The sequence below is a fragment of the Streptomyces sp. CB01373 genome, from assembly GCF_002803075.1.
Classification (GTDB): domain Bacteria; phylum Actinomycetota; class Actinomycetes; order Streptomycetales; family Streptomycetaceae; genus Streptomyces.
In genome coordinates, this window is sequence record NZ_NNBK01000004.1 from 228,486 (window position 1) to 340,661 (window position 112,176).

General features: G+C 71.6%; 102 protein-coding genes and 7 tRNA genes (1 of these 109 cut by a window edge). 86 read left to right on the top strand and 23 right to left on the bottom strand.

The features are described 5' to 3' along the window. On the top strand, positions 1 to 702 hold the 3' portion of the coding sequence (locus CG719_RS08045; protein ID WP_100567818.1) for a glycerophosphodiester phosphodiesterase. 489 nt of this gene lie to the left of the window's left edge; only the last 702 of its 1,191 coding nucleotides appear in the window; the start codon falls outside the window, past its left edge; the stop codon is at positions 700 to 702. 228 nt (positions 703 to 930) lie between these two features. Then, positions 931 to 1,428, top strand: a complete 498-nt coding sequence (locus CG719_RS08050) for a GNAT family N-acetyltransferase (RefSeq protein ID WP_100567819.1) — start codon at positions 931 to 933, stop codon at positions 1,426 to 1,428. Positions 1,429 to 1,449: 21 nt separating this feature from the next. On the opposite strand, the gene CG719_RS08055 is transcribed toward CG719_RS08050, so the two are convergent. Both CG719_RS08055 and CG719_RS08060 read right to left on the bottom strand, forming a co-directional pair. Next, the gene (locus CG719_RS08055; RefSeq protein ID WP_100567820.1) at positions 1,450 to 1,881 is read right to left on the bottom strand and encodes a hypothetical protein; all 432 of its coding nucleotides are present in this window, start codon (positions 1,879 to 1,881) and stop codon (positions 1,450 to 1,452) included. Between the two features lies 1 nt (position 1,882). After that, on the bottom strand, positions 1,883 to 2,242 hold the full coding sequence (locus tag CG719_RS08060) for a hypothetical protein (protein ID WP_100567821.1): 360 nt from the start codon (positions 2,240 to 2,242) through the stop codon (positions 1,883 to 1,885). Positions 2,243 to 2,850: 608 nt separating this feature from the next. On the opposite strand from CG719_RS08060, the gene CG719_RS08065 reads away from it, so the two are divergent. From CG719_RS08065 to CG719_RS08100, 8 genes are all read left to right on the top strand, one after another. Then, positions 2,851 to 3,897, top strand: coding sequence for a methionine ABC transporter ATP-binding protein (locus tag CG719_RS08065; RefSeq protein ID WP_100567822.1), 1,047 nt, complete (start codon positions 2,851 to 2,853; stop codon positions 3,895 to 3,897). Then, positions 3,894 to 4,631, top strand: a complete 738-nt coding sequence (locus tag CG719_RS08070) for a methionine ABC transporter permease (RefSeq protein ID WP_100567823.1) — start codon at positions 3,894 to 3,896, stop codon at positions 4,629 to 4,631. Before CG719_RS08065 ends, CG719_RS08070 begins: the two co-directional genes overlap by 4 nt. 80 nt (positions 4,632 to 4,711) lie before the next feature. After that, a complete protein-coding gene (locus CG719_RS08075) occupies positions 4,712 to 5,554 on the top strand; it encodes a MetQ/NlpA family ABC transporter substrate-binding protein (protein WP_100567824.1) in 843 nt (280 codons plus the stop codon). A 175-nt stretch (positions 5,555 to 5,729) separates the two neighbouring features. Further along, the gene (locus CG719_RS08080; RefSeq protein ID WP_100567825.1) at positions 5,730 to 6,368 is read left to right on the top strand and encodes a GNAT family N-acetyltransferase; all 639 of its coding nucleotides are present in this window, start codon (positions 5,730 to 5,732) and stop codon (positions 6,366 to 6,368) included. Positions 6,369 to 6,498: 130 nt separating this feature from the next. After that, entirely contained in the window at positions 6,499 to 7,707 is a 1,209-nt protein-coding gene (cbiE, locus tag CG719_RS08085) for a precorrin-6y C5,15-methyltransferase (decarboxylating) subunit CbiE (protein ID WP_100567826.1), read from the top strand. Between the two features lie 346 nt (positions 7,708 to 8,053). After that, entirely contained in the window at positions 8,054 to 12,058 is a 4,005-nt protein-coding gene (gene cobT, locus CG719_RS08090; protein ID WP_100567827.1) for a nicotinate-nucleotide--dimethylbenzimidazole phosphoribosyltransferase, read from the top strand. Between the two features lie 429 nt (positions 12,059 to 12,487). Further along, positions 12,488 to 13,720, top strand: coding sequence for a uroporphyrinogen-III C-methyltransferase (gene cobA, locus CG719_RS08095; protein WP_100567828.1), 1,233 nt, complete (start codon positions 12,488 to 12,490; stop codon positions 13,718 to 13,720). A gap of 43 nt (positions 13,721 to 13,763) precedes the next feature. Continuing rightward, the gene (locus CG719_RS08100; protein WP_100567978.1) at positions 13,764 to 14,582 is read left to right on the top strand and encodes a TrmH family RNA methyltransferase; all 819 of its coding nucleotides are present in this window, start codon (positions 13,764 to 13,766) and stop codon (positions 14,580 to 14,582) included. Positions 14,583 to 14,636: 54 nt separating this feature from the next. On the opposite strand, the gene CG719_RS08105 is transcribed toward CG719_RS08100, so the two are convergent. Beyond that, entirely contained in the window at positions 14,637 to 15,983 is a 1,347-nt protein-coding gene (locus CG719_RS08105; RefSeq protein ID WP_100567829.1) for a serine/threonine-protein kinase, read from the bottom strand. A 570-nt stretch (positions 15,984 to 16,553) separates the two neighbouring features. Here CG719_RS08105 and CG719_RS08110 point away from each other — a divergent pair. Beyond that, on the top strand, positions 16,554 to 16,748 hold the full coding sequence (locus CG719_RS08110) for a hypothetical protein (RefSeq protein ID WP_100567830.1): 195 nt from the start codon (positions 16,554 to 16,556) through the stop codon (positions 16,746 to 16,748). Positions 16,749 to 16,953: 205 nt separating this feature from the next. Here CG719_RS08110 and CG719_RS08115 read toward each other — a convergent pair. The 5 genes from CG719_RS08115 to CG719_RS08135 form a co-directional block, all read right to left on the bottom strand. Next, a tRNA-Val gene (locus tag CG719_RS08115) sits at positions 16,954 to 17,025 on the bottom strand. Between the two features lie 37 nt (positions 17,026 to 17,062). Beyond that, positions 17,063 to 17,134 (bottom strand) — tRNA-Val (locus CG719_RS08120). A 25-nt stretch (positions 17,135 to 17,159) separates the two neighbouring features. Continuing rightward, a tRNA-Val gene (locus CG719_RS08125) sits at positions 17,160 to 17,231 on the bottom strand. Between the two features lies 1 nt (position 17,232). Then, positions 17,233 to 17,306, bottom strand: a tRNA-Cys gene (locus CG719_RS08130). Positions 17,307 to 17,344: 38 nt separating this feature from the next. Further along, positions 17,345 to 17,417: transfer RNA gene (locus tag CG719_RS08135), tRNA-Gly, on the bottom strand. Between the two features lie 178 nt (positions 17,418 to 17,595). On the opposite strand from CG719_RS08135, the gene CG719_RS08140 reads away from it, so the two are divergent. The 3 genes from CG719_RS08140 to CG719_RS08150 all read left to right on the top strand — a co-directional run bounded on the left by CG719_RS08140 (position 17,596) and on the right by CG719_RS08150 (position 20,388). After that, positions 17,596 to 18,645 carry a chorismate-binding protein gene (locus tag CG719_RS08140; RefSeq protein ID WP_100567831.1) on the top strand — a complete coding sequence of 350 codons (1,050 nt, stop codon included), beginning with the start codon at positions 17,596 to 17,598 and terminating at the stop codon, positions 18,643 to 18,645. A gap of 5 nt (positions 18,646 to 18,650) precedes the next feature. Beyond that, complete coding sequence (locus tag CG719_RS08145; protein ID WP_100567832.1) at positions 18,651 to 19,472, top strand: aminotransferase class IV; 822 nt, start codon at positions 18,651 to 18,653, stop codon at positions 19,470 to 19,472. A gap of 91 nt (positions 19,473 to 19,563) precedes the next feature. Next, positions 19,564 to 20,388 (top strand): GNAT family N-acetyltransferase, encoded by an 825-nt coding sequence (locus tag CG719_RS08150; protein ID WP_100567833.1) that lies wholly within the window; start codon positions 19,564 to 19,566, stop codon positions 20,386 to 20,388. A 44-nt stretch (positions 20,389 to 20,432) separates the two neighbouring features. On the opposite strand, the gene CG719_RS08155 is transcribed toward CG719_RS08150, so the two are convergent. After that, positions 20,433 to 20,963, bottom strand: coding sequence for a DsbA family protein (locus tag CG719_RS08155; protein ID WP_100567834.1), 531 nt, complete (start codon positions 20,961 to 20,963; stop codon positions 20,433 to 20,435). 189 nt (positions 20,964 to 21,152) lie between these two features. Here CG719_RS08155 and CG719_RS08160 point away from each other — a divergent pair, with 189 nt between their 5' ends. After that, entirely contained in the window at positions 21,153 to 21,605 is a 453-nt protein-coding gene (locus tag CG719_RS08160; protein ID WP_100567835.1) for a hypothetical protein, read from the top strand. A 138-nt stretch (positions 21,606 to 21,743) separates the two neighbouring features. Further along, positions 21,744 to 21,896, top strand: coding sequence for a hypothetical protein (locus tag CG719_RS35785; RefSeq protein ID WP_199836559.1), 153 nt, complete (start codon positions 21,744 to 21,746; stop codon positions 21,894 to 21,896). A 104-nt stretch (positions 21,897 to 22,000) separates the two neighbouring features. On the opposite strand, the gene CG719_RS08165 is transcribed toward CG719_RS35785, so the two are convergent. After that, positions 22,001 to 22,561: a CGNR zinc finger domain-containing protein gene (locus CG719_RS08165; protein WP_100567836.1), complete on the bottom strand. Its 561-nt coding sequence runs from the start codon at positions 22,559 to 22,561 to the stop codon at positions 22,001 to 22,003. A gap of 226 nt (positions 22,562 to 22,787) precedes the next feature. Next, positions 22,788 to 23,201, bottom strand: coding sequence for an SsgA family sporulation/cell division regulator (locus tag CG719_RS08170; protein WP_004002642.1), 414 nt, complete (start codon positions 23,199 to 23,201; stop codon positions 22,788 to 22,790). A 192-nt stretch (positions 23,202 to 23,393) separates the two neighbouring features. Between CG719_RS08170 and CG719_RS08175 the strand changes: the two genes are divergently transcribed. The 4 genes from CG719_RS08175 to CG719_RS08190 all read left to right on the top strand — a co-directional run bounded on the left by CG719_RS08175 (position 23,394) and on the right by CG719_RS08190 (position 24,906). Further along, complete coding sequence (locus CG719_RS08175) at positions 23,394 to 23,858, top strand: TIGR02611 family protein (RefSeq protein ID WP_100567837.1); 465 nt, start codon at positions 23,394 to 23,396, stop codon at positions 23,856 to 23,858. Between the two features lie 89 nt (positions 23,859 to 23,947). Beyond that, a tRNA-Val gene (locus CG719_RS08180) sits at positions 23,948 to 24,019 on the top strand. 329 nt (positions 24,020 to 24,348) lie between these two features. Next, positions 24,349 to 24,795: an SRPBCC family protein gene (locus CG719_RS08185; protein ID WP_100567838.1), complete on the top strand. Its 447-nt coding sequence runs from the start codon at positions 24,349 to 24,351 to the stop codon at positions 24,793 to 24,795. Positions 24,796 to 24,834: 39 nt separating this feature from the next. Continuing rightward, positions 24,835 to 24,906: transfer RNA gene (locus tag CG719_RS08190), tRNA-Val, on the top strand. A 45-nt stretch (positions 24,907 to 24,951) separates the two neighbouring features. Here CG719_RS08190 and CG719_RS08195 read toward each other — a convergent pair. Next, positions 24,952 to 25,680: a 3'-5' exonuclease gene (locus CG719_RS08195; protein WP_100567839.1), complete on the bottom strand. Its 729-nt coding sequence runs from the start codon at positions 25,678 to 25,680 to the stop codon at positions 24,952 to 24,954. A 184-nt stretch (positions 25,681 to 25,864) separates the two neighbouring features. On the opposite strand from CG719_RS08195, the gene CG719_RS08200 reads away from it, so the two are divergent. The 4 genes from CG719_RS08200 to CG719_RS08215 all read left to right on the top strand — a co-directional run bounded on the left by CG719_RS08200 (position 25,865) and on the right by CG719_RS08215 (position 30,458). Then, positions 25,865 to 26,431 carry a DUF4365 domain-containing protein gene (locus CG719_RS08200; RefSeq protein WP_100567979.1) on the top strand — a complete coding sequence of 189 codons (567 nt, stop codon included), beginning with the start codon at positions 25,865 to 25,867 and terminating at the stop codon, positions 26,429 to 26,431. Next, a complete protein-coding gene (locus tag CG719_RS08205; RefSeq protein ID WP_100567840.1) occupies positions 26,428 to 27,654 on the top strand; it encodes a hypothetical protein in 1,227 nt (408 codons plus the stop codon). Before CG719_RS08200 ends, CG719_RS08205 begins: the two co-directional genes overlap by 4 nt. Before the next feature lie 131 nt (positions 27,655 to 27,785). Continuing rightward, the gene (gene thrS / locus CG719_RS08210) at positions 27,786 to 29,762 is read left to right on the top strand and encodes a threonine--tRNA ligase (protein ID WP_100567841.1); all 1,977 of its coding nucleotides are present in this window, start codon (positions 27,786 to 27,788) and stop codon (positions 29,760 to 29,762) included. 150 nt (positions 29,763 to 29,912) lie between these two features. Beyond that, on the top strand, positions 29,913 to 30,458 hold the full coding sequence (locus CG719_RS08215) for an HIT family protein (protein WP_100567842.1): 546 nt from the start codon (positions 29,913 to 29,915) through the stop codon (positions 30,456 to 30,458). Between the two features lie 20 nt (positions 30,459 to 30,478). On the opposite strand, the gene CG719_RS08220 is transcribed toward CG719_RS08215, so the two are convergent. After that, the gene (locus CG719_RS08220; protein ID WP_100567843.1) at positions 30,479 to 32,146 is read right to left on the bottom strand and encodes a hypothetical protein; all 1,668 of its coding nucleotides are present in this window, start codon (positions 32,144 to 32,146) and stop codon (positions 30,479 to 30,481) included. Between the two features lie 169 nt (positions 32,147 to 32,315). Beyond that, a complete protein-coding gene (locus CG719_RS08225) occupies positions 32,316 to 34,514 on the bottom strand; it encodes an elongation factor G-like protein EF-G2 (RefSeq protein ID WP_100567844.1) in 2,199 nt (732 codons plus the stop codon). A 227-nt stretch (positions 34,515 to 34,741) separates the two neighbouring features. Here CG719_RS08225 and pgsA point away from each other — a divergent pair, with 227 nt between their 5' ends. From pgsA to CG719_RS08300, 15 genes are all read left to right on the top strand, one after another. Continuing rightward, positions 34,742 to 35,470 carry a phosphatidylinositol phosphate synthase gene (gene pgsA / locus CG719_RS08230; protein ID WP_100567845.1) on the top strand — a complete coding sequence of 243 codons (729 nt, stop codon included), beginning with the start codon at positions 34,742 to 34,744 and terminating at the stop codon, positions 35,468 to 35,470. Next, positions 35,467 to 36,396 carry a phosphatidylinositol mannoside acyltransferase gene (locus CG719_RS08235; protein ID WP_100567846.1) on the top strand — a complete coding sequence of 310 codons (930 nt, stop codon included), beginning with the start codon at positions 35,467 to 35,469 and terminating at the stop codon, positions 36,394 to 36,396. Before pgsA ends, CG719_RS08235 begins: the two co-directional genes overlap by 4 nt. Further along, the gene (locus tag CG719_RS08240) at positions 36,393 to 37,556 is read left to right on the top strand and encodes a glycosyltransferase family 4 protein (RefSeq protein ID WP_100567847.1); all 1,164 of its coding nucleotides are present in this window, start codon (positions 36,393 to 36,395) and stop codon (positions 37,554 to 37,556) included. Before CG719_RS08235 ends, CG719_RS08240 begins: the two co-directional genes overlap by 4 nt. 75 nt (positions 37,557 to 37,631) lie before the next feature. Beyond that, positions 37,632 to 38,174, top strand: a complete 543-nt coding sequence (locus CG719_RS08245; protein WP_100567848.1) for a hypothetical protein — start codon at positions 37,632 to 37,634, stop codon at positions 38,172 to 38,174. 139 nt (positions 38,175 to 38,313) lie between these two features. Next, positions 38,314 to 39,228 (top strand): pyridoxal 5'-phosphate synthase lyase subunit PdxS, encoded by a 915-nt coding sequence (gene pdxS, locus CG719_RS08250; RefSeq protein WP_100567849.1) that lies wholly within the window; start codon positions 38,314 to 38,316, stop codon positions 39,226 to 39,228. A 27-nt stretch (positions 39,229 to 39,255) separates the two neighbouring features. Next, the gene (gene pdxT / locus CG719_RS08255) at positions 39,256 to 39,861 is read left to right on the top strand and encodes a pyridoxal 5'-phosphate synthase glutaminase subunit PdxT (protein ID WP_100567850.1); all 606 of its coding nucleotides are present in this window, start codon (positions 39,256 to 39,258) and stop codon (positions 39,859 to 39,861) included. A 48-nt stretch (positions 39,862 to 39,909) separates the two neighbouring features. Next, positions 39,910 to 40,662 (top strand): YebC/PmpR family DNA-binding transcriptional regulator, encoded by a 753-nt coding sequence (locus CG719_RS08260; RefSeq protein WP_100567851.1) that lies wholly within the window; start codon positions 39,910 to 39,912, stop codon positions 40,660 to 40,662. 177 nt (positions 40,663 to 40,839) lie between these two features. Further along, positions 40,840 to 41,388 (top strand): crossover junction endodeoxyribonuclease RuvC, encoded by a 549-nt coding sequence (ruvC, locus tag CG719_RS08265; RefSeq protein WP_100567852.1) that lies wholly within the window; start codon positions 40,840 to 40,842, stop codon positions 41,386 to 41,388. Further along, positions 41,385 to 41,990: a Holliday junction branch migration protein RuvA gene (gene ruvA / locus CG719_RS08270; protein WP_100567853.1), complete on the top strand. Its 606-nt coding sequence runs from the start codon at positions 41,385 to 41,387 to the stop codon at positions 41,988 to 41,990. The genes ruvC and ruvA overlap by 4 nt, the downstream gene beginning before the upstream one ends. Before the next feature lie 15 nt (positions 41,991 to 42,005). Then, a complete protein-coding gene (gene ruvB, locus CG719_RS08275) occupies positions 42,006 to 43,088 on the top strand; it encodes a Holliday junction branch migration DNA helicase RuvB (protein ID WP_100567854.1) in 1,083 nt (360 codons plus the stop codon). Positions 43,089 to 43,252: 164 nt separating this feature from the next. Beyond that, positions 43,253 to 43,735: a preprotein translocase subunit YajC gene (gene yajC, locus CG719_RS08280; RefSeq protein WP_100567855.1), complete on the top strand. Its 483-nt coding sequence runs from the start codon at positions 43,253 to 43,255 to the stop codon at positions 43,733 to 43,735. A gap of 134 nt (positions 43,736 to 43,869) precedes the next feature. After that, positions 43,870 to 45,630: a protein translocase subunit SecD gene (secD, locus tag CG719_RS08285; RefSeq protein WP_100567856.1), complete on the top strand. Its 1,761-nt coding sequence runs from the start codon at positions 43,870 to 43,872 to the stop codon at positions 45,628 to 45,630. 1 nt (position 45,631) lies between these two features. Next, positions 45,632 to 46,750, top strand: coding sequence for a protein translocase subunit SecF (gene secF / locus CG719_RS08290; protein WP_100567857.1), 1,119 nt, complete (start codon positions 45,632 to 45,634; stop codon positions 46,748 to 46,750). Then, positions 46,747 to 47,286, top strand: coding sequence for an adenine phosphoribosyltransferase (locus CG719_RS08295; protein WP_100567858.1), 540 nt, complete (start codon positions 46,747 to 46,749; stop codon positions 47,284 to 47,286). The genes secF and CG719_RS08295 overlap by 4 nt, the downstream gene beginning before the upstream one ends. A gap of 213 nt (positions 47,287 to 47,499) precedes the next feature. Further along, on the top strand, positions 47,500 to 50,007 hold the full coding sequence (locus tag CG719_RS08300) for a RelA/SpoT family protein (protein WP_100567859.1): 2,508 nt from the start codon (positions 47,500 to 47,502) through the stop codon (positions 50,005 to 50,007). A 91-nt stretch (positions 50,008 to 50,098) separates the two neighbouring features. Here the strand turns inward: CG719_RS08300 and CG719_RS08305 are convergent, their stop codons facing one another. Continuing rightward, the gene (locus CG719_RS08305; protein ID WP_100567860.1) at positions 50,099 to 51,328 is read right to left on the bottom strand and encodes a DUF349 domain-containing protein; all 1,230 of its coding nucleotides are present in this window, start codon (positions 51,326 to 51,328) and stop codon (positions 50,099 to 50,101) included. Positions 51,329 to 51,474: 146 nt separating this feature from the next. Continuing rightward, on the bottom strand, positions 51,475 to 52,308 hold the full coding sequence (locus tag CG719_RS08310; RefSeq protein ID WP_100567861.1) for a peptidylprolyl isomerase: 834 nt from the start codon (positions 52,306 to 52,308) through the stop codon (positions 51,475 to 51,477). Positions 52,309 to 52,474: 166 nt separating this feature from the next. Between CG719_RS08310 and CG719_RS08315 the strand changes: the two genes are divergently transcribed. Together CG719_RS08315 and hisS are read left to right on the top strand one after the other, a co-directional pair. Further along, positions 52,475 to 53,188 carry an MBL fold metallo-hydrolase gene (locus CG719_RS08315; protein WP_100567862.1) on the top strand — a complete coding sequence of 238 codons (714 nt, stop codon included), beginning with the start codon at positions 52,475 to 52,477 and terminating at the stop codon, positions 53,186 to 53,188. Between the two features lie 13 nt (positions 53,189 to 53,201). After that, positions 53,202 to 54,464 carry a histidine--tRNA ligase gene (hisS, locus tag CG719_RS08320; protein WP_100567863.1) on the top strand — a complete coding sequence of 421 codons (1,263 nt, stop codon included), beginning with the start codon at positions 53,202 to 53,204 and terminating at the stop codon, positions 54,462 to 54,464. Positions 54,465 to 54,535: 71 nt separating this feature from the next. Here the strand turns inward: hisS and CG719_RS08325 are convergent, their stop codons facing one another. Further along, positions 54,536 to 55,381, bottom strand: a complete 846-nt coding sequence (locus CG719_RS08325; RefSeq protein ID WP_100567864.1) for an ABC transporter permease — start codon at positions 55,379 to 55,381, stop codon at positions 54,536 to 54,538. Further along, positions 55,378 to 56,238 (bottom strand): ABC transporter ATP-binding protein, encoded by an 861-nt coding sequence (locus CG719_RS08330; RefSeq protein WP_100567865.1) that lies wholly within the window; start codon positions 56,236 to 56,238, stop codon positions 55,378 to 55,380. The genes CG719_RS08325 and CG719_RS08330 overlap by 4 nt, the downstream gene beginning before the upstream one ends. A gap of 143 nt (positions 56,239 to 56,381) precedes the next feature. Between CG719_RS08330 and CG719_RS08335 the strand changes: the two genes are divergently transcribed. The 16 genes from CG719_RS08335 to nusB all read left to right on the top strand — a co-directional run bounded on the left by CG719_RS08335 (position 56,382) and on the right by nusB (position 73,074). Continuing rightward, on the top strand, positions 56,382 to 57,038 hold the full coding sequence (locus CG719_RS08335; protein WP_100567866.1) for a vitamin K epoxide reductase family protein: 657 nt from the start codon (positions 56,382 to 56,384) through the stop codon (positions 57,036 to 57,038). 60 nt (positions 57,039 to 57,098) lie between these two features. Next, positions 57,099 to 58,454 (top strand): replication-associated recombination protein A, encoded by a 1,356-nt coding sequence (locus CG719_RS08340; protein ID WP_100567867.1) that lies wholly within the window; start codon positions 57,099 to 57,101, stop codon positions 58,452 to 58,454. Between the two features lie 345 nt (positions 58,455 to 58,799). After that, positions 58,800 to 59,414: a 30S ribosomal protein S4 gene (rpsD, locus tag CG719_RS08345; protein WP_100567868.1), complete on the top strand. Its 615-nt coding sequence runs from the start codon at positions 58,800 to 58,802 to the stop codon at positions 59,412 to 59,414. A 186-nt stretch (positions 59,415 to 59,600) separates the two neighbouring features. Beyond that, complete coding sequence (locus CG719_RS08350) at positions 59,601 to 60,050, top strand: DUF948 domain-containing protein (RefSeq protein WP_100567869.1); 450 nt, start codon at positions 59,601 to 59,603, stop codon at positions 60,048 to 60,050. A gap of 9 nt (positions 60,051 to 60,059) precedes the next feature. Next, positions 60,060 to 60,434 (top strand): hypothetical protein, encoded by a 375-nt coding sequence (locus tag CG719_RS08355; RefSeq protein WP_100567870.1) that lies wholly within the window; start codon positions 60,060 to 60,062, stop codon positions 60,432 to 60,434. After that, positions 60,434 to 63,106: an alanine--tRNA ligase gene (gene alaS, locus CG719_RS08360; protein WP_100567871.1), complete on the top strand. Its 2,673-nt coding sequence runs from the start codon at positions 60,434 to 60,436 to the stop codon at positions 63,104 to 63,106. Before CG719_RS08355 ends, alaS begins: the two co-directional genes overlap by 1 nt. After that, entirely contained in the window at positions 63,106 to 63,570 is a 465-nt protein-coding gene (gene ruvX, locus CG719_RS08365) for a Holliday junction resolvase RuvX (protein WP_100567872.1), read from the top strand. Before alaS ends, ruvX begins: the two co-directional genes overlap by 1 nt. 122 nt (positions 63,571 to 63,692) lie before the next feature. Then, positions 63,693 to 65,510 (top strand): endolytic transglycosylase MltG, encoded by a 1,818-nt coding sequence (gene mltG, locus CG719_RS08375; protein ID WP_100567873.1) that lies wholly within the window; start codon positions 63,693 to 63,695, stop codon positions 65,508 to 65,510. Then, positions 65,491 to 66,330, top strand: a complete 840-nt coding sequence (locus CG719_RS08380; RefSeq protein WP_100567874.1) for a shikimate dehydrogenase — start codon at positions 65,491 to 65,493, stop codon at positions 66,328 to 66,330. Before mltG ends, CG719_RS08380 begins: the two co-directional genes overlap by 20 nt. 216 nt (positions 66,331 to 66,546) lie before the next feature. Beyond that, on the top strand, positions 66,547 to 67,731 hold the full coding sequence (aroC, locus tag CG719_RS08385; RefSeq protein WP_100567875.1) for a chorismate synthase: 1,185 nt from the start codon (positions 66,547 to 66,549) through the stop codon (positions 67,729 to 67,731). After that, entirely contained in the window at positions 67,728 to 68,246 is a 519-nt protein-coding gene (locus tag CG719_RS08390) for a shikimate kinase (protein ID WP_100567876.1), read from the top strand. Before aroC ends, CG719_RS08390 begins: the two co-directional genes overlap by 4 nt. Beyond that, positions 68,243 to 69,334, top strand: a complete 1,092-nt coding sequence (gene aroB, locus CG719_RS08395) for a 3-dehydroquinate synthase (RefSeq protein ID WP_100567877.1) — start codon at positions 68,243 to 68,245, stop codon at positions 69,332 to 69,334. Before CG719_RS08390 ends, aroB begins: the two co-directional genes overlap by 4 nt. 625 nt (positions 69,335 to 69,959) lie before the next feature. Then, entirely contained in the window at positions 69,960 to 70,766 is an 807-nt protein-coding gene (locus CG719_RS08400; RefSeq protein ID WP_234375492.1) for an AAA family ATPase, read from the top strand. A gap of 138 nt (positions 70,767 to 70,904) precedes the next feature. Further along, the gene (locus CG719_RS08405) at positions 70,905 to 72,014 is read left to right on the top strand and encodes an aminopeptidase P family protein (RefSeq protein ID WP_100567878.1); all 1,110 of its coding nucleotides are present in this window, start codon (positions 70,905 to 70,907) and stop codon (positions 72,012 to 72,014) included. Positions 72,015 to 72,070: 56 nt separating this feature from the next. Further along, a complete protein-coding gene (gene efp / locus CG719_RS08410) occupies positions 72,071 to 72,637 on the top strand; it encodes an elongation factor P (protein ID WP_100567879.1) in 567 nt (188 codons plus the stop codon). 2 nt (positions 72,638 to 72,639) lie between these two features. Continuing rightward, positions 72,640 to 73,074, top strand: a complete 435-nt coding sequence (nusB, locus tag CG719_RS08415; protein WP_100567880.1) for a transcription antitermination factor NusB — start codon at positions 72,640 to 72,642, stop codon at positions 73,072 to 73,074. Between the two features lie 231 nt (positions 73,075 to 73,305). Here the strand turns inward: nusB and bldD are convergent, their stop codons facing one another. Further along, on the bottom strand, positions 73,306 to 73,809 hold the full coding sequence (gene bldD, locus CG719_RS08420) for a transcriptional regulator BldD (RefSeq protein ID WP_004990661.1): 504 nt from the start codon (positions 73,807 to 73,809) through the stop codon (positions 73,306 to 73,308). A gap of 253 nt (positions 73,810 to 74,062) precedes the next feature. Between bldD and pyrR the strand changes: the two genes are divergently transcribed. The 14 genes from pyrR (at position 74,063) to CG719_RS08490 (ending at position 90,891) form a co-directional block, all read left to right on the top strand. Beyond that, entirely contained in the window at positions 74,063 to 74,647 is a 585-nt protein-coding gene (gene pyrR, locus CG719_RS08425; protein WP_100567881.1) for a bifunctional pyr operon transcriptional regulator/uracil phosphoribosyltransferase PyrR, read from the top strand. A gap of 100 nt (positions 74,648 to 74,747) precedes the next feature. After that, positions 74,748 to 75,776, top strand: a complete 1,029-nt coding sequence (locus CG719_RS08430) for an aspartate carbamoyltransferase catalytic subunit (protein ID WP_100567882.1) — start codon at positions 74,748 to 74,750, stop codon at positions 75,774 to 75,776. A gap of 5 nt (positions 75,777 to 75,781) precedes the next feature. Next, the gene (locus CG719_RS08435) at positions 75,782 to 77,077 is read left to right on the top strand and encodes a dihydroorotase (protein ID WP_100567883.1); all 1,296 of its coding nucleotides are present in this window, start codon (positions 75,782 to 75,784) and stop codon (positions 77,075 to 77,077) included. Then, on the top strand, positions 77,074 to 77,667 hold the full coding sequence (locus CG719_RS08440) for a PH-like domain-containing protein (protein WP_100567884.1): 594 nt from the start codon (positions 77,074 to 77,076) through the stop codon (positions 77,665 to 77,667). Before CG719_RS08435 ends, CG719_RS08440 begins: the two co-directional genes overlap by 4 nt. Next, entirely contained in the window at positions 77,664 to 78,821 is a 1,158-nt protein-coding gene (gene carA / locus CG719_RS08445) for a glutamine-hydrolyzing carbamoyl-phosphate synthase small subunit (protein WP_100567885.1), read from the top strand. The genes CG719_RS08440 and carA overlap by 4 nt, the downstream gene beginning before the upstream one ends. Beyond that, complete coding sequence (gene carB / locus CG719_RS08450; RefSeq protein WP_100567886.1) at positions 78,814 to 82,122, top strand: carbamoyl-phosphate synthase large subunit; 3,309 nt, start codon at positions 78,814 to 78,816, stop codon at positions 82,120 to 82,122. Before carA ends, carB begins: the two co-directional genes overlap by 8 nt. 99 nt (positions 82,123 to 82,221) lie before the next feature. After that, complete coding sequence (locus tag CG719_RS08455; RefSeq protein WP_100567887.1) at positions 82,222 to 83,337, top strand: quinone-dependent dihydroorotate dehydrogenase; 1,116 nt, start codon at positions 82,222 to 82,224, stop codon at positions 83,335 to 83,337. Beyond that, entirely contained in the window at positions 83,334 to 84,179 is an 846-nt protein-coding gene (pyrF, locus tag CG719_RS08460; RefSeq protein WP_199836560.1) for an orotidine-5'-phosphate decarboxylase, read from the top strand. The genes CG719_RS08455 and pyrF overlap by 4 nt, the downstream gene beginning before the upstream one ends. A gap of 288 nt (positions 84,180 to 84,467) precedes the next feature. After that, positions 84,468 to 84,791 carry an integration host factor gene (locus CG719_RS08465; RefSeq protein WP_003977346.1) on the top strand — a complete coding sequence of 108 codons (324 nt, stop codon included), beginning with the start codon at positions 84,468 to 84,470 and terminating at the stop codon, positions 84,789 to 84,791. 58 nt (positions 84,792 to 84,849) lie between these two features. Beyond that, entirely contained in the window at positions 84,850 to 85,443 is a 594-nt protein-coding gene (gene gmk / locus CG719_RS08470) for a guanylate kinase (protein ID WP_100567888.1), read from the top strand. A 63-nt stretch (positions 85,444 to 85,506) separates the two neighbouring features. Beyond that, the gene (gene rpoZ, locus CG719_RS08475) at positions 85,507 to 85,779 is read left to right on the top strand and encodes a DNA-directed RNA polymerase subunit omega (protein ID WP_030577387.1); all 273 of its coding nucleotides are present in this window, start codon (positions 85,507 to 85,509) and stop codon (positions 85,777 to 85,779) included. 186 nt (positions 85,780 to 85,965) lie between these two features. Continuing rightward, positions 85,966 to 87,168, top strand: coding sequence for a bifunctional phosphopantothenoylcysteine decarboxylase/phosphopantothenate--cysteine ligase CoaBC (gene coaBC / locus CG719_RS08480; RefSeq protein WP_100567889.1), 1,203 nt, complete (start codon positions 85,966 to 85,968; stop codon positions 87,166 to 87,168). Positions 87,169 to 87,405: 237 nt separating this feature from the next. Next, positions 87,406 to 88,629, top strand: a complete 1,224-nt coding sequence (metK, locus tag CG719_RS08485) for a methionine adenosyltransferase (protein WP_100567890.1) — start codon at positions 87,406 to 87,408, stop codon at positions 88,627 to 88,629. 114 nt (positions 88,630 to 88,743) lie between these two features. Further along, positions 88,744 to 90,891 (top strand): primosomal protein N', encoded by a 2,148-nt coding sequence (locus CG719_RS08490; RefSeq protein WP_100567891.1) that lies wholly within the window; start codon positions 88,744 to 88,746, stop codon positions 90,889 to 90,891. 66 nt (positions 90,892 to 90,957) lie between these two features. Here CG719_RS08490 and CG719_RS08495 read toward each other — a convergent pair whose 3' ends face one another. Next, the gene (locus tag CG719_RS08495; protein WP_100567892.1) at positions 90,958 to 91,491 is read right to left on the bottom strand and encodes a hypothetical protein; all 534 of its coding nucleotides are present in this window, start codon (positions 91,489 to 91,491) and stop codon (positions 90,958 to 90,960) included. A gap of 226 nt (positions 91,492 to 91,717) precedes the next feature. Here CG719_RS08495 and fmt point away from each other — a divergent pair, with 226 nt between their 5' ends. Further along, positions 91,718 to 92,650, top strand: coding sequence for a methionyl-tRNA formyltransferase (fmt, locus tag CG719_RS08500; RefSeq protein ID WP_100567893.1), 933 nt, complete (start codon positions 91,718 to 91,720; stop codon positions 92,648 to 92,650). 82 nt (positions 92,651 to 92,732) lie between these two features. Next, positions 92,733 to 94,148, top strand: a complete 1,416-nt coding sequence (locus CG719_RS08505) for an RsmB/NOP family class I SAM-dependent RNA methyltransferase (RefSeq protein ID WP_100567894.1) — start codon at positions 92,733 to 92,735, stop codon at positions 94,146 to 94,148. 110 nt (positions 94,149 to 94,258) lie between these two features. Here CG719_RS08505 and CG719_RS08510 read toward each other — a convergent pair whose 3' ends face one another. Next, on the bottom strand, positions 94,259 to 97,699 hold the full coding sequence (locus CG719_RS08510) for a HelD family protein (RefSeq protein ID WP_100567895.1): 3,441 nt from the start codon (positions 97,697 to 97,699) through the stop codon (positions 94,259 to 94,261). A 598-nt stretch (positions 97,700 to 98,297) separates the two neighbouring features. Here CG719_RS08510 and rpe point away from each other — a divergent pair. From rpe to CG719_RS08545, 6 genes are all read left to right on the top strand, one after another. Beyond that, positions 98,298 to 98,984, top strand: a complete 687-nt coding sequence (gene rpe, locus CG719_RS08520; protein ID WP_100567897.1) for a ribulose-phosphate 3-epimerase — start codon at positions 98,298 to 98,300, stop codon at positions 98,982 to 98,984. Positions 98,985 to 99,062: 78 nt separating this feature from the next. Continuing rightward, on the top strand, positions 99,063 to 100,106 hold the full coding sequence (locus tag CG719_RS08525; protein ID WP_100567898.1) for a sugar-binding transcriptional regulator: 1,044 nt from the start codon (positions 99,063 to 99,065) through the stop codon (positions 100,104 to 100,106). A gap of 38 nt (positions 100,107 to 100,144) precedes the next feature. Beyond that, a complete protein-coding gene (locus CG719_RS08530; RefSeq protein ID WP_100567899.1) occupies positions 100,145 to 100,546 on the top strand; it encodes a ribonuclease domain-containing protein in 402 nt (133 codons plus the stop codon). After that, the gene (locus CG719_RS08535; protein ID WP_100567900.1) at positions 100,543 to 100,872 is read left to right on the top strand and encodes a barstar family protein; all 330 of its coding nucleotides are present in this window, start codon (positions 100,543 to 100,545) and stop codon (positions 100,870 to 100,872) included. Before CG719_RS08530 ends, CG719_RS08535 begins: the two co-directional genes overlap by 4 nt. Positions 100,873 to 101,004: 132 nt before the next feature. Beyond that, positions 101,005 to 102,447, top strand: coding sequence for a GuaB1 family IMP dehydrogenase-related protein (locus CG719_RS08540; protein ID WP_199836561.1), 1,443 nt, complete (start codon positions 101,005 to 101,007; stop codon positions 102,445 to 102,447). Between the two features lie 34 nt (positions 102,448 to 102,481). After that, positions 102,482 to 102,934, top strand: coding sequence for an Lrp/AsnC family transcriptional regulator (locus tag CG719_RS08545; protein WP_100567902.1), 453 nt, complete (start codon positions 102,482 to 102,484; stop codon positions 102,932 to 102,934). Positions 102,935 to 103,126: 192 nt separating this feature from the next. On the opposite strand, the gene CG719_RS08550 is transcribed toward CG719_RS08545, so the two are convergent. Together CG719_RS08550 and CG719_RS08555 are read right to left on the bottom strand one after the other, a co-directional pair. After that, entirely contained in the window at positions 103,127 to 103,600 is a 474-nt protein-coding gene (locus tag CG719_RS08550) for a hypothetical protein (protein WP_100567903.1), read from the bottom strand. An 11-nt stretch (positions 103,601 to 103,611) separates the two neighbouring features. Continuing rightward, the gene (locus tag CG719_RS08555; RefSeq protein WP_100567904.1) at positions 103,612 to 104,352 is read right to left on the bottom strand and encodes a GntR family transcriptional regulator; all 741 of its coding nucleotides are present in this window, start codon (positions 104,350 to 104,352) and stop codon (positions 103,612 to 103,614) included. 211 nt (positions 104,353 to 104,563) lie between these two features. On the opposite strand from CG719_RS08555, the gene CG719_RS08560 reads away from it, so the two are divergent. The 7 genes from CG719_RS08560 to CG719_RS36280 all read left to right on the top strand — a co-directional run. Beyond that, on the top strand, positions 104,564 to 105,721 hold the full coding sequence (locus CG719_RS08560; RefSeq protein WP_100567905.1) for an ABC transporter substrate-binding protein: 1,158 nt from the start codon (positions 104,564 to 104,566) through the stop codon (positions 105,719 to 105,721). After that, on the top strand, positions 105,718 to 106,614 hold the full coding sequence (locus tag CG719_RS08565) for an ABC transporter permease (protein WP_100567906.1): 897 nt from the start codon (positions 105,718 to 105,720) through the stop codon (positions 106,612 to 106,614). Before CG719_RS08560 ends, CG719_RS08565 begins: the two co-directional genes overlap by 4 nt. Continuing rightward, positions 106,602 to 107,417: an ABC transporter permease gene (locus CG719_RS08570; protein WP_100567907.1), complete on the top strand. Its 816-nt coding sequence runs from the start codon at positions 106,602 to 106,604 to the stop codon at positions 107,415 to 107,417. Before CG719_RS08565 ends, CG719_RS08570 begins: the two co-directional genes overlap by 13 nt. 3 nt (positions 107,418 to 107,420) lie before the next feature. Next, positions 107,421 to 108,503, top strand: coding sequence for an ABC transporter ATP-binding protein (locus CG719_RS08575; protein WP_100567908.1), 1,083 nt, complete (start codon positions 107,421 to 107,423; stop codon positions 108,501 to 108,503). A 68-nt stretch (positions 108,504 to 108,571) separates the two neighbouring features. Then, positions 108,572 to 110,056 carry an HAD-IA family hydrolase gene (locus tag CG719_RS08580; RefSeq protein WP_100567909.1) on the top strand — a complete coding sequence of 495 codons (1,485 nt, stop codon included), beginning with the start codon at positions 108,572 to 108,574 and terminating at the stop codon, positions 110,054 to 110,056. 223 nt (positions 110,057 to 110,279) lie between these two features. Then, on the top strand, positions 110,280 to 111,068 hold the full coding sequence (locus tag CG719_RS08585; protein ID WP_100567910.1) for a carbon-nitrogen hydrolase family protein: 789 nt from the start codon (positions 110,280 to 110,282) through the stop codon (positions 111,066 to 111,068). A 50-nt stretch (positions 111,069 to 111,118) separates the two neighbouring features. Further along, positions 111,119 to 112,176: flavin monoamine oxidase family protein (locus tag CG719_RS36280; protein ID WP_234375486.1), on the top strand; the 1,058-nt coding region annotated here is incomplete at its 3' end.

Here is a 112,176-nt window from a genome sequence, read left to right on the forward strand (position 1 = left end):
CACAACACCCTCTACAACGGCCGGTGGGAGATTCCCACCTTCGAAGAGGTCCTGAAGTGGCAGGACGAGCAGACCCGCAAGCGCGGCCGGCAGGTGTGGATCTACCCCGAGACCAAGCACCCGACTTACTTCCGCAAGCTGGGCCTCGACCTGGAGGAGCGGATCGCCGCGCTGCTGCGCAAGCACGGCAAGGACAGGAAGGACTCCCCGGTCATCCTCCAGTCCTTCGAGCCGACCAGCGTCCAGCGGCTGAACCGGCTCGTCGGCAACCCGCTCGTCGTGCTGCTGTCGGACGCCGGCAGCCGCCCCTGGGACTTCGTCGAGACGGGCGACCGGCGCACGGTCGCCGACCTCGTCACGCCCAAGGGCCTCAAGGAGATCGCCTCCTACGCGCAGGGCATCGGCCCGACCGTCGACCTGGTCGTCCCCAAGGACGCGGACGGCAACCTCACCAGGCCGAGCACCCTCGTCCGGGACGCGCACGCCGCGGGTCTGATCCTGCACCCCTACACCGTCCGCAACGAGAACCCGTTCCTGCCGCCGAAGTTCCGCAAGGGCACCGCCGCCGACGCCTACGGTGACGTCCTCGGCGTGTTCCAGGCCTACTTCGCCACCGGCATCGACGGCATCTTCACCGACAACGCCGACACCGGACTGCTGGCCCGCGAGGACTTCCTGAGCGGCCGGCACGGCAACCGCTGAACCCCGCCGCCCCGTTCGGGGCGCACCACGGCCGTCCCGGCAGCCCGCGCCGGGACGGCCGCGTCGTTTCCGGTGAGTTGGGTATCTCACAGGGCAACCCGGTCCTGGAACATTCCGGTTGTCCGAGATACCCCGTAAAGGCGGCTCGGACGGGAGGTTGCGGCCCGCGCGGCGCGGGGATAGGAGTGGGGAACGACCGGCGATCAAGTGAGCGGGAGGCATGCGCACATGGGCATGAGCGTGACCATCTCTGCGGCGGCCGAACAGGACGCGGAGCAGATCTTCAGGCTGCAGTACCTCTGCTTCCAGAGCGAGGCCGCGCTGTACGGCAACTACCGCATCGCCCCGCTCGTCGAGAGCCTCGACGCGATCCGTCACGAACTCGCCGCGGACTGCGTCTTCGTGGCGCGCCTCGGCGACGAGGTGGTCGGCTCGGTGAGCGGCCGGGTGACCGAGGGCGGCGCGGCCCTCATCAGCAAGCTCTGCGTGCACCCGCGCCTCCAGGGGCACGGCATCGGCGCCCGGCTGCTGCGCGCGGCCGAGTCCGCGCTGGCCCAGGAGCACGGCGCCACCAGGTTCCGGCTGCACACGGGGCACCGCAGCGAGGGCAACCTGCGCCTGTACCGGCGCGTGGGGTACCAGGCGGTCGGCACCTCCCAGGGCGCCGACGGCGTACTGATGATCGTCCTGGAGAAGCCTGACGTCAGCTACGCGGCGACCGCGTAGCGCCGGCGGCCGGGACCCGGCTCAGGCGGCCTGCGGCTGCTGCTTCCGCGCCTTGCGCAGCCAGTACAGGGCCGACAGCGGAAGCAGCACCGGGATGAAGACGTAGCCACGGCCGTAGTCCGACCACACGGTCGCGTCCGGGAACGCGGACCGGTCGAGCAGCGTCCAGGTGCCGACCGTCAGCACGCCCACGAGTTCGGCGACGCAGCACGCCAGCGCGGCCCTGCGCGCCTTCTCCCCGCCGCGCACCAGCGAGTACGTGATGAAGCCGTACACCACTCCGGCCACCGCGGACAGCGAGTAGGCGAGCGGGGCCCGGTCGAACTCGGTGGCGATCTGGTAGACGGAGCGGGACACCGCGCCGACGACCATCACGCCGTACAGCCAGACCAGCAGGGTGCCCGGACCACTGATGAGCCGCTGCCCCGCCGGCTTCTCCTCCACGGCGCTCATCTCACCTTCCCCAGATGTCATAGAGCCGCACCTCCAGGACGGCGAGGACCACTCCGCCCGCCGCGGCCGTCACCGAACCCCAGCGCGTCCGCTCGGTCAGCGACATGAGCCCGGCCGCCGGGACGCACGCGAAGGCTCCCAGCAGATACGCGACGAAGATCGTCGTGCCCTGCGACGGCTTCTCGCCCCGCGCCAGCGCCACGACCCCGATCACCAGCTGGACCAGGGCCAGCAGCGACACCACCGCCATCCCGATGAAGTGCCAGTCCTTCGTCGGCTGGTCACGGTAGGCCGCCCAGCCGCACCAGGCGGCGAGCAGCAGCGCGGCGACGCCGGTCACCAGCGTCAGGACATCAAGCATGCCGCCGAGCCTATTACGGGGCGAACGGCCCGCCGCGCCCGGCCCGTACCGGCGCATCCGGACTGCCCGCCGGTACGACACCGCTCCTGCGGCGCCGTGGCGTTGGCCACAGTGCGGTGGGCGCCCTGCCCGCCCCGACCGTTCGGACGGGTACCCGCAGGCCTTGTCCGCGCTGGTCATCGGCGCGAAACCCCAGGTCCGTGCCGTCCCGCCCAGGTGTCCACGTGTGTCCAGCATGCGGACAGCGGTGCCCCTCGGAGTCCATGTCTCTGGTTTACTGACCGCATGACCACGACGAGCGACCGCACCCCTGCGACCGAGGCGACTGTGCCGCCCGGTGCTCGTTGTATGTGTCCTGTACGTCGAATGTGCGCCTTCTAGAGGGCCCCTGCACCAGCTGAGCCTCGCGCCCCGAAGCGAGAGCCCGCTCATGTCCACGCTCGCGTCCGGTCCGTCCGGCGCCCGCGGCTGAGCCACGCCCCCGCGCACACGTTTCTCCCGGTTTGAGCACCTCTGCGAGAGTCGTGCCGCGTTCTGGCGCCCCCGACCATGAATGCCGTGCCCGGCGCCCACGACGCGCCGAGCACACGACAGTGACGGAAACCCACGTGATCACCACATCGGGCCTCACCAAGGTCTACAGCTCGCGCGGTCGTGAGATCACCGCGCTCGACGGTGTCGACCTGCACGTCCGCGAGGGCGAGGTGTACGGCGTCATCGGCCAGTCCGGCGCCGGCAAGTCCTCGCTCATCCGCTGCGTCAACCTGCTGGAGCGCCCCACCTCCGGCACGGTCACCGTCGCCGGGCAGGACCTCACCGCCCTGGCCGGCCGCGGCCACCGGGCGGGCAAGGAGCTGCGGCGGGCGCGCAGCCGGATCGGCATGGTCTTCCAGCACTTCAACCTGCTGTCCTCGCGCACCGTCCAGGACAACGTCGAACTACCCCTGGAGATCCTCGGCACGTCCGGGAAGGAACGTTCCCGCAGGGCGCTCGAACTCCTCGACCTCGTCGGCCTCGCCGACAAGGCGCGCGCCTACCCCGCGCAGCTCTCCGGCGGCCAGAAGCAGCGCGTCGGCATCGCCCGCGCCCTCGCCGGCGACCCCAAGGTGCTGCTGTCCGACGAGGCCACCAGCGCCCTCGACCCGGAGACCACCCGCTCCGTGCTCCAGCTGCTGCGCGACCTGAACCGGCAACTCGGCCTGACCGTCCTGCTCATCACGCACGAGATGGACGTCGTGAAGTCCGTCTGCGACTCGGCGGCGCTCATGGAGAACGGCCGCATCGTCGAGTCGGGCACGGTGACCGAACTCCTCGCCACCCCGGGCTCCGAACTGGCCGCCGCGCTCTTCCCGGTCGGCGGCGAGGCCTCCGCCGACGACCGGACCGTCATCGACGTCACCTTCCACGGCGAGAGCGCCACCCAGCCCGTCATCTCGCAGCTGTCCCGCACGTACAACATCGACATCTCGATCCTCGGCGCCGCCATCGACACGGTCGGCGGCCTCCAGGTCGGCCGGATGCGCATCGAACTGCCCGGCCGCTACGAGGACAACGTGGTGCCCATCGGCTTCCTGCGCGAACAGGGCCTGCAGATCGACGTCGTCGACCACACCCCGGCCGTCCGGCCGGAGCTGGTGAAGGATGGTGCCAAGTGACCTGGTACGAAATGCAGCCCCTGCTGTCCCAGGCCAGTTGGGACACCCTCTACATGGTCGGCTGGTCCACGCTCATCGCCGTCGTCGGCGGACTGCCCCTCGGCGTCCTGCTGGTCCTCACCGACCGCGGCGGGCTGCTCCAGAACGTGGTCGCCAACAAGGTGATCGGGCAGGTCGTGAACATCGCCCGCTCGATGCCGTTCATCATCCTGATGGTGGCCCTGATGGGCTTCACCCGCTTCGTCACCGGCACCACGATCGGGCGTGAGGCCGCCATCGTGCCGCTGGCCATCGGCGCCATCCCCTTCTTCGCCCGGCTCGTCGAGACGTCCGTCCGCGAAGTGGACGGCGGCCTGGTCGAGGCCGTCCAGTCGATGGGCGGCAACACCTGGACCATCGTCCGCAAGGTCCTCGTCCCCGAGTCCCTGCCCTCGCTGATCTCCTCGACCACCACCACGATCGTCGCGCTCATCGGCTACTCCGCGATGGCCGGCACGGTCGGCGCCGGCGGCCTCGGCGACATCGCCATCCGGTACGGCTACATGCGCTTCGAGACCCAGCTCATGTGGATCACCGTGGCCATCCTCGCCGTGGTCATCTCGGCCATCCAGTTCGCCGGCGACGCCGCCGCCCGCGCCCTGCACCGCCGTTCCGGCCGCTCCGGCCCCGGGCCGAGGCTGCGGCTGCTCAAGGCCGGCGAACCCGCGGCCGCCGGCGTCGGCAAGGCCGCCTGAAGCTTTCTCCTCCCATCTCCCCGTGTCCGGGGCCGCATCCCCCTATCCGGGATCGCACCACCAAAGGAAAGGCACTTTTCGTGCGTAACGCCACCAAGATCACCGCCGCTGTCCTCGCCGCAGGAGCCCTCACCCTCGGGCTCACCGCCTGCGGCTCCGGCTCGGACTCCGGTTCCTCCAAGGCCGACGCGAACGCCACGCTGACCGTCGCCGCCACCCCCACCCCGCAGGGCGAGATCCTCGCCTACGTCAAGGACCACCTGGCGAAGAAGGCCGGCCTGAAGCTGGAGGTCAAGGAGTTCACGGACTACGTGACCCCCAACACGGCGGTCCAGCAGGGCCAGGTCGACGCCAACTACTTCCAGCACAAGCCGTACCTCGACGACTTCAACAAGAAGAACGGCACCGACATCGTGCCGGTCCCCGGCGGCACGGTGCACCTGGAGCCGCTCGGTGTCTACTCGCAGAGCGTCAAGAAGCTGGACGACCTGAAGAAGGGCGCCACCGTCGCGCTGCCCAACGACACCACCAACGAGGCCCGCGCCCTGAAGCTGCTGGAGGCCAACGGCGTCATCAAGCTGAAGGCCGGCGCCGGATACGACGCGACCCCCAAGGACATCGCCTCCAACCCGAAGAACCTCCAGTTCAAGGAGCTGGAGGCGGCCCAGCTGCCGCGCTCCCTCGGTGACGTCGACGCCGCGGTGATCAACGGCAACTACGCGCTCGAGGCCAAGCTCAGCCCGGCCAAGGACGCCATCGCGGCCGAGTCCGCCAAGGGCAACCCGTACGCCAACTTCCTCGCCGTGAAGAAGGGCAACGAGAACGACCCGCGGGTCGAGAAGCTCGCCCAGCTCCTCACCTCGCCCGAGGTGAAGAAGTTCATCGAGGACAAGTACGACGGCGCGGTCGTCCCCGCGTTCTGATCCGCGCGACCGTCACCCGCACGACGCACGGGGTCCGCGCCCTCACCGGGTGGGGGCACCCCCACGCCGTTCCGGCGCTGGGGGAGGACCCCGTAGTGCGGTTCGGTGCTTTCATGCTGCATGCTGGGCAGTTCAGCAGGCCCTGACGGTTCTTCCGAAGGTTACGGAGCGGCGCATGAACAGCACCTTCCCCAACATCTCCATCAGCACGGAGCGGTTGGTGCTGCGTCCCCTCGAGGAGGACGACGTACCCGCACTGGCCGCGATGATGAACGACGAGCAGGTCGCGGCCTGGACCGACGTCCCCCAGCCCTTCAGCGAGGACGGCGCCCGCGCCTGGATCACCGAGTACGCCCCCGCCGAGCGCACCGCGGGCCGGGGTCTCGACCTCGCCGTCACCGAGTTCCTCACCCAGCGGCTGGTCGGCGTCGTCCAGCTGACCAAGGCCGACTGGCACGTGCGGTCCGCGGAGCTGTCGTACATCGTCGCGCCCTGGGCACGCGGCGAGGGATACGCCGCCGAGGCCGCGCTCGCGACCGCGCAATGGCTCTTCGGGGACCAGAAGTTCGAACGCATCGAGCTGCGCACGGCCGCCGACAACACCGCCTCCCAGCAGGTCGCCCAGAAGATCGGCTGCATCAGCGAGGGCGTCCTGCGCAACGCCTGCATAGCGCACGTCCGCACCGAGGACGGCACCTGGACCGACCTGCGCACCGACTTCATCGTGTGGAGCCTGCTGCCGGAGGACCTGGAGGGCGCCGGCGAGCAGTTCGCCGAGTCCGGCGGCTACACCTCCTTCCCGGAATGGAACTGAGCCGTCCGGACCCGAGGGCGCACCCGCCCCGCCCCGCCGCGCGTCCGGCAGCTCCACCGGGTACGCTCGCGGAACACGCTCTCGGGCGTCCGTACCCCGACGACCTGCGCAATCCTGGAGACTGACGACGATGGCCGACCGGGTCACGGTGATCGGCTGGGACGGTTCGCCGCTGACCGACGCGGCACGCGGCGCCCTGGGCGCCGCCACCCTCGTGGCAGGCGCGGCGCACCACCTGGCGCTGCCCGAAGTACCACGCACCGCCGAGCGCATCCGCCTCGGCAGTGTCGCCCTCGCCGCCCGCCGTATCGCCGCCCACCGCGGCACCGCGGTGGTGTTCGCCGACGGCGACCCCGGCTTCTTCGGAGTCGTACGGACCCTGCGCGCACCCGAGTTCGGCCTGGAGGTCGAAGTCGTCCCCGGCGTCTCGTCCGTGGCCGCCGCCTTCGCCCGCGCCGGAATGCCCTGGGACGACGCCCAAGTGGTCGTCGCGCACAAGCGCACCCTGCGACGCGCGGTGAACGTGTGCCGCGCCCACGCCAAGGTCGCCGTACTCACCGCCCCCGGCGCCGGACCCGCCGAACTCGGCCTGCTCCTCGACGGGGTCCACCGCACCTTCGTCATCTGCGAGGAACTCGGCACCGAACGCGAACAGGTCACCGTCGTCACCTCCGACAAGGCCGCCGACCACACCTGGCGCGACCCCAACGTCGTCATCGTCATCGGCGGCCCCAGTGGCGCCGAGGGCGGCGGCTGGATCGCCGGGGACGACGCCGGCCACGGGCCGCGCGGCTGGACCCAGCCCGCCGAGGCCTACGGCGGCGGACTCGGCGAGGGGGAGACCGATCTGCTCCGGGCCGCCCAACTCGCCCACCTCGGACCGCGCGTCGGCGACCTGGTGTGGGACATCGGCTGCGGCAGCGGCGCCTTCGCCACCGAGGCCGCGCGCGGCGGCGCCGCCGTCATCGCGGTCGACCGGGATTCGCGGGCCTGCGCCCGCACCGAGTCGGCCGCACACCGCTTCGGCGTCCGGACGCAGGTGGTGCACGGCACCGCCCCGCACATCCTGGAGAACCTGCCCGAACCGGACGTCGTCCGCGTCGGCGGCGGGGGAGCGGCCGTGGTCTCCGCGGTCGCCGACCGGCGGCCGCAGCGGATCGTCGCCCACGCCGCGACCCGGGACGCCGCCGAACTCATCGGCCGCGACCTCACCGAGCACGGATACCGGGTCGACTGCGCCCTGCTCCAGTCGGTCGCGCTCGACACCCGCGCCTGGAACGAGACGGAGCGCAGCGTCGTGTTCCTGCTCAGCGCCGTACTGCCCGAGCGTGCCCCGTGATCGGATTGTCCTACCGCGCGCGGTAGGCTGGCGGATTGTTGTACCGCACCGGGTGGTCCGGAAGTTCGTTCGTCAATGTCCGGAAAACCCACCCGATTCAGGGCGGGTGTGGTACGGCAGACCCGGAGAACGCGCGACGTGGCGCAGTCCACAGCGGCCCGTCGCGGATCACGCTGTCACGGCGGCCGGACGACCGCGAGAATGCCACTCAATGGCTTTGTCGCCTTTTCCGGGCGGGTTGTTCGTGCCGCACGGCGCGGACGCTCGTTCTTCACTGGGGGCGGTCGGTGCGCCGTTCCGGGTGAGCTGGTCGTAGGAGCACGAAACTGATGGGCGAGGGGTACGCATGACCGACACCGGCCAGGTCCCGGGCGAGGGACTGCCGGAGAGCGCAGGCATGGTGGAACAGCCGGGCGTTCCCGCGCACGGTGCGTACGCCTACCTCTCCGAGGCTCCCGCCAGGGACGAAGACCTGCTGCTGCCGGGCTCCCACGGAGCATGGGGCAACGAAGTGTCCCCGCCCGCCCCGGAGCCGGTCCTCGAAGCCGTCCACCAGCCGGGCCCGCACGAGACGGCCGGCCGCGACACCGGCTCCGTCGACCTCGGCGGCGTTCGGCACCCCGACCCGACGGCCACGCCGCCGGCCGGGATCCCCGCGGCCGTGCCCCCGCGCCGGCCACTGCACCTCGGCCCGCCGATTCCCGACGCCTCCGCGAGCCCGGTCCGCTCCCTGGCCGACCGCGGCCCCGCGGACGCGCCGCTCCGCCGGCCCGGCCCCCCCGCGGCAGGCCCCGAGTACCTCGACGTCCCGCAGGCGCGCGAAATGGCCCCGCAGGGCGCCGCGCCCTGGGGCGCCCAGCCGACCGCGGTGGCCTCTCCGGTCGCCCCGGGCCAGGGACCGCAGCCGGTCGGCGCGGCCCCGTACGTCCCGGACACGAGCCACGCTCCCGCGGACGGCCTGAGCGTGCCGACCGGCCAGGTCCCGACCGGTGGTCCGACGCCGGAGGCGAGACCGCAGCTGGAGGACGCCGGTGCGCCTGAGGGTGGGTCAGCCCTGCCCGTGGGTGCCGTGGCCGGGGGTGTTCCCGCGGGTCAGGTGCCGAGTGCGGTGCCGGAGTCGGAGGGTGCCGGTGTCGCCATGCCTGACGGTGGGTCGTCCCTGCCCGAGGGCGCTGTGGCCGGGGTTGTCGCGGGTGCGGCTCAGGTGCCGCAGCCGGAGGGTGCCGGTGTCGCTGTGCCTGAGGGCGGGTCGTCCCTGCCCGAGGGCGCTGTGGCCGGGGTTGTCGCGGGTGCGGCTCAGGTGCCGCAGCCGGAGGGCGCCGGTGTCGCTGTGCCTGAGGGCGGGTCAGCCCTGCCCGAGGGCGCCGTGGCCGGGGTTGTCGCGGGTGCGGCTCAGGTGCCGCAGCCGGAGGGCGCCGGTGTCGCTGTGCCTGAGGGCGGGTCAGCCCTGCCCGAGGGCGCCGTCGCAGGGGTTGTCGCGGATGCGGGTCAGGTGCCGGCCGGGGAGTCCGGGCCGGAGGCTGCCGTTGCCGCGGTCGCCCCGGACGCGGGCCAGGTGCCGGACGGTGGGCAGATGCCCGAGGCCGGACCGGGGCCCGAGGGCGCAGGCGTCGTTGCCGGTGTCCCTGTTCCGGTGGCCGGGATGGCGCCGGGCGCCGCCGCCGAGCCCGCGCACGCTCCGGACGCCGCGCAGGTGGCGGAGGGCGTGCAGGTGCCCCAGAACGGCGAGGCTCCCGGAGGCGCTGCCGAGACGGCGTCGGCGGGTGGACCCGCCCACGCCGTGGCCGCCGCCGAGACGACGCACACGACCGGAACCGGCCCCGAGGGCGCGCAGGCCGAGCCCGCGCCCGTCCACGCCCTGGAAGCCGCCGCCGAGCAGACCGCGCCGGCCGAGGCCGTGCAGGCGCCGGCAAACACGGGCGACACCGCCGACGTCCCCGTGGCGGCAGGCGGACCGGCCGAGGCCCCCCAGTCGCCTGCTCAGGCAGCCGACGCTCCCGACGCCACGCCCGTCCCGGCGGCCCCCGCCGAGGCCACCGCCACGCCCGTCCCCGTCACGGAGCAGCCGGAGGCGCCCGCGGCCGCGGAGGCCGGCCCTCAGGTCGTGGCCGACGCTGCCGCCGTCCCTGCCGCGGATCACATCGCGGACGCCGCTGCCCAGGACGCGGACGCTCCCCGGCCCGTCGACGCCGCCGTCCCGGCCGTCGCCCCCGAGACGGCCGGGCCCCAGCCCGCCGAGCCGGACGCGACGACGCCCGCGGACCCGGCCCCGGGCGAGCACACCGAGGGCGCGCACCTTCACCCCGGCGTCCCGCTTCAGCCCCGACCCGGCCAGACTCTCGGAGAGTTCGTGCCCGTCGAGGGGTCGGTGCCCACCGCGCCGCACCTGGCCCCGACCCCGCCACACCCCATCGCCGTCCCGGCGGACCAGCTCGCCCCCGAGGAGCCCGTCGTCACGGTCCCCGCGCCGCGCGACGGCGACGCCCCCGCCGCGTCCGGCGAGGAGCCCGCGCCCGAGGCCGTCCAGCACGCGGACGACCTGGACACCCACGGCTCCGACCCGGAGGAGATCCGGGAGGAGAACGCGGCCGAGGAGGCGGAGGCACCGAGGCCCACCGGCCCGGCCGCGCCCGGCTACGACGAGGCCGAGCGCGAGGCCGTGCTCAGGGTGATGCGCGAGCGCCGCGACATCCGCAACGGCTTCCGCCCCGACCCCATCCCGCACGAGGTGCTGCGGCGCGTCCTGGAGGCCGCCCACACGGCACCGTCCGTGGGCCACTCGCAGCCCTGGGACTTCGTCGTCATCCGCTCCGCCGAAACCCGCCAGGCGATGCACGAGCTGGCGGTGCGCCAGCGCGACGCGTACGCCAAGTCGCTGCCCAAGGGCCGGGCGAAGCAGTTCAAGGAAATGAAGATCGAGGCCATCCTCGAGACTCCCGTGAACATCGTCGTCACCGCCGACCCGACCCGCGGCGGCCGGCACACCCTGGGCCGCCACACCCAGCCGCAGATGGCGCCGTACTCCTCCGCGCTCGCGGTCGAGAACCTCTGGCTCGCGGCCCGCGCCGAGGGCCTCGGCGTCGGCTGGGTCAGCTTCTTCGACGAGCGCGAGATGGTCCGCGTGCTCGGCCTGCCCGAGCACCTGGAGGTCGTCGCCTACCTGTGCGTGGGCTACGTCGACGAGTTCCCGGACGAGCCCGAGCTGATGCAGGCGGGCTGGTCCAAGCGCCGCCCGCTGTCCTGGGTCGTGCACGAGGAGACGTACGGCCGTCGCGCCCTGCCGGGCGAGGACCCGCACGACCTGCTCGCCGAGACCGTCGCGCAGATCCGCCCGCTGGACGCCAAGGCGCTCGGCGAGGCCTGGGAGCGGCAGAAGCGGATGACCAAGCCGGCCGGCGCGCTCGGCATGCTGGAGATCATCTCCGCGCAGCTCTGCGGCCTGTCCCGCCAGTGCCCGCCGCCGATCCCCGAGCCCGCGGCCGTCGCGGTCTTCGCCGGCGACCACGGCGTGCACGCCCAGGGCGTCACCCCCTGGCCGCAGGAGGTCACCGCCCAGATGGTGGCCAACTTCCTCGGCGGGGGAGCGGTCTGCAACGCCTTCGCCGCCCAGGTGGGCGCCGAGGTCTGCGTCGTCGACGTGGGTGTCGCCGCCGACCTCCCGGCCACGCCTGGGCTGGTGCCCCGCAAGGTCCGCGCCGGTACCTCCGACATGAGCGCCGGTCCCGCGATGACCCGCGAGGAGGCCAAACAGGCCATCGAGGTGGGCATCGAGACCGCCCGCGACCTGGTGGCGGCCGGGAACAAGGCGCTCCTCACCGGTGAGATGGGCATCGCCAACACCACGGCGTCCGCCGCCCTCATCTCCGTCTTCACGGGCGCCGAGCCCGCCGAGGTCACCGGCCGGGGCACGGGCATCAACGACGAGACCCTGGCCCGCAAGACCGACGTGGTCCGCCGCGTGCTGGAACTGCACCAGCCGGACCCGGCCGACCCCATCGGCGTACTCGCCGCGATCGGCGGCTTCGAGCACGCGGCCATGGTCGGTCTGCTGCTGGGCGGCGCCTCCCTGCGCACGCCGGTCATCCTGGACGGCGTCAGCGCCGGAGCCGCCGCCCTGGTGGCCCGCGCCATCGCCCCCGAGGTGCTGGCGGCCTGCATCGCCGGCCACCGCAGCGCCGAACCGGGCCACGTCGCCGCCCTCAACAAGCTCGGTCTGCGCCCCCTGGTCGACCTCGACCTGCGCCTCGGCGAGGGCACGGGCGCGCTGCTCGCCCTGCCGCTGGTGCAGAGCACGGCCCGGGCGATGCACGAGGTGGCGACGTTCGACTCGGCCGGAGTCACGGAGAAGTAGCCCACGCGGAATCCACGATTCCGCGACCGCGCGGCACGGTGGTGAACGGACGCACCCACGGTCCGACCACCACCGCGCCGGGGCGCTGCCCACCGCCGCACCCGGCCCTGCCGCGATGGTGCCCGTGGGCCCGTACCCGGCCGTGTCGGGGCGGTACGCGTGACCAGTACCCGGCCGTGCCGTGGTGGGGTCCCGTACCGGACCCGCGGCCGTGCCGGGGTGGTGCCCCGGGCCCGCACTCGGCCCTGCCGAGGCTGTGTCCACGGGCCACGTCCCGCACCCGGCCATGCCGGTCCGGTAGCCGCGGCCCACGTCCCACCCCCCGGTCCGGCAGCCCAACCACCGGACGCCCGGTCCGCCGCACCACCCGACCGCGTAAAATCCGCACGTCAGGGCTACCGCACCGCCGCCGCAAGAGGAGCTCGCCCCATGGCCGAACACCCCGCCTACCCCGTAGGCCTCCGCCTGACCGGCCGCCGTGTGGTCGTCCTCGGCGGCGGGCAGGTCGCCCAGCGCCGCCTCCCGGCGCTCGTCGCGGCGGGCGCGGACATCGTCCTCGTGTCGCCCGAGGCGACCCCCTCCGTGGAGGCGATGGCGGACGCCGGCGAGATCGCCTGGAAGCGGCGGCCCTACGAGGACGGCGACCTCGCCGACGCCTGGTACGCCCTGATCGCCACCGGCGACCACGACGCCAACACGCGCGCCTCGGCCGAGGCGGAGCGCCTGCGCGTGTGGTGCGTCCGCTCCGACGACGCCGACGCCGCGACCGCCTGGACCCCGGCCACCGGCCACAGCGAGGGCGTCACCGTCGCGGTGCTCACCACCAGCGCGCGCGGCCGCGACCCCCGGCACACCGCGGCCATCCGCGACGCGGTCGTGGAGGGCCTGCGCGACGGCACGCTCGTCGCCCCGCACCACCGCACCCGCACCCCCGGCGTCGCACTGGTCGGCGGCGGCCCCGGCGACCCGGACCTGATCACGGTCCGCGGCCGCCGGCTGCTCGCCGAGGCCGACGTCGTCATAGCCGACCGGCTGGGCCCGCGCGACCTTCTCGCCGAACTCCCGCCGCACGTCGAGGTGATCGACGCCGCGAAGATCCCCTACGGCCGCTTCATGGCCCAGGAGGCGATCAACCAGGCCCTCGTCGAGCACGCCAAGCAGGGCAAGTCCGTGGTCCGGCTCAAGGGCGGCGACCCGTACGTCTTCGGCCGGGGCATGGAGGAGGTCCAGGCACTCGCCGAGGCCGGCGTTCCCTGCACGGTCGTCCCGGGCATCTCCAGCTCCATCTCGGTCCCGGGCGCGGCCGGCATCCCGGTCACCCACCGCGGGGTCGCCCACGAGTTCACCGTGGTCAGCGGGCACGTGGCACCCGACGACGAGCGTTCCCTGGTCGACTGGCCGTCCCTGGCCGCGCTCACCGGCACGCTCGTCGTCCTGATGGGCGTCGACAAGATCGGCCGGATCGCCGAGACGCTCGTGGCCCACGGCAAGTCCCCCGACACCCCGGTGGCCCTGGTCCAGGAGGGCACGACGGCCGCCCAGCGCCGGGTCGACGCCACGCTCGCGACGGTCGCCGAGACCGTACGCGCGCAGGACGTCAGGCCGCCGGCCGTCATCATCATCGGCGAGGTCGTCGCGGTGGGCCCGCGAACCGACACGTGACCCCGTCAGCCCGCCCCATCACCAGGACAAGGCAGTGACATCCGTGGCCGAACTCATCACCGTCGAGGACCCCGACGACCCGCGCCTGCACGACTACACGGACCTCACCGACGTCGAGCTGCGCCGCAGGCGCGAGCCCGCCGAGGGCCTCTTCATCGCCGAGGGCGAGAAGGTCATCCGCCGGGCCGGGGACGCCGGGTACGAGACGCGCTCGATGCTGCTGTCGGCGAAGTGGGTCGACGCCATGCGTGACGTCATCGACGAACTCGCCGCACCCGTTTACGTGGTGAGCCCGGAGCTCGCCGAACGGGTCACCGGCTACCACGTCCACCGCGGCGCCCTCGCCTCCATGCAGCGCAAGCCGCTGCCCACCGCGACGGAGGTGCTGCGGACGGCCCGCCGGGTCGCGGTCATGGAGTCCGTCAACGACCACACCAACATCGGCGCCATCTTCCGTTCCGCCGCCGCCCTCGGCATGGACGCCGTCCTGCTCTCCCCGGACTGCGCCGACCCGCTCTACCGCCGCAGCGTGAAGGTCTCCATGGGCGCGGTCTTCTCCGTGCCGTACGCCCGTCTCGACACCTGGCCGGGCGGCCTGGAGCCGGTGCGCGAGGCCGGTTTCACGTTGCTCGCCCTCACCCCCGACGACCGGGCCAAGACGCTGGACGAGGCCGCCCCGCACCGCATGGACCGGGTCGCCCTGATGCTCGGCGCGGAGGGCGCCGGCCTGTCCCCCCGGGCTTTGAAGGCCGCCGACGAGTGGGTCCGCATCCCCATGTCGCACGGCGTCGACTCCCTGAACGTGGGCGCCGCGGCCGCGGTCGCCTTCTACGCGGTGGCAACAGGCCGCCCCCAGCAGTAGGTCCGGCCCGACGAGCGGGGGCCGTCGTCCGGCCGCCCCGGCGGCTCCCGCCGCCTACGTGCGCCCCGGCGGGGGCGACTCCGCCGCCCGCGCGTGTGCGGGTCGCTGGTCCCGGCCGCCGTCGCCGCCCAGCCCCCGCGGGGGTCCCTGGCAGCCCTGTGCTGCCGCGATGCCGAGGGCGACCAGGAGCGTCACCACCACGAACACGACCAGACGCTGCCGCAGCAGCCGCGGGTTGGCGGGCCGCAGGCCGCTCGACGTGCCCCGCGGGCCCGTCCGCCCGGTGCCGTCGCGCCGTACCGGACGGCTGCCCGTGCCCGAGCGTGAACCGCCCCGGGACGGCGGCGCCGGGCGCGGACCGCCGCCCCGGGACTTGCCGCCCGTGCGGGACGACGCGCCGCCCCGAGACGGAGGGACGGGAGTGCCCGGGGAGGAGCCGGGCGGGCGCCGCCGGGCCCGCCCCTGCTCGGTGTGACCGGGGCGCTGCCGCCCCGGGTGGCTGTCGACCAGGGGACCGGTCGACCGGTCCGCCTCCGCGGCACGCGGCGCGGGCGCCCGCGCCTCACCCAGGTCCTGTGCCTCGCGCGCGGCGATCTCCTTCAGCCGCAGCGACAACTGCAGCGTGCTGGGCCGTTCCTCGGGGTCCTTCGCCAGACACGCCCGGACCAGCGGAGCGAGCGCGTCCGGCACCCCGTTCAGCTGCGGCTCCTCGTGCACCACGCGGTACAGCATCACCTCGGAACTGCCGTGCCCGAACGGCGAGTCGCCCGTGGAGGCGTACGCGAGCGTCGCCCCCAGCGCGAACACGTCGGTGGCCGGGGTGACGGCAGCGCCGCGCACCTGTTCCGGGGCGAGGAAGCCCGGGGAGCCGACCGCGGTGCCCACGTGCGTGAGCGTGGAGGCACCGGTGGCCCACGCGATGCCGAAGTCGATGATCCGCGGCCCCTTGGGGGACAGCAGGATGTTGGAGGGTTTGAGGTCCCGGTGCACCACCCCGGCCTCGTGCACGGCGACCAGCCCCTCGGACAGCGCGGCCCCGACCGCCGCGGCCTCCGCCGCGCTCAGGGCGCCCTCTTCGGCCACCTTGTCGTGCAATGAGGGCCCGGGCACGTACTGCGTGGCGAACCACGGCCGGTCCGCCTCCAGGTCCGCGGCCACCAGCCGCGCCGTGCACCCGCCCCGGATCCGCCGCGCCGCCGAGACCTCGCGCGCGAACCGCGAGCGGAACTCCTGATCCTCCGCCAGGTCCGGCCGGATGACCTTCAGCGCCACTCGCTGGCCCTTCCGGTCGGAGCCCAGGTAGACCACGCCCATCCCGCCCGCGCCGAGCCGTCGGTGAAGCCTGAACGAGCCGACGACGCGCGGGTCCTCGCGCCTCAGGCGCATCATCGCCATGTTCATCCCCGCTGCCCGGTCCCTGTGACGAGCCTCAGCTTACGTATCCGGGACCGCTCGCGCGCAGAGGCCGCGCCCTCTCGACCCGATCGATTGTCCGCGCGGGACACCGGATTTGACGCCCGGTCAACGCACCGCCGAAGGACCCTCCTTGGGGTCTTCCGAGGTCCCAACCCCCCGTCGGCGGAAGGAGGTTGGACCGGTCCCTGGAGGCGGTGGGTACGGGTGGCGGACGGCCCCCGCCGACGGGGGGAGCGGGTCCCGCGCCGGGGAGCGGCCGAGGTGAGCGAAGTCACGCAAAGCGGGTGGCGCTCGTCCGGCGGTCCGGTGAGGGCGGCGGTGCCGCTGACGACCCCTCCGGGAAGACCCCTAGGCCCGGAGTCACGTCTCCACCCAGCGGAGTAGTCCCCAGCTCACGGCTCATCCTCCGGGAGGCCTCCCAATCGGTACGAGGGCATGACGTCCCGGATGCGCCGGGCAACTAGATTTGAGGTCGAGCGGCGGGTGCGGCACTCGTCCCCCGAGGTCAAGCACCCGCCGCTGCCAACGACAACCGAGACGGTCAGGAGAGGGACCATGGCCCTGACGGCACCGCGGACATTGCTCCGCACCCAGGAGCGCCTCACGCGCCCCCGTCGTACGGGCCGCCGCCACCCCCTGGTGGCGACGCTGATGGCCCTTCCCCTGGCGGCCCTGCTTCTGCTCGTCTTCGACGGCTGGAACACAGTGGCCACACAGGCGTCGTCCGTGGGTGTGATGCTGGGGCGCTGAGCGGCGACCCCAGGCCCGGAAGAGCGGTCCGGGCGGGGACATCCCACCCATGAAACCCCGTGGGGACGGGGGTGCGGCGGACGGCAGAATGCCGGCGCAGCTGGGGAGCTGCGCCGGCATTGCTTTGTTCCCGGGCGGCCCGGCCGCCGGCATCCGGAACGAGGAAACCCCCGGCCGTACGCGACGGCCGGGGGTTTCCGGTGTGTGGACGATACTGGGATTGAACCAGTGACCTCTTCCGTGTCAGGGAAGCGCTCTCCCGCTGAGCTAATCGTCCTCGGGACCAACATCGTGGATAGGGACCACGGGCCCTGTGCGCGATACTGGGATTGAACCAGTGACCTCTTCCGTGTCAGGGAAGCGCTCTCCCGCTGAGCTAATCGCGCGGGTGAGGATCTTCGGCAGATCCAGTGGACGATACTGGGATTGAACCAGTGACCTCTTCCGTGTCAGGGAAGCGCTCTCCCGCTGAGCTAATCGTCCTTGGAGGTGGAGACGGGATTTGAACCCGTGTAGACGGCTTTGCAGGCCGTTGCCTCGCCTCTCGGCCACTCCACCAGGAGTACGGAGGACCCGGGAGGTCCCCTCTTCCTACGAGCGGACGACGAGGCTCGAACTCGCGACCTCAACCTTGGCAAGGTTGCGCTCTACCAACTGAGCTACGTCCGCCTGTCGTTTCGTTCCGCTTGCGCGGCCCGGCGACGTGTTGAACTCTAGCGGATTCCCGGGCCAGCACAAAAACGCGTTTGCGCAGCGTGCTGCGCTGCGTCCGCTCGGCGACCCGGCCGGGGGCCCGGAACGACACGCCCGGACGGCCCGGAGCGGCGCCCGCCCTAGACTCGACGGCGTGCTCGACCTGCCACCTCTTGCCCGTTTCGGCGACCGTGTCGCCACCGGCCTGACCGATGTCACCAGCGATCCCGCGGCCCTGGACTCCAGCGGTTTCTGGGCCGTCGCCGCGGACTACGAGGGCCGGCTGACCTGCGCCCGCTTCCGTGACGTACGGGAGGAGGCCGTACCCGCCCCCGTCCCGGACCGGTGGCGCGGCCCGGCGGCCGGCGACTGGACCTCTTCCCTCGACCGCACCGCGTACACGGCGGGCGTTCGCCGTATCCGCGAGCACATCGCGGCCGGCGAGGTCTACCAGGTGAACCTCTGCCGCGTCCTCGGCGCGCCGGTGGCCCCCGACGCCGACGTGGACGCCCTGACCGCCGTACTGGCCCGCGGCAACCCGGCCCCGTATGCCGGAACGATTCGCCTGCCCGGGCACGGGGTGGAGATCGCCACCGCGTCCCCCGAGCTGTTCCTGCGCCGCGACGGCCGGACGGTCGAGTCCGGCCCGATCAAGGGCACCGCCCGCACCGAGGCGGAACTCCTGGCCAAGGACTACGCCGAGAACGTGATGATCGTGGACCTGGTCCGCAACGACATCGGCCGCGTCTGCGCCACCGGCAGCGTCACCGTCCCCGACCTCTGCGTCGTCGAGAAGCACCCCGGACTGGTCCACCTGGTCTCCACGGTCCGCGGCGAACTGTGCGACGGCGCGGGCTGGCCCGAGCTGCTCGACGCCGCCTTCCCGGCCGGCTCGATCACCGGAGCCCCCAAGTCGAGCGCCCTGCGGATCATCGACGCCCTGGAGACCGCCCCCCGCGGCCCCTACTGCGGCGGCATCGGCTGGGTCGACGCCGACCGCGGGACGGGCGAGCTGGCCGTCGGCATACGCACCTTCTGGATCGACCGCGCCTACGGCGCGCCCGTCCTGCGTTTCGGCGCCGGCGCCGGGATCACCTGGGACTCGGACCCCGAGGGCGAGTGGCGGGAGACCGAGCTCAAGGCGGCCCGGCTGCTCGCGGTAGCGTCGGGCACGTATGAGGAAAGTGGAGAGGGACTGAGGTAGGACCAGTGAAGCTTTGGCTCGACGGAGCGCTGCGGGACCTCGAGTCCGCCCGTGTCTCCGCGTTCGACCACGGACTGACCGTGGGCGACGGCATCTTCGAGACGGTGAAGGCGGTCGACGGAAGGCCGTTCGCGCTCACCCGCCACCTGGACCGGCTCACCCGGTCCGCCCGCGGCCTCGGCCTGCCCGACCCCGACCACGACGAGGTGCGCCGCGCCTGCGCCGCCGTGCTGGAAGCCAATCCGATGCCGCTGGGCCGGCTGCGCATCACCTACACCGGAGGCCACGGCCCCCTCGGCTCCGACCGCGGCGACCGGGGTCCGACCCTGCTGGTCGCCCTCGGCGAGACCACCCGCCGCGCCGACTCCACCGCCGTCGTCACGGTGCCCTGGACCCGCAACGAGCGCGGCGCGCTCACCGGCCTGAAGACCACCTCGTACGCCGAGAACGTCGTCGCGCTCGCCCGCGCCCACCAACACGGCGCCACCGAGGCCCTGTTCGGCAACACCGTGGAACGGCTCTGCGAGGGCACCGGCTCCAACGTCTTCGTCGTCCTCGACGGGGAGATCCACACCCCGCCGCTCGCCTCCGGCTGCCTCGCCGGTATCACACGCGCCCTCACGATCGAGTGGACGGGCGCGAAGGAGACCGACCTGCCGCTGGACGTCCTGAGCCGGGCCGAGGAGGTCTTCCTCACCTCCACCCTGCGCGACATCCAGGCCGTCCACCGCGTCGACGACCGCGAACTGCCCGGCGCCCCGGGCCCGGTGACCGCCAAGGCCATGCGGATCTTCGACGAACACGCGACCCACCGCCTGGACCCCTAGGGCCGCCCTGGAGCCGGCAACGGAGCGCCCCGACCCGGAGGCGGCACATAATCGGCTGCCACACCGCCTCGCAGCGGGTAGAACAACCCTGATGACCACGACCCTGCGGCCGACCGAGCCGCTGCAGCAGAACGCCGACGGCACCCGTTCACGCCGCTACCAGGTGTGTGTGAACAGCCGCCCGGTCGGCGCGATACACCTCGCCACGCACCCCGTCTTCGGGCCCTCCGTCGCCAGGGTCCTCGGCCTGCACATCGACGAGCCGGACCGCGGCCGGGGCCGGGGCACGGTGGCCGCGCTCGCCGCCGAGGAGGTGGCACGCGGCTGGGGCTGCAAGCGGATGGAGGCCTCCGTGCCCGCCGACGACGAGGCCGCGGTCCGGCTGGCCACGGCGCTCGGCTACGTCGAACGCAACCGCGGCATGGAGAAGCAGCTCGGCGCCGACGCCCCCGAACTGCCCGCCGGCAGCCGGGGCAGGCCCATGACCCCGGCCGAGTACGGGACCTGGCTCGAACACGGCAAGGCCGCCTACGCGCGGAGCTGGACCGACCGCGGAGTGCCCGCCGACGAGGCGTGGGCCAAGTCGGAGGACGACCACGCCCGGCTGCTGCCCCAGGGCCCCGACACCCCGGGCATGCTGATCAGCGTCCTGGAACACGAGGGCACCCCGGTCGGCACCCTGTGGGTGGCGGTCACCGAGGAACGGGCCTTCGTCTACGACGTCGAGGCCGACGCGCGCTTCCGCGGCCGGGGCCACGGCCGCTCCCTGATGCTGCTGGCCGAGGCCCAGGCACTGGCCGCCGGCCGGCACGTCCTGGGCCTCAACGTCTTCGCGGGCAACACCCCGGCCGAGCGGCTGTACGAGTCCCTCGGCTACCGGCCCGTGGTGCGCGCCGTCTACAAGGAACTGCTCTGAGACACCGCTTCGGCGTCCCGTGGAGCGGGGGACGGACGGGCCGGTCAGCTCCCCTGCCCGGCCTCGGCCAGCAGCCGGTCCACGATCTCCTCGATGCGCTCGCGCAGCCCCTCCTGGCTCTTGCCGCCGTCCAGGAGCTCGCCCCCCACCACGTACGTCGGCGTGCCGGTCACGCCGATCGCCTTGCCCTCGGCGTGGTCGGCGTCGACGATCAGGATGTGCCGGCCGTCGATCAGCGCGGTGTCGAACTCCTCGTCGTCCAGGCCCAGTTCACGGGCCACCTCGATCAGGACGGGCTCGCCCTCGCGGGCCAGCCGCTCGACCCGGCCCAGCACCGCCTCCACGTACGGCCACCCCTGCCCCTGCTCGGCGGCCTCCTCCGCGGCCTGCGCGGCGGCGAAGGAGTGCGGGTGCTTCTCCAGCGGGAAGTGCCGCAGCCGCAGCTCCAGCCGGTCCCCGTACCGGGCGCGCAGGGCACGCAGGTCGTCGAGCGCGGTACGGCAGTCGGGGCACTGCAGCTCGCACCAGACGTCGAGAACCGGGACAGGGGCGTGCGCGGAGGAGGAGTCGCTCATGCGGACAGTCTTCCAGGCCCGAAGCGGGCGGCCCAACCGGGATCACACGTGGTGGCCCCACCGGGACCAGCGGAGGAGACGACCCGGAGATCACCCTGAAGTCCGCTCGGAACATGGCTTCCCCACGGGTGGGCGGTGCAGGATGGAAGGGACGAACCCCCCGACCGGTGAGCCCGCCTGGAGGACCGGATGATTGCCGAGACCGTATGTTCCGCCGTTTCCGCGGCCGGCCTGGGCATCGCCGCGGTGACGGCCTACCGGCGGCGCTTCCTCGCCGCGGCCCGTGTCGCCGCCTACTCCCTGATCCCGGTCGCCCTGGCGATGACCGGCGTCGTCGGCTGGCTCGCCGGCACCGCCTTCAGCCCGACCGCCTGGGCGGGCTTCGGCCTGCTCGGCGCCGCCTGGCTGCTCTTCGCGTCGACCCGGGCGGTGGAGCGCCGCCGCGGCGGCACACGCAAGGAGCGCAAGGAGGCGGCCCGGGGCGCGGAGCGGAGCGCGGTGGCCCCGGCGGCGTCGGCGCCCTCGCTGGGACCGGGACAGGCCGCCCGCCCGGCCGGCAGGCCCGCCGCGAAGCGGGCGGCGTCCGGGGGCGACGACGACTTCAGCGACATCGAGGCGATCCTGAAGAAGCACGGCATCTGACGGTGATCACGGGTGGACGCGCAAGTGATCACGGTCCGCGCCGAAGCGGACCGAAGATCACGGAGTACGGCTGACTCCCGCACATTCCTGGTGTGTTGATCGCGTACCGCTCGGCGGCTGCGTCATCATCGCCCCGAGATGGTGGACACGACACAGAGAGAGTCCGCGCCCCCTCAGGACGAGCCGCGCGGATGTCTCTTCGCCCTTTCCCAGCCGCCGCTGATGATCTTCCTTGCGGTGATCGGGTGTCTGCTGCTCATGGCTTCGTTGCACGACCTGCTGTTGCTGTGAGCCGTACGCGTGGGTCCCCGGCGCCACCCGCCGGGGACCACGACAACCATCGACGGTGGCCCGGTGACCGACGGCCCCGGCCGGTCCGTCGTCCGGCTCTCCGCTCAGCCGGCCGCCTCCTTGCGGCGAGCCCGGTAGGCGGCCACATGCAGGCGATTGCCGCACGTACGGCTGTCGCAGTACCGCCGCGAGCGGTTACGGGACAGATCGACGAAGGCACGCCGGCAGTCGGGAGCCTCGCAGCGCCGCAGCCGCTCCCGCTCCCCGGCCACCACGAAGAACGCCAGCGCCATTCCGCAGTCGGCGGCCAGGTGGTCGGCCACGGAGGCGCCGGGCGCGAAGTAGTGGACGTGCCAGTCGTACCCGTCGTGGTCCGTCAGCCGGGGCGTGGTGCCCGCGGCGGCCACCAGCTCGTTGATCATGCCCGCCGCGGTCCGGCAGTCGGAGGCCGCGAAGATCCCCGCGAACCGGCCACGGATCCTGCGCACCGCGGAGAGATCGAACTCGGACAGCACCCCCACGTCGCTCATCCTGTGATTGCGGACGAATTCCCCGAGCGCCGCGACGTCCGCCAGCCCGTCCGGCGCCGCTTCGTCCTCCGGTGCGGTGTTCACCAGATCCACCACGGTGTCCAGCGCGCACCGGGTGTCGTGGGTGATCAGCACGTTTCGCTCCCTGGCCTGGGCATCGGGCACACGCCCGCCGATGCAGGCCGATGGTAGTGGCTCCACGCGCCCCCGAGCAGCGCACGACGCAGCCGCGGCCACGCGCGCACACCGGCACCGGCCCCCGCGGGAGACCGGTACCGGTGTGCTCGCGTATGCGGTTGTCCTGGCCCGAGCCGTCTCCCCGAGTGGACGGCAACGGGCAGCTTGAAGGGCCTCGACGGGCCTAACTCTCCGCGAGGATGTGCGACAGCTCCTGATCCAGATCGAAATGCCGGTGTTCCGTGCCCGGGGGCACGGCTGCGTCCGTTCGCTTCAGGAAGGACTCCAGGGCCCGCGCCGGGGCCTCGAGCAGGGCCTCGCCCTCCGGAGAGCTCAGGGCGATGCACACGACGCCCTGGCCATGGCTGCGGGACGGCCAGACACGGACGTCTCCGGTGCCCGTGGGCCGGTGAAGACCCTCGGCGAGGAGGTCGCGGGCGAACACCCACTCGACGGTCTCCTCGGCTCCGGTGTGGAAGGTGGCGTGCACGGCGTAGGGGTCGGCCGTGTCGTACCGCAGGCCTGCGGGGACAGGCAGAGAGGACTCGCTCGATACAACGAGGCGCAGGTGCAGCTCGCAGCTGACCGTGGTGTTCATAAGCGCCAGGGCCTTTCGCTCAGTGTGCGCTCGGGGATTCGCACGTCGGCGAAATCGACATGCCACCTACGGTGCCGTTGTAAACCCCTCTGAGTGTTTTGCTTGGCTTTACGTAACTCTTCCGGCCGAGGGTGTCTTCGTACGGTACGCCCATTGCGGTGACCGGATTCTCGTCCGGTACGGTGGCAGCGTATGAATACGCGGAGTGACGAACCGGACCGCCCCGCCAAGGCGCCCGGACGAGCGAAGGCCGAGGCGGAGGCGGACGAGGGGCGTGACCGGCGGGGGCTGGGCTCGCGGGCTCCCGCGTTCGTCCGGTCACACCGCGTGCTGCTCCTGAGCTGGCAGGCCGCGATCTTCGTCGCCGGACTCCTGGTCGTGATCGCCGGGATCGTCATGCTCCCGCTGCCCGGCCCCGGCTGGCTGGTGATCTTCGGCGGCATGGCGATCTGGGCCACCGAGTTCGTCTGGGCCCAGCTCGCGCTGCGCTGGACCAAGCGCAAGGTCACCGAGGCGGCCCAGCAGGCGCTCGACCCCAGAGTGCGCCGCCGCAACATCGCGCTGACCGTGATCGGCCTGGTGATCGTCGCCGCGCTGGCCGGGGTGTACCTGTGGAGGTTCGGCACGGTGCCGCCCTGGAGGGCCGTCGGCCGCTGAGGCCGCTGAGCTCGGCACACGCGGGCCGGGCGCTCGCCGGACCATGGTCCCGGGCACCCCTGACATGCGGTAATGTTCTCCCTGTGCCCGGGCGATTAGCTCAGTGGGAGAGCGCTTCGTTCACACCGAAGAGGTCACTGGTTCGAACCCAGTATCGCCCACCCGGAACCGGCGGCCCGTCTGCGATCAAGCGGACGGGCCGCCGTCGTATGCGCGGGGCAGGGGAGGGCGCGGTGACGATCCGTTACCTGTGAGCGGAGCGCCGGCGAACGCGCCGTAGAAGTGGACCGGCCCGACCCGTTCTTCCTGATGAAGTATTCGAGGATCAAGGAGTAAGGCCGACTTCCAGGACCGTCCCCCATTCCGGGAGAAGTTCCGGAAGCGGTCTCCGGCGGAAATCCACGGACCTATTTCCAAAACACCGTCACCTTTCTTCACGGGTACGGAAGGAGAGGTCCGGACCGGCCGCCGTTCACGTCACACTCGTCCCATGGACTGGACCCACTACCGCTTCCGCACCCGGTGGACCCTCCCCGCGCCGGCCGACGCCGTCTACCGGGCGCTGGAACGGATCGAGGACTACCCGAGCTGGTGGCGGCAGGTGCGCGAGGTGACCCGCACCGGCCCGACGGCCGGCGTCGTCCGGATCCGCTCCCTCCTGCCCTACGACCTGACCTTCACCGCACGCGAGGTGCGCCGGGACCCGGCCGCCGGAGTCCTGGAGGCCGTGCTCACCGGGGACGTCGACGGCTGGGCGCGCTGGACGCTCACCGCGCACGGCACCGGCACCCTCGCCGTCTACGACCAGGTCGTCGACGTCCGCAAACCGCTGCTCAGACGGTTCGCCGTGCCCGGCCGGCCCCTCTTCCGCGCGAACCACCGGCTGATGATGCGGGCAGGCCGGCGCGGACTGGCCGCCCGCCTGGAAGCGGTTTGAACGAACACCCCGCGGGCCTGTATGGTTCAGTGCGTTCCCGGGCGATTAGCTCAGTGGGAGAGCGCTTCGTTCACACCGAAGAGGTCACTGGTTCGAACCCAGTATCGCCCACCGGGTAAGGCCGGTCCGCACACGCGGACCGGCCTTTTCTCATCCTCAGGCGGCCGCCGCCGGCAGTTCCGGACGCAGCGGCCACGACGGGTCCACCGTCTCCTCCGTCCCACTGCGCGCGAACCACGCCTGCAGGCCGCGGGCCTGAGCCGCGTGCCAACCCGTCTGCAGCGTATGCAGTTCCGCCGGGGTCAGCCGCTCGAGGCGGGCCGCGAAGCGACGGCCCAGCGAGCGGACCACCTCCAGCGCGGCCAGGGCGTCCGCCGCCGCGTCGTGCGCGTCCTGAAGAGCCACGTCGTAATGCGCGCACAGGTCGGTGAGCGTGCGCCTGCCCTTGCGGTAGCGGTCGAGATGCTTGTCCAGCACCCGCGGATCCAGCACCCGCAGCGGCGACGCCTCGAACCAGCGCTCCAGCGACGAGGCCCGATGGCGGCGCAACTCCCTGTCCAGCAGCGTCAGATCGAACGGCGCGTTCATCACCACCAGCGGGCGGCCCAACGCGGCCTGCTCCGCCAGTTCCTCGGCCATCTCGTACATCACCGGCGCCGGCCAGCGCCCGTTCAGCTGGAGATGCTCGTCGGTCAGCCCGTGCACCGCCCTCGCCGCCTCCGGCACCGGCACGCCCGGGTTCACCAGCCAGCGGTGCACCCGCGGCCGGAAGCCCGGGGCGTCCTGGACGACGAGGGCGGCCGACACGATGCGGTCGGTCTCCACGTCGACGCCCGTCGTCTCCGTGTCGAAGGCGGCCAGAGGCCCCTCGTACCAGCTCGTCATAGGCCAACAACTCCTCGGTCCACGAGGGCAGCTGACGCGTCGTCCGCCGCGTCCGCCCGCTGCCCGTTTGGTGATACCCGGGCTGTTTGCGCCGTACGCCGGAAGGAGACAACAGGAGTGCGGGTCTTTGCAGTTCACGGGTCCGCAGCGGGGATACACCAAGCACGGAAGGCTGTTGGTCGCCATGGTGATGGCACAGCCCGAGCGGGGCGGGCTGCTGCCCGAGCGCGCGAGCGCCCCACGGGGCACACTCGCCACCACCGCCTGCATGGAGACACTCCAGGTGGGCTATCTGCACGCGGTCGCCGCGGCGGCCGGCTGCTCACTGTCCCAGCCCTTTCCCGACAACGGCATCGACTGGCACGTCAGCCACAGCGCCCCCGGACACACCGTCGACGACGAGGTGACCATCAAGGTGCAGCTGAAGTGCACCTACCAGCTACCGCCCAACCCCCCGGGCCGGTTCTTCTCCTTCACGCTCGACAACGCCCACCTGGCCAAGCTCGCCCGCACCCCGGTCACGGTGCACAAGATCCTCGTCGTGATGATCGTGCCCCGGTCGCAGGACCAGTGGCTGCGCGCCGGCCACGACCGGCTCGACCTCCGGCACTGCTGCTACTGGGTCAACCTCGCCGGCCACCCCCTCACCGGCCGGCACCGCACCACCGTGCGGATCCCGACCTCGCGCATCTTCGACGACCGGGCCCTGTGCGAGATCATGACGCGGGTCGGAACGGGAGGCAGACCATGACGCACCGCCCCCTCGACGAGCCCCTGCGACCGGTACGGCCGTACCCCGCCGACGCCCACCGCGGCCGTCTCCCCGCCCCCTCCGACGTCGACCCCGCCGTCCTCGGGACCCTGCTCCACCGGCACGGCTGGCAGCGCCGTGGCGGCGCCGTCGGCCGCTACGGCCGCTGGACCCCACCCGGGCCCGGCGGCACCGGCACCAGCCTGCTGGTACCCGAGAACCGCGCCCTCCCCGACAGCGACGACCTGCTCGGCGAGGCCCTTGACGCCCTCGCCCGCAGCGGCACGCCCTCCGCGCGCGAGGTACTGATTGCCCTCACCCTTCCCAGCGACGAGATCCGCTGGTGGCGGGACGTGCCCGAGGGCCCGGCCGACGCCGCCGGCTGGACCGACGAGGAACGGCTGCGCGGCGCCGCCCGCCAGATGCTGCTCGCCGCCGCGCTCGCCACACGTGCGCGTGCCGGCTACCACGGCGCCCGCCACCGGCGCTCGGCCGCCACCTCCCTGGACCACGTTCTCGTCGGCTCAGCCGCCGACGGCCGCGGCCTGACCGCCTTCGTTCCCGTCGACCCCGGCAGGCCTCTTGCCGTCCGCCTCCACCAGGCCCTGTACGCCGTCCGCGAGGCCGTCGACTACCGGCGGGCCACCGGCGCCATGGACGCCTTCGACGGTGCCGTCCGCGCGGGCGCCAGCCGTGAACTCACCGAGGCCGTCGTCGCCCTCGTCCGCGGCACCGAGGGCGCGCGCGTCGCCGTGGAGTGGGCGCCCGCGGCGGGTGTGCCCGAGGACTGCGCGGCCGCCGCCGAGGCCGTCGAGTTCTCGCCGGGCGACCTGCCCGTACTGCGCGAGGCCGGCGCCCGCTATCTGCGCGCCGAACCGTCGGTGCTCACCCGGATCACCGGCACCGTGGTGCGGATGCGCAGAGCGCACCCGCGCGGCGAGGGCACCGTGCGGCTTCGGGTGCTCGCGGGCGCCGAAGTGCCGTACGTGCGCGTGACCCTGGACGAGGAGGACTACCGAGTCGCCGGGCACGCCCACCTCGTCGGACTGCCCGTGCGGGTGCTCGGGCGGCTGGAGAGCCGCGGCGGCTTCCGCCGGCTCACCGGCGCCTCCGGCGTCGTGCCCGTGGAGGTGGACGACGAGGAGCGCGACCGGCTGCTGAAGTCTCTGCAGGAGGATCTCGACTACTTCGAGGAGATGTGCGGCGGGGACGACCGCGACTGACGGGCATGTCCGCGACCGATCGTGGACCGTGCGTAATCGTTTCGCGGTAGAAGGCCCGGGGTCGGTACGATCCCAGTCATGCGCGCGCTCCAGGTATGGCGCCGCACCCCACCTGCAGTCAGGAGAGACCGGTGTCAGACGTCCGTGTGATCATCCAACGCGATTCCGAGCGGGAAGAGCGCACGGTGACGACGGGCACCACGGCCGCCGACCTCTTCGCCGGCGAGCGCTCGATCGTGGCCGTGCGCGTCGGCGGGGAACTCAAGGATCTCGCCCACGAGATCAAGGACGGCGAGACCGTCGAGGGCGTCGAGATCTCCTCCGAGGACGGCCTCAACATCCTGCGCCACTCCACCGCCCACGTCATGGCGCAGGCCGTGCAGGAGCTCTTCCCCGAGGCCAAGCTGGGCATCGGCCCGCCCGTCAGGGACGGCTTCTACTACGACTTCGACGTCGAGAAGCCCTTCCACCCCGATGACCTCAAGGCCATCGAGAAGAAGATGCAGGAGATCCAGAAGCGGGGCCAGAAGTTCTCCCGCCGCGTCGTCAGCGACGAGGCCGCCCGCGAGGAGCTGGCCGACGAGCCGTACAAGCTGGAGCTGATCGGCCTCAAGGGCTCCGCGTCGCACGACGACGGCGCGGACGTCGAGGTCGGCGCCGGCGAGCTGACGATCTACGACAACCTGGACGCCAAGACCGGTGAGCTGTGCTGGAAGGACCTCTGCCGCGGTCCCCACCTGCCCTCCACCCGGCTGATCCCCGCGTTCAAGCTGATGCGCAACGCCTCGGCGTACTGGCGCGGCAACGAGAAGAACAAGCAGCTCCAGCGCATCTACGGCACCGCCTGGCCGTCCAAGGACGAGCTGAAGGCGCACCTCGAATTCCTCGCCGAGGCCGAGAAGCGCGACCACCGCAAGCTGGGCAGCGAGCTGGACCTGTTCTCCATCCCCGAGCAGATCGGCTCCGGCCTCGCCGTCTTCCACCCCAAGGGCGGCATCATCCGCCGGGTCATGGAGGACTACTCGCGGCGCAAGCACGAGGAGGCCGGTTACGAGTTCGTCTACACCCCGCACGCGACGAAGGGGAAGCTCTTCGAGACCTCGGGCCACCTGGACTGGTACGCCGACGGCATGTACCCGCCCATGCAGCTCGACGAGGGCGTGGACTACTACCTCAAGCCCATGAACTGCCCGATGCACAACCTGATCTTCGACGCGCGCGGCCGGTCCTACCGTGAACTGCCGCTGCGGCTCTTCGAGTTCGGGACCGTGTACCGGTACGAGAAGTCGGGCGTCGTGCACGGCCTGACCCGTGCCCGCGGCTTCACCCAGGACGACGCGCACATCTACTGCACCCGCGAGCAGATGGCCGACGAGCTCGACAAGACGCTCACCTTCGTGCTGAACCTGCTGCGCGACTACGGCCTGACCGACTTCTACCTGGAGCTCTCCACCAAGGATCCGGAGAAGTACGTCGGCAGCGACGAGGTCTGGGAGGAGGCCACCGAGACCCTGCGCCAGGTCGGCGAGAAGCAGGGCCTCCAGCTCGTTCCGGACCCGGGCGGCGCGGCGTTCTACGGCCCCAAGATCTCCGTCCAGGTCAAGGACGCGATCGGCCGTACGTGGCAGATGTCGACGGTCCAGCTCGACTTCAACCTGCCCGAGCGCTTCGACCTGGAGTACACGGCCGCGGACGGCTCCAAGCAGCGCCCGGTCATGATCCACCGCGCGCTCTTCGGCAGCATCGAGCGGTTCTTCGCGGTGCTGCTGGAGCACTACGCGGGTGCGTTCCCGGCCTGGCTGGCACCCGTGCAGGCGGTCGGCATCCCGGTGGGCGACGCGCACGTGGAGTACCTCCAGAAGTTCGCCGCGGACGCGAAGAAGAAAGGCCTGCGGGTCGAGGTGGACTCCTCGTCGGACCGCATGCAGAAGAAGATCCGCAACGCCCAGCGCGCGAAAGTGCCGTTCATGATCATCGTCGGTGACGACGACATGAACGCGGGCACGGTGTCGTTCCGCTACCGCGACGGTTCGCAGGAGAACGGCATTCCGCGTGACGAGGCGCTGGCGAAGATCGTTGACGTGGTGGAGCGCCGCGTACAGGTGTAGTTGCTCCCCGCCGACGCGGGGGTGGTCCGTTCATACCGGTCATCGGACACACGACGGTGCTGTCGCTCCCCGCCTGCGCGGGGGTCGGCCCCCGGGGTAGATCCCGGGGGCCTTTCCCGTTCCCTCAGAGCGTCGCCATATGCTGCACCCATGACGAGTGAGCCGGAACAGCAGCTGGGAGTGGGAACGCCCGACGCGTTCCAGCGTCTGTGGACGCCCCACCGGATGGCCTACATCCAGGGCGAGAACAAGCCGAGCGGCCCGGATGCCGGCGACGGCTGCCCCTTCTGCTCGATCCCGGCCAAGTCCGACGAGGACGGCCTGGTCGTGCGGCGCGGTGAACACGTGTACGCGGTGCTCAACCTCTACCCGTACAACGGCGGCCACCTCATGGTCGTGCCCTACCGCCATGTCGCCGACTACACCGACCTGACGGAAGCGGAGACCGCGGAACTCGCGGAGCTCACCAAGCAGGCCATGACGGCGTTGCGCGGCGCCTCCGGGGCCCATGGTTTCAACCTGGGCATGAACCAGGGCACGGTCGCCGGCGCCGGTATCGCCGCCCACTTGCACCAGCACGTCGTCCCCCGCTGGGGCGGCGACACCAATTTTCTGCCCGTGATCGGCCACACGAAGGTGCTGCCGCAGCTCCTCGCCGACACCCGCAAGATGCTCGCGGAGGCCTGGCCGGCGTAGCCCGCTCGGCGGGCCGCGCCTCACGCGTCGTACGAGTCGGCCTTCCTCGGTGACGCGTCCTGGACGGCGCCGCTGAGGACCGAGGAGCGGGAGCCGAACTTCTCGACGTTCACGCCGTTCTCCTTGAGGACCTTGAGCGCGGCGGCGTGCACCACCCGCAGGACCGGGGTGGCGGCGCGCAGCGCGTCGTCGGCCATGAAGCGGTGCCGCCAGGGCTGGTCGGCCCAGGCGTGCCGCAGGCCGAACGGTTCGGGCAGGGTGAGGCTGCCGCCGAGCCACTTCAGCAGGGGCGGGTACCAGGACAGGGGCGCGCGGGCGGCGAGCCGTACGACCTCGTCGGCGTCGATCAGGGGCAGTTTCACCGTGCGGGTCTCCCAGAAGCGGAGCGCCTTCTGGACCGTTTTCTCCCTGGCCGCAGGCTTCTGGTTGAACAGGGGGTTGACCGGTCCGAGGGCGTGGCCGGTGACCTCGATGCGCAGGGTGTCGTGCAGCACGGTCACGGTGACCAGCATGGTGATCACGAGGTGGCCGTCCCAGAGGGTCCACTGCACGCCGAGGTAGTGGCGGTCGCCGCTGCCGAACTGCTGCTTGTTGCAGATGTCCTGTATGGCGTGGGTCTTGACGGTGTACGTCTCGACGTCGGTGCCGCTCGGCCGGGAGACCTCCTTGGCGTTCTCCCCGATGGGGGTGACGACCCAGTGGGTGACGGTCGGCTTGGGGAAGCCGCCGGTGTTGATGGAGGTGCGTTCGAGCATGGCCAGGCCGCCCTGGATCGCGGTGATGACGTCCCAGCTGCGGAAGGGGTGGAACTCCTTGCCCGGTTCGGCGGAGACGAGTTCCTCGGCCAGCTGCCAGCTTCCCCAGCGCGTGCCCATGCCGAGTATGCCCTTGGGCCCTGCGTAGAAGACCGAGTTGGAGCGTTGTTCGGCGCTGAGCCGGGCGAGTTCCTTGCGGACCTGTTCGGCCGCGTCGCCGGGGTTGCCCGGTACGGCTTCGGGGATCTTGGCGCCCACGCCGCCGCCGCTCAGCAGGCCCGACCAGCGCTCGCGCAGTTCGCGCGCGGAGCGTTCGCAGATCTGCTTGGCCCAGAACCAGCCGATCACGGGCATGACGACGGCCGCGCGTGCGTACCACGCCCAGAAGTCGCTGAAGGGCATCTTGACCAGGAAGAGCACGGCGAGTGCGGCGACGGCGACCAGCAGGGTGTTGGCGAGGGCGCCGGCGCGTTTGTCCTCCCGTTTGCTGACGTTGGCGCGCAGGGTGAACACCAGCAGCCATACGAAGAGGCCGGGCAGGAAGAGCAGCCCGCACAGCACGGTCACGGCCGTCAGCCAGTTGTCGCGGTCGCGGCGGATGCGGTGGGCCGCGAGGCAGTGCTCCACGACGACCTGGGGTTCGAGGCCGAACGACTGGATGAGCGGTGCGCGTCCGGCGCCCAGCATGCGGTCGATCACCGCGCGGGAGAAGGCCTCGCCGAACCGGGGGCGGAAGATCTTCGCCCACGGGCGCGGGAGGCTGACCTTGGACTGGTGCCATTCGTTGTCCGCGTCCAGGATCTTGGTCACTTCGTCGTCCCGGTACGCGGCCGCGGCGAGCGAGTTGGTCGCCGCCGTCTGTCCGGCCGTGCCGGACAGGGGCACCTGTGCCCCGGGACTGAAATCGAATCCGTCCGTCACTTCCGCCCCCATTGCCGCCGCTCCTGCATCTGCGGCCTTCCCGGCTTCCCTGCCCCGCACACCTGTTGATCAGGTCATCAGGGTATCGGCAGCGGCGCGCGTGGACAGGTGGACGGCCGGAGCCGTCCACCTTTCCGCAACCATGCGTTCCAGTGCACCGGTTGTGCGCCGGGTGCGCCGACTATGAGGCTTCGCGCTCCTGTTGGCGTACGCGGTCGGCCACCTGGGGCGGCATCGGCTCGTGCCGCACGTACCGGCGGTCGAAGCGGGCCGTGCCGTGGGACAGGGAGCGCAGGTCGATCGCGTACCGGCCGATCTCGATCTCGGGCACCTCGGCGCGGATCAGGGTGCGGCCGTTGCCGACCTGTTCGGTGCCGAGGACCCGGCCGCGCCGTCCGGACAGGTCGCTCATCACGGGGCCCACGTAGTCGTCGCCGACCAGCACGGTCACCTCTGCCACCGGCTCCAGCAGGTGGATCCGCGCGTCGGTGGCGGCCTCCCGCAGTGCGAGCGCGCCCGCTGTCTGGAAGGCCGCGTCGGAGGAGTCCACCGAGTGGGCCTTGCCGTCGAGCAGGGTGACCCGTACGTCGATCAGCGGGTGGCCGGCGGCGACGCCCTTGGCGGCCTGGGTCCGTACGCCCTTCTCCACCGAGGGGATGAACTGCCGCGGCACGGCTCCGCCGACGACCTTGTCGACGAACTCGATGCCCGAGCCGCCGGGCAGCGGTTCCACCTCGATCTCGCAGATGGCGTACTGGCCGTGTCCGCCGGACTGTTTGACGTGCCGTCCGCGTCCGGCGGAGCGGTCCGCGAACGTCTCCCGCAGCGAGACCCGGTGGGGTACGACGTCGACCTGGACGCCGTAGCGGCTGCGCAGCCGTTCCAGGGCGACGTCGGCGTGGGCCTCGCCCAGGCACCAGAGCACCACCTGGTGGGTGTCCTGGTTCTGCTCCAGGCGCATCGTCGGGTCCTCCGCGACCAGCCGGGCCAGGCCCTGGGAGAGCTTGTCCTCGTCCGGTTTGCTGTGGGCCTGGATGGCCAGGGGGAGCAGCGGGTCGGGCATCTGCCAGGGCTCCATGAGCAGCGGGTCGTCCTTGGCGGAGAGCGTGTCGCCGGTCTCGGCGCGGCCGAGTTTGGCCACGCACGCGAGGTCGCCGGCGATGACGTGCGTCACCGGGCGCTGCTGCTTGCCGAAGGGGGTGGAGAGGGCGCCGACCCGCTCGTCGACATCGTGGTCCTCGTGCCCGCGGTCGGCCAGGCCGTGGCCGGAGACGTGCACGGTCTCGTCGGGGCGCAGGGTGCCGGAGAAGACGCGGACCAGGGAGACGCGGCCGACGTAGGGGTCGGAGGAGGTCTTGACGACCTCGGCGACGAGCGGCCCGTCCGGGTCGCAGGGCCGCAGTTCGCGCGGGCCGCCGTCGACGGTGGTGACGGTGGGCGCCTCGTGTTCCAGCGGGGTGGGGAAGCCGCGGGTGATCAGCTCCAGGAGTTCCACGGTGCCGATGCCCTGCTTGGCTCCCTCGGCTGCGGGCGCGGCGGCCAGGACGGGGAAGAACGCCCCGCGTGCGACGGCGCGTTCGAGGTCCTCGATGAGCGTCTTGACGTCGACCTGCTCACCGCCGAGGTAGCGGTCCATGAGGGTCTCGTCCTCGCTCTCGGCGATGATGCCCTCGATCAGCCGGTTGCGGGCCTCCTCCAGTTGCGGCAGCTGGTCGTCGCCGGGCTCGGACTCCTTGCGCTCGCCGGAGGAGTAGTCGAACAGTTTCTTCGTCAGCAGTCCGACCAGGCCGGTCACGGATGCGTGCCCGTCGGGCCCCTGCGAGCCGCGCAGCGGCAGGTAGAGCGGCAGTACGGCGTCGGGGTCGTCCGCCCCGAACGCCTCCGCGCACACCCGTGTCATCTCCTCGAAGTCCGCGCGTGCGGCTTCCAGGTGAGTGATCACGATGGCGCGGGGCATGCCGACGGCGGCGCACTCCTCCCAGACCATGCGGGTGGAACCGTCCACGCCGTCGGAGGCCGAGACGACGAAAAGGGCCGCGTCCGCGGCGCGCAGACCGGCCCTGAGCTCGCCGACGAAGTCGGCGTAGCCGGGGGTGTCGAGCAGATTGATCTTGATGCCGTCCCATTCGACGGGCACCAGGGAGAGCTGCACCGAGCGCTGCTGCCGGTGCTCGATGTCGTCGTAGTCCGAGATGCTGCCGCCGTCCTCCACGCGGCCGGCTCGGTTCACCGCTCCCGCGGTCAGCGCGAGAGCCTCCACCAGGGTCGTCTTGCCCGATCCGGAGTGGCCGACCAGCACCACATTGCGTACGGATGCGGGATGGTCGGCCGCCACTGCCCTGCCGGCGGCTCCGGGGTGGGTCTGCGTCTTGTCGCCCATGATCCTGCCTCCCGTTGAGGGTGAGGTCACTGTGGGCGCGGACACGCGGCACCGCGTGCACTGGCGGCTCCTGCGACGCCCGCGGTCCTTCGAGCTTTCCACTCCCGTCACGTCGCGTCCATACGAGGGACTCGATCCCGCCGTCGGGCAGCGCTTGCGCGCGGCCGGCGGCCGGTGCTCGCGGAGGTCGGGCGCCCGGCCGCCACGCACGCGCGTGCGTGGCTACGATGGGCCAGCCGGTGGCCAGCAGGGGCCGCCCGGTGACACCGACCCTCGGGAAGGCCATGCTGAACAAGTACGCGCGTGCATTCTTCACGCGTGTCCTCACACCGTTCGCCGCGTTTCTCATCCGCCGGGGCGTGAGCCCGGACACGGTCACGCTCATCGGGACCGCCGGAGTGGTCGCGGGGGCGCTGGTCTTCTACCCGCGGGGCGAGTTCTTCTGGGGCACGGTCGTGATCACGCTGTTCGTGTTCTCCGACCTGGTCGACGGCAACATGGCCCGCCAGCTGGGCCGCTCCAGCCGCTGGGGCGCCTTCCTGGACTCCACCCTCGACCGGGTCGCCGACAGTGCGATCTTCGGCGGGTTCGCCCTGTGGTACGCGGGCCACGGCGACGACAACGTGCTGTGCGCGGTGTCGATCTTCTGCCTGGCCAGCGGCCAGGTGGTGTCGTACACGAAGGCCCGGGGCGAGTCGATCGGTCTGCCGGTGGCCGTCAACGGGCTGGTGGAGCGGGCCGAGCGGCTGGTGATCTCGCTGGTCGCGGCCGGGTTCGCGGGCCTGCACAAGTTCGGGGTGCCGGGCATCCAGTACCTGCTGCCGATCGCCCTGTGGATCGTCGCGGCGGGCAGCCTGGTCACGCTGATCCAGCGGGTCGTCACGGTGCGCCGGGAATCGGCCGAGGCGGAGGCCGCCGCGGGCCGGCACGAGCAGGGCAGCGGGGCGGCGAAATGACCGTCCGGGAGCGTCTCACCGACGGGCTGTACGGCCTCGGCTGGGGCACCGTGAAGAAGCTCCCCGAACCGGTCGCCGTGCGGCTCGGCCGTACGGTCGCGGACCTCGCCTGGAAGCGGCGGGGCAAGGGTGTGCGGCGGCTGGAGGGCAACTACGCGCGCGTGGTGCCCGACGCGACCCCCGAGCGCCTCGCCGAGCTGTCGCGGGCGGGCATGCGCTCGTACCTGCGCTACTGGATGGAGTCCTTCCGGCTGCCGGCCTGGAGCGCCGAGCGGATCAGGGCGGGCTTCGACCCCAAGGACGTGCACCACCTGACGGACGGCCTCGCGGCCGGCAAGGGCGTCGTCCTCGCCCTGCCGCACCTGGCCAACTGGGACCTGGCCGGCGCCTGGGTCACCACCGCGCTGGACACACCGTTCACGACGGTCGCCGAGCGGCTGAAGCCGGAGACGCTCTACGACCGGTTCGTCGCCTACCGCGAGGGCCTCGGCATGGAGGTCCTGCCGCACAGCGGCGGCTCCGCGTTCGGCACGCTGGCCCGGCGGCTGCGCGACGGCGGCCTGGTCTGCCTGGTCGCCGACCGTGATCTGTCCTCCTCCGGGGTGGAGGTGACGTTCTTCGGCGAGAGCGCCCGGATGCCCGCGGGACCGGCCCTCCTCGCCCAGCAGACGGGCGCGCTGCTGCTGCCGGTCACCCTGTGGTACGACGACTCGCCCGTCATGCGGGGCCGGGTCCATCCCCCGGTCGACGTGCCCGGGACAGGTACGCGGGCCGAGAGGACGTCTGCCATGACACAGGCGCTGGCCGACGCCTTCGCCACGGGGATCGCCGAGCATCCGGAGGACTGGCACATGCTGCAGCGCTTGTGGCTCGCGGACCTGGATCCCGGGCGGGGTCCCGCGGCTTCGGGGAAGGCGACGGCGTGAGGATCGGCATCGTCTGCCCCTACTCGTGGGACGTGCCCGGTGGCGTCCAGTTCCACATCCGGGACCTGGCGGAGTACTTCATCGGCCTCGGCCACGAGGTGTCCGTCCTCGCCCCCGCCGACGACGACACCCCGCTGCCGCCGTACGTCGTCTCGGCCGGCCGTGCTGTCCCGGTGCCGTACAACGGCTCGGTGGCCCGGCTGAACTTCGGCTTCCTGTCGGCGGCCCGGGTGCGGCGCTGGCTGCACGAGGGCCGGTTCGACGTGATCCACATCCACGAGCCGACCTCGCCGTCGCTGGGCCTGCTGAGCTGCTGGGCGGCGCAGGGCCCGATCGTCGCCACCTTCCACACCTCCAACCCCCGGTCGCGGGCGATGATCGCCGCGTACGCCATCCTCCAGGCGGCCCTGGAGAAGATCAGCGCGCGGATCGCGGTGAGCGAGTACGCCCGCCGCACCCTCGTCGAGCACCTCGGCGGCGACGCGGTGGTGATCCCCAACGGCGTCGACGTCGACTTCTTCGCCCGTGCCGAGCCCAAGCCGGAGTGGCAGGGGGACACGATCGGCTTCATCGGCCGCATCGACGAGCCCCGCAAGGGCCTGCCCGTGCTGATGAGGGCGCTGCCCGCGATCCTCGCCGCCCGCCCGGGGGCCCGTCTGCTGGTCGCGGGCCGTGGGGACGAGGAACAGGCGGTGGCGGAGCTGCCGAGGGAACTGCGCTCGCGCGTGGAGTTCCTCGGGATGGTCAGCGACGCGGACAAGGCGCGGCTGCTGCGCAGCGTCGACGTGTACGTGGCCCCCAACACCGGCGGGGAGAGCTTCGGCATCATCCTGGTCGAGGCCATGTCGGCCGGGGCCCCCGTCCTCGCCTCCGACCTGGACGCCTTCGCCCAGGTCCTGGACCAGGGCAAGGCCGGTGAACTCTTCGCCAACGAGGACGCCGACGCGCTCGCCGAAGCCGCCGTGCGCCTGCTGTCCGACCCGTCCCGCCGGGCGGAGCTGCGCGAACGCGGCAGCACCCATGTGCGCCGCTTCGACTGGTCGACCGTCGGCGCCGACATCCTCTCCGTCTACGAGACGGTCACCGCCGGCGCGGCGGCCGTCGCCGCCGACGAACGCACGTCGGGGCTGCGGGCCCGCCTGGGCCTGGCCCGTGACTGATCCCACTCCCGCCGATCCACCCGGTGCGCGAATCCCCGGCCGCCCGGGCGGGGAGTCCCGGTAGCCTTGCCGCCCGTGACCGTAACGCTCATCTGGATTGTCGTCGCGCTCGTGGCCGTCGGGCTGTACCTGAGCTGGACGGCGGGGCGGCTCGACCGGCTGCACGCCCGTATCGACGCCGCGCGGGCCGCGCTGGACGCGCAGTTGCTGCGTCGGGCGTCGGTGGCGCAGGAAGTGGCCACCTCCGGTGTCCTCGACCCGGCCGCCTCCATCGTGCTGTACGAGGCGGCGCACGCCGCCCGGCAGGCGGAGGAGGACCAACGGGAGGTCGCGGAGAGCGAGTTGAGCCAGGCCCTGCGGGCCGTGTTCGCCGAACTCCCGCAGGTCGAGGCGGTGCGCGAGGCGCCCGGGGGAGAGGAGGCGGCGCGCGAGCTGTCCGAGGGCGTGCGCCGGGTGCCGATGGCCCGCCGCTTCCACAACGACGCGGTGGGAGCCGCCCGCCGGCTGCGCGAGCACCGCAAGGTGCGGTGGTTCCGGCTGGCCGGGCACGCCCCGTTCCCGATGGCCTTCGAGATGGACGACGAGCCCCCGGCGGCCCTCGCGGAGCGGGCCGTCTGACCGGGAACGAGTGACCCGCTTTCGGGCGGTGCCGGGCGAAAAGGATCCACCGGGTCTCCATTGGCCCTTGCCGTGGACTGGTCCAATCCCGTTTCCTCGGTGGCGCACCACACCCTCTTCTCACCAAGTGAGGTCACCCGTGTCCACCACGATTCCCGACTCCGCCCGGACCCCCGAGACCGGTACCGCCCGTGTGAAGCGCGGCATGGCCGAGCAGCTCAAGGGCGGCGTGATCATGGACGTCGTCACGCCGGAGCAGGCGAAGATCGCCGAGGACGCGGGCGCCGTCGCGGTCATGGCCCTGGAGCGTGTCCCCGCCGACATCCGCAAGGACGGCGGCGTGGCCCGCATGTCCGACCCGGACATGATCGAGGGCATCATCGAGGCCGTCTCCATCCCGGTCATGGCCAAGTCCCGCATCGGCCACTTCGTCGAGGCCCAGGTCCTTCAGTCGCTCGGCGTCGACTACATCGACGAGTCCGAGGTCCTCACCCCGGCCGACGAGGTCAACCACTCCGACAAGTGGGCCTTCACCACCCCCTTCGTCTGCGGCGCCACCAACCTCGGCGAGGCCCTGCGCCGGATCGCCGAGGGCGCGGCGATGATCCGCTCCAAGGGCGAGGCCGGCACCGGCAACGTCGTCGAGGCCGTCCGCCACCTGCGCCAGATCAAGAACGAGATCGCCAGGCTGCGCGGCTTCGACAACCACGAGCTGTACGCCGCCGCCAAGGAGCTGCGCGCCCCGTACGAGCTGGTCAAGGAGGTCGCCGAGCTGGGCAAGCTCCCGGTCGTGCTGTTCTCCGCCGGTGGTGTGGCCACCCCCGCCGACGCCGCCCTGATGCGCCAGCTCGGCGCCGAGGGCGTCTTCGTCGGCTCCGGCATCTTCAAGTCCGGCGACCCGGCCAAGCGTGCCGCCGCCATCGTGAAGGCCACCACCTTCTACGACGACCCGAAGATCATCGCGGAGGCGTCCCGCAACCTCGGCGAGGCCATGGTCGGCATCAACTGCGACACCCTCCCCGAGACCGAGCGGTACGCCAACCGCGGCTGGTAAGCACAGGCCCGCAGGTAAAAGAACCCCATGAACACTCCTGTCATCGGCGTCCTGGCACTCCAGGGCGATGTACGGGAGCACCTCATCGCCCTGGCCGCGGCGGACGCCGTGGCCAGGCCGGTGCGGCGCCCCGAAGAGCTCGCCGAGGTCGACGGCCTCGTCCTCCCCGGCGGCGAGTCCACCACCATCTCCAAGCTGGCCGTCCTCTTCGAAGTGATGGACCCGCTCCGCGCGCGCGTGCGTGACGGCATGCCCGTCTACGGCACCTGCGCCGGCATGATCATGCTCGCCGACAAGATCCTCGACCCGCGCTCGGGCCAGCAGACCGTCGGCGGGATCGACATGATCGTGCGCCGCAACGCCTTCGGACGGCAGAACGAGTCCTTCGAGGCCTCCGTCGAGGTCAAGGGCGTCCCGGGCGATCCGGTGGAGGGCGTCTTCATCCGCGCCCCCTGGGTCGAGTCCGTCGGCGCCGGGGCCGAGGTGCTCGCCGAGCACGACGGCCACATCGTCGCGGTCCGCCAGGGCAACGCCCTGGCCACGTCGTTCCACCCGGAGCTGACCGGCGACCACCGTGTGCACGCCCTGTTCGTCGACATGGTGCGCGCGAACCGGACACCCGAGTCCTTGTAGGATTCCTGCGTTCGTTACGCAGACGGGTTACGCGAAGGAGACAGGCAGATGTCCGGCCACTCTAAATGGGCCACGACGAAGCACAAGAAGGCCGTCATCGATGCCAAGCGCGGCAAGCTCTTCGCGAAGCTGATCAAGAACATCGAGGTCGCGGCTCGCATGGGCGGCGTCGACCTGGACGGCAACCCGACGCTCTACGACGCCGTGCAGAAGGCCAAGAAGCAGTCGGTGCCCAACAAGAACATCGACTCGGCCATCAAGCGCGGCGGTGGTCTCGAGGCCGGCGGCGCCGACTACGAGACGATCATGTACGAGGGTTACGGGCCGAACGGTGTCGCGGTGCTCATCGAGTGCCTCACCGACAACCGCAACCGTGCCGCCTCCGACGTGCGTGTCGCCATGACCCGCAACGGCGGCTCCATGGCCGACCCGGGCTCGGTGTCGTACCTGTTCCACCGCAAGGGCGTCGTGATCGTGCCCAAGGGCGAACTGTCGGAGGACGACGTCCTGACGGCCGTCCTGGACGCGGGCGCCGAGGAGGTCAACGACCTCGGCGAGTCCTTCGAGGTGCTCAGCGAGGCCACCGACCTGGTGGCGGTCCGCACCGCCCTCCAGGAGGCCGGCATCGACTACGACTCCGCCGACGCCAACTTCGTCCCCACCATGCAGGTGGAGCTGGACGAGGAGGGCGCCCGGAAGATCTTCAAGCTGATCGACGCGCTCGAGGACAGCGACGACGTGCAGAACGTCTTCGCCAACTTCGACGTCAGCGACGAGATCATGGAAAAGGTCGAGGCGTAGGACCGCCGCGGATCGCGTGCTTGGACGGGCCGGTGGGGAGAGATTCCCGCCGGCCCGCCGTCGTTGCCGGTGGCACCCGCCGTCGTTGTCGGTGGCAGCGGATAGCCTGACGTCAGGCAAAGATCACTCAAAGATCGCCGCCATGACCACGACCACGTCACGAGGGGAGGGACACGCGTGCGCGTACTGGGAGTCGACCCCGGACTGACCCGCTGCGGCGTCGGTGTCGTCGAGGGGGTCGCGGGCCGGCCGCTGACGATGCTCGGCGCCGGAGTCGTCCGCACCCCGGCGGACGCCGACCTGAGCCATCGTCTGGTCGCCGTCGAACAGGGGATAGAGCGCTGGCTGGACGAGCACCGCCCCGAATACGTGGCGGTGGAGCGCGTGTTCAGCCAGCACAACGTGCGCACGGTGATGGGCACCGCCCAGGCCAGCGCCGTGGCGATGCTCTGCGCCGCCCGCCGCGGCATCCCGGTCGCCCTGCACACCCCCAGCGAGGTCAAGGCCGCCGTCACCGGCAGCGGCCGCGCCGACAAGGCGCAGGTCGGCGCCATGGTCACCCGGCTGCTGCGGCTCGCCGCGCCCCCCAAACCGGCCGACGCCGCCGACGCCCTCGCCCTGGCCATCTGCCACATCTGGCGCGCCCCCGCCCAGAACCGGCTCCAGCAGGCCGTCGCCGCGCACGCGGCCGGACACCCGACGACAACGAAAGGCCGTACGGCATGATCGCCTTCGTCAGCGGCACGGTCGCAGCCCTCGCCCCCGACGCCGCGGTGATCGAGGTCGGCGGCGTCGGCATGGCCGTGCAGTGCACCCCGAACACGCTGTCCACCCTCCGCCTCGGCCAGCAGGCCAGGCTCGCCACCTCCCTCGTCGTACGGGAGGACTCGCTGACCCTGTACGGCTTCGCGGACGACGACGAGCGCCAGGTCTTCGAACTGCTCCAGACCGCCAGCGGCGTGGGACCGCGGCTCGCCCAGTCGATGCTGGCCGTGCACACGCCCGACGCGCTGCGCCGCGCCGTCGCCACCGGCGACGAGAAGGCCCTCACCGCCGTACCGGGCATCGGCAAGAAGGGCGCCCAGAAGCTCCTCCTCGAGCTCAAGGACCGGCTCGGCGAGCCCGTCGGCGCACCCGCCGTCGGCACCCCGGTCACCCAGGGCTGGCGCGACCAGCTGCACGCGGCCCTGATCGGCCTCGGATACGCCACCCGCGAGGCCGACGAGGCGGTGACCGCCGTGGCACCCCAGGCCGAGGCCGCCGGGGGCACGCCCCAGGTGGGCCAGTTGCTCAAGGCGGCCCTGCAGACCCTGAACCGAGCCCGCTGAGCCAGGAGTACGCGAGTGAACTGGGACGACACGACCGACACGCCCGCCGCCGGCCCCGCGGCGGAGCGGCTGGTGGGCTCCGCCGCCGACGGTGAGGACCAGGCCGTCGAGGCCGCGCTGCGCCCCAAGGACCTGGGCGAGTTCATCGGCCAGGAGAAGGTCCGCGAACAGCTCGACCTCGTGCTGCGCGCCGCCCGGGCGCGTGGCGCCACCGCCGACCACGTGCTGCTGTCCGGCGCGCCCGGCCTGGGCAAGACCACCCTGTCCATGATCATCGCGGCCGAGATGGGCGCCCCCATCCGCATCACCTCGGGCCCCGCCATCCAGCACGCAGGCGACCTCGCGGCCATCCTGTCCTCCCTCCAGGAGGGCGAGGTGCTCTTCCTCGACGAGATCCACCGCATGTCGAGGCCCGCCGAGGAGATGCTCTACATGGCGATGGAGGACTTCCGCGTCGACGTGATCGTCGGCAAGGGCCCCGGCGCCACCGCCATCCCGCTCGAACTGCCCCCCTTCACCCTCGTCGGCGCCACGACACGCGCCGGACTGCTGCCGCCCCCGCTGCGCGACCGCTTCGGCTTCACCGCCCACATGGAGTTCTACGGGCCCGCGGAGCTGGAGCGCGTCGTCCACCGCTCGGCGAACCTCCTGGACGTCCGGATCGAGGGCGACGGAGCCGCCGAGATCGCCGGCCGCTCCCGGGGCACCCCGCGCATCGCCAACCGCCTGCTGCGCCGCGTCCGCGACTACGCGCAGGTCAAGGCCGACGGGACCATCACGCGCGAGATCGCCGCCGCGGCCCTGGCCGTCTACGAGGTCGACGCCCGAGGCCTGGACCGGCTCGACCGGGCGGTCCTCGAGGCCCTGCTGAAGCTGTTCGGCGGCGGCCCGGTCGGTGTGTCGACGCTCGCGGTCGCCGTGGGGGAGGAGCGCGAGACCGTCGAGGAGGTCGCCGAGCCCTTCCTCGTCCGCGAGGGCCTGCTCGCCCGCACTCCGCGCGGCCGTGTCGCCACGCCCGCGGCCTGGGCACACCTCGGCCTGACCCCGCCCGGCACGCAAGCTGCGGGAAACGGACAACAGGGCCTGTTCGGGGCGTGAGGGCTGCGGTATTGGCCCGGGGAGGAACCCAGGTGTCATGCTGAGCGTTGTTCATGCATGCGGACTCGCCTAGACTCCGCCGATGCCGCCTTTGTAGGCAGTACACATACCCCCAACCAATCAGGCCGCTCCCCATCGCGGTCGTGTGAAGGAAGTTCCGACCCGTGAGTCTCGTGACCCTCCTCCCGTTCATCGTGCTCATCGGGGCCATGTTCCTGATGACCCGGTCGGCCAAGAAGAAGCAGCAGCAGGCCGCGGACATGCGCGACCAGATGCAGCCCGGTAGTGGTGTCCGCACCATCGGGGGCATGTACGCCACGGTCAAGGAGGTCAACGACGACACGGTCCTCCTCGACGCGGGCCCGGGCGTCGACCTGCTGTTCGCCAAGAACGCGATCGCGACCGTCCTGACGGACGACGAGTACAACCGCATCGTCCACGGCATCGAGCACGACCTGAAGTCCGACGCCGACCTCGTCCCCGACGACGCCTCCTCCCTCACCGGTACCGACGAGCCCGCCGACGCCTCCGACGACAAGGCCGTCGACCTCGGCAAGAAGGACGCGGCCGAGGAGCCGGCGGACGCCGCCGAGGCGAAGGCCGAGGACGAGCCGAAGAAGACCGAGGGCGACTCCGAGGCGAAGTAGTCACCACCCAGGGCGCGCGGCACCACCTGCGCGTGCCCTGGGTCGCGTCGACTTCACGCGGGATTCCGACACCATGTGATGGCCGTAGCCGAGCCCACCCGGCACGGGACGGCCCGAGAGGGAGTAACTAAAAGGTGGCTGTATCCAAAAAGGGACGCAGTGCGAGCGCCCAGAGCAAGCCGGGGCGCTCGCTGGCCCTCATTCTGATCGCCATCGTGGCGCTCACGGGAGGCATGTTCCTCACGGGCAACACCGCTCCGCGCCTGGGCATCGACCTGGCGGGCGGTACGAGCATCACGCTCCGGGCGGTTCCGGAGCGCGGTCAGGAATCCGCGATCAACAAGGCCAACATGGACACGGCCGTCAACATCATGGAACGGCGTGTCAACGGTCTCGGTGTCTCGGAAGCCGAGGTTCAGACCCAGGGGAATGACAACATCATTGTCAACATCCCCAAGGGCACCAACTCCAAGCAGGCGCGGGAGCAGGTCGGCACCACCGCGAAGCTGTACTTCCGTCCGGTACTCGCCACCGATATCTCCGGCGCCGCCCCGGCCGAGCCGTCGCCGAGCACCTCCCACAAGGCGACCGACAAGTCCACCGGCGAGGCGACCCCCTCCGGCTCCCCGAGCCCCTCGGCCTCCGAGACCCAGCAGGGCCGCCCGGTCACCGGCGGCCTGACGGCGGACGCCACCCCGTCCGCCGGCGGATCCCCGGCCGCCTCGACGAGCGCGTCGGCCCCGGCCGCCGCCAGCCCGTCCCCGAGCGGCGCCTCCGGTGACGCGAACAGCAAGCTCCAGGCCGAGTACGCCGCCCTGGACTGCAGCAAGCAGTCCGTGCGCGTCACCGCGGGCAAGGGCGCGCTGCCCGCCGAGTCGACGGTCGCCTGCGGCAAGAACTCGCAGGGCCAGTGGCAGAAGTACCTGCTCGGCCCCGCCGCGGTGGACGGCACCGACGTGAAGAAGGCGGACGCCGTCTTCAACACGCAGAACGGCTCCGGCTGGATCGTGACCATGGAGTTCACCTCCAAGGGCGCCACGAAGTTCGCCGACATCACCGGCAAGCTGGCCCAGAACCCCTCGCCGCAGAACCAGTTCGCCATCGTCCTGGACGGCGACGTCGTCTCCGACCCGTACGTCCACGAGGCGCTGACCGGCGGCAGCGCGGAGATCTCCGGCCACTTCACCCAGGAGAGCGCGCAGAGCCTCTCCAACATGCTGTCCTACGGCGCGCTGCCGCTGACCTTCAAGGAGGACAGCGTCACCACCGTCACCGCCGCGCTCGGCGGTGAGCAGCTGCACGCCGGCCTGATCGCGGGCGCCATCGGCCTCGCCCTGGTCGTGATCTACCTGGTGGTCTACTACCGCGGGCTGGCGATGATCGCCATCGCCTCCCTGATGATCTCCGCGGTCCTCACCTACGCGCTCATGTCGCTGCTCGGCCCGACCATCGGCTTCGCGCTGAACCTGCCGGCCGTGTGCGGTGCGATCGTCGCGATCGGTATCACCGCGGACTCGTTCATCGTGTTCTTCGAACGCATAAGGGACGAGATCCGCGAGGGCCGCTCGCTGCGCCCCGCCGTGGAGCGCGGCTGGCCGCGGGCCCGGCGCACGGTCCTCGTCTCGGACTTCGTGTCGTTCCTGGCCGCCGCCGTGCTGTTCATCGTGACCGTCGGCAAGGTGCAGGGCTTCGCGTTCACGCTCGGTCTGACCACGCTGCTCGACGTGGTCGTCATCTTCCTGTTCACCAAGCCGCTGATGACGATCCTCGCCCGCCACAAGTTCTTCGCCAGCGGTCACACCTGGTCCGGTCTGGACCCCAAGCGCCTGGGTGCGAAGCCTCCGCTGCGCCGCACCCGCCGGTCCTCCGCCCCCATCGAGACGAAGGAGGCGTGAGGTGTCCAAGCTCGGCAACCTCGGCGCCCGACTGCACCATGGTGAGGTCGGCTACGACTTCATCAAGAACCGCAAGATCTGGTACGGCGTCTCGATCCTGATCACCATCACGGCCATCCTGGGCCTGGCGGTGCGCGGCCTGAACATGGGCATCGAGTTCCAGGGCGGCGCGGTCTTCACCACGCCGAAGCACATGAGTGCGACGGTGGCCCAGGCCGAGGACTTCGCCCACGGCGCCTCCGGCCAGGAGTCGATCGTGCAGAAGCTCGGTGACGGCAGCCTGCGCATCCAGATCGCCGGCATCGAGACGGGGAAGTCCGACCAGATCAAGGAAGCCCTGGCCAAGGACCTCAAGGTCAACCCGGAGCACATCAACGCCGACCTGGTCGGTCCGAGCTGGGGCGAGCAGATCGCCAACAAGGCCTGGCAGGGCCTGGCGATCTTCATGATCCTGGTCGTGATCTACCTGGCGATCGCGTTCGAGTGGCGCATGGCCCTGGCCGCGCTCGTCGCGCTGATCCACGACCTGACGATCACCACCGGTGTCTACGCCCTCGTGGGCTTCGAGGTCACGCCCGGTACGGTGATCGGTCTGCTGACGATCCTCGGTTACTCGCTCTACGACACGGTCGTCGTCTTCGACAGCCTCAAGGAGCAGACGAAGGACATCACCCGGCAGACCCGCTGGACGTACAGCGAGATCGCGAACCGCTCGATCAACGGCACGCTGATCCGGTCCATCAACACCACCGTGGTGGCGCTGCTGCCGGTGGCGGGCCTGCTGTTCATCGGCGGCGGTGTGCTCGGCGCGGGCATGCTGAACGACATCTCGCTGTCGCTGTTCGTCGGCCTCGCGGCCGGTGCGTACTCCTCGATCTTCATCGCCACGCCGCTCGTCGCCGACCTCAAGGAGCTCGAGCCGCAGATGAAGGCCCTCAAGAAGCGCGTCCTCGCCAAGCGGGCGCAGGCGGCTGCGCAGGGCGAGTCCCTGGACGCGGAGCCCGCCGGTGTCATCGCCGATGACGACGAGGAGGACGCCGCGCATGCCGTGGTGGGTCCGCGCGACCAGTCCGTCTCCCGCGGCCGTGGCCGCGGCCGGCCCTCGGGTAAGCGCCGATGACCGACATTCAGGAGCTGCTGCTCAGCCGCATCCGTGACGTGGCCGACTACCCGGAGCCCGGGGTGATCTTCAAGGACATCACCCCGCTCCTGGCCGATCCCGCGGCGTTCACCGTCCTCACCGACGCGCTGGCGGAGGTGGGCACGCGAGAGGGGGCGACGAAGGTCGTCGGCCTGGAGGCCCGCGGCTTCATCCTCGGCGCCCCGGTCGCGCTCCGCGCGGGGCTCGGCTTCATCCCCGTGCGCAAGGCAGGCAAGCTTCCCGGAGCGACGCTGAGCCAGACGTACGACCTGGAGTACGGCTCGGCGGAGATCGAGGTCCACGCCGAGGACCTGAGCGCCGGGGACCGTGTCCTCGTCGTCGACGACGTGCTCGCCACAGGCGGTACGGCGGAGGCGTCCATCCAGCTCATCCGGCGGGCGGGCGCGGAGGTCGCCGGAGTGGCGGTGCTGATGGAACTCGGTTTCCTCGGCGGCCGCGCCCGCCTGGAACCGGCGCTGTCGGGGGCCCCACTGGAGTCCCTTCTCCGCCTCTGATTCCACGGATAAGCCCGGGGCTGTCGCCCCGGGCTTCTCTGTTTTCCGGGGTTGCGCCCTGGAGTGCGGGTACCGGAATCATGTGTCCGGGTTGTGTGTTTGTACCGTAAACGGTCCTTCGATCGGGCTGGAGGGGATCCTGTGGCCGTGGATCGCTACCATGGGGGCTCCGGAGCCTGACCGGGGGACCCGGATCGCGCACGAGGAGTCCTCTTGCCAGACGAGGCCCAGCCACTGACCGCCGCCAAGCCCGAGTCCGCCTCGGCGCCCGCGGCGAAGCCCGCGCAGCACGCGAAGAGCGACAACCGTGGGACGGCCGAGCACGCCCAGTCGGCCCCCGTAGGCAAGACGGGTGAGGCCGCGCGTCCCAAGCCGGCGCAGCCCGTCGTGCGCCCCTCCGCAGGCCAGCCCGGCCGCTCCGGCTCCTCGAACCGCGTCCGCGCCCGCCTCGCCCGCCTCGGCGTACAGCGCGCCAACCCGTACAACCCGGTGCTCGAGCCGCTGCTGCGGATAGTGCGCAGCAACGATCCGAAGATCGAGAACTCGACCCTGCGCCAGATCGAGCGCGCCTACCAGGTCGCCGAGCGCTGGCACCGCGGCCAGAAGCGCAAGAGCGGCGACCCGTACATCACACACCCGCTCGCCGTCACCACCATCCTCGCCGAGCTCGGCATGGACCCGGCCACCCTGATGGCGGGGCTGCTGCACGACACCGTCGAGGACACCGAGTACGGCCTCGACCAGCTGCGCCGCGACTTCGGCGACACCGTCGCCCTGCTCGTCGACGGCGTCACCAAGCTGGACAAGGTCAAGTTCGGCGAGGCCGCGCAGGCCGAGACCGTGCGCAAGATGGTCGTCGCCATGGCCAAGGACCCCCGTGTCCTGGTCATCAAGCTCGCCGACCGCCTGCACAACATGCGCACCATGCGCTATCTCAAGCGGGAGAAGCAGGAGAAGAAGGCCCGCGAGACGCTGGAGATCTACGCCCCGCTCGCCCACCGGCTGGGCATGAACACCATCAAGTGGGAGCTGGAGGACCTCGCCTTCGCGATCCTCTACCCGAAGATGTACGACGAGATCGTCCGCCTCGTCGCCGAGCGCGCCCCCAAGCGCGACGAGTACCTCGCGATCGTGACCGACGAGGTCCAGGCCGACCTGCGCGCCGCGCGCATCAAGGCGACCGTCACCGGCCGCCCCAAGCACTACTACAGCGTCTACCAGAAGATGATCGTCCGCGGCCGCGACTTCGCGGAGATCTACGACCTGGTGGGCATCCGCGTCCTCGTCGACACGGTCCGCGACTGCTACGCCGCCCTCGGCACCGTGCACGCGCGATGGAACCCGGTCCCCGGCCGGTTCAAGGACTACATCGCGATGCCCAAGTTCAACATGTACCAGTCGCTGCACACGACGGTCATCGGCCCCAACGGCAAGCCGGTCGAGCTGCAGATCCGCACCTTCGACATGCACCGCCGCGCCGAGTACGGCATCGCCGCGCACTGGAAGTACAAGCAGGAGGCCGTGGCCGGCGCCTCGAAGGTGCGCACCGACGCGCCGAAGAGCTCCGCCAAGGACAAGGACGCCATCAACGACATGGCGTGGCTGCGGCAGTTGCTGGACTGGCAGAAGGAGACCGAGGACCCCGGCGAGTTCCTGGAGTCGCTGCGCTTCGACCTGTCCCGCAACGAGGTCTTCGTCTTCACGCCCAAGGGCGACGTCATAGCGCTCCCGGCCGGCGCCACCCCGGTCGACTTCGCGTACGCCGTCCACACCGAGGTCGGCCACCGCACCATAGGGGCACGCGTCAACGGCCGGCTCGTGCCGCTGGAATCGACCCTGGACAACGGCGACCTGGTCGAGGTCTTCACCTCCAAGGCGGCCGGTGCCGGACCCTCCCGCGACTGGCTCGGCTTCGTCAAGTCCCCGCGCGCCCGCAACAAGATCCGGGCCTGGTTCTCCAAGGAACGCCGGGACGAGGCGATCGAGCAGGGCAAGGACGCCATCGTCCGCGCGATGCGCAAGCAGAACCTGCCGATCCAGCGCATCCTGACCGGTGACTCCCTGGTCACGCTCGCGCACGAGATGCGCTACTCCGACATCTCCGCGCTCTACGCGGCGATCGGCGAGGGGCACGTCTCCGCGCAGAACATCGTGCAGAAGCTGGTGCAGGCGCTCGGCGGCGAGGAGGCGGCCACCGAGGAGATCGACGAGAGCGTGCCGCCCTCGCGCGGACGCGCCCGCAAGCGCCGCTCCAGCGCCGACCCGGGTGTCGTCGTCAAGGGCGTCGACGACGTCTGGGTCAAGCTGGCCCGCTGCTGCACTCCGGTGCCCGGCGACCCGATCATCGGGTTCGTCACGAGGGGTAGTGGTGTATCGGTTCACCGCAGTGACTGCGTCAACGTGGAGTCACTGTCGCGTGAGCCGGAACGCATCCTCGACGTCGAGTGGGCGCCCACCCAGTCCTCGGTCTTCCTGGTCGCCATCCAGGTCGAGGCCCTCGACCGCTCCCGCCTGCTCTCGGACGTCACACGCGTGCTGTCCGACCAGCACGTCAACATCCTCTCCGCGGCCGTCCAGACCTCCCGCGACCGCGTCGCCACCTCCCGCTTCACCTTCGAGATGGGCGACCCCAAGCACCTGGGGCACGTCCTGAAGGCCGTACGGGGCGTGGAGGGCGTCTACGACGTCTACCGCGTCACCTCGGCACGCAGCCGGGCATAGCCGTCACAGAGAACGGCTGAGGGCCCCCGTAGGCGCTACGGGGGCCCTCAGCCGTACGCGGAAACGTCGCCGGATCCGGCGACGCAGTGGGTCAGCCGCCGAACTCCTGCAGACCCTTGAGGGCCTGGTCCAGGAGCGCCTGGCGGCCCTCCAGCTCCTTCTCCAGCTTGTCGGCCCTGGCGTTGTTGCCCTGGGTACGGGCCTGCTCGATCTGCCCCTGGAGCTTGTCCACGGCGGCCTGGAGCTGACCGGTCAGACCCTCGGCACGTGCCCGCGCCTCCGGGTTCGTCCGGCGCCACTCGGTCTCCTCGGCCTCCTGGAGAGCCCGGTCGACCGTGTGCATCCGGCCCTCCACCCGCGGACGGGCGTCGCGCGGCACATGGCCGATGGCCTCCCAGCGCTCGTTGATCGAGCGGAAGGCCGCCCGGGCGCCCTTCAGGTCCGTGATCGGCAGGAGCCTCTCGGCCTCCTCGGCCAGCTCCTCCTTCAGCTTCAGGTTCTCCGTCTGCTCCGCGTCCCGCTCGGCGAACACCGAGCTGCGGGCGGCGAAGAAGACGTCCTGGGCACCGCGGAAGCGGTTCCACAGATCGTCCTCGTGCTCCCGCTGGGCACGGCCGGCGGCCTTCCACTCCGTCATCAGCTCGCGGTAGCGGGCCGAGGTGAGGCCCCAGTCCGTCGAACCGGACAGCGCCTCGGCCTCGGCGACCAGCCGCTCCTTCGCCCTGCGCGCGTCCTCACGCTGAGCGTCGAGCTGCGCGAAGTGCGCCTTGCGCCGCTTGGAGAACGCCGACCGAGCGTGCGAGAAACGGTGCCACAGGTCGTCGTCGGACTTGCGGTCCAGACGCGGCAGCCCCTTCCAGGTGTCCACCAGCGCGCGCAGCCGCTCCCCGGCCGCCCGCCACTGGTCGGAACGGGCCAGCTCCTCGGCCTCCGTGACCAGCGCCTCCTTGGCGTGCCGGGCCTCGTCCGCCTGCCGGGAGCGCTGCGCCTTGCGCTCCTCACGGCGTGCCTCGACCGTCTCGACCAGCTTGTTCAGCCGGGCACGCAGCGCCTCCAGATCACCGACCGCGTGGTGCGCGTCGACCTGCTCCCGCAGATGGTCGACGGCGACCTGGGCGTCCTTCGCCGACAGGTCGGTGGTCTGCACTCGCTTCTCGAGGAGGCCGATCTCGACAACCAGGCCCTCGTACTTGCGCTCGAAGTAGGCCAGTGCCTCCTCAGGGGAGCCGGCCTGCCAGGAACCGACGACCTGCTCGCCGTCGGCCGTACGCACGTACACGGTCCCCGTCTCGTCGACGCGGCCCCACGGGTCGCTGCTCACAGCGCCTCCTCCACATGATGCCTGCGGAGGGCCTCGAAGCTCCCCCGGGCATCGTCCACAGTTTCGTCACCGCCAACATAGGCGACCGGCGGGTGGCCTGTCCGCATCCAGCGCGACCGAAATTTCCCAGCTGGCCGCCGCTGACGTCAGGACTTCGTCACCGTCGCCTTGTTGATCACCACGGTCGCGTTCGGGGCGGTGTTGCCCGTCTGCGGATCAGCCGGCTGGGCACCGGCGTCGGCGATCTTCTTCAGCACCTTCATACCTGATTCGGAGACGGTGCCGAAGGGGGTGTAGCTGGGCGGAAGCGGACTGTCCTGGTACACCAGGAAGAACTGGCTGCCGCCGCTGTTGGGCTGCGACGTGTTCGCCATCGCCACGGTGCCCGCCGGATAGACGTCGCCCTTCAGGCTTTTGTCCTTGAGGTTCTCGTCGGGAATCGTGTACCCGGGGCCGCCCCGGCCGGTCCCCTCCGGGTCGCCGCACTGCAGGACGTAGATGCCCTCCGCGGTGAGCCGGTGGCACTTCGTGTGGTCGAGGAAGCCCTTGCCGACCAGGAAGTCGAAGGAGTTCACGGTGTGCGGCGCCGCGGAGGCCTTCAGATCCAGGTCTATCGTGCCGCACGTGGTGTCGAGCGCCATCGTGTACTTCGCCGACTTGTCGATCGTCATCGCCGGTTCCTTGTCCCAGCTCAGCTTCTTCACCGAGCCGGCGGCCGGCTTCGCGCACGGGTCCGGGGCCTTGCTGGTGGCCGAGGCGCTGGGGGTGACCTCCGCGCTCGCGTTGGCCTTGTCGTCCTTGCCGCTCTTCATCACCCCGGTCGTGTACAGCGCGACACTGCCGATGACGACCACGCCGAGTACCGACGCGATCACGGAGTTCCTTACGCGTGCCTTGCGCCGCGTGGCGGTGCGCCGCTGCTGCTGCCGCAAGAACTTCTCCCGGGCGAGCTGACGTCGCCGCTGCTCCTGGCTGACCACCGCGTTCTCTCCTCAGCGTCTCGTGTGTTCACCGGTACGGGTGCGTCGTCCGAGGCGGGCACCCGCGTGTGACCCGTACCGTATATGGGTTCGCTGAGGATCCGGCAGCGCCGGTAGGCTCTGACAACAGCTTCAGCCGCCCGTATCGACACAACGAAGGACGATCGTGCTCATTGCCGGGTTCCCCGCCGGGGCCTGGGGGACGAACTGTTATCTCGTCGCCCCCGCCGCCGGTGAGGAGTGCGTGATCATCGACCCCGGCCACCAGGCCGCCCAAGGCGTCGAGGAAGCGATCAGGAAGCATCGGCTCAAGCCCGTCGCCGTCGTCCTCACCCACGGCCACATCGACCATGTGGCCTCGGTCGTCCCGGTGTGCGGCGCGCACGACGTCCCGGCCTGGATCCATCCGGCCGACCGGTTCATGATGAGCGACCCCGAGAAGGCGCTCGGCCGTTCCATCGGCATGCCGCTGATGGGCGAGCTGACCGTGGGGGAGCCGGACGACGTCCGGGAGCTGGCCGACGGCGCCGAACTGGAGCTGGCCGGCCTGGAGTTCTCCGTCGCGCACGCGCCCGGCCATACCAAGGGGTCGGTGACCTTCCGGATGCCCGAGGCCGCGGACATCCCGCCGGTCTTCTTCTCCGGGGATCTGCTGTTCGCCGGCTCCATCGGACGCACCGACCTGCCCGGCGGTGACATGGCCGAGATGCTCGATTCGCTGGCCCGCGTGTGCCTGCCGCTCGACGACTCGACCGTGGTGCTGTCCGGCCACGGCCCCCAGACGACCATCGGCCGAGAGCGTGCCACCAACTCCTATCTGCGGCAGGTGGCCGCCGGCCCGGGAGCGGACCTGGACGACGCTCCCCGACGAGGAATGTGACGAGAGACCTCCCGTGAGCACCTTCAAGGCCCCCAAGGGCACGTACGACCTGATCCCGCCGGACTCCGCGAAGTTCCTGGCGGTCCGCGAGGCGATCGCCGCCCCGTTGCGCGACTCCGGCTACGGCTACATCGAGACCCCCGGCTTCGAGAACGTGGAGCTGTTCGCGCGCGGGGTCGGCGAGTCCACAGACATCGTGACCAAGGAGATGTACACGCTGCAGACCAAGGGCGGCGACAAGCTGGCCCTGCGCCCTGAGGGCACTGCCTCCGTGCTGCGCGCGGCCCTTGAGGCCAACCTGCACAAGGCCGGCAACCTGCCGGTCAAGCTGTGGTACTCCGGCTCCTACTACCGCTACGAGCGTCCCCAGAAGGGCCGTTACCGCCACTTCTCGCAGGTCGGCGCCGAGGCGATCGGCGCGGAGGACCCGTTCCTGGACGCCGAACTGATCATCCTGGCGGACCAGGCGTACCGCTCGCTGGGCCTGCGCGAGTTCCGCATCCTGCTCAACAGCCTCGGAGACAAGGAGTGCCGTCCGGTCTACCGGGCCGCGCTCCAGGAGTTCCTGCGAGGACTGGACCTGGACGAGGACACCCGCGCCCGGATCGACATCAACCCGCTGCGCGTCCTGGACGACAAGCGGGAGTCGGTCCAGAAGCAGCTCACCGGCGTCCCGCTGCTGCGCGACTACCTGTGCGACGCCTGCAAGGCGTACCACGAGGAAGTGCGGTCGCTCCTCGAGGCCCAGGGCGTCGCCTTCGAGGACGACGCCAAGCTGGTCCGCGGGCTCGACTACTACACCCGCACCACCTTCGAGTTCGTGCACGACGGGCTCGGATCCCAGTCCGCGGTGGGCGGCGGCGGCCGGTACGACGGCCTGTCCGAGATGATCGGCGGCCCCGCCCTGCCGTCGGTGGGCTGGGCGCTGGGCGTGGACCGTACGGTCCTGGCCCTGGAGGCGGAGGGCATCGAACTCCAACTCCCGGCGGCCACCAGCGTGTTCGCGGTCCCGCTCGGCGAGGAGGCCCGCCGGGTGCTCTTCGCGAAGGTCTCCGAACTGCGCAAGGTGGGCATCGCCGCCGACTTCACCTACGGCCACAAGGGACTCAAGGCAGCCATGAAGGCGGCCAACCGGTCCGGTGCCCGTTTCGCGCTCGTCGCGGGCGAACGCGACCTCGCCGACAGCGTCGTCCAGCTCAAGGACATGGAGTCCGGCGAGCAGACGGCGATCGCGGTCAACGAGATCGTCGCGGAACTGGAAGCCCGCCTCGGCTGACGCTCTCACGCAAGGGCGCCGGTGCTCGTCCGGGCACCGGCGCCCTTTGCCGTCGCGGTCCTCTCCCGGGCTCAGCCCGCCCGCCGGTCCTTCCAGCGGAACGTCAGCAGGCACAGCACCAGTCCGCCGGCGCACCAGGCCGCGAGCACCAGGGCGATCCGCCCGAACTCCCAGCTCCCCGCCTGCTCCAGCACCCGCGCCGAGTCCGGCAGGAACACCCCGCGCAGGCCCTGGCAGAGCCACTTCAGCGGGAAGAGGGCGCCGACGTTCAGCATCCAGCCGGGGAGGGCGTCGACCAGGATGTAGACCCCGGAGATGAACTGGAGCACCAGGAAAGGCAGGACGACCACCGAACCGGCGCTCCTGGCCGATCTCGGCACCGAACTGATCGCGATGCCGAGCAGCGCGCACCCGGTCAGGCCGAGCACGAAGATCCAGGAGAAGTGGAACCACCGGGTCGCGTCCGAGGGCAGACGGACGCCGTACAGCGTGGTGCCGACGAGCAGCAGGATCGCCGTCTCCAGTACGCCGGTGAAGAGAACCAGCCAGATTTTCCCCAGGAAGTACGCCGTCGGCGGCATCGGCGTCCCGCGCAGCCGGCGCAGCACCTTCTCGTCCCGTTCGACCGCGATCGACATGCCCAGTGACTGGAAGCTGGTCGACATGATGCCCGAGGCCACCATGGACGGGACGTAGAACTGCGAGGCGGTGACGCCGGTGCCGCTGACGTCGTCACGGAAGATCGACGCGAACAGGAACAGGAACACCACCGGGAAGGCGAAGGTGAACACCACCTGCTCGCGCTGCCGGAAGAACTGCCTGATCTCCAGGGCGCCCCGGTGCAGCCCGACTCCCCATGCCCCGGGCAGGCGCGCGGCGGCCTCCCCGGCGCGGGTCCGTTCGGCGGTCGTGGTCATCGGGCGTCCTCCTGTCCGGTCAGCCGGAGATAGACGTCCTCCAGCGTGGGGCGGCTCACCCGTAGACCGGGTATCTCGCCGTCGAAGCGGCGCATCAGACCTGCGACGGTCCTGGTGGGGGTCCCGGTGTGCTCGGTGCGCGGGGTGCCGTCGGGGTCCGTCCACCCGACGGTGACGCCGGCGGCGTGCCGTTCCCGCAGCTCGTGGGAGGTGCCCTCGGCGACGATCCGGCCCCGGGCGACCACCGCCAGCCGGTCCGCGAGGGCCTCCGCCTCCTCCAGGTAGTGCGTGGTCAGCAGGATCGTCGTGCCCTCCTGGGCGAGTGTGCGGATCAGGGCCCAGAACCGGCGCCGGGCCGCCGGGTCGAAACCGGTCGTCGGCTCGTCCAGGAGCAGCAGCTCGGGGCCGCCGATCACACCGAGGGCCACGTCCAGCCGGCGGCGCTGGCCGCCCGACAGCGCCTTGATCCGGCTGCCCGCCTTCGCCTCCAGACCGACCAGGGCGATGACCTCCTCCGGGTCGCGCGGCCGCGGGTAGTACCGGGCGAAGTGCCGCACGGTCTCGCGGACCGTCAACTCGGCGGGCGCCGATTCGTCTTGCCAGACGATTCCGACACGTGAGCGCCACGCGCGCGTGGCGCTCGCCGGGTCCGCCCCCAGGACCGTCACCTCGCCCGCGTCCCGTGAGCGGTGGCCCTGGATGATCTCCACCGTCGTGCTCTTGCCCGCGCCGTTGGGCCCGAGCAGCCCCAGGACCTCGCCCTTCCTGATCGCCAGGTCCATTCCGTCGACCGCGGTGACGTCCCCGTACCGCTTGCGCAGCCCCCGTACGTCCACCGCGAGTTCGCTTACCGTCATGGTCCGATCATCGTCCGGAACCGAACGTTCGGGTACGGCCGCGCACACCTCCGTCTCGCCACCTGACGGTGTCCACACACGCACGTGCGGCACAATGGCCGTGCCCGAAGAAGGTCCAACTCACAAGTGACGGAATCGGCGTGATGAGCAAGACGACAGTCAAACACGTCTCCGCGGAGCCCGAGCCGGAGCGCGCGGTGACCGCGCCGCGGACCGTGGGCGGCAGCCGCGCCTTCGCCCTGCTGCTGGTGATCACCGGAGCGGCCGGTCTGCTCGCCGCGTGGATCATCACGATCGACAAGCAGAAGATCCTCGAGGGCAAGCTCAGCGGCAAGACCTTCACCCCGAGCTGCAGCCTCAACCCGATCGTCTCCTGCGGCAGTGTCATGGAGAGCAAGCAGGCCACCGTCTTCGGGTTCCCCAACCCGCTGCTCGGCCTGGTCGCGTACGGCATCGTCATCTGCGTCGGCATGAGCCTGCTCGGCCGCGCCACCTTCCCGCGCTGGTACTGGCTGACGTTCAACTTCGGCACGCTCTTCGGCGTCTGCTTCGTCACCTGGCTCCAGTTCCAGTCGCTGTACCGCATCAACGCGCTGTGCCTGTGGTGCTCGCTGGCCTGGGCGGCCACGATCGTCATGTTCTGGTACGTGACCTCCTTCAACATCCGCAACGGCTTCCTGCCCGCACCGCGCCCGGTGAAGAACTTCCTCACCGAGTTCACCTGGGTGCTGCCGGTCACGCACTGCGGTGTCATCGTCATGCTGATCCTGACCCGCTGGGGCAGCAGCCTCTGGGCCTGAGCCGGAGCCGGTGATACACCGTCCGGCCGAGTTGTCAGAGGTGTGCCATAGGGTTTCAGCGTGGAGCCCGACCTGTTCACCGCCGCAAGTGAAGAACGCCAGGAGAAGGACCCGGCCGCGAGTCCCCTGGCGGTACGGATGCGCCCGCGCACCCTCGACGAGGTCGTGGGCCAGCAGCACCTGCTCAAGCCCGGCTCGCCGCTGCGCCGGCTGGTCGGCGAGGGCGCGGGCGGCCCGGCGGGACCCTCCTCGGTGATCCTGTGGGGCCCGCCCGGCACCGGCAAGACCACCCTGGCGTACGTGGTCTCCAAGGCCACCAACAAGCGGTTCGTGGAGCTGTCGGCGATCACCGCGGGCGTGAAGGAGGTCCGCGCGGTCATCGACGGCGCCCGCCGCGCCTCCGGCGGGTACGGCCAGGAGACCGTCCTCTTCCTGGACGAGATCCACCGTTTCAGCAAGGCGCAGCAGGACTCCCTGCTCCCGGCGGTCGAGAACCGCTGGGTGACGCTGATCGCGGCCACCACGGAGAACCCGTACTTCTCGGTGATCTCCCCGCTGCTCTCGCGCTCGCTCCTGCTCACCCTCGAACCGCTCACCGACGACGACGTGCGCGGTCTGCTGCGCCGCGCGCTCACCGACGAGCGCGGACTGAGGTCGGCCGTCGGCCTCCCCGAGGACACCGAGAACCATCTGCTGCGCATCGCCGGCGGCGACGCCCGCCGCGCCCTGACCGCCCTGGAGGCGGCCGCCGGGGCCGCCCTCGACAAGGGCGAGAGCGAGATCGGCCTGACCACGCTCGAGGAGACCGTCGACCGGGCCGCGGTGAAGTACGACCGCGACGGCGACCAGCACTACGACGTCGCCAGCGCCCTGATCAAGTCCATCCGCGGCTCCGACGTCGACGCCGCCCTGCACTACCTGGCGCGGATGATCGAGGCCGGCGAGGACCCCCGGTTCATCGCCCGCCGCCTGATGATCTCCGCCAGTGAGGACATCGGTCTGGCCGACCCGCACGCGCTGCCCACCGCGGTCGCCGCCGCCCAGGCCGTCGCCATGATCGGCTTCCCCGAGGCCGCCCTCACCCTCAGCCACGCCACCATCGCCCTGGCCCTCGCCCCCAAGTCCAACTCGGCGACGACGGCGATCGGGGCGGCCCTCGACGACGTGCGCAAGGGACTGGCCGGAGCGGTCCCGCCCCATCTGCGGGACGGGCACTACAAGGGCGCGGCCAAGCTCGGGCACGCACAGGGGTACGTCTACCCGCACGACCTGCCCGAGGGCATCGCCGCCCAGCAGTACGCGCCGGACGCCCTGAAGGACCGCGAGTACTACGCCCCGGGCCGGCACGGCGCCGAGGCGCGGTACGCGGACGCGGTGGAGTGGACCCGCAAGCATCTGGGTCGGAAGCGGTCCTGAGCGCCCTGTAGAATGCCTCGAAGCGCTGAGTTCCGTGTCCGGAACCCCGAAAGGGGAACCGGCGCCACCAGAGCGGGACATTCAGCCGGAACTCCGCCGTTCGCAGAGCGGCGGGGATCCAGGAGCGTCGCGCACCGTCGAACGGTGTCGCGGGCAGCCCACCACCACCCGGAGCTCCGGGAACGGCCGGTGGGCCCCTCGCGTGCTGCACGTATGTGCCCAGACCAGGGGAGCGGCTGCCTTCCGGGCCCGGCAGGGTTCCGGCGGGTTTCCCCGGCTGCGGATGCGACCTCCCCTAACCCTGGTGAAGCCGTATTCGTACAGAAGACAAGAGGTGTTTGGTTCATGGCGAACCAGTCCCGCCCCAAGGTCAAGAAGTCGCGTGCCCTCGGTATCGCGCTGACCCCGAAGGCCGTCAAGTACTTCGAGGCGCGCCCCTACCCGCCGGGTGAGCACGGTCGTGGCCGCAAGCAGAACTCGGACTACAAGGTCCGTCTGCTCGAGAAGCAGCGTCTGCGCGCGCAGTACGACGTCAGCGAGCGTCAGCTCGTCCGCGCCTACGAGCGTGCCGCCAAGACGTCGATGAAGACCGGTGAAGCCCTGGTCATCGACCTCGAGAAGCGTCTTGACGCCCTGGTGCTGCGTTCGGGCATCGCCCGCACGATCTACCAGGCCCGCCAGATGGTCGTCCACGGCCACATCCAGGTCAACGGCAAGAAGGTCGACAAGCCGTCCTTCCAGGTCCGTCCCGACGACGTGGTCCAGGTCCGCGAGCGCAGCCGCGAGAAGACCCTCTTCCAGGTCTCCCGCGAGGGTGGCTTCGCCCCCGACGGCGAGACCCCCCGCTACCTCCAGGTGAACCTCAAGGCCCTGGCGTTCCGCCTGGACCGCGAGCCGAACCGCAAGGAGATCCCGGTGATCTGCGACGAGCAGCTCGTCGTCGAGTACTACGCCCGCTGATCACCGGCAGGCCGTAGCACCACAGCACCACCCGGCCCGCCGTCTCCCCGCCCTTTCGGGCGGGCGGGACGGCGGGCTCGCTCGTGCCACCGGCACACGGCCGCAAATCCGGTACGGAGCCGCACCCTCGGCGCGATAGGCTCGGTGCACGACTTTCTCGATGTACAGGCACGTTTCAGGGAGCGGGTGCGCACAGTGTCCGGTGGAGAGGTGGCCGGGATCCTGGTGGCCGTCTTCTGGGCGATCCTGGTCTCCTTCCTCGCCGTCGCACTGGCGAGGCTGGCCCAGACGCTCAAGGCGACCACCCGACTCGTGGCGGACGTGACCGACCAGGCCGTCCCGCTGCTGGCCGAGGCCTCCCAGGCGGTGCGTTCCGCGCAGACCCAGATCGACCGCGTCGACGCGATCGCCTCCGACGTCCAGGAGGTCACGTCCAACGCCTCCGCGCTGTCGACCACCGTCGCCTCCACCTTCGGCGGCCCGCTGGTCAAGGTCGCCGCCTTCGGTTACGGCGTGCGCAGGGCACTGGGCGGCCGCAAGGAGGACGCGCCCGGCAAGGCGTCGAGGCGTACCGTGATCGTGGGCCGCAGCGTCCCGGCCGCGCGGCGGGGAAAGCGGAACAACCGGGAGAAGTAAGGACTAGCGATGTTCCGCCGTACGTTCTGGTTCACCACCGGTGTCGCCGCCGGAGTGTGGGCCACCACCAAGGTCAACCGCAAACTCAAGCAGCTGACTCCCGAGAGCCTCGCCGTGACCGCGGCGACCAAGGCGGTCGAGGCCGGTCACCGGCTCAAGGACCGCGCCCTCGGCTTCGCGCTCGACGTCCGCGACAACATGGCCCAGCGGGAGGCCGAACTCGGCGAGGCACTGGGCACGAACGCCCCGGTCGACCCGGAACTGCCGCCGTCCAGGCGGTACACCGCCATCGAGAACCGCAACCACCCGAAGTACGTCGAGGGCCCGGCGTCCTCGGAACACCCGCACACGACGTACTCGTACAACCGGAATGAGGACCACTGATGGAGTCGGCTGAGATCCGCCGCCGCTGGCTGAGCTTCTTCGAGGAGCGCGGGCACACCGTCGTGCCTTCGGCGTCGCTCATCGCGGACGACCCGACTCTGCTCCTCGTGCCGGCCGGCATGGTGCCCTTCAAGCCCTACTTCCTCGGCGAGGTCAAGCCGCCCTTCCCGCGCGCCACCAGCGTGCAGAAGTGCGTGCGCACCCCCGACATCGAAGAGGTCGGCAAGACCACCCGGCACGGCACCTTCTTCCAGATGTGCGGCAACTTCTCCTTCGGCGACTACTTCAAGGAAGGCGCCGTCAAGCTCGCCTGGGAGTTGCTCACCGCGCCCCAGGACAAGGGCGGTTACGGCCTGGAGCCGGAGAAGCTCTGGATCACCGTCTACCAGGACGACGACGAGGCCGAGCGGATCTGGCACGAGGTCGTCGGCGTGCCCAAGGAGCGCATCCAGCGCCTGGGCAAGAAGGACAACTTCTGGTCCATGGGCGTGCCCGGCCCGTGCGGCCCCTGCTCCGAGATCAACTACGACCGCGGTCCCGAGTTCGGCGTCGAGGGCGGCCCCGCCGTCAACGACGAGCGGTACGTGGAGATCTGGAACCTCGTCTTCATGCAGTACGAGCGCGGCGAGGGCACCGGCAAGGACAACTTCGAGATCCTCGGAGACCTGCCGAGCAAGAACATCGACACGGGGCTCGGCCTGGAGCGGCTCGCCATGATTCTGCAGGGTGTGCAGAACATGTACGAGATCGACACGTCCATGGCCGTCATCGACAAGGCCACCGAGCTCACCGGTGTCGCCTACGGCGACGCCCACGACTCCGACGTGTCGCTGCGCGTGGTCACCGACCACATGCGCACCGCCGCGATGCTCATCGGTGACGGCGTCACCCCCGGCAACGAGGGCCGCGGCTACGTGCTGCGCCGCATCATGCGCCGCGCCATCCGCAACATGCGCCTGCTCGGCGCCACCGGTCCGGTCGTCAAGGACCTGATCGACGTGGTGATCGGCATGATGGGGCAGCAGTACCCGGAGCTGGTCACCGACCGCGAGCGGATCGAGAAGGTCGCCCTCGCCGAGGAGGCCGCCTTCCTCAAGACGCTGAAGGCCGGCACCAACATCCTGGACACCGCCGTCACCGAGACCAAGCAGGCCGGTGGCAAGGTCCTCTCCGGCGACAAGGCCTTCCTGCTCCACGACACCTGGGGCTTCCCGATCGACCTCACCCTGGAGATGGCCGGCGAACAGGGCCTTTCCGTGGACGAGGACGGCTTCCGCCGCCTGATGAAGGAGCAGCGGGAGCGCGCCAAGGCCGACGCCCGGGCCAAGAAGACCGGCCACGCCGACCTCGGCGCCTACCGGGAGATCGCCGACTCCGCCGGCGAGACCGACTTCATCGGCTACAGCGACACCGAGGGCGAGTCCACGATCGTCGGCATCCTCGTCGACGGCACCTCCTCCCCGGCCGCCACCGAGGGCGACGAGGTCGAGATCGTCCTCGACCGCACCCCCTTCTACGCCGAGGGCGGCGGCCAGATCGGCGACACCGGCCGCATCAAGGTGGACTCCGGCGCCGTCATCGAGGTCCGCGACTGTCAGAAGCCGGTCCCGGGTGTGTACGTCCACAAGGGCGTCGTCCAGGTCGGCGAGGTCACCGTCGGCGCCAGGGCCCACGCCTCGATCGACTCGCGCCGCCGCAAGGCCATCGCCCGCGCCCACTCCGCCACGCACCTGACCCACCAGGCGCTGCGCGACGCCCTCGGCCCGACGGCCGCCCAGGCCGGCTCCGAGAACCAGCCCGGCCGGTTCCGCTTCGACTTCGGCTCCCCGTCCGCCGTGCCGACGGCGGTGATGACCGACGTCGAGCAGAAGATCAACGAGGTGCTCGCCCGCGACCTGGACGTGCACGCCGAGGTCATGGGCATCGACGACGCCAAGAAGCAGGGCGCCATCGCCGAGTTCGGCGAGAAGTACGGCGAGCGCGTGCGCGTGGTGACCATCGGCGACTTCTCCAAGGAGCTGTGCGGCGGCACGCACGTGCACAACACCGCCCAGCTCGGCCTGGTGAAGCTGCTCGGCGAGTCGTCGATCGGCTCCGGTGTGCGCCGTATCGAGGCCCTGGTCGGAGTGGACGCCTACAACTTCCTGGCCCGTGAGCACACGGTCGTCGCCCAGCTCCAGGAGCTGGTCAAGGGCCGCCCCGAGGAGCTGCCGGAGAAGATCTCCGCCATGCTCGGCAAGCTGAAGGACGCCGAGAAGGAGATCGAGAAGTTCCGCGCCGAGAAGGTGCTCCAGGCCGCCGCCGGTCTCGCCGAGTCCGCCAAGGACGTCCGCGGTGTGGCCGTCGTCACGGGGCAGGTCCCGGACGGCACCACGCCGGACGACCTGCGCAAGCTCGTGCTCGACGTGCGCGGCCGGATCCAGGGCGGCCGGGCCGCCGTGGTCGCCCTGTTCACCGTGAACAACGGCAAGCCGCTCACGGTGATCGCCACCAACGAGGCCGCCCGCGAGCGCGGTCTGAAGGCCGGTGACCTGGTCCGCACGGCCGCCAAGACCCTTGGCGGCGGCGGTGGCGGCAAGCCGGACGTCGCCCAGGGCGGCGGGCAGAACCCGGCCGCCGTCGGTGAGGCCGTGGACGCCGTGGAGCGGCTCGTGGCGGAAACGGCCAAGTGATGCGAAGAGGACGTCGGCTCGCGATCGACGTCGGGGACGCCCGGATCGGGGTCGCCTCGTGCGACCCCGACGGGATCCTCGCCACCCCGGTGGAGACGGTTCCCGGCCGTGACGTTCCCGCGGCCCACCGTCGGCTCCGGCAGCTCGTCGAGGAGTACGAGCCGATCGAGGTCGTCGTCGGACTCCCGCGTTCCCTCAAGGGGGGCGAGGGTCCGGCCGCGGTCAAGGTCCGCGCCTTCGCCGGCGAGCTGGCCAAGGGCATCGCCCCGGTGCCGGTCCGCCTGGTGGACGAGCGGATGACCACGGTGACGGCGAGTCAGGGGCTGCGGGCCTCGGGGGTGAAGTCCAAGAAGGGACGCTCCGTGATCGACCAGGCCGCGGCCGTCATCATCCTGCAGCAGGCCCTCGAATCCGAACGGGTGTCAGGGAAAGCACCTGGCGAGGGCGTCGAAGTGGTCATCTGATCGCGATACGGTAACGTTCCGCGCGATGCGCCTGTGTTCGAACAGACGACGCACAGAAAGAGGCGGAACGGAAGCCGGGGCACACGGCCGTGTGACCGCCGCCTCGCGGCTCTAGGGGATCGATGACTGAGTATGGCCGGGACCCAGGTCCCGAACCGTGGCATCCGGAGGACCCGTTGTACGGGGACGGCGGATGGGGAGGACAGCAGGCCCAGGCGGGCCCGCAGTCCCCCTACGGCGGTGGGCCGCAGCACCACCCGCAGCAGTCGCAGCAGGGGCAGCAGGCGCAGTACGGAGACTGGGGCCAGGGTCAGCAGGGCGGCTACGGCGGCCAGTACCAGCAGCAGCCCTACGGTGATCAGGGTCACCAGCAGGGCCAGCAGCACTACGACCCGCAGGGTCAGCAGCAGTACGGTCAGCAGGGTCAGCAGCAGTACGGTCAGCAAGGTCAGCAGGGCCAGCAGCAGTACGACCAGCAGTACGCGGGGCACCTTCAGCAGCAGGGCCACGACCAGGGCGGCTGGGACGGCGCCGGCGGACAGCAGCAGCCCGCCTACCCCGCCGACCCGGCAGACCCGTACGGCCAGCAGGCCGCGGCCTACGGCGCTGAGCAGCCGGATCTCTACGGCACTCCCGAGGCCTACCCGCCGCCGGAGCCGCCGAGCCGCCGGCGCGCCGAGCCGGAGCCGCGGCCGGACTGGGACCCGGATCCCGAACCCGAGCAGGACGATCACGCGTTCTTCGCGGGCGGCGGTGGCGACGACGAGGAGGACGCCGACGCCGACAGCGACGATCCGAAGGAAGGCCGGGGGCGCGGCGACCGCAAGGGCCGCGGAGGCAAAGGCAAGGGCAAGTCAAAGAAACGTCGCAGCGGCTGTGCCTGCATGGTCGTCGTCCTGGTGTTCGGCGGAGGCACGGCAGGAGTCGCCTACTACGGCTACCAGTTCTACCAAAATCGTTTCGGCGCCGCGCCGGACTACGCCGGCGACGGGGTCAACGAGACGGTCACCGTCGAGATCCCCAAGGGCGCGGGCGGCTACGACATCGGCCGGGTGCTGAAGACGGCGGGCGTGGTCAAGAGCGTCGACGCCTTCGTGGCGGCGCAGGCGCAGAACCCCAATGGCAGGACGATCCAGGACGGCATCTACACCCTGCGCAAGCAGATGTCGGCCGCCAGCGCGGTCGAACTGATGCTCAGCCCGAAGAGCCGCAGCAACCTGGTCCTCGCGGAGGGCCTGCGCAACGCGGCGGTCTACACGCTGATCGACAAGCGCCTGGAACTGCCGGAGGGCACCACGGCCGGCGTCGCGAAGAAGGAGTACAAGAAGCTCGGTCTGCCCTCCTGGGCGCTGGACCGCCCCAACCTGAAGGACCCGCTGGAAGGGTTCCTCTACCCCTCCAGCTACGCCGTCGCCAAGGGGCAGAAGCCCGAGGCCGTCCTGAAGGAGATGGTGACGCGGGCCAACGGGAAGTACAACGAGCTCGGTCTGGAGAAGAAGGCCAAGGGCCTGGACCTCGAAGGGCCCTGGCAACTGCTCACCGTGGCGAGCCTGGTCCAGGCCGAGGGCAAGACGCACGACGACTTCCGCAAGATGTCGGAAGTGATCTACAACCGTCTGAAGCCGACCAACACCGAGACCAACCGGTTGCTGCAGTTCGACTCGACCTTCAATTACCTGAAGGGCCAGAGCAACATCCACATCAGCGAGAAGGAGATCAACAGCAACCACGACCTTTACAACACGTACACCCGCACGGGCCTGCCGCCCGGACCGATCGGAAACCCCGGCGACGAGGCGCTGAGCGCGGCATTGAATCCGACCGACGACGGCTGGATCTATTTCGTGGCGACCGACGGTGCGCACAAGACCGAGTTCGCCAAGACGTACGCCGAATTCCTCAAGCTCAAGGACAAGTTCGATGCCACCAAGGGCAACTGACGCCCGTCGGGCGGCTGTGCTCGGTTCGCCGATCGCCCACTCGCTCTCCCCGGTGCTGCACCGGGCGGCGTACGCGGAGCTGGGGCTCGCGAACTGGTCGTACGAACGGTTCGAGATCGACGAAGCGGGTCTGCCCTCGTTCTTCGAGGGTCTGGGACCCGAGTGGGCCGGGCTGTCGCTGACCATGCCGCTGAAGCGGGCGGTCATCCCGCTGCTCGACGGGATCAGCGACACCGCCGCCTCCGTCGAGGCGGTCAACACGGTCGTGTTCACCGAGGACGGCCGCCGGGTCGGGGACAACACCGACGTGCCGGGCATGGTCGCCGCCCTGCGCGAGCACGGCATCGAGCAGGTCGGCTCGGCGGCGATCCTCGGCGCCGGCGCCACCGCCTCCTCCGCGCTGGCCGCGCTCGCCCGCGTCTGCACCGGCGAGGTCGTCGCCTACGTCCGCAGCGAGGCCCGCGCGGCCGAGATGCGGCAGTGGGGCGAGCGGCTGGACGTCGAGGTCCGCACGGCGGACTGGGCGGACGCCGAACAGGCCCTGACCGCGCCGCTGGTGATCGCCACCACCCCGGCCGGGACGACGGACGCGCTCGCCGGCTCCGTACCCGAGCGTCCCGCCACCCTCTTCGACGTCCTCTACGACCCCTGGCCCACGCCGCTGGCGGCCCGCTGGTCCATGGCCGGTGGCGCCGTCGTCAGCGGTCTCGACCTGCTGGTGCACCAGGCGGTCCTCCAGGTCGAGCAGATGACGGGCCGCGCCCCGGCCCCCCTGCACGCCATGCGCGAAGCGGGCGAGAAGGCCCTCGCGGCCCGCTGACCAGGGCTTGTCCGTCCCGATCCGGGAAGCCGGACCGCCGTGCGTTCGCGGTGGACCGACGGGGGGCACCGGGGGTGGCGTGTGTCCGCCCGGAGTCCGACTGCTGGACCGGCGACCGGGACAGGTACCCGGACGTGGGAGGATCGGAGGTGGCGGGCCAGGGCCGCGCACCCGGTCGCGTCGTCGCAGTTCCAGGCGCGAGCATGAGGAGCACCGTTGAGCAGGTTGCGCTGGCTGACCGCGGGGGAGTCCCACGGACCCGCACTTGTCGCCACGCTGGAGGGCCTTCCCGCCGGCGTGCCCGTCACCACGGAGATGGTGGCGGACCACCTCGCACGGCGGCGCCTGGGCTATGGGCGCGGCGCCCGGATGAAGTTCGAGCGCGACGAGGTCACCTTCCTCGGCGGCGTCCGGCACGGCCTCACCCTGGGCTCGCCGCTGGCGATCATGGTGGGCAACACCGAGTGGCCCAAGTGGGAGAAGGTCATGGCCGCCGACCCGGTGGATCCGGCGGAGCTGGCCGAGGTGGCGCGCAACGCGCCGCTGACCCGGCCCCGGCCCGGACACGCCGACCTGGCGGGCATGCAGAAGTACGGCTTCGACGAGGCCCGGCCGGTGCTGGAGCGGGCCTCCGCCCGTGAGACCGCGGCCCGTGTGGCGCTGGGCGCCGTGGCCCGGTCGTACCTGAAGGAGACGGCCGGCATCGAGATCGTCAGCCATGTCGTCGAGCTGGCCGCGGCCAAGGCGCCCTACGGCGTGTACCCGACCCCGGCGGACGTGGAGAAGCTGGACGCGGACCCGGTGCGCTGCCTGGACGCCGACGCCTCCAAGGCGATGGTCGCGGAGATCGACCAGGCCCACAAGGACGGCGACACCCTCGGCGGCGTGGTGGAGGTGCTGGCGTACGGCGTGCCGGTGGGCCTCGGCTCGCACGTGCACTGGGACCGGCGGCTGGACGCCCGGCTCGCGGCCGCGCTCATGGGCATCCAGGCGATCAAGGGCGTCGAGGTCGGCGACGGCTTCGACCTGGCGCGGGTGCCCGGCTCCAAGGCGCACGACGAGATCGTCACCACCGACGAGGGCATCCGGCGTGCCACGGGCCGCTCCGGCGGCACCGAGGGCGGGCTGACCACGGGCGAGCTGCTGCGGGTGCGCGCCGCGATGAAGCCGATCGCGACCGTGCCGCGGGCCCTGCGGACCGTGGACGTGGCCACCGGTGAGGCCGCGCAGGCCCACCACCAGCGCTCCGACGTGTGCGCGGTGCCGGCCGCCGGCATCGTGGCCGAGGCCATGGTGGCCCTCGTCCTCGCCGACGCCGTCGCGGAGAAGTTCGGTGGCGACAGTGTGCCGGAGACCCGCCGGAACGTGCGGTCCTACCTCGAGAACCTGGCGATCCGGTGAGCGCCGGACCGGTCGTCGTCCTGGTCGGGCCCATGGGCGTCGGCAAGTCCACCGTCGGGCGGATGCTGGCCGACCGCCTCGGGCTCGCCTACCGGGACGTCGACGACGACATCGTCGCGGAGCAGGGCCGCAGCATCGCCGAGATCTTCGTCGACGAGGGCGAGCCGTTCTTCCGCGCCGCGGAGAAGGAGGCGGTGCGCCGGGCGCTCGCCGAGCACGACGGCGTACTGGCCCTCGGCGGTGGCGCGATCCTGGATCCGGACACGCGGGCGCTGATCTCCGCGCTGCCGGTCCTGTACCTGTCGATGGACGTCGAGGAGGCCGTCCGGCGCACCGGCCTGAACGTGGCCCGCCCGCTGCTCGCCGTGAACCCGCGCAAGCAGTGGCGCGAGCTGATGGAGGCCCGGCGGCACCTGTACGAGGAGGTGGCCGCCGCGGTCGTGCCGACCGATGGGCGCAGCCCCGAAGAGGTCACCCAAGCCGCCCTGGACGCACTGGAGTTGAAGGAAGCATGAGCGAGTCGGTCACGCGGATCCATATCGCCGGCACGGCCGGCACCGAGGCGTACGACGTGCTGGTAGGCCGTCAGCTCCTCGGCGAACTCACCGGTCTGGTCGGTGAGAAGGCCAAGCGGGTCGCCGTGATCCACCCCGAGGCGCTCGCCGAGACCGGGGACGCGCTCCGTGCCGACCTGGCCGAGCAGGGCTACGAGGCCGTCGCCATCCAGGTGCCGAACGCGGAGGAGGCCAAGACCGCGGAGGTCGCCGCCTACTGCTGGAAGGCGCTGGGCCAGTGCGGGTTCACCCGCACCGACGTCATCGTGGGCGTGGGCGGCGGCGCCTCCACCGACCTGGCCGGATTCGTGGCCGCGACCTGGCTGCGCGGGGTGCGCTGGATCGCCGTCCCGACCACCGTGCTGGCCATGGTGGACGCGGCCGTCGGCGGCAAGACCGGCATCAACACCGCCGAGGGCAAGAACCTCGTGGGCGCCTTCCACCCGCCCGCGGGCGTGCTGTGCGACCTGGCGGCGCTGGACTCCCTCCCGGTCAACGACTACGTCTCCGGGCTCGCGGAGGTCATCAAGGCCGGCTTCATCGCCGACCCGGTGATCCTGGACCTGATCGAGTCCGACCCCGAGGCCGCCCGGACCCCGGCCGGCCCGCACACCGCCGAACTCATCGAGCGGTCCATCAGGGTCAAGGCGGACGTCGTCTCCGCCGACCTGAAGGAGTCGGGCCTGCGGGAGATCCTCAACTACGGCCACACGCTGGGCCACGCGATCGAGAAGAACGAGCGGTACAAGTGGCGGCACGGCGCGGCGGTCGCCGTCGGCATGCACTTCGCCGCCGAACTCGGGCGCCTGGCCGGGCGGTTGGACGACGCCACGGCCGACCGCCACCGCACGGTCCTCGAATCGGTGGGCCTGCCGCTGCACTACCGCTACGACCAGTGGCCCAAGCTGCTGGAGACGATGAAGGTCGACAAGAAGTCCCGCGGCGACCTGTTGCGCTTCATCGTCCTGGACGGCCTCGCCAAGCCCACCGTCCTGGAGGGCCCCGACCCGGCCGTGCTGCTCGGCGCGTACGGCGAGGTCGGACAGTAAGTACCACCGCGCCGGATCCGCCTGTCGCGACGGGCACGTCGGACCGTGCCCGGCCGTTCACCAAATGGCGGCCGGGGACGGTACCGTTCGGTAGGCGGTGGGCTCGGGCCCGCCGTCGGCGCCATTTGCCCCGTACGAGACGGAGTCGCACCGGATGCAGGACGCAGTGGGTTCACCGCTGCCGCCGCCCCACCAGCCGGGGCACGGACCGGCCGCCGGCTGGGCGCCGGCCGCGCAACACCCGGACCCGCGGCACCCGAACGCCCCCCAGGGCCCGCCCCCCGCACGGCCCCCGGGCTACCCCGGCCCCCCGAACCACCAGCCGCCGGTCCCGCCTTCCCAGAGCCGGCACCCCCAGGGCCCACCCGCATCGCCGCCGCACACACCGGTCGCGCATCCGTCGGCCCCGCATCTCCAGAACCCGCACGTTCAGGGGCCGCCCTCGACCACGCCGCCTTCTCAGAGTCAGCATCCTCAGGGTCCGCATCCGTCGGCCCCGCATGTCCAGAACCCGCGCCCGCAGGGGCCGCCCTCGACCACGCCGCCTTCTCAGAGTCAGCATCCTCAGGGTCCGCATCCGTCGGCTCCGCATGTCCAGAACCCGCGCCCGCAGGGGCCGCCCCCAGTGGCGCCGCATGTCCAGAACCCGCGCCCCCAGGGGCCGCCCCCTTCCGCGCCGCATCCTCAAGCCCCGCACACCCAGGGCCCGCCCCCATCCGTGCCGCACCCCCAGGTTCCCCGACAGCCGGCTCCCGCCGTGCCGCAGCCCGGGGCGGCACCCGTGCCCGACGGGACCGGGCATGTCCGGCTGCCGCCCGGGGGCCCCGTCGGGATGCCCAGTGCGCCGCCCGCTCAGAGTGCGCCCGATCCGTCGGCCACCACGCTGGCGGTGCTGTTGATCGGGCCGGCGGGGGCGGGCAAGACGAGCGTCGCCAAGTACTGGGCCGACCACCGCCGCGTGCCCACCGCACACATCAGCCTCGACGACGTCCGCGAGTGGGTCCGCTCCGGCTTCGCCGACCCGCAGTCGGGATGGAACGACCACTCCGAGGCCCAGTACCGGCTCGCCCGCCGCACCTGCGGCTTCGCCGCCCGCAACTTCCTCGCCAACGGCATCTCGTGCATCCTCGACGACGCCGTCTTCCCCGACCGCCCGGTGGTCGGACTCGGCGGCTGGAAGCGCCATGTCGGCCCCGGCCTGCTCCCGGTCGTGCTGCTGCCCGGCCTCGACATCGTCCTGGAGCGCAACGCCGAACGCTCCGGCAACCGCCGGCTGACCGATGAGGAAGTCGCCCGCATCCACGGCCGCATGGCCGGCTGGTACGGCTCCGGGCTCCCCATCATCGACAACTCCCAGCTCGACGTCCCGGCCACGGCGCGCGTCCTGGACGAGGTCCTGTCCCGGGCCATAGCAAGCCCCCCGAACTGGTAGGACGCGGCCGTGCCCGGCGGCCCCGGGCGGGCCGAGGCCGGGATCCGGGAGGCGCTGGGCGGGCCGCGGCCGGGATCCGGCATACCCACTCGGACCTCTCGAACGGCGATATTGAGCCATGACTCTTACGCTCGGTTCATGTCAGAGGTGTACGCGGCCCGCCGGACCCGGCTGAGGGAGCGCTGCAACGCGGGCGGCAGCGCGGCGGCGCTGGTGACTCGTCCCGCCAATGTGCGGTATCTCGCGGGGGCCGCCCCGCAGGGTGCCGTCCTGCTTCTCGGAAGGCGCGAGGACCTGCTGGTGTGCCAGAGCCCGCCGGACGACCGGCCCTACGAGGGCCGTCCCGACGAGGCACTGCGGGTGCAGGTCCTGCCCCAACCCCCCGGCGGCGACCCGGCCGTCGCCGCCGCCGACCACGCGCGGGCCCAGGGCGCCGACTCGCTCGCCGTGGAGGAGCACCACCTCACGGTGGCCCGCCACCGTGCCCTCGGCTCGGTGGCGGGCCGGCTGCGCCTGGCCGATCTGGGCTGCGCGGTCGAGCAGCTCAGAGTCGTCAAGGACGAGGAGGAGATCTCCTGTCTGAGAATCGGTGCCGAGATCGCCGACCAGGCCCTCGGCGAGCTGCTGGAGTCCATCCTGGTCGGCCGCACCGAGCGCCATCTCGCCCTGGAGCTGGAGCGGCGGCTCGTCGACCACGGCGCCGACGGACCCGCGTTCCCGACCTCCGTGGCCACTGGCCCGAACTCCGGCCGCCGCGGCCACCGGCCCACCGACCGGCGGGTCGAGGAGGGCGACTTCCTGACCGTGTGCATGGGCGCCGCCTACCGCGGCTACCGCTGCGAGATCGGCCGCACCTTCGTGATCGGCACGTCTCCCGCGGACTGGCAGATCCAGCTCTACGACCTCGTCTTCGCAGCCCAGCGCGCCGGACGGGAGGCCCTGGCCCCCGGCGCCACGTACCGCGAAGTCGACCGCGCCGCACGCCAGGTACTGGATTCGGCCGGGTTCACCGAGAGTCTTCAACCCCTCACCGGACACGGTGTCGGACTCGAAATCGACGAGGACCCGCAGCTGGCCCCCTCGGCCATGGGTAAACTGGACGCTTGCGTGCCGGTCACTGTCGAACCCGGGGTCCACCTCCCGGGCCGGGGCGGTGTCCGGATCGATGACACGCTCGTCGTACGCCCCGAGGCGGACGGCGGACCCGAGCTACTCACCATCACGACCAAGGAGCTCCTCGCGCTCTAGCCTCGCGCTGTGCGCCTGCCCCAGGGTCGTACGTCAGTCCAGGAGATTCCGCAACCGTGGCTTCCACGAACGACCTCAAGAACGGCATGGTGCTCAAGCTCGACGGCGGCCAGCTGTGGTCCGTCGTCGAGTTCCAGCACGTCAAGCCCGGCAAGGGCCCGGCCTTCGTGCGCACCAAGCTCAAGAACGTGCTCTCCGGCAAGACCGTCGACAAGACGTTCAACGCCGGCGTCAAGGTCGAAACGGCCACCGTCGACAAGCGTGACATGCAGTTCTCCTACATGGACGGCGACTACTTCGTCTTCATGGACATGGAGACCTACGACCAGCTCCACATCGACCGCAAGGCCGTCGGCGACACCGCCAACTTCCTGATCGAGGGTTTCGAGGCCACCGTCGCCCAGCACGAGGGCGAGGTGCTCTTCGTCGAGCTGCCCGCCGCCGTCGAGCTGACGATCGCCGAGACCGAGCCGGGTGTCCAGGGCGACCGCTCCACCGGTGGCACCAAGCCCGCCACCCTGGAGACCGGTCACCAGATCCAGGTCCCGCTCTTCATCACCACCGGTGAGAAGATCAAGGTCGACACCCGCACGAGCGACTACCTCGGCCGGGTGAACAGCTAACCGTGGCTGCTCGCAACACGGCCCGCAAGCGTGCCTTCCAGATCCTCTTCGAGGGCGACCAGCGCGGCGCCGACGTCCTGACGGTCCTCGCCGACTGGATCCGGCTGTCCCGGAGCGATACCCGGCAGCCTCCGGTGAGCGAGTACACGATGCAGCTCGTCGAGGGCTACGCGGAGCACGCGACCCGGATCGACGAGCTGATCGCGCAGTACGCGGTCGGCTGGACGCTGGACCGCATGCCGGTCGTCGACCGCAACATCCTGCGGCTCGGCGCGTACGAGCTGATCTGGGCCGACGAGACCCCGGACGCCGTGGTGCTGGACGAGATGGTGCAGCTGGCGAAGGAGTTCTCCACGGACGAGTCGCCCTCGTTCGTCAACGGCCTGCTCGGCCGCCTGAAGGAGCTCAAGCCCTCCCTCCGCCGCGATCAGGTGTAGAAGGAGCCGGCCCCGCAGGCCGGCGCCGCACGGACTCGCAGGGGCCCGCAGCACGACTGCTGCGGGCCCCTCGGCGTCCGCGCGTGTCCCCGGCCCCTCGACCGTCCGCGCGGCCCGCTCCGGCAGATTCGCGCCCGCCCCTTCAGGACCGCGGAAAAGCCGCCGGGGTGGCCGGAACCAGAAGGTTCCGGCCACCCCGGCGGCACGTTTCTGCTGAAATGGGCCGAGCGGTCAGCTCTCCTCGTGGGACGCCACCGCGCGACGCGCGTCCGCGTCCAGCACGCCCCAGCTGATCAGCTGTTCGGTCAGGACCGAGGGCGACTGGTCGTAGATGACGGCGAGTGTGCGCAGGTCGTCCTGGCGGATGGAGAGCACCTTGCCGTTGTAGTCACCGCGCTGCGACTGGATCGTGGCCGCGTACCGCTGGAGGGGGCCCGCCTTCTCGGCCGGCACCGTGGCCAGCCGCTCCAGGTCGAGGACCAGCTTCGGCGGGGGCTCGGCGGCGCCGCCCGGGGTGGTGCCCGGCAGCAGTTCCTGCACGGGGACCCCGTAGAAGTCCGCCAACTCGGCGAGGCGCTGCACGGTCACGGCACGGTCGCCGCGCTCGTACGAACCGACCACGACCGCCTTCCAGCGTCCCTGGCTCTTCTCCTCGACACCGTGGAGGGAAAGGCCCTGCTGGGTGCGGATCGCCCGGAGCTTGGCCCCGAGCTGTTTGGCGTATTCGCTGGACATATGGCTCCCCGGACACTGTGTCGACGCGGCTGGCCTCGCTGCCAGACCGCGCGGCTGGTAACTCACTGTGAGGTTACGCAGCGTTACTCTGCTGCGTCAAGCCGAATGGTCCGGGCCGCCGCTTCGGGGTGGCCGAGGCCGGTTGCGCCAAGGGGGTGAGTGGAGAGGTCTCCGGCACCTGGTAGCGTGTATGGCGCAATTCCGACGTCCTTTAAGGTCCGTCCCGTGAGGCGGAGAAGGAGGTCCGTTTCGTATGGACACGCACGCCGACGCGCAAGCGTCCGAAGCCCGGCCCGTTCTCGAGGGCCCCGACATCGCGCGGGTACTGACCCGCATCGCCCACGAGATCGTCGAGCGCGCCAAGGGTGCCGACGACGTGGTGCTCCTCGGCATTCCGACCCGGGGCGTCTTCCTCGCCGAGCGGCTCGCCGCCAAGCTCGAGCAGATCACCGAGCGCAAGGTCCCGCACGGCTCGCTCGACATCACCATGTACCGCGACGACCTGCGTATGCAGCCGCCGCGAGCGCTGGCCCGCACCGAGATCCCCGGTGACGGCCTCGACGGCCGCCTGGTCGTCCTCGTCGACGACGTCCTCTTCTCCGGCCGCACCATCCGCGCCGCCCTCGACGCCCTGAACGACATCGGGCGCCCGCGCGCGGTGCAGCTCGCCGTCCTCGTCGACCGCGGCCACCGCGAACTGCCGATCCGCGCCGACTACGTCGGCAAGAACCTCCCCACGTCGCTGCGGGAGACGGTCAAGGTCCTGCTCGCCGAGGAGGACGGTCGCGACACCGTGCTGCTCGGCGCCAAACCGGCCGCCCAGGGCGAACACCCGTAACACGCGCGCGTACGCATCGCCGTACGCCCCGCGCGTGTGCCCTCGCACGCGTCCGTCTGCCCCATTTCTCCCGAATGAACCGCCTTACGGAGCCTGACAGATGCAGCGTCATCTCATCTCGGCCGCCGACCTCACCCGTGACGACGCCGTCCTGATCCTCGACACCGCCGAGGAGATGGCACGAGTCGCCGACCGGCCGATCAAAAAGCTGCCGACCCTGCGCGGCCGCACCGTCGTCAACCTCTTCTTCGAGGACTCCACCCGCACCCGGATCTCCTTCGAGGCCGCGGAGAAGCGGCTGTCCGCGGACGTCATCAACTTCACCGCCAAGGGATCCTCGGTGTCCAAGGGCGAGTCCCTGAAGGACACCGCCCAGACCCTGGAGGCCATGGGCGTCGACGCCGTGGTCATCCGGCACGGCGCCTCCGGGGCCCCGTACCGGCTGGCCAACTCCGGCTGGATCGACGCCGCCGTCATCAACGCGGGCGACGGCACCCACCAGCACCCCACCCAGGCCCTGCTCGACGCCTTCACCCTGCGCCGCCGGCTGGTCGGCAGGGACGCGGGCCTCGGCCAGGACCTGTCCGGCAGGCGCGTCACCCTCGTCGGCGACGTGCTGCACAGCCGGGTGGCCCGGTCCAACGTCGACCTGCTGCACACCCTCGGCGCCGACGTCACCCTGGTCGCCCCGCCGACCCTGCTGCCGGTCGGCGTCGAGGCCTGGCCCTGCGAGGTCTCCTACGACCTCGACGCCACCCTGTCCAAGTCCGACGCGGTGATGATGCTCCGCGTGCAGCGCGAGCGGATGAACGCCGCCTTCTTCCCGACCGAGCGCGAGTACGCGCGGCGCTACGGCCTGGACGGCGAACGGATGGCGAGGATGCCCGAGCACGCCATCGTGATGCACCCCGGCCCGATGGTCCGCGGCATGGAGATCACCGCCGAGGTCGCCGACTCCGACCGCTGCACCGCCGTCGAGCAGGTCGCCAACGGCGTCTCCATCCGCATGGCCGTGCTGTACCTGCTGCTCGGCGGCATGGAATCCGCCCCCCAAGCCCGCCCGCCCGTCTCCCACCACCGCCCCTCCGACGAGCGCTCCGCGCGCACCTCTTTCGCCGAGGAGAAGTAAGACACATGAGCAAGATCCTTATCCGTGGTGCCAAGGTGCTCGGCGGCGCGCCGCAGGACGTCCTGATCGACGGCGAGGCCGTCGAGGCAGTCGGCACCGGGCTGTCCGCCGAGGTCGTCGAGGGCGCCGAGATCGTCGAGGCCGACGGCAAGGTGCTGCTGCCGGGCCTGGTCGACCTGCACACCCACCTGCGCGAGCCGGGCCGCGAGGACTCCGAGACCGTCCTGACCGGCACCCGCGCGGCCGCATCCGGCGGCTACACCGCCGTGTTCGCCATGGCCAACACCTTCCCCGTGGCCGACACCGCCGGCGTCGTCGAGCAGGTCTGGCGTCTGGGCCGGGAGCACGGCTACTGCGACGTGCAGCCCATCGGCGCCGTCACGGTCGGCCTGGAGGGCAGGAAGCTCGCCGAACTCGGCGCCATGCACGAGTCGGCCGCCGGGGTCACCGTCTTCTCCGACGACGGCAAGTGCGTCGACGACGCGGTGATCATGCGCCGCGCGCTGGAGTACGTGAAGGCCTTCGGCGGCGTCGTCGCCCAGCACGCGCAGGAGCCGCGGCTGACCGAGGGCGCCCAGATGAACGAGGGCGTCGTCTCCGCCGAGCTGGGTCTCGGCGGCTGGCCTGCCGTCGCCGAGGAGTCGGTCATCGCCCGGGACGTCCTGCTCGCCGAGCACGTCGGCTCCCGTGTCCACATCTGCCACCTGTCGACCGCGGGCAGCGTCGAGATCGTCCGCTGGGCCAAGTCCCGCGGCATCCAGGTCACCGCCGAGGTCACCCCGCACCACCTGCTCCTCACCGACGAGCTGGTGCGCACCTACGACCCGGTCTACAAGGTCAACCCGCCGCTGCGCACCGAGCGGGACGTGCGCGCCCTGCGCGAGGCACTCGCCGACGGCACGATCGACATCGTCGCCACCGATCACGCCCCGCACCCGCACGAGGACAAGGACTGCGAGTGGGCCGCGGCCGCCATGGGCATGGTCGGCCTGGAGACCGCCCTGTCGGTGGTCCAGGAGACCATGGTCGACACCGGCCTGCTGGACTGGGCGGGCGTCGCGGACCGCATGTCCTTCGCTCCGGCCCGGATCGGGCGGGCCGTCGGCCACGGCCGCCCCGTCTCGGCAGGTGAGCCCGCCAACCTCATGCTGGTCGACACGGCATACCGTGGGCAGGTGGACCCCGCGGGCTTCGCCTCGCGCAGCCGGAACACGCCCTACGAGGGACGCGAGCTGCCGGGCCGTGTCACCCACACGTGGCTCCGGGGCAAGGCCACGCTCGTCGACGGGAAGCTCACGTGACACCTGCACCTCTGCTCGCGGCCGGGATCGCGACCGACATCGCCGCGGAAGGGAAATCGGCCGCGGTCACCGACTGGGCCGCCCGCGTCGGCTGGCTGGTCGGCCTCCTCATGTTCATCGCCCTCGTCTACTGGCTGATGCGCGAGGGCTGGAAGTGGCGCGCCACCCTGCAGGGCGACCTGCCCGAGCTGCCGGACGCGCCCGAGGAACCCGGTCCGGCGACCCTGACGATGACCGGCCGCTACCACGGCTCCACCACCGCCGGACAGTGGCTGGACCGCATCGTGGCGCGTGGCCTGGGCACCCGCAGCCGGGCCGAGCTGACCCTGACCGACGAGGGCCTGGACGTGGTGCGCCCCGGAGCGGACGACTTCTTCGTGCCGGCCGCGCGGCTGCGCGGGGCCCGGCTCGACAAGGGCATCGCCGGCAAGGTGCTCACCGAGGGCGGGCTGCTCGTCGTGACCTGGGAGCACGGCGACCGGCTGATCGACTCCGGGTTCCGCTCCGACCGGGCGGCCGAGCACACCGAGTGGGTCGAGGCCCTGAACTCCATGATCGAGAAGAACACCACGGAAGGCGCCGAACGATGACCACCTCCACCAGGGGAACCTCCAGGGTTCCCGCCGTACTCGTCCTCGAGGACGGCCGGATCTTCCGCGGCCGTGCCTACGGGGCCGTGGGGGAGACGTTCGGCGAGGCCGTGTTCTCCACCGGCATGACCGGCTACCAGGAGACCCTCACCGACCCGTCGTACCACCGCCAGGTCGTCGTCATGACGGCCCCGCACGTCGGCAACACCGGCGTCAACGACGAGGACCCCGAGTCGAAGCGGATCTGGGTCTCGGGCTACGTCGTGCGCGACCCCGCCCGCCGGCCCTCCAACTGGCGTGCCCGGCGCACCCTGGACGAGGAGCTCGCCGCGGAGGGCGTCGTCGGCATCAGCGGCATCGACACCCGCGCCCTCACACGCCACCTGCGCGAGCGTGGCGCCATGCGCGTCGGCGTCTTCAGCGGGGAGGCCGTCCAGGACGACGCCACGCTGCTGGCCCGGGTCCTGGAGTCCCCCCGGATGGAGGGCGCGGACCTGTCCGCAGAGGTGGCCACCGAGGAGGCGTACGTCGTCCCCGCGATCGGCGACAAGAAGTTCACCGTCGCCGCTGTCGACCTCGGCATCAAGGGCATGACCCCGCACCGCATGGCCGAACGCGGCATCGAGGTGCATGTGCTGCCCGCCACGGCCACGGTCGAGGACGTCTACGCGGTCGGGCCCGACGGGGTGTTCTTCTCCAACGGCCCCGGCGACCCGGCGACCGCCGACCACGCCGTCTCCGTCATGCGGGGCGTCCTGGAGCGCGGCACGCCGCTGTTCGGCATCTGCTTCGGCAACCAGATTCTCGGCCGCGCCCTCGGCTTCGGCACCTACAAGCTGAAGTACGGCCACCGCGGAATCAACCAGCCGGTGCAGGACCGTACGACCGGCAAGGTCGAGGTCACCGCGCACAACCACGGCTTCGCCGTCGACGCCCCCGTCGACCGGGTCTCCGACACCCCCTTCGGCCGCGTCGAGGTCTCCCACGTGTGCCTCAATGACAACGTGGTGGAGGGCCTCCAACTGCTCGACAGGCCGGCCTTCAGCGTGCAGTACCACCCCGAAGCGGCCGCGGGACCCCACGACGCCGCCTACCTGTTCGACCGCTTCACGTCTTTGATGAGCACAGTCCTGATGGAGGGCCAGCGTGCCTAAGCGCACCGATATCCAGTCCGTCCTGGTCATCGGCTCCGGCCCGATCGTCATCGGCCAGGCCGCCGAGTTCGACTACTCCGGCACCCAGGCGTGCCGCGTCCTGAAGGCCGAGGGCCTCAGGGTCCTCCTGGTCAACTCCAACCCCGCGACGATCATGACCGACCCGGAGATCGCCGACGCCACCTACGTCGAGCCGATCACCCCGGACTTCGTCGAGAAGATCATCGCCAAGGAGCGCCCCGACGCCCTGCTGCCCACCCTGGGCGGCCAGACCGCGCTCAACACCGCCATCGCGCTGCACGACAACGGCGTCCTGGAGAAGTACGGCGTCGAGCTGATCGGCGCCAACGTCGAGGCCATCCACAAGGGCGAGGACCGCGAGCAGTTCAAGGCGGTCGTGGAGGCCGTCCGCCGGAAGACCGGGCACGGCGAGTCCGCCCGCTCGGTGATCTGCCACACCATGGACGAGGTCCTGGCCGGCGTCGACGAGCTCGGCGGCTACCCGGTCGTGGTCCGCCCCTCGTTCACCATGGGCGGCGCCGGCTCCGGCTTCGCCCACGACGAGGACGAGCTGCGCCGCATCGCGGGCACCGGCCTCACGCTCTCCCCCACCACCGAGGTGCTCCTCGAGGAGTCCATCCTCGGCTGGAAGGAGTACGAGCTGGAGCTGATGCGCGACAAGCACGACAACGTCGTGGTCGTCTGCTCCATCGAGAACTTCGACCCGATGGGCGTGCACACCGGCGACTCCATCACCGTCGCCCCGGCGATGACGCTCACCGACCGCGAATACCAGATCCTGCGGGACATCGGCATCGCCGTCATCCGCGAGGTCGGCGTCGACACCGGCGGCTGCAACATCCAGTTCGCGGTGAACCCCGAGGACGGCCGGGTCATCGTCATCGAGATGAACCCGCGCGTGTCGCGATCCTCCGCGCTCGCCTCCAAGGCGACCGGCTTCCCCATCGCCAAGATCGCCGCCAAGCTCGCCGTCGGCTACACCCTCGACGAGATCCCCAACGACATCACGCAGGAGACCCCGGCCTCCTTCGAGCCGACCCTCGACTACGTGGTCGTCAAGGCGCCCCGGTTCGCCTTCGAGAAGTTCCCGCAGGCCGACTCCACGCTGACCACCACCATGAAGTCGGTCGGCGAGGCCATGGCCATCGGCCGCAACTTCACCGAGGCCCTCCAGAAGGCCCTGCGCTCGCTGGAGAAGAAGGGCAGCCGGTTCACGTTCGTCGGCGACCCCGGCGACAAGCACGAGATGCTGCGCGAGGCGGTCCGCCCGACCGACGGCCGGATCAACGCGGTGATGCAGGCCGTCCGCGCGGGCGCCACACCCGAGGAGGTCTTCGACGCCACGAAGATCGACCCGTGGTTCGTCGACCAGCTGTTCCTGATCAAGGAGATCGCCGACGAACTGGCCGAGGCGCCCGAGCTGACCGCCGAACTGCTCGCCGAGGCCAAGCGGCACGGCTTCTCCGACCAGCAGATCGGCGAGATCCGCGGCCTGCGCGAGGACGTGGTCCGCGAGGTGCGGCACGCCCTCGGCATCCGCCCGGTGTACAAGACCGTCGACACCTGCGCCGCCGAGTTCGCCGCGAGGACGCCGTACTTCTACTCGTCCTACGACGAGGAGAACGAGGTCGCCGCGCGCGAGAAGCCCGCGGTGATCATCCTGGGCTCCGGCCCCAACCGCATCGGCCAGGGCATCGAGTTCGACTACTCCTGCGTCCACGCCTCCTTCGCGCTGCACGACGCCGGGTACGAGACCGTGATGGTCAACTGCAACCCGGAGACCGTCTCCACCGACTACGACACCTCCGACCGGCTGTACTTCGAGCCGCTCACCCTGGAGGACGTCCTGGAGATCGTCCACGCGGAGCGGCAGGCCGGTCCGGTCGCCGGTGTCGTCGTCCAGCTCGGCGGCCAGACCCCGCTGGGCCTGGCGCAGGCGCTGAAGGACAACGGCGTGCCGATCGTCGGCACCCCGCCCGAGGCGATCCACGCGGCCGAGGACCGGGGCGCCTTCGGCCAGGTGCTGGCCGAGGCGGGCCTGCCGGCCCCCAAGCACGGCACCGCCACCACCTTCGCCCAGGCCAAGACCATCGCCGACGAGATCGGCTACCCGGTCCTGGTCCGCCCGTCCTACGTCCTGGGCGGCCGCGGCATGGAGATCGTGTACGACGAGGCGCGCCTGGAGACGTACATCGCCGAGTCGACCGAGATCAGCCCCTCCCGTCCGGTGCTCGTCGACCGGTTCCTCGACGACGCCATAGAGATCGACGTCGACGCCCTCTACGACGGCGAGGAGCTGTACCTCGGCGGCGTCATGGAGCACATCGAGGAGGCCGGCATCCACTCCGGCGACTCGGCGTGCGCGCTGCCTCCGATCACGCTCGGCGGGTACGACATCAAGCGGCTGCGGGCCTCCACCGAGGCCATCGCCCGCGGTGTCGGGGTGCGCGGTCTGATCAACATCCAGTTCGCGCTGTCCGGCGACATCCTCTACGTCCTGGAGGCCAACCCGCGCGCGTCCCGTACGGTCCCCTTCACCTCCAAGGCGACCGCGGTGCCGCTGGCCAAGGCCGCCGCCCGGATCTCGCTGGGGGCGACCATCGCCGAACTGCGCGACGAGGGGCTGCTGCCGAAGAACGGCGACGGCGGCACTCTGCCGCTGGACGCGCCGATCTCCGTCAAGGAGGCCGTGCTGCCCTGGAGCCGCTTCCGGGACACCTCGGGACGCGGCGTGGACACCGTCCTCGGCCCCGAGATGCGCTCCACCGGCGAGGTCATGGGCATCGACTCCGTCTTCGGCACCGCGTACGCCAAGTCGCAGGCCGGGGCCTACGGTCCGCTGCCGACCAAGGGGCGCGCCTTCATCTCGGTCGCCAACCGGGACAAGCGGTCGATGATCTTCCCGGCCCGTGAGCTGGTCGCCCACGGCTTCGAGCTGCTCGCCACCTCCGGCACCGCCGAGGTGCTCAAGCGCAACGGCATCAACGCCACGGTGGTGCGCAAGCAGTCCCAGGGCAGCGGGCCCAACGGCGAGCGGACCATCGTCCAGCTCATCCACGACGGCGAGGTCGACCTCATCGTCAACACCCCGTACGGCACCGGCGGCCGCCTGGACGGCTACGAGATCCGCACCGCGGCCGTGGCGCGCTCCGTGCCGTGCCTGACGACGGTCCAGGCGCTCGCCGCGGCGGTCCAGGGCATCGACGCCCTGCACCGGGGCGAGGTGGGTGTCCGTTCCCTCCAGGAACACGCGGGATTCCTGACCGCGACCCGCGACTAGCGGCCCCGAGGGGGACACCGGAAACGGTGTCCCCCTCTTCATGAGCACCAGGGGGACCCATGAGGCCCCGAGGACACCCGAGGACTCAGTGACTCAGTGATGTACAAGCTCTTCTTCCGTCTGTTCTTCCAGCGGATGGACCCGGAACAGGCGCACCACCTGGCCTTCCGCTGGATCCGGCTCGCCGCCCGCGTCCCGGTACTGCGCACGTTCGCCGCCGCCGCCCTCGCCCCCCGCCACGAGGAACTGCGCACCGAGGCCCTCGGGCTGCGGATGCACGGCCCCTTCGGCCTCGCCGCCGGCTTCGACAAGAACGCCGTGGCGATCGACGGGATGTCGATGCTCGGCTTCGACCACGTCGAGATCGGCACGGTCACGGGCGAGCCGCAGCCCGGCAACCCGAGGAAGCGGCTGTTCCGGCTGGTCCAGGACCGCGCGCTGATCAACCGCATGGGCTTCAACAACGAGGGCTCGCTCGCCGTCGCCGCGCGCCTCGCCTCGCGCACGCCCGTGTTCAGGACCGTCGTGGGCGTCAACATCGGCAAGACCAAGGTCGTCCCGGAGGAGGAGGCCGTCGGCGACTACGTGAAGTCCGCCGAGCGGCTGGCCCCGTACGCCGACTACCTGGTCGTCAACGTCTCCTCGCCGAACACTCCCGGACTGCGCGACCTCCAGGCCACCGAGGCGCTGCGCCCCCTCCTGGCCGCCGTGCGCGAGGCCGCCGACCGGGTCGTGTCCGGGCGCCGGGTGCCGCTCCTGGTGAAGATCGCGCCGGACCTCGCCGACGAGGACGTCGACGCGGTCGCCGACCTCGCCGTGGAGCTGGGCCTGGACGGGATCATCGCCACCAACACCACCATCGCGCGCGAGGGACTCGGGCTGGCGTCCGCGCCCTCGCTCGTGAAGGAGACCGGCGGGCTCTCGGGCGCGCCGCTGAAGGCGCGCTCCCTCCAGGTGCTGCGCCGCCTCTACGCGCGCGTGGGCGACCGCGTCACGCTGGTCGGCGTCGGCGGCATCGAGAACGCCGAGGACGTCTGGCAGCGCATCCTGGCCGGCGCCACCCTGGTCCAGGGCTACAGCGCCTTCGTCTACCAGGGGCCCTTCTGGAGCCGTGCGATCCACAAGGGGCTCGCCGCACGCCTGCGGACCAGCCCGTACGCCACGCTCGCCGACGCGGTCGGCGCCGATGTGAGGAAGGCAGGGGAGACGGCATGAGCCCGGTGGAACCCTTCGGCGCGCGGCTGCGCCGTGCGATGGACGAGCGCGGCCCGCTGTGCGTCGGCATCGACCCGCACGCCTCCCTGCTCGCCGAGTGGGGCCTGAACGACGACGTGGCCGGTCTGGAGCGGTTCAGCCGCACCGTGGTGGAGGCGCTGGCCGGCCGGGTGGCCGCCCTGAAGCCGCAGAGCGCCTTCTACGAGCGTTTCGGCTCGCGCGGTCTCGCCGTGCTGGAGAAGTCGGTCGAGGAGGCCCGGGCGGCCGGTGCGCTGGTCGTCATGGACGCCAAGCGCGGTGACATCGGCTCCACCATGTCCGCCTACGCCGAGTCGTTCCTGCGCGAGGACGCGCCCCTGTTCTCGGACGCGCTCACCGTCTCGCCGTACCTCGGCTACGGGTCGCTGAGGCCCGCGGTCGACCTGGCCCGGGAGAGCGGCGCGGGCCTCTTCGTGCTGGCGCTGACCTCCAACCCGGAGGGCGCCGAGGTCCAGCACGCCGTGCGGCCCGACGGCCGCAGCGTCGCCGCGACCGTACTGGCGCACCTCGCCGAGGAGAACGCGGGGCAGGCCCCGCTCGGCTCCTTCGGCGCGGTGGTGGGGGCCACGCTGGGCGATCTGTCGTCGTACGACCTGGACATGGGCGGGCCGCTGCTCGCACCCGGGATCGGCGCGCAGGGAGCGACGCCGGCCGACCTTCCCCGGGTGTTCGGCCCCGCCGTGCGCAACGTGGTCCCGAGCGTCAGCCGGGGTGTTCTGCGTCACGGTCCCGAGGCGGGTGCGCTGCGCGACGCCGCGGAGCGCTTCGCGGAGGAGATCAGGACCGCGGTGACCGGCGGCTGAGTGCCCCGGCGGGCGGTCCGGGGCGCGCCCGAGCCTGGATACATCCTCGAATCCGGGGCATTATGTCCTAAATGCCCGGCCTGGCGGAGGCTGACCAGGACTTTTCCGCTGTTCTCGCTGACTCCGGCGGACTGGACCGCTAGTCTCCGTCGAGTGGGGGCGCCTCCCACGCCCTCAAGGTAGTGGGGGAGAACGGGCAAGCGTGTTGCTCGTGGCTCCCCAGGTGTGGGGCGACTAGGTTCCTCACCGGTCCGTATCCGACAGTTCGACATCCGAGGTGACGTAGGCGTGGCTCTTCCGCCCCTAACCCCTGAACAGCGCGCAGCCGCGCTCGAAAAGGCCGCCGCGGCTCGCCGGGAGCGGGCCGAGGTCAAGAATCGACTCAAGCACTCCGGCGCCTCCCTGCACGAGGTCATCAAGCAGGGCCAGGAGAACGACGTCATCGGCAAGATGAAGGTCTCCGCGCTCCTTGAGTCCCTGCCGGGCGTGGGCAAGGTCCGCGCCAAGCAGATCATGGAGCGGCTCGGCATCTCCGAGAGCCGCCGCGTGCGCGGCCTCGGGTCCAACCAGATCGCCTCCCTGGAGCGCGAGTTCGGCAGTACCGGCTCCTGAATCCGGGGGCTTGGGGCCGGAGTGCCGGGCACTGCGCGATTGCTGGAATAATCGGCGCATGGCTGTAACACCCCGGGGCGCGACCCCCGTACCCCCGGACGCACGTCCGCGGCTGACCGTGCTCTCCGGCCCCTCAGGGGTCGGCAAGAGCACGGTCGTCGCCCATATGCGCAAGGAACACCCCGAGGTCTGGCTGTCGGTGTCGGCGACGACCCGCAAGCCCCGCCCCGGTGAGCAGCACGGCGTCCACTACTTCTTCGTCACCGACGACGAGATGGACAAGATGATCGCCAACGGCGAGCTGCTGGAATGGGCCGAGTTCGCGGGCAACCGCTACGGCACCCCGCGCGCCGCCGTGCTGGAGCACCTGGAGACGGGTGTGCCGGTGCTGCTGGAGATCGACCTCCAGGGCGCCCGGCAGGTCCGTGAGTCCATGCCCGAGGGCCGGCTGGTGTTCCTGGCTCCTCCCTCCTGGGAGGAACTCGTGCGCAGGCTCACCGGGCGGGGGACCGAGCCGCCCGAGGTCATCGAACGGCGACTGGAGGCGGCGAAGATCGAACTCGCGGCCGAACCGGAGTTCGACGAGACCCTGGTCAACACCTCCGTCGAGGACGTGGCTCGCGAGCTGCTAGCCTTGATGGACGTTGTGTGATCGTGACAGTGAACGTGACGGTCGCACCGAACTGATTCTTTCCCATCCATCGGAAGGTAGAGCGTGTCCTCTTCCATCTCCGCGCCCGAGGGCATCATCAACCCGCCGATCGACGAGCTCCTCGAGGCCACTGACTCGAAGTACAGCCTCGTGATCTACGCGGCCAAGCGGGCCCGCCAGATCAACGCGTACTACTCGCAGCTCGGCGAGGGCCTCCTCGAGTACGTCGGTCCGCTCGTCGACACCCACGTCCACGAGAAGCCGCTCTCCATCGCGCTGCGCGAGATCAACGCGGGTCTGCTGACGTCCGAGGCCATCGAGGGCCCGGGTCAGTAGTCCGCCAGCAGTCCCCGCGGTTCTTCATATCTGAAGATCGCGGCAGGTTTTTCCACAGGCCCGGCAGCGCGACTGCCGGGCCTGTGGTGTGCTCGGGGGGGTGCGGGAGCCGGTCCCGCGATGATGCAGCATGGACGCGTACGCCGACGAGCCGCGGCGTACGTGTGTCGAGTGAGGGGAGGCCCGGTGAGCAAGCCCAAGGTCGTTCTGGGGGTCGCTGGCGGCATCGCCGCCTACAAGGCGTGCGAGCTGCTGCGCAGGCTGACCGAGTCCGGTCACGACGTGCGCGTGGTGCCGACCGCCTCCGCGCTGCACTTCGTCGGCGCCGCGACCTGGTCGGCCCTGTCCGGCCACCCCGTCTCCACCGAGGTCTGGGACGACGTCCACGAGGTCCCGCACGTGCGCATCGGGCAGCAGGCCGACCTGGTGGTCGTCGCCCCCGCCACCGCCGACATGCTCGCCAAAGCCGCCCACGGCCTCGCCGACGACCTGCTGACCAACACCCTGCTCACCGCCCGCTGCCCGGTGGTCTTCGCCCCCGCGATGCACACCGAGATGTGGGAGCACCCGGCCACCCAGGACAACGTGGCGACGCTGCGCCGCCGCGGCGCCGTCGTCATCGAACCGGCGGTCGGCCGGCTGACCGGCGTCGACACCGGCAAGGGCCGGCTGCCGGAACCGGCGGAGATCTTCGAGGTCTGCCGCCGTGTGCTGGCCCGGGGCGCGATCGAGCCCGACCTCGCCGGACGGCACGTCGTCGTCAGCGCCGGCGGCACCCGCGAACCCCTCGACCCCGTCCGCTTCCTCGGCAACCGCTCCTCGGGCAAGCAGGGCTACGCCCTCGCCCGGACGGCGGCGGCCCGCGGAGCCCGGGTCACGCTCGTCGCCGCCAATACCGCCCTGCCGGACCCGGCGGGCGTGGACCTCGTCCGGGTCGGTACGGCCGTGCAGCTGCGGGAGGCCGTGCTGAAGGCCGCGGCGGACGCCGACGCGGTGGTCATGGCCGCCGCGGTCGCCGACTTCCGTCCGGCGGCCTACGCGACCGGCAAGATCAAGAAGAAGGACGGCGAGGACCCCGAGCCCGTCGCGCTGGTGCGGAATCCGGACATCCTCGCCGAGATTTCAGCCGAACGGGCCCGGCCCGGACAGGTGATCGTGGGATTCGCCGCCGAGACCGACGACGTCCTCGCCAACGGGCGCAAAAAGCTCGCCCGCAAGGGCTGCGACCTGCTCGTGGTCAACGAGGTGGGGGAGCGCAGGACCTTCGGCGCGGAGGACAACGAGGCCGTGGTGCTGGCCGCCGACGGCGTCGAGACACCCGTGCCGCACGGACCGAAGGAGGCCCTGGCCGAGACCGTGTGGGACCTGGTGGCCGCCCGGCTCGGCTGAGCGCCCCCGGCCCGTACGGCCCCGCCGAACTTCGAAGCCCGGCGCGTGGCGACTCTGGCCAAGGTCGCCGGGCTTCGGCACAATGCCCGTGCCGCAGGTCACAGCGCTCCCGAGAGGCGAGACAGGTGGGCCGGCGGCCGAGCGCGACCGATAAACTGTTCTCGGACGACGCCAGGCGCAGCCCCGTGCCCGTCCGCCAATGATCAGCCAGCAGCCGCTGCAACCCCAGGGAGCGTTGTGTCCCGTCGCCTGTTCACCTCGGAGTCCGTGACCGAGGGTCACCCCGACAAGATCGCTGACCAGATCAGCGACACCATTCTCGACGCGCTTCTGCGCGAGGACCCGACCTCCCGGGTCGCCGTGGAGACACTGATCACCACCGGCCTGGTGCACGTGGCCGGCGAGGTCACCACCAAGACCTACGCGGACATCGCGACCCTGGTCCGCGACAAGATCCTCGAGATCGGCTACGACTCCTCCAAGAAGGGCTTCGACGGCGCCTCCTGCGGCGTGTCCGTCTCCATCGGCGCGCAGTCCCCGGACATCGCCCAGGGCGTGGACACGGCGTACGAGTCCCGGGTCGACGGTGGCGCCGCGGGTGACGAGTTCGACGAACTGGACCAGCAGGGCGCGGGCGACCAGGGCCTGATGTTCGGCTACGCCTCAGACGAGACGCCGACGCTGATGCCGCTGCCGATCTTCCTGGCGCACCGGCTGTCCAAGCGCCTGTCGGACGTGCGCAAGAACGGCACGATCCCCTACCTGCGTCCGGACGGCAAGACCCAGGTCACCATCGAGTACGACGGCGACAAGGCGGTCCGCCTGGACACCGTGGTGGTCTCCTCGCAGCACGCCTCCGACATCGACCTGGACTCGCTGCTGGCGCCCGACATCCGCGAGTTCGTCGTCGAGCCGGAGCTGAAGGCGCTGCTGGACGACGGCATCAAGCTGGACACCGAGGGCTACCGGCTGCTGGTCAACCCCACCGGCCGGTTCGAGATCGGCGGCCCGATGGGTGACGCGGGCCTGACCGGCCGCAAGATCATCATCGACACCTACGGCGGCATGGCCCGGCACGGCGGCGGTGCCTTCTCCGGCAAGGACCCGTCCAAGGTGGACCGCTCGGCCGCGTACGCGATGCGCTGGGTCGCCAAGAACGTGGTGGCGGCCGGTCTGGCCGCCCGCTGCGAGGTCCAGGTCGCCTACGCGATCGGCAAGGCCGAGCCGGTGGGCCTGTTCGTGGAGACCTTCGGCACCCACAAGGTGGAGCCCGAGAAGATCGAGAAGGCGATCGACGAGGTCTTCGACCTGCGTCCGGCCGCCATCATCCGCGACCTCGACCTGCTCCGCCCGATCTACGCCCAGACCGCCGCGTACGGCCACTTCGGCCGTGAGCTGCCCGACTTCACCTGGGAGCGCACCGACCGCGTGGACGCGCTGCGCGAGGCGGCGGGTCTGTAGGACCGGGGCCACAAGGCCCCCGGCCGCCGCGAGACCTGAGCGAGGCCCGGACCCCATGTGGGTCCGGGCCTCGCTCGCCGTCGGTTGTCGGTCCCGTTTGGTAAGAATGCAAGCGTGAGCAGCGAGAACGGGACGGGGGACGGCGGGGCCGCGGGGGCGCCGCCGGAGCAGCTTGCGCTCATCCGGGAGACCGTGCGCAAGGCGAAGGAGCCACGGGCCAAGCCGCGCACCTGGCGCGGTGCCGAGCTCGCCGGTCGACTGCCCGTGGCGCGCGTACTGGTCGACAAGGGCGCACTGCACCTCGACCGGTACTTCGACTACGCCGTACCCGCCGAACTGGACGCGGACGCACAGCCCGGAGTGCGCGTGCGCGTGCGGTTCGGAGCCGGACGGCACCGGGTGCGCGAGGGGCGGCGCGAGGGCGGCGGACTCATCGACGGGTACCTGATCGAGCGCCGGGCCGAGTCCGACTACGCGGGGCCGCTCGCGGCGCTCGCCCAGGTCGTCTCGCCCGAGCCCGTGCTCGGCGAGGAGCTGCTCGGCCTGGCCCGGGCCGTCGCCGACCGGTACGCGGGCAGCCTCGCCGACGTGCTCCAACTCGCCGTGCCGCCGCGCAGGGCGCGCGCCGAGGATCGGCCCTCGCCCGCACCGCTGCCGCCGCCGTCCGCACCCGACGCGGGCTCCTGGGCCCGTTACGAACGGGGGGCCGCGTTCGTGCGCGCCCTGGCCGCGGGCGGCTCGCCGCGTGCCGTGTGGAACGCGCTGCCCGGACCCGAGTGGAGCGAGGAACTGGCCCGCGCCGTCGCCGCCGCGCTCGCCTCGGGACGCGGCGCGCTCGTCGTCGTCCCGGACGGGCGGGCCGCCGCCCGGGTCGACGCCGCGCTGACGGCCCTCCTCGGCGAGGGACGGCACGCGCTGCTCACCGCCGACGCGGGGCCGGAGAAGCGGTACCGGCAGTGGCTCGCCGTACGCCGGGGCTCGGTGCGGGCCGTCGTCGGCACCCGGGCCGCCATGTTCGCGCCCGTGCGGGACCTCGGCCTGGTCGCCCTGTGGGACGACGGGGACGACAGCCACAGCGAGCAGCACGCGCCGCAGCCGCACGCCCGCGAGGTGCTGCTGCTGCGCGCCGCACAGGACAAGTGCGGCTTCCTGCTGGGCGGTTGGAGCTGCACGGTGGAGGCGGCGCAGCTCGTCGAGAGCGGCTGGGCCGGCTCGCTCGTCGCCGCGAGGGAACAGGTGCGGCGGGCGGCTCCGCTCGTGCGCACGGTGGGCGACGCCGAACTCGCCCGGGACGAGGCCGCGCGGGCGGCCCGGCTGCCCTCGCTCGCCTGGCAGGCGGCCAGGGAAGGGCTGCGGCACGGGCCCGTGCTGGTGCAGGTGCCCCGCCGGGGCTACGTACCGCGGATGGCCTGCGCGCAGTGCCGGGAGCCCGCGCGGTGCCGGCACTGCGCGGGCCCCCTCCAGGGGCAGGACGCCGGGGCGCTCGGCTGCGGCTGGTGCGGCCGGGAGGAGCCGGCCTGGCACTGCCCGGAGTGCGGCTCGTTCCGGCTGCGGGCCCAGATCGTCGGGGCGCGGCGGACCGCCGAGGAACTGGGCCGGGCGTTCCCGTCCGTGCCGGTGCGGACCTCGGGGCGCGAGCATGTGCTGGACACGGTGCCGGGGACACCGGCGCTGGTGGTGAGCACCCCGGGCGCGGAGCCGGTCGCCGAGGGCGGGTACGCGGCGGCGCTGCTCCTGGACGGCTGGGCCATGCTCGGGCGGCCCGATCTGCGCGCCGGTGAGGACGCGCTGCGGCGGTGGACAGCGGCCGCCGCGCTGGTCCGGCCGCAGCCGGAGGGCGGCACCGTGGTCGTCGTGGCCGAACCGACCCTGCGGCCGGTGCAGGCGCTGGTGCGCTGGGACCCCGTCGGCCACGCCCTGCGGGAGCTGTCCGAGCGCGCCGAACTGGGGTTCCCGCCGGTGTCCCGCATGGCGGCCGTGTCGGGCCCGGCGGAGGCGGTGTCGGACTTCCTCCGCACCGTCGAACTACCGCGGGAGGCAGAGGTGCTGGGACCTGTCCCGCTGCCGGTCACGCCTGCCGGCCGCCCCCGCCGCTCCGGTGCGCCCCCACCCGGCGAGTACTGGACGCGCGCCCTGATCCGCGTTCCGCCCGGCACCGGGGCCGCCTTGGCCTTCGCCCTGAAGTCCGCCCAGGCGGCCCGCCTGGCCCGCGGAACTGCCGAACCGATCTGGATCCGCATCGACCCACCGGACATCGGCTGACGCTTCCGCCTGTGCCCTCCCGGGGGTGCCGGCCGGGAGGGCACAGGCGGCCGGGGGAAAGGGGGGTCAGCCGTTGCGAGGGCCGGGGAAGGCAGTGGGGCGGGGGTCGTCGCGGAAGACCGGGCTGCCGGCCGTCGGCTGGGTGGGCATGGAGCGGGCCGCGGGGACCGTGGGGATGCCGGCGCCGACATTGACCGCACGGGTGCCCGCCGGGTCCGGGGCCCGCTCGGCCTCGGCCGCCGCCTGGGCCGCCGCGCGGCGGGCGCCGTAGCGCCGGTGGACCGCCTGCTTGGTGACACCGAGGGCCGAGCCCACGGCGTCCCACGAGAAGCCGAGCGAGCGGTCGAAGTCCACGGCGGCCGTCACCAGGGTCTCGACGCTGTCCCGCAGCTCCTGGGCGAGACGGACGGTCGGGGCGGGGGCACGTCCGTAGACGACGAAGCCCGTGGAGGGGCCGGAGCGGCGCGGGCGGTAGACGTTGCCAAGCTGGGCGGTGAGCGTGCGCAGCGCGTCCACCTGCCGGCGGACCCGCTCGATGTCCCGCACCAGCAAGTGAAGGCTGGCCCGGGCCTGGGCGTCGTGGGTTGCGTGGTCGGCCATGAACAAGCCTCTCGAACCGGCGTTGAAAGGAATCGGGCCGAACAGCGGCCCGCTGTGGTCAACTCTTTCTTGACCAACGCGCTCGCGCTCCACGGGTCACGGTGTGGGGGCGTAGGGACACATACGTACGCCCCTGTGCGCCGGACGCGCGCTGCGCGGCCAGCACGTGGTCATAGACTGGTGCGCTGCCCGCCGTCCATCCCGCCCGAGAGGCCCAAGCCACCCCATGAAGCTCGTCTTCGCCGGTACCCCCGAGGTCGCCGTTCCCGCTCTGGACGCACTGCTCGCCGCCGGGCGGCACGAGGTGGCCGCCGTCGTCACCAGGCCCGACGCACCGGCCGGACGCGGGCGCAGGCTGGTCGCGAGCCCGGTGGCCGAACGGGCGGAGGAGGCCGGGATCGAGGTGCTCAAGCCGCTCAAGCCGCGGGACCCGGAGTTCCTGGAGCGGCTGAGGGAGATCGCCCCGGACTGCTGCCCGGTCGTCGCCTACGGCGCCCTGCTGCCCAGGGTGGCCCTCGACATCCCCGCCCACGGCTGGGTCAACCTGCACTTCTCGCTGCTGCCCGCCTGGCGCGGCGCCGCCCCCGCGCAGCACTCGCTCATGGCCGGGGACGAGATCACCGGCGCCTCCACCTTCCTCATCGAGGAAGGACTCGACTCCGGCCCGGTCTACGGCACCGTCACCGAGATGATCCGGCCCACCGACACCAGCGGCGACCTGCTCACCCGGCTCGCCCTCGCCGGCGCCGGGCTGCTCGCCGCGACCATGGACGGCATCGAGGACGGCACCCTCAAGGCCGTGCCGCAGCCGGCCGAGGGCGTCACCCTCGCCCCCAAGATCACCGTCGAGGACGCCCGGGTCGACTGGACGGCCCCCGCCCTGCGCGTGGACCGCGTGGTACGCGGCTGCACACCGGCGCCCGGCGCCTGGACCACGTTCCGCGGCGAGCGGCTCAAGCTGATCCACGCCGCCCCGGCGCCGCAGCGCACCGACCTCGCCCCGGGCGCGCTCGCCGTCGGCAAGAACGACGTCCACGTCGGCACCGGCTCGTACGCCGTCGAGCTGCTGTGGGTGCAGGCGCAGGGCAAGAAGCCGATGCGGGCGGCGGACTGGGCGCGCGGTGCGCGCATCGCCGAGGGCGAGACCCTCGGGGGCTGACCGGGCGGCACGAACCGGGACGTAGGCTGGGAGCACCGCGTGTCCGAGCGCGGCGCACCCAGACAACCGGAGCACCTTTTTCGTGAGCGACACCCGTCGGCCCCGCAGGCCCGCCAAGCCCTACCGCCGGCCCCAGAAGGACCCCGTCCGCATCCTCGCCTTCGAGGCGCTGCGCGCCGTGGACGAGCGGGACGCCTACGCCAACCTCGTCCTGCCCCCGCTGCTGCGCAAGGCACGCGAGAAGGGCGATTTCGACGGCCGTGACGCCGCGCTGGCCACCGAGCTGGTGTACGGCACGCTGCGCCGCCAGGGAACGTACGACGCGGTCATCGAGGCCTGCATCGACCGCCCGCTGCGGGAGGTGGACCCGCCCGTCCTGGACGTGCTGTCGCTCGGCGCCCACCAGCTGCTCGGAACGCGCATCCCGAGCCACGCCGCGGTGTCCGCCACCGTCGAGCTCGCCCGGGTCGTCCTCGGCGACGGGCGGGCCAAGTTCGTCAACGCCGTGCTCCGCAAGGTCGCGCAGAACGATCTCGACGGATGGCTGGAGAAGGTCGCCCCGCCCTACGACGACGACCCCGAGGACCACCTCGCCGTCGTCCACTCCCACCCCCGCTGGGTCGTCTCCGCCCTGTGGGACTCCCTCGGCGGCCCACGCGCCGGGATCGAGGACCTGCTGGAGGCCGACAACGAGCGGCCGGAGGTCACGCTGGTCGCCCGGCCCGGACGGGCCACCACCGAGGAGCTGCTGCGCGAGGAGGCCGCGGTGCCGGGCCGCTGGTCGCCGTACGCGGTGCGGCTGACCGAGGGTGGCGAACCCGGCGCCGTGGACGCGGTACGGGAGGGCCGGGCCGGCGTCCAGGACGAGGGCAGCCAGCTCGTCGCGCTCGCCCTGGCGAACGCGCCCCTCGACGGCCCCGACGGCAAGTGGCTCGACGGATGCGCGGGCCCCGGCGGCAAGGCGGCCCTGCTGGCCGCGCTGGCCGCCGAGCGCGGAGCCGTCCTGCTCGCCTCCGAGAAGCAGCCCCACCGGGCCGGGCTCGTGGCCAAGGCACTGGCGGGCAACCCCGGTCCGTACCAGGTGATCGCCGCCGACGGCACGCGCCCCGCCTGGCGGCCCGGCAGTTTCGACCGTGTCCTCGTCGACGTCCCCTGCACCGGCCTCGGTGCCCTGCGCAGGCGTCCCGAGGCCCGGTGGCGGCGCCGACCGGAGGACCTGGACAGCTTCGCCCCGCTCCAGCGCGGCCTGCTGCGCACGGCCCTGGAGTCGGTGCGCGTCGGCGGTGTGGTCGGCTACGCGACCTGCTCCCCGCACCTGGCCGAGACCCGTGCCGTGGTCGGCGACGTGCTCAAGCAGTTCCCCGAGACCGAGCTGATCGACGCCCGCCCCCTGCTGCCGGGCGTCGGGGCCCTCGGCGACGGCCCCGACGTACAGCTGTGGCCGCATCTGCACGGAACCGACGCGATGTACCTGGCCCTGATCCGCCGTACCGGCTGACCGGGAGGGCGTCGGCGGCTCCGCGAGCCCCCACGCTGACCTTGTGAGCGCCCTCTGGCAGCGATTTCCTTGCGGGGCGCGGGAGCGAACTGATCGACAACTATTGACAGTCACTCACCCCCGGAGGAGCCGAAAGCGACGTCTGCGTTCTCGCCACCCCAGCCGGCCGGGCTGCGCCAGATGACATTGACACGGAAGATGTCGCGAATCGTGTCGACGGACCAGTCCTCGGCGGGTGGTTCGGAGAGAACTAGGTAGAGACCGTCGGCCGGCGCGGGCAGCGTGTGATTGATCTCGAGCAGGCGGGTCGCGCCCGAGCGCAGGTCCGCATAGGTGGAGCAGCCCGCGCCCAGGGCCTCGTAGAGGAAGAGACCGTGCTGGGTGACGCAACTGACGTCGACGACCGGTGAGTCGTCCGGCTGGAGGTCCGCCCAGAGGAGTGATGCCTTCAGCGCGTGCCGGACCGCTTCGTGCTTCTTGCACGCGCGGTCGGTGCCGGCTGCCGTCTCCAGGGCGCGAAGGAATCCGTTCTTCGCGGTCGCGGCCGGTGTTGCGGCGGTGTCCGCAGTGATCATCTGCACGTCTTCCTTCTGAGCGGGCTGAGCGGGTTGCGACGGGGCGACGGGGACCGCGCCGTCGGAGTTCGGTTCCGTCGCCGTGTCGAAGCGCTCCTGGAGCTCTCGCCGCGCTTCAGCGAGAGGCCCCGGCCAGCCGGAGGCCGCCAGCCCCTCCGCGAGCTGGCCCACGTCGAAAGTGCCCTCCTTGAGCGCACGGTTGGTCGTCGCGGCGAGGTCGCGAAGTACTCCGAGTCGTTCTCTGTCCGGATCGCCGAACAGGTGAAGCACGCTGACCCAGTCGGCCTGGTCCCGTCGGAGGATGCGGTTGGCCATGCCCTGGAGCTCGGAGAGACGGCTGCGGGCGTCGGGAACGTTGTCGTCGCTCCCGGTCAGTTCTCCGAGAACGTCCAATGCCGCGAGGTAGCGCCCTGCCATCCGCTCCGAAATGGGCGACCGGCCGCGCTGGTCGGCGGTGAGCACCGTCTGGGTCGTCTCGTTGGCGAACACCCAGCAGTCCAGCTTCTCGCCCCGTAGCGGGGAGACCGATCCGTGGCGGACGGTGAGGACGAGCGGTCGGTCGATCAGCGGCGACAACGGCTTGACCTTGTAGCGACCGCCAGGGGCCCGGTCCACGACCTCGACCCGGACATCGGTACCGATCCGGGGAAGCCTTCCGACTCCGCCGCCCTCCGGCTGGACATCGGACACCGTCGGTGCCTGGGGGGCCCCGGAAGCGGTGAGCGCCTCCGGCAGCGGGGCGGTGTGCAGGACGGTCAGACTCTGGGTGCTGCGGGTGAGGGCCACGTACAACTGGCGCAGCCCGGCGGGACCGCGGTCGGCGATCGTGGCGGGCTCGACGACCAGGACGTGGTCGTACTCCATGCCCTTGACCTGGGCCGCGGCCAGCACGGATACGGCCTCGTGGTTCCGCTCGCCGATGTCGCCGTTCTCGGCGATCCTGCGGCTGATGGCGTCCAGCCAGTCCGAGTCGTCGGGAACGATGACGGCCACGGAGCGGGGGGTGCTGCCGTCGCTGGTTCCCATGAGCCGGGCCACATGGGCGACGGTGTCGTCGAGCAGCTTCCACGGCTCGGTCGCCACGGTCCGTACGGCGTCCGCTCCCGCCTCCCGGACAGCCTGCGGGTACGGCAGGGTCGGGGCGATCGTCCGTGCGAGAGGGGCGACGAACTCCATGATCTCGGCGGGGACGCGGTAGCTGGTGGTGAGCTGGGCGACGCTCCAGTCGCCGTGGTCGGAGAGGAGTGCGCCGAGCAGGTCCCAGCTCGTCGGGCTGTGGGCGTCCGTCGCCTGCGCGAGGTCGCCCAGGACGGTCATGGAGCCGCCGACGGCGGAGCGCCGCCGCAGGGAGCGGGCCTGCATGGGCGTGAGGTCCTGGGCCTCGTCGACGACGATGTGGCCGTATCGCGGTGGGGTGTCGCCGCTGATCAGCACCCGGAGCTCTTCGAGACAGACGTGGTCGTCGAGGGTCCACGGATCGGCGTCGGCGCTGGCGGCGCGAGCCCGCAGCAGGGCCGCCTGCTCGTCCTCGTCGAGGATGCCGTCGGCGCAGTCCCGCAGGAGGTCGGCCGAGTCGTAGAGGCTGCGCAGGGCCTCCCGGGCACCGGGGGACGGCCAGAGGCGTTCGACGAGGCGCTCGACCCGGCGGTTGCGTTCCAGGTCGCGGCGGATCGTGCCGGCCTGCCCGCGGCGCGGCGCGATGTCGGCGAGCTCCCGCAGGAGCCGGTCGACGAGGAGGCCGCGGAAACGGTCGCGCCGCTCCCGGAAGGGCCCGTCGCCGGTGTGGGCCCGGTCGAGGAGGGCGAGGACCTCGGACTTCGGCACGCGAAGGGTCGTACTGCCGGCGGTGACGACGATCGCGGGCTCGTCGCCCTCGAAGGAGGGGGCGACGGTGAGGGCGTCGAGAGCCTCGGGGCGGTAGTCGCTCTCGACGCGGCGCCGCAGCACGGCCGCCATGCGTTTGTCCGACTTGACGAGGCGCGCCTTCGGGGAGTCGGTGCCGAGGAGCTCGCCCTCCCACAGGCGGTCCAGTTGGACGGCGTTGACGTCCCGGGTGCCGAGCGTGGGGAGGACCTGTCCGACATAGTCGAGGAACCGCTGGTGAGGGCCGATGACGAGGATGTCCTGGGCCTTGAAGTGCTCGTTGTTGACGAGCCAGGTCACCCGGTGGAGACCGACGGCCGACTTGCCGGTACCGGGGCCGCCCTGCACGACGAGAATGTCCGAGGGCGAGCCGGTGACCAGCTCCATCTGGTCACGGCGGATGGTCTCGACGATGTCCCGCATTCGACCGCCGCGCGACCGCTGGAGCTCCCGCAGCAGGAAGTCGTCCGGCTGGAGCGCCTTCCGCCGCCGGCGTCGTACGACATCGCCGGGGGTGGGGGTCGGCATACGCCCCGGTGAGGGGGACGTGTCCGTCTCCTCCGCCGCGCTGTCGTCGGCGGCCTGACGGGGCTTCGGTACGGCGGCGGGCTCGGGTGCGGCGGCGGGCTCGGGTGCGGCGGCGGGCACGGCCAAGGGCAGGGGAGCGGGCGTCGGCTTGGAGATCTCGTCGAAGTAACTCTCTACGATCCGCCGTACGCAGCGGAGCTGCCGACGCAGGACCACCTCGCCCGGATTCTCGGGTCGGGTCTCGATCCACTTCTTCGCCAGGGGGCTGGTCCACAGCAGGACCACCGGCTCGTGCGAGGCGTCGTGCACGCCGCGGCGCCCGATGTACCAGGGACGGGGATCTCCTCCCGGGTCCTCCGGCGCGTCGACACGGGAGAAGACCAGGGCTTCGTCGCCGAGCCCTCCGTAGGCCGCAGCGCGAGCCTCCGCCTCGGCCCGGTTGGCGATCCCGTCCTTGCCGCTCGCCGAGGCGGTGGCGGCCGAGGTACCGCTCAGTTCAGCCAGTTTCGTGGTGTAGCAGTCGTACGCGTGGTCCACCGCCCGCTGCTCGCCGGCGAGGATCTCGTCCCGAGTGGTGGTGCTCATGTGCGTCCTCCCTGCGGTGCCGGGGGACACCGCCACGGGCATGCGCCCGTACCCCGCTGAAACAACTATCAGAAACCGGGCGGTGACGAACAGTCAGTGGATCAGTTCACGGACGAGGCCGTCGCCCCGGTCCGTCAGGCCTGTGCCTGGTCGTACGTGGGCCCGAGCTCGTGGAAGACGCTGCCCGCCTCGTACCGGTCCTTCTTGGTTCCTGGGCGCGACTCTCGGACGACGGAAGGGCGAACCACCTTTCTCGGCGTCCGCGCTCTCTCCGAGGTCACCGCCGAACGGGCCGAGGAGAAGATCACCTTCACGGAGGTACTCCAGCGCTCCGGACTCCAGGAACGCCGGCGGAGCTGGTCGCCAGGTCCAGCTCCGCGACGACCGCCTCCGAGCCGCCGGCTTTTCCAGGGGCGGTTCCGGCTCTGCGGTCCTCCAGCCCTGCGGTCGGGGCTACCGCGGGCTGGGTCGAAGGCGCGCCCCTGACGCGCGGTGTCACGGCTACCCGCCCGCTCGTCGGTGCGTCGTGACGGCCCCTTCCGGATATCGGCCGGGTACCGGGGCGGACCGGAGGGCCGGGGCATGGCACGCTTGGGGCATGGCCGTGCAGATCAACCCCAGCATCCTGTCCGCCGACTTCGCGCGCCTCGCCGAGGAGGCGAAGGCGGTCGAAGGGGCCGACTGGCTCCACGTGGACGTCATGGACAACCACTTCGTCCCGAACCTCACGCTCGGCGTGCCCGTCGTGGAGTCCCTGGCCCGGGCTACGGACACCCCGCTGGACTGCCACCTGATGATCGAGCAGCCCGACCGCTGGGCGCCGCAGTACGTCGAGGCGGGCGCCTCCTCCGTGACGTTCCACGTCGAGGCGGCCGCCGCCCCCGTCCGGCTGGCCCGCGAGATCCGCGCCAAGGGCGCCCGGGCCTCGATGGCCCTCAAGCCCGCCACCCCCATCGAGCCGTACGAGGACCTGCTCCCCGAGCTCGACATGCTCCTGATCATGACGGTGGAGCCGGGCTTCGGCGGCCAGGCCTTCCTCGACATCATGCTGCCCAAGATCCGCCGCACCCGTGAGCTGATCGGCAAGCACGGCCTTCAGCTGTGGCTCCAGGTGGACGGCGGGGTGTCGGCCTCGACGATCGAGCGGTGCGCGGAGGCCGGCGCGGACGTGTTCGTCGCCGGCTCGGCGGTCTACGGTGCCGAGGACCCCGCGGAAGCGGTGCGGGCCCTGCGCGGTCAGGCGGAATCGGCCACCGCCAAGGGGTCCTGGGCATGCGGCCACTGAACAACGGCTGCGTGAACGGCAACCATCAGGGCTGATCAAGCGCGCCGCATCTGCAAGGATGAACGGTGAATCCAGAGTGTGAACAGCAGTGAGGAGATCGCCGTGTCGGGTATGTCGGCGGGCCGGTCAGCCATGCGGATGGGACCCGCTGAGCTGGTGCAGGCGGCGGCCATGGCCCGCCGTTTCTACCTCGAGGGCAAATCGAAGATCCAGATCGCCGAGGAGTTCGGCGTCAGCCGCTTCAAGGTGGCCCGGGTCCTGGAGACCGCTCTCGAACGGGATCTCGTGCGCATCGAGATCCGCGTGCCCGCCGAGCTGGACGCCGAGCGCTCAGACGCGCTCCGCGCCCGCTACGGCCTCAGGCACGCCGTCGTGGTCGAGTCCCCGGCCGAGGCAGAGGAGACGCCCGACCCCGAGAACCTCGGCGAAGTGGCCGCCGATCTGCTCGGCGAGCTCGTCGACGAGGGAGACGTGCTGGGTCTGGCCTGGGGCCGGTCCACCATCCACATGGCGGCGGCCCTGAACCGGCTGCCACCGTGCACGGTGGTGCAGCTGACCGGCGTGTACGACGCCGGGACCTCGGAGCGCGGCTCGGTGGAGGCCGTGCGCCGCGCCGCCCAGGTCTCGGGCGGCGACGCCCACCCCATCTACGCGCCGATGCTGCTGCCGGACGAGGCCACCGCGGCCGCGCTGCGCCATCAGACCGGAATCGCGCGCGCCTTCGAATACTTCGACAAGGTCACGGTCGCCTGCGTGTCCATCGGTTCCTGGGAGCCGGGCATCTCGACGGTGCACGACATGCTCAGCGACGAGGAGCGGGCCCACTACGCCTCGCTCGGCGTCGCCGCCGAGATGGCCGCGCACCTCTTCGACGCCGAGGGCCGCCGGATCGGACGGGACCTGGGGGAGCGGTGCATCACCGTCAAGGCCGACCAGTTGCGCCGTATCCCCGAGGTCGTCGCGATCGCGGGCGGGCAGCGCAAGGCGGCGGCGATCGACGCGGTGCTGCGGTCCGGCCTGGTCACCAGCCTGGTCACGGACACCTCGGCCGCGGACTATCTGATGACGGCGGGCCCCAGCCCCCGGCCCGCTCTCAACAGGGCGGATCCGGACGGCACCTGACGAGCACACGGCGGGGCGGCCGTGGGAGCATCGTCGGCATGCTGCTGCGGTTCGTCCCCCGTGTGTTCGCGGGGCTCCTCGTCACGTTCGCCGTCCTCCTGACGGGCTGCTCGCCCTCCGGGCAGGCCGGTTCCGACCCCTCCGCGCCGTCGTGGGCCCACGGGATGGCAACGATCAGCCAGTCCCGGCTGCCGGCCGAGGCCCGGCAGACCCTCGAACTCATCGACAGGGGCGGCCCCTACCCGTACCGGCAGGACAACACCGTGTTCGGCAACTTCGAGGGGCGGCTGCCCAAGGAGCCGCGCGGCTACTACCACGAGTACACGGTGCGCACCCCGGGGTCGCGCGACCGCGGGGCCAGACGCGTCGTCGCCGGTCAGGGCGGGGAGCTCTACTACACCGATGATCACTACAACACGTTCCGGGCGGTACTGAGATGAGCGAAGACCTGGCGAACCGGGTCGTGGTCACACTGGACCTCGACGGTGTCACGGACAAGGCGGGGCTGATGGACCGCGCCGTCCGTGACCTCGCGCTGCCCGACTGGTTCGGACGGAACTGGGACGCGCTGGCCGACAGCCTCGGCGACGAGACCCTCTGGCCCGCCGAGGCCGTGAAGCGCGGAATGCTGGTCGTGGTCCGGGACTGGCAGGCGTACGCGCAGGCCAGACCGGAGGAATGGGAGATCGCCGAGGAGGTCTTCGCCTCCGCGAGGGGCGGCCGAACCGACCTGGACGTCGCCCTCGCGCTTGGAGGTTCCTCCTAGCCCGTCGGCGGCCGGCCTGGACGTTTTGTCCGGGCAGGGCACGTTCCCCGCCATGGGAGAATGAAGTACGTGCTCTTTCCCCCTGACGGACCTGTCCGGGGGTCACCTCTGATCGACTGGGATGTGCGGCACGTGCGTTTCCTCAATGACATCCAGCCCGCGTACGACCTGACGTACGACGACGTCTTCATGGTGCCGAGCCGCAGCGCGGTCGGCTCACGTCAGGGCGTGGACCTCGGTTCCCCGGACGGCACGGGCACCACCATCCCGCTCGTCGTCGCCAACATGACCGCCATCGCCGGGCGCCGCATGGCCGAGACCGTGGCCCGCCGCGGCGGCCTCGTGGTCCTCCCGCAGGACATCCCGATCGACGTCGTCACCGACGTGATCTCCTGGGTCAAGAGCCGCCACCTGGTCCTGGACACCCCGATCGTGCTGGCCCCGCACCAGACGGTCGCCGACGCCCTGGCCCTGCTGCCCAAGCGCGCGCACAACGCCGGCGTCGTCGTCGACGAGCAGCACCGGCCGGTCGGCGTGGTCACCGACCGGGACCTGACCGGCGTCGACCGCTTCACCCAGCTCGAAGTGGTCATGAGCAAGGACCTGCTCCTGCTGGACGCGGACATCGACCCGCGCGAGGCCTTCAACACCCTGGACGGGGCCAACCGCCGCTACGCGCCCGCCGTGGACCGGGACGGCAGGCTCGCCGGCATCCTCACCCGCAAGGGCGCCCTGCGCGCCACGCTGTACAGCCCGGCCACCGACGCACAGGGCAAGCTGCGCATCGCCGCCGCCGTGGGCATCAACGGCGACGTGGCCGGCAAGGCCGAGCAGCTGCTCGGTGCGGGCGTCGACACCCTCGTCATCGACACCGCGCACGGCCACCAGGAGTCGATGATCAACGCCGTCAAGCTGGTGCGCGACCTCGACCCGAGGGTGCCCGTCGCCGCCGGCAACATCGTCTCCGCCGAGGGCGTCAAGGACCTGATCGAGGCGGGCGCGGACATCGTCAAGGTCGGTGTGGGACCGGGCGCCATGTGCACCACCCGCATGATGACCGGCGTGGGCCGCCCGCAGTTCTCCGCCGTCCTGGAATGCGCGGCCGAGGCGAGGAAGTACGGCAAGCACGTGTGGGCCGACGGAGGTGTCCGCCACCCGCGCGACGTGGCGATGGCGCTCGCCGCAGGCGCGTCCAACGTGATGATCGGCTCCTGGTTCGCGGGCACCTACGAGTCGCCCGGCGACCTCCAGCACGACGCGGGCGGCCGTCCCTACAAGGAGTCGTTCGGCATGGCCTCCGCGCGCGCGGTGCGCAACCGCACCTCCGAGGAGTCGGCGTACGACCGCGCCCGCAAGGCGCTGTTCGAGGAGGGCATCTCCACCTCCCGGATGTTCCTCGACCCGGCCATGCCGGGCGTCGAGGACCTGATCGACTCGATCATCGCGGGCGTCCGCTCCTCGTGCACCTACGCAGGGGCCGGCTCCCTGGAGGAGTTCGCCGACAAGGCCATCGTCGGCATCCAGAGCGCGGCCGGCTACGCCGAGGGCAAGCCGCTGCACGCCAGCTGGAACTGAGCCCGCCGAGTACCCGAGAAGTGAACCACCGACAGTGCTGAACGATCTCGACGAACGCATCGTGCACGCCCTCGCCGTGGACGCCCGCCGCTCCTATTCGGACATCGGGCAGCTGGTCGGCCTGTCCGCGCCCGCCGTGAAGCGGCGCGTGGACCGGCTGCGCGCCACCGGGGCCATCACCGGTTTCACCGTCCGGGTCGACCCGGCCGCGCTCGGCTGGGAGACCGAGGGGTTCGTCGAGATCTACTGCCGGCGCCATACTTCGCCGGAGACGATCCAGCGGGGCCTGGAGCGCTACCAGGAGGTCGTGTCCGCCTCCACCGTCACCGGTGAGGCGGACGCGATCGTCCAGGTCTTCGCGGCCGACATGCGCCACTTCGAGCGCGTCCTGGAGCGCATCGCCGGCGAGCCCTTCGTGGAACGGACGAAGTCCGTCCTGGTGCTCTCCCCCCTGCTGCGCCGCTTCTCCTCGGGCGCGCCGGGTTAGGGCCTCTCGTTTGGATCATGCCGGGCTCGCGGGCCCTGGCACCGCTCCCCCAAGCTCTTCGAGCAGGGGGTACCCCCAAGCCGCGTTGTCGTCGGTTGGCAGGGCTCCGCCCTGCCGCCCTCCTCCGCCTTGCGGTCCACGGCACCAGACCCCGCTCCCTGATCCGGCCTGAGCCGAACGAAAGACCCTAGGTCAGGGGCGGCAGCGCGTCGTCGACCTCCGGTCGATCGCCGACAGCAGGCGCCGCATGCCCATCGCATGCCCGCCCGTGGCGATCACCAGCCGCCGGTAGAGGGCGCCGGCCGGGCCGGGGAAGGCGGCCCGGGTCTCGGCGCGCAGCCGCGAACGCCCGGGACCGGCCGGTTCGAGGCGGAACGTCAGCGCGTACGACGAGAAGCGGTGGCGTCCGGTGAGGACCAGCTCCCGGCCCGTGTCGGCGGCCACCACCCGGAACCCGGGGAGAGCCGAGCCCTCCGCGAAGGGGCGCGGTCCGGACGCCGCGCGGTCCGCGCACCCGACCAGGCGGGCGTAGCGGGCCGCACCGCGACCGCGGAACGATTCCTCCAGCGCGGCGCCGAGCCCGCGCCACACGGCGTCGGTGTCCGCCGCGACGACGGTCGTATGCTCGTCGACGTAGGGCAGCGAGGTGATTCCGGCGGCGTCCATGAAGGCCCCCTTCAGCCGGCCGTCTTGCGTGCCAAGGCGTTGTTCCCTATCGAATTGTGCACGCTGAAGCTCACCGCGTCCGGACGGTAGCGGTCGTCCGACCACTCCACGGGACGCCCCTCGCGGGTCGTCGTCACCCGGCGGACCCGCAGCAGCGGGCTCGTGCGGCGGACGCCGAGCAGTTCGGCGTCCTGGGCGCCCGCCGCGACCGCGTCGATGAGGTGTTCGCCATGGGCGAAGACCAGGCCGGTGTCCGCGTAGAGCCGTTGGGTGACGGACGCGCAGTCGGGCTCGATCGCCTCGACGGCGGGGGCGACCCAGCCGGCGTACACGGTCCGCTCCACCAGGACCGGCTCGCCGTCCAGTCCGCGTACCCGCAGAACGTGCAACACCGGTGTGCCCTTGTCCAGTTGAAGCCGGACGGCGTCCTCCTGGGCTGCCGGGCGGTACTCCTGGGCCACCACCTGCCCCGTCGCCTCCCGGCCCATGGCGCGGGCCCACTGGGCGAAGCTGCGCAGCTCGGCGAAGCTCTGGCTGCGACGGCCGGCCAGCACGACCCGGCGGGCGCCCTGCCGGGAGCCGATCAGTCCCTCGGCGGTGAGGGACGCGACGGCCTGGCGGACCGTACCGCGTGCGACGCCGTACTGGGCGGCCAGGGCCGTCTCGGTCGGCAGCCGGCTGCCGACTGTGTACTCCTCGCGGTCGATGGCCCGCCGCAGGGCGTCGGCGATCTCCTCGTGGCGTGCCGTCATGCTTCCCCTTTGAGTCGACCGTTGTGCACAGCGTAGGCAGCCTAATCGAGTTTCAGCGCCGGTCCGGCCGGATGAGACTGTGCAGGTGAAGGGCCTTCGAGGTTTCGTCGGCGTTCACGTGCAGGACATCATCGACGGGCGTACTGGGGCCAACTTGTTCAGACAAGTTCTCCGCTCTGCCTCACCCCTCGTGCGCACTCCTGGAGAGACCGTGACCGTGTCCTTGCCGAGAACAGCCCTCCTGGGCGGCTCCCTCGCCGTCGTCGCCGCGCTGGCCCTGAGCGCCTGTGGCGCCGCCCCCGACAAGGCGTCGGCCACCGCCGACGGCAAGAGCGCCGCCACCGCCACCTCCGCCGCCGACCTCGGCGGGATGGACGCGCTGGTCGCGGCGGCCAAGAAGGAGGGCAAGCTGCACGCCATCGCGCTGCCCCGCGACTGGGCCAACTACGGCGCCCTGATCGACGGCTTCGAGAAGAAGTACGGCATCAAGATCGACGTCGAGAACCCGGACGGCTCCAGCCAGGACGAGATCAACGCCGTCACCTCCCGCAAGGGCCAGGACCGCGCCCCGGACGTGCTGGACCTCGGCAGCTCCTTCGCGCTCAGCGCCGCCGCGCAGGGCCTGCTCGCCCCGTACAAGGTGGTCGCGTTCGACGACATCCCGGCCGGTCAGAAGGACCCGCAGGCCCGCTGGTACAACGACTACGGCGGCTATGTCTCCATCGGCTGCGACGCCAAGCGGGTCAAGGAGTGCCCGACCACCTTCGAGGACCTGCTCAAGCCGGAGTACAAGGGTCAGGTCGCCCTCAACGGCAACCCGACCAAGGCCGGCGCGGCCTTCGGCGGCGTCTACGCGGCCGCCCTCGCCGCCGGCGGCTCCTTCGACGACATCCAGCCCGGCATCGACTTCTTCGGCAAGCTGAGGAAGAACGGCAACTTCACCCCCGTCGAGTCCACCCCCGCCACCGTCGAGCAGGGCGAGACGCCGATCAGCATCGACTGGGACTACCTCAACGCCGGGTACGCCGACGAGTTCAAGTCCAAGGGCGTGGACTGGAAGGTGGCCATCCCCACCGACGGCCGGTACGCCCAGTTCTACTCCCAGGCCGTCAACAAGGACGCCCCGCACCCGGCCGCCGCGCGGCTGTGGCAGGAGTACCTCTACAGCGCCGAGGGCCAGAACCTGTGGCTCAAGGGCTACGCCCGCCCGGCCCTGATGCCCGCCATGGAGAAGGCCGGCACCCTCGACCGGGCCGCCGCAGCCAAGCTGCCGGAGGTCGACGGCACGCCCACCTTCCCGTCGGAGGCCCAGCAGGGCAAGGCCAAGGACGTCCTCGCGCAGGGCTGGGGCAAGGCCGTCTCCGGATGACCACCGCCCTCACGCGGGCGGGCGTGGCGCCCGCCGCTTCGGTGAAGCGGCGGCGCCGCGCCCCGGGATGGCTCGCCGTCGTCCCTCTGCTCGTCTTCACCTCGCTCGCCTTCGGGCTGCCCGCCCTGGCGATGCTGAACGGCGCGTTCACCGTCCAGGACCCGGCGACGGGCGCCGAGTCCCACACCACGGCCAACCTGACGACCTCCCTGGACGGCGCCTACCTGACCGCCCTGCTCGGCAGCGTCAAGCTGTCCGCCGTGGCCGCCGGGCTCGCGGCCCTGCTCGGGCTGCCGCTCGCGCAGGCGGTCGTGACCTCCCGCTCCCGCGTGCTGCGCGAGTCCGTGCTCACCGCATCCGGAGTGCTCGCCAACTTCGGCGGCGTCCCGCTGGCGTTCGCCTTCGTCGCCACCCTCGGCAACGCCGGTGTGCTGACCCGGCACCTCGGCCTGACCGAGAAGGGCTGGGACCTGTACAGCTTCTGGGGCCTGGTGATCGTCTACCTGTACTTCCTGATCCCGCTGATGGTGCTCACCATCACCCCCGCGCTGGACGGCCTGCGCTCCCAGTGGCGGGAGGCGGCGCAGAACAGCGGTGCCACGGCCGTGCAGTACTGGCGGCACGTCGCCCTGCCCGTCCTCGCGCCGTCGCTGCTCGGCGGGCTGGTCCTGCTCTTCGGCAGCGCCTTCGCCGCCTACGCCACGGCCGCCGCCATGGTCGGCAGCTCGGTGCCGCTGGTCACCCTGCAGATCGCCGACGCCCTCTCCGGCAACGTGCTGGTCGGCCAGGAGCACGTGGCCCTCGCCCTCAGCCTCGACATGGTCCTGGTGGCGGGCCTGGTCATGGCCGTGTACCTGCCCCTGCAACGCCGGAGCGCCCGATGGCTCGCCTGAACCCGTGGCGGTGGGCCGTCCTCGGTCTCGCCGCGCTGTACTTCCTGATCCCGCTGGCCGCGTCCGTGGTGTTCACGGTCGACGTGCCGGGCCGGGGCGTCACCTTCGACGCCTACACGCGGATCGTCTCCACGGAGGGCTTCGTCTCCAGCCTGCTGCTGTCGCTGGAGCTGGCCGCCGCCACCATCGCCGTCGTGCTGCTGCTGATGGTCCCCGCCATGGTCGCGCTCCGGCTCGGCGCGCCCCGGCTACGGCCCGTCGTCGAAGTGGTGTGTCTGCTGCCGCTGGTCGTGCCGCCGATCGCGTACGTCGCGGGGATCGCGACCGTGCTGAAGTGGGGACCCGAGTACCTGTCACGCACCCCGCTGTTCCAGACGTTCGTGGCCCTGCAGGACCCGGACTTCCCCGTCGTGCTGGTCCTCGCCTACGTCGTACTGGCGCTGCCCTTCGTGTACCGGGCCCTGGACGCCGGGCTCCGCGCGATCGACGTGCGGACCCTTGTCGAGGCCGCCCGCAGCTGCGGGGCCTCCTGGCCGCAGGCACTGATCCGGTCCGTGCTGCCCAATCTGCGCGGGGCGCTGCTGAACGCCGCCTTCCTCACCCTGGCGCTGGTCCTCGGCGAGTTCACCGTGGCCCAGCTGCTGGGCTTCCGGCCCTTCGCCGTGTGGATCTTCAGCATCGGCGGCTCGCAGGCCCAGATGTCCGTCGCCGTCTCCGTGCTCAGTCTCCTTGTGACCTGGGCACTGCTTCTCGCGCTCGCCGGTGCCGGCGGACGCACCCGAACCGCTTCGTCCCGGGGATGAACCATGACCGCCACCACTCTTGAGACGACCACCACGACGCAGGCCGCCACCGTCGAATTCCGCGGACTGCGCCGGGAGTTCGGCGCCACCGTCGCCCTCGGCGGACTCGACCTGACCGTGCGGCCGGGGGAGTTCCTGGCTTTGCTCGGGCCCTCCGGCTGCGGCAAGACCACCGCGCTGCGCATGCTCGCCGGGTTCGAACACCCCGACTCCGGTGAGGTGCTGGTGGACGGCGTCGACGTCACCCGCGTCCCGGCCCATCGCCGCGACGCCGGGATGGTCTTCCAGTCGTACAGTCTCTTCCCGCACCTGAGCGCCCGCGACAACGTCGCATTCGGACTGCGGATGCGCAAGGTGCGTACGGCCGAACGCCGTTCCCGTGCCGCGGAGTTGCTGGAGCTGGTCGGCCTCGCCGACAAGGGCGACCGATTCCCGCACCAGCTCTCCGGCGGTCAGCAGCAGCGGATCGCGCTGGCCCGCGCGCTCGCGCTGCGCCCCCGGGTCCTGCTCCTCGACGAGCCGCTGTCGGCCCTCGACGCGAAGGTCCGGCTGACCCTGCGCGAGGAGATCCGCAGGCTCCAGCAGGAGCTCCGCATCACCACCCTGTTCGTGACGCACGACCAGGAGGAGGCCCTGTCGATCGCCGACCGGGTCGCCGTGATGCGCGCCGGGCGGCTCGAACAGTGCGCACCTCCGGGCGAGTTGTACAACCGCCCCGCGACCGCTTTCGTCGCCGAGTTCGTCGGCACGATGAGCCGGATCCCGGGCCGGCTGTCCGACGGCGGCGTCGAGGTGCTCGGGCAGCGGCTGCCGGTCGACGGTGCGGCGCCCGCGGCGAGCGAGGTGGACGTGCTCGTGCGGCCCGAGGCCGTCCAGGTGCGGGCGGCCGAGGACGGCGGCGCGCGGGTGGCCGCCACCGCTTTCCTCGGTGCGACCGTCCGGATCACCGTCCGGCTGGCGGACGCCACCGAGGTGAAGGCCGACCTGCCCGCGCACGAGGCCGCCGGGCTCGCGGCAGGCACCGCCGTGAGCGTGTCGCTGCCCGAGCGGCCCGTCCTCGTGGCGGAGCGCCCGCGGGAGTCGTGAAGCACCAGCCGTGAGACAGCCAGTCGTGAAGAACCGGTCCTGAAGAACCCGCTGTGAAAGAGAACCACGTGCCCCCCTGCCCCCGGCTTCCCCTCCAGGCCGTCCTGTTCGACATGGACGGCACGCTCGTCGACACCGAGCGGCTGTGGTGGGAGGCGGTGGAACACGTCGCGGGCAGACCCCTGACCGAGGCGGACCAGCCAGAGGTGCTCGGCCGCCCCGTCGAGCACACGGCGGGCTGGCTGGCCGCGGCCTGCGGCGCACCGGCCGCGGACGTGGCCCGTGAACTGCACCGGGAGTTCACCGACCGCGTCCGCACCGGCACCGTGCCCCGCCCCGGCGCCCTCGACCTGCTCGACGCCCTCGCCCGGGAGGGCGTACCCACCGCCCTGGTGACCGCGTCGCCCCGCACCGTCGCCGACATCGTGCTCGGCGTCCTCGGTCCCGGGCGTCTGACGGTGTCCGTCACCTCCGACGACACCGACCGCACCAAGCCCGCCCCCGACCCCTACCTCGCCGCCTGCCGCGCTCTGGGTGTCGACCCCGCCGCCTGCGTGGCCGTCGAGGACACGCAGACCGGCGTCAGCTCCGCCGAGGCGGCCGGGTGCGCGGTGCTCGCCGTGCCGTCGCTCGCCCCCATCGACGCGGCACCCGGACGCAGGCTGCGCGAGAGCCTGACCGGGGTCACCCCCGAGGAGCTGTCCGCCATGGTGAGCGGCGAACTGCGGGTGATGAGCTGGAACCTCTGGCTCGGCGGGAGCAAGGTCGACGACCACCGGGCCAAGCAGCTCGAGGCGATCCTGGAGTGCGGCGCTGACGTCGTGGGCCTGCAGGAGACCGGGGGCACCGCGGCCCAGGAACTCGCCGGGGAACTCGGCTGGTACCACCACCGGGCCGGCGAGAACCTCGGCGTCATCAGCCGCCATCCGATCACCGCGCACCTCGGCGACCCGGACGTCGGGTTCTACGGCGCCGCCGGGGTCCGTATCGCGCTCGCGCCGGGCCGCGAGGTCGACGTCTGGACGGCCCACCTGCACTACACGCCCTACGGCCCGTACGAGTCGGCCTTCGACGGGCTCGCGGCGGACCTGCTGATCGCCCACGAGGAGGTGCGGCTGACGCAGATGCGCGACGCCCTGCGCCGGATCGCCGAGGAGGGCGACCCGGCCGTACCGGTCGTCCTGGTCGGTGACTTCAACTGCCCCTCCCACCTGGATCGGCCGGACGTCGCCTGGCCGGTGACGAAGGCGGCCGAGGAGGCGGGGCTGCGCGACTCCTACCGCGAGGCCCGTCCGGACCCGGCCGCCGACCCGGGGCACACCTGGTCACCGATCCACCCGGTGCACGAGGACGGCAGCGGGCGGCCCGAGCCGCAGGACCGCATCGACTACGTGCTGCACCGAGGACTGCGGGTGCTCGACTCCCGGACGTACGTCAGGGGCACCCCGAGGCCCTGGCCGGACGTGGCCGGCAACGACTGGCCCTCGGACCACGCGGCGGTCGTGACCGCCTTCGGCGTCCCAGCGGGCCACCGAGGCCGGCGCGGCGCGTAGCGAGCGCCCGGGCGGTCGGCCCGGAGCCGCCGCGGGAGGCCGCGGGGCGGCTGCGGGACCCGTGCTGCGGCCTCGTCCCGCGGGGGCGCAACGAATCGCCGTTCATCCTGGTTGTACGCAACGATTCGCTCACCGGCGCGCAACGGCTCCGGCTTGTCCGCCGGAGACGGGCGAACATACGGTCTAACCGACCCCCGATGCCCCGTCCCGCTGAGGAACATCCATGCGCACCGCCCTGCTCCAGAGCTCCGGCCGTCCCGGTTCCGTCGGCGAGAACCTCAAGGTCCTCGACGCCGCCGCCGGCCGGGCCGCCGCCGCCGGGGCCGGGCTGCTGGCGACGTCGGAGCTGTTCCTGACCGGATACGCGATCGGCGACGACATCGGCCGGCTCGCCGAGGCCGCCGACGGCGACTGGGCGGACGCGGTCGCCGAACTGGCCTGCCGGCACGGACTGGCCGTCGCCTACGGCTACCCGGAGCGGGACGGCGAGACGGTCCACAACTCCGTCCAGCTGATCTCCGCCGACGGCACCCGCCTCGCCAACTACCGCAAGACGCACCTGTTCGGCGACTTCGAGCACGCCCAGTTCACTCCGGGCGAGCAGCCGGTCGTCCAGGCCGAGCTGAACGGACTGACCGTCGGCCTGATCATCTGCTACGACGTGGAGTTCCCGGAGAACGTACGCGCCCACGCCCTGGCCGGCACCGACCTCCTCGTCGTCCCGACGGCGCTGATGCACCCGTTCCAGTTCGTCGCCGAATCCCTGGTCCCGGTGCGCGCCTTCGAGAACCAGATGTACATCGCCTACGTCAACCGGGCCGGAACCGAGGGCGAGTTCGAGTTCGTCGGGCTCTCCGCCCTGGCCGGCCCGGACGGGGTGGCCCGCACCCGCGCCGGACGGTCCGAGGAACTGGTCCTCGCGGACGCCGACCCCGCCTTCCTCGCCGCCTCCCGCGAGACCAACCCGTATCTGGAGGGCCGCCGCACCGGCCTCTACGGGTCCCTCGTCTGAACCACCCGAACCCCCCACCCCAGTACTTTCGCGCAAGGAGTCCGTACCCCATGACGTCCACGGTGCCCAACGCCGTCGAGCACGCAGACGAGCAGCAGCCGCCGATCACCATGTTCGGCCCGGACTTCCCGTACGCGTACGACGACTTCCTCGCCCACCCGGCGGGCCTCGGCCAGGTCCCCGCGACCGAGCACGGCACCGAGGTCGCGATCATCGGCGGCGGCCTGTCCGGCATCGTCGCCGCCTACGAGCTGATGAAGATGGGCCTCAAGCCCGTCGTCTACGAGGCCGACCGGATCGGCGGCCGGCTGCGCACCGTCGGCTTCGAGGGCTGCGACGAGTCGCTGACCGCCGAGATGGGCGCCATGCGCTTCCCGCCGTCCTCGACCGCCCTCCAGCACTACATCGACCTGGTGGGCCTCGAAACCCGGCCCTTCCCCAACCCGCTGGCCGAGGCGACCCCGTCGACCGTCGTCGACCTCAAGGGCGAGTCGCACTACGCCGAGACCATCGACGACCTGCCGCAGGTCTACCGGGACGTGGCGGACGCCTGGAACAGATGCCTGGAGGAGGGCGCCGACTTCTCCGACATGAACCGCGCCCTGCGCGAGCGCGATGTGCCGCGCATCCGCGAGATCTGGTCCCGGCTGGTCGAGAAGCTCGACAACCAGACCTTCTACGGTTTCCTGTGCGACTCCGAGGCCTTCAGGTCCTTCCGGCACCGGGAGATCTTCGGCCAGGTAGGCTTCGGCACCGGCGGCTGGGACACCGACTTCCCCAACTCCATCCTGGAGATCCTGCGCGTCGTCTACACCGAGGCCGACGACCACCACCGCGGCATCGTGGGCGGCTCGCAGCAACTGCCTCTGCGGCTGTGGGAGCGCGAGCCGGAGAAGATCGTGCACTGGCCCTACGGCACGTCGCTGAAGTCCCTGCACGTGGACGGCGAACCGCGCCCCGCCGTGACCCGGCTGCACCGCACCGCGAACAACCGCATCACGGTGACGGACGCGAACGGCGACATCCGCACCTATAAGGCGGCCATCTTCACCGCCCAGTCCTGGATGCTGCTGTCCAAGGTCCAGTGCGACGACGCGCTCTTCCCGAT

Bases quoted from the DNA above. Each gene is read 5' to 3' on its own strand.
- CG719_RS08050 (WP_100567819.1), top strand. From the start codon at position 931: ATGGGCATGAGCGTGACCATCTCTGCGGCGGCCGAACAGGACGCGGAG.
- CG719_RS08055 (WP_100567820.1), bottom strand. From the start codon at position 1,881: ATGAGCGCCGTGGAGGAGAAGCCGGCGGGGCAGCGGCTCATCAGTGGT.
- CG719_RS08060 (WP_100567821.1), bottom strand. From the start codon at position 2,242: ATGCTTGATGTCCTGACGCTGGTGACCGGCGTCGCCGCGCTGCTGCTC.
- CG719_RS08080 (WP_100567825.1), top strand. From the start codon at position 5,730: ATGAACAGCACCTTCCCCAACATCTCCATCAGCACGGAGCGGTTGGTG.
- cbiE (WP_100567826.1), top strand. From the start codon at position 6,499: ATGGCCGACCGGGTCACGGTGATCGGCTGGGACGGTTCGCCGCTGACC.
- cobT (WP_100567827.1), top strand. From the start codon at position 8,054: ATGACCGACACCGGCCAGGTCCCGGGCGAGGGACTGCCGGAGAGCGCA.
- cobA (WP_100567828.1), top strand. From the start codon at position 12,488: ATGGCCGAACACCCCGCCTACCCCGTAGGCCTCCGCCTGACCGGCCGC.
- CG719_RS08105 (WP_100567829.1), bottom strand. From the start codon at position 15,983: ATGAACATGGCGATGATGCGCCTGAGGCGCGAGGACCCGCGCGTCGTC.
- CG719_RS08110 (WP_100567830.1), top strand. From the start codon at position 16,554: ATGGCCCTGACGGCACCGCGGACATTGCTCCGCACCCAGGAGCGCCTC.
- CG719_RS08150 (WP_100567833.1), top strand. From the start codon at position 19,564: ATGACCACGACCCTGCGGCCGACCGAGCCGCTGCAGCAGAACGCCGAC.
- CG719_RS08155 (WP_100567834.1), bottom strand. From the start codon at position 20,963: ATGAGCGACTCCTCCTCCGCGCACGCCCCTGTCCCGGTTCTCGACGTC.
- CG719_RS08160 (WP_100567835.1), top strand. From the start codon at position 21,153: ATGATTGCCGAGACCGTATGTTCCGCCGTTTCCGCGGCCGGCCTGGGC.
- CG719_RS35785 (WP_199836559.1), top strand. From the start codon at position 21,744: ATGGTGGACACGACACAGAGAGAGTCCGCGCCCCCTCAGGACGAGCCG.
- CG719_RS08170 (WP_004002642.1), bottom strand. From the start codon at position 23,201: ATGAACACCACGGTCAGCTGCGAGCTGCACCTGCGCCTCGTTGTATCG.
- CG719_RS08175 (WP_100567837.1), top strand. From the start codon at position 23,394: ATGAATACGCGGAGTGACGAACCGGACCGCCCCGCCAAGGCGCCCGGA.
- CG719_RS08185 (WP_100567838.1), top strand. From the start codon at position 24,349: ATGGACTGGACCCACTACCGCTTCCGCACCCGGTGGACCCTCCCCGCG.
- CG719_RS08195 (WP_100567839.1), bottom strand. From the start codon at position 25,680: ATGACGAGCTGGTACGAGGGGCCTCTGGCCGCCTTCGACACGGAGACG.
- CG719_RS08200 (WP_100567979.1), top strand. From the start codon at position 25,865: ATGGTGATGGCACAGCCCGAGCGGGGCGGGCTGCTGCCCGAGCGCGCG.
- CG719_RS08205 (WP_100567840.1), top strand. From the start codon at position 26,428: ATGACGCACCGCCCCCTCGACGAGCCCCTGCGACCGGTACGGCCGTAC.
- CG719_RS08215 (WP_100567842.1), top strand. From the start codon at position 29,913: ATGACGAGTGAGCCGGAACAGCAGCTGGGAGTGGGAACGCCCGACGCG.
- CG719_RS08220 (WP_100567843.1), bottom strand. From the start codon at position 32,146: ATGGGGGCGGAAGTGACGGACGGATTCGATTTCAGTCCCGGGGCACAG.
- CG719_RS08225 (WP_100567844.1), bottom strand. From the start codon at position 34,514: ATGGGCGACAAGACGCAGACCCACCCCGGAGCCGCCGGCAGGGCAGTG.
- pgsA (WP_100567845.1), top strand. From the start codon at position 34,742: ATGGGCCAGCCGGTGGCCAGCAGGGGCCGCCCGGTGACACCGACCCTC.
- CG719_RS08235 (WP_100567846.1), top strand. From the start codon at position 35,467: ATGACCGTCCGGGAGCGTCTCACCGACGGGCTGTACGGCCTCGGCTGG.
- pdxT (WP_100567850.1), top strand. From the start codon at position 39,256: ATGAACACTCCTGTCATCGGCGTCCTGGCACTCCAGGGCGATGTACGG.
- CG719_RS08260 (WP_100567851.1), top strand. From the start codon at position 39,910: ATGTCCGGCCACTCTAAATGGGCCACGACGAAGCACAAGAAGGCCGTC.
- ruvA (WP_100567853.1), top strand. From the start codon at position 41,385: ATGATCGCCTTCGTCAGCGGCACGGTCGCAGCCCTCGCCCCCGACGCC.
- CG719_RS08295 (WP_100567858.1), top strand. From the start codon at position 46,747: ATGACCGACATTCAGGAGCTGCTGCTCAGCCGCATCCGTGACGTGGCC.
- CG719_RS08325 (WP_100567864.1), bottom strand. From the start codon at position 55,381: ATGACCACGACCGCCGAACGGACCCGCGCCGGGGAGGCCGCCGCGCGC.
- CG719_RS08330 (WP_100567865.1), bottom strand. From the start codon at position 56,238: ATGACGGTAAGCGAACTCGCGGTGGACGTACGGGGGCTGCGCAAGCGG.
- CG719_RS08335 (WP_100567866.1), top strand. From the start codon at position 56,382: ATGAGCAAGACGACAGTCAAACACGTCTCCGCGGAGCCCGAGCCGGAG.
- rpsD (WP_100567868.1), top strand. From the start codon at position 58,800: ATGGCGAACCAGTCCCGCCCCAAGGTCAAGAAGTCGCGTGCCCTCGGT.
- CG719_RS08355 (WP_100567870.1), top strand. From the start codon at position 60,060: ATGTTCCGCCGTACGTTCTGGTTCACCACCGGTGTCGCCGCCGGAGTG.
- alaS (WP_100567871.1), top strand. From the start codon at position 60,434: ATGGAGTCGGCTGAGATCCGCCGCCGCTGGCTGAGCTTCTTCGAGGAG.
- ruvX (WP_100567872.1), top strand. From the start codon at position 63,106: ATGCGAAGAGGACGTCGGCTCGCGATCGACGTCGGGGACGCCCGGATC.
- mltG (WP_100567873.1), top strand. From the start codon at position 63,693: ATGACTGAGTATGGCCGGGACCCAGGTCCCGAACCGTGGCATCCGGAG.
- CG719_RS08380 (WP_100567874.1), top strand. From the start codon at position 65,491: ATGCCACCAAGGGCAACTGACGCCCGTCGGGCGGCTGTGCTCGGTTCG.
- aroB (WP_100567877.1), top strand. From the start codon at position 68,243: ATGAGCGAGTCGGTCACGCGGATCCATATCGCCGGCACGGCCGGCACC.
- CG719_RS08405 (WP_100567878.1), top strand. From the start codon at position 70,905: ATGTCAGAGGTGTACGCGGCCCGCCGGACCCGGCTGAGGGAGCGCTGC.
- bldD (WP_004990661.1), bottom strand. From the start codon at position 73,809: ATGTCCAGCGAATACGCCAAACAGCTCGGGGCCAAGCTCCGGGCGATC.
- pyrR (WP_100567881.1), top strand. From the start codon at position 74,063: ATGGACACGCACGCCGACGCGCAAGCGTCCGAAGCCCGGCCCGTTCTC.
- CG719_RS08430 (WP_100567882.1), top strand. From the start codon at position 74,748: ATGCAGCGTCATCTCATCTCGGCCGCCGACCTCACCCGTGACGACGCC.
- CG719_RS08435 (WP_100567883.1), top strand. From the start codon at position 75,782: ATGAGCAAGATCCTTATCCGTGGTGCCAAGGTGCTCGGCGGCGCGCCG.
- carA (WP_100567885.1), top strand. From the start codon at position 77,664: ATGACCACCTCCACCAGGGGAACCTCCAGGGTTCCCGCCGTACTCGTC.
- CG719_RS08455 (WP_100567887.1), top strand. From the start codon at position 82,222: ATGTACAAGCTCTTCTTCCGTCTGTTCTTCCAGCGGATGGACCCGGAA.
- pyrF (WP_199836560.1), top strand. From the start codon at position 83,334: ATGAGCCCGGTGGAACCCTTCGGCGCGCGGCTGCGCCGTGCGATGGAC.
- gmk (WP_100567888.1), top strand. From the start codon at position 84,850: ATGGCTGTAACACCCCGGGGCGCGACCCCCGTACCCCCGGACGCACGT.
- CG719_RS08495 (WP_100567892.1), bottom strand. From the start codon at position 91,491: ATGGCCGACCACGCAACCCACGACGCCCAGGCCCGGGCCAGCCTTCAC.
- fmt (WP_100567893.1), top strand. From the start codon at position 91,718: ATGAAGCTCGTCTTCGCCGGTACCCCCGAGGTCGCCGTTCCCGCTCTG.
- CG719_RS08510 (WP_100567895.1), bottom strand. From the start codon at position 97,699: ATGAGCACCACCACTCGGGACGAGATCCTCGCCGGCGAGCAGCGGGCG.
- rpe (WP_100567897.1), top strand. From the start codon at position 98,298: ATGGCCGTGCAGATCAACCCCAGCATCCTGTCCGCCGACTTCGCGCGC.
- CG719_RS08530 (WP_100567899.1), top strand. From the start codon at position 100,145: ATGCTGCTGCGGTTCGTCCCCCGTGTGTTCGCGGGGCTCCTCGTCACG.
- CG719_RS08535 (WP_100567900.1), top strand. From the start codon at position 100,543: ATGAGCGAAGACCTGGCGAACCGGGTCGTGGTCACACTGGACCTCGAC.
- CG719_RS08550 (WP_100567903.1), bottom strand. From the start codon at position 103,600: ATGGACGCCGCCGGAATCACCTCGCTGCCCTACGTCGACGAGCATACG.
- CG719_RS08555 (WP_100567904.1), bottom strand. From the start codon at position 104,352: ATGACGGCACGCCACGAGGAGATCGCCGACGCCCTGCGGCGGGCCATC.
- CG719_RS08565 (WP_100567906.1), top strand. From the start codon at position 105,718: ATGACCACCGCCCTCACGCGGGCGGGCGTGGCGCCCGCCGCTTCGGTG.
- CG719_RS08570 (WP_100567907.1), top strand. From the start codon at position 106,602: ATGGCTCGCCTGAACCCGTGGCGGTGGGCCGTCCTCGGTCTCGCCGCG.
- CG719_RS08575 (WP_100567908.1), top strand. From the start codon at position 107,421: ATGACCGCCACCACTCTTGAGACGACCACCACGACGCAGGCCGCCACC.
- CG719_RS08585 (WP_100567910.1), top strand. From the start codon at position 110,280: ATGCGCACCGCCCTGCTCCAGAGCTCCGGCCGTCCCGGTTCCGTCGGC.